Raw genomic sequence first — 84,452 nt, 5'->3', positions numbered from 1 at the left:
AAATATATGTAAGAGATCCGAAGAATGAAGGCGGATGGATACCAGCAAACGAAATAATAATTCCTCAACAAGTTGTTAAAGAATTTGCACCTACAAATGGTCAAACAGAGTTCATTTTAGATTTTACACCATCATCATTATCTCAAGTGGGAATGTATATAAATGGAGTTCGTATCAACATAAATGCATTTTCTGTAGATGGTACTAAAGTAACTTACGATCCGACTAAAAATGGAAATAACATTTTAGGTTTAGATCCGCTTAATAATGACAATGTAATGTTTGATTATTCAAAATAATGTTTAAAAGCGTGGAAGGCTGTTAAAAAATAATAAACAGCCTTCCTAATTTTTGATTGCTTGAAATGATGCTGATTTTTATGGTTTGGGTTATTCAAAATTGTTTTGTCTCTAGTAATTGAAGAACAATAGTAAATGTTGAAAGCAGACATTGCAGAATTGAAATCTCAATTATAAGTAGTAATGCAAGTGGCTAAAAAATAGCATCAAGCTTTAGATAATCTTAAATTAACGTCTTTAGTTGCAAATAATAAATTTGAAAATAATATAAAATCTCGATTGTAAAAAAATATAATCGAGTTTTTTTTCAAATTTTGATGGTACTGATACAAAATTTAATACGTATTAGTAAAAACTGCTAATAAAAATGACTTCTTCATTAGAAAGTGATTAATCTATAATCTCAACTTGAGATTAACCCTATTCTAATACAACAATAACTTTTTCGGGGTAAGCATTTTTACATCCGAAAGTAATTTTGCATAGAAATTTAAAGTAACAAAGTGCCGAATTAAATAATAAACAAGAAATGAACAATAATTACTTGGATAATATAGTAAAAAACTCAGTATCTGTTTCGGAAACAGCTAAGTCAGGAGTTTGTTTAATTGGCTTTGCGGTAAGTTTATTGGCAAGTCAAAATATAAATGCACAGCTTGTAAATACAGGAGATGTAAAAATTAATCCAAACACTATCATGAGTGTATATATGGATTATGAGAATACTCCACAAGGAAGTTTTGTAAATGATGGTAAATTATTCATTTTTCAAAACTGGAAAAACGATGGTTTGGTAACTTATACAGAAAACCAGAATGGCTCTACTTATTTCTACGGAACAGAAGATCAATTTATTGAAGGATCACAAGTTTCAAATTTTAAAAATACCTATTTTGAAAATACATCTTCTTTGGTGCCTTTTCATTTATCAGGTAAGATAGCTGTAGGAGGTAACTCAGAATTCAAAAAAGGAGTGGTGCTTGCTGCAGATTATGGCGGTAAAGTAATTTTCAAAGAAAAAGCAACACACACCCTTACTAGTGACTTGAGCTTTGTTGATGGTCAGGTAGAAAAAGATGGTGTTATTGCATTTGAATTTCCAGTAGGACAAGGACAGTATTTTAGACCTTCTTATCATGCATCAGGTTCAAAAAACGGAGGTGTTTATACTACGCAATATTTCAACAAAAACTCGAATAGTCTGCATTCTCATGACGACAGAGAAGAAAAAATCCTAAAGATAAACAATCAAGAATACTGGGAAGTAACACAGGATCAGGGTGCGGATAAAATTGTCTTGAGTTTATCAATGGATAGTCGTACAACACCTTCAGAGTTTTTTAATGTAGATGAACAAAAATACAAAGTCTCAATTACACGCTGGGATCCAGCATCGAACAAATGGATCAATGAGGGAGGAGAGGTTAGTGCTCCTTTAGCGGGAAAGCCGTATGAGAAACTGTTAACAGCACCAGTAACAGGTTACGGTCTTTTTACAATGGCGTTAATTGATTTAGAAGAAAAATCTGATGATGTCATTGTTTATAATGCAATTTCACCAAATGACGATGGTTTAAATGACAGTTTTGTTATAAAAGGAATAGATAAATTCCCAGATAACCAAGTAGAGATTTACAACAGATGGGGAGTAAAAGTTTATGAGACTAAATCTTATAATGAAAGTGATAACATGTTTAAAGGATATTCTGACGGACGTGCAACAATTAAGAGAGGCGATAAACTTCCAACAGGAACGTATTTCTATATTCTGAAATACAATACTGGAAAAGAACAGAAAGAGAAAACAGGTTATTTATACATCAATAACCAATAATTAAAAAGGAATTAGGACTAATGAAAAAGATTTCATATTTATTAATCTTGTTGTTCGTAGGGATGTTGGAAGCCTCCGCACAGCAGCAGTCGCAGTATACACAATACATGTATAATACGATGACTATAAATCCAGGTTACACAGGAACTCGAGCGATACCAAGTATATTTGGGTTATACAGGACACAATGGGTTGGTCTGGATGGAGCTCCAAAAACAGCAAATTTTTCTATAGAATCGCCAATCACAGAGAACGGACAAGGTTTAGGTTTGTCTGTAGTAAGTGATAAAATAGGACCATCTCAGGAAACTACTTTAACGGCAAGTTATGCATATCCTATTCAGCTTTCGGCAGATATCTTTTTATCATTAGGTATTAGTGCATCAGGAAATTTTATGCAAGTTGATTATAATAAACTGAACGTGCTAAATCCTGAAGATCCATTTTTGTCAGGAAATTTATCTAAAACTTCTCCAAATTTTGGAGCGGGTGCTTATTTTCACTCTCAAAAATGGTACGCAGGTTTATCTGTACCTATGATTTTAGAGACCAAATTTTATGACGATGTTAAAACATCTGTTGCTTCACAGAAAATGCACTTTTATGCAATGGGAGGTTATGTGTTTGATCTTAACGACAATTTAAAGTTCAAACCTGCGGCAATGGTAAAAATGGTTAGCGGTGCGCCTTTAGCAGTCGACTTATCTGCAAACTTCCTATTCAATGAGAAATTGACTTTAGGAGCTGCTTACAGATGGGATGCTGCAGTAAGTGCAATGGCAGGATTTCAGGTTACACCAGGTATGAATATTGGTTATGCTTATGATTATGATACGCAGAAAATTGGGAATTACAATTCAGGTTCTCATGAGATTTTTCTGCGATTCGATTTATTTTCTTCAACCAAATATAGACTGGTTACTCCAAGATTCTTTTAATAACCATAAACTAGGATAAAAAATGATATCTAAAAAGATAAAGAAAGCATTGGTTGTACTTTCTATTTGTTTATCACAAATAGCAGGAATCAATGCTCAGGATAAAAAAGTTGAGAAAGCAAATGAAGCCTATAATAGGTTTGCATTTATCAAAGCAAGTAAGTTATATCAAAAGCTTGCAGATAAAGGAAATTCTTCGTTAGAAGTTTTAACTAAGTTAGGAAACAGCTATTATTTTAATGGTCAGTATCCTGAAGCTGAAGAAGCCTATGGAAATGTTTTTAACTCAGGGCAGTCAATAGATCCAGAATTTTATTTCAGATATGCACAAGCTTTGAATAATGTTAGAAAATATGACGAAGCGAATACTGTTATCAAGAAATATTACACAATAACAGGCAAAAAAGATTTAAGCGACAATTGGAAAGAGAAAAAGTTAATGGCTGATATTCAAAAACAGTCAGGACGTTATAGTATTAAAGAACTTAGCATCAATACACCAGTTTCAGATTTCGGAACTGCATTTTATGGTAAAGACAAAGTAATCTACGCTTCAGCAAAGGATACTGGAGTATTTATCAAAAGAAAGCACAGCTGGAATGAAAAATCATTCATGAAATTGTATGAGGTAAAAATTTCTACAGATGGCGGTCTCCAAGATCCTATATTGTTAAAAGGAGATGTAAATACGAAATACCATCAGAGCAGTGCTGCAGTAACAAAAGATGGTAAATACATGTATTTTACCAGAAACAACTTTAATAAAGGAAAATTAGGAGCAGATAAAAATGGCACTAATTATCTAAAAATCTATATTGCTGAGAATGTAAAAGGCGAATGGAAAAATATTAAAGAATTGCCATATCCAATAAACAGTGACGGTTTTTCATCAGCACACCCAGCGCTTAGTCCAGACGAAACACAATTGTTTTTTGCGTCAGATCGTAACAATACTTTTGGAAACTCAGATTTATATGTAGTGAGTGTAAAAAATGGAACTCTAGTTGGAAATGATGTAACAAAACTTGGAGACGAAATTAATACTCCAGGCCGCGAAACATATCCATACATGGATAGTAAAGGAGTTTTATATTTTGCATCTGACGGTCATCCTGGACTTGGAGGACTAGATATCTTCGCTGCGATTAAAGATAATGATGGAAAATACCACGTTGTAAATGTTGGTAATGATATAAACACAGTTTCTGACGATTTTGCTTATGTGATTGATGGAGATACCAAAAAAGGATATTTTTCTTCTAATAAAAGTGGGAACGATGATATTTATGGGTTTATAGAAACAAGACCTATAACTTTTGATTTTGATACAAGACCAATGATTTATGGAACTATTACAGAAAATGGTAAGCCAGTACCAAATTTCAATGTCCAGTTGTTTAATCCAAATAATGAAAGCATTGGTACAACTGCAACTGATAGCGAAGGTAAATACAAAATGTACTTAGATCCGTATCAAAATGATATAGTGGTTTATAAAAAAACTTTTTATGCTGATAAAACAGTAAATGTAGATCCATTAAAACCTCTAGAGAAAAAAGAAATCAGTTTTGAAATTACTAGAGAGATGGAAGTATTAGTTGATGGCGAAAAGGTAATTATAGCTGATGGTGACAACTTAGTAGATAAGCTAAAACTTAGTCCTATCTACTTTGATTTAAATGGTTACAACATAAGACAATCTTCTAAGAAAGAATTGGATAAAGTAGTGGCATTAATGAAAGATCGTCCAGGTATTTCTGTTAAAGTTAATTCTTATACAGATAGTAGAGGAAGGGATGAATTTAATATGAAGCTTTCAGAAAACAGAGCAAAAGCAACAGTAGATTATATAGTTAAAGCAGGTATTAAGCAAGAAAGAATTAGTGGTGAAGGATTTGGTGAAACCAAGTTGTTAAATCACTGTTCAAATGGAGTAAAATGTTCTGAAAAGGAACATGAGCAAAATAGACGCTCAGAGTTTATAATCAGTTTTAGTAAATAGAAGTTTTTTTTCGTTAAGAAGTTGCTGAATAGTACAAATACTATCAGCAGCTTTTTTTGTTAGGAAAGTTTTTATAATCGGTATTTTAAGAATAGTATAGCAACAAAAAAAGTGACTTAAGTCACCTTTTTTGTTGCATTTTTTTTGACAAAATCATCAGTAGGTTTTCTTTTTAATATCTCAAAATATTTAGTGCAGAAGTAACTGAGTTTGGTATAATTAAGTTCATACATTATAGCTGTTAAAGTACTATATTCTCCACTTCTTAAGAGTTTTTGAGCAAGTTTTATTTTCTCTTCTATGAATAAATTTTTAGGAGTATCGTTAAAATGTTTTTTGAATAAGCTTTTGTATTTAGATTCAGACATACCAGCCATTCCAGATAAAAAGGTTAAAGAAGGAAAGGGACCGTATAGATTATTGGTCAGGTAATTTTTGGTTTTTTCTAGTGCTTGACCTTCTACATCTGTAAGTTGAAGGTTTTTGTTTTTAGGTTCATAGAATTTATTGAAAAAATTGCCCAGTACTTTTAATGAAATTCCTTTTAAAAAGGAATCAAAAGAAAGATCGTAAATCGATTTTGTTTTTATGGATTGAATCAATAAAATACTATTGCTATCAATATTTCCATAATGGTAAAACGCTTTTTTATTTGATTTGCTTTTTGCAAAATAATTTTCACTTGTGCTAAATTTCAGGATAAAATCATGGAGAAGTTTTTTATCAATTAACAATCTTAAAGCAATAGTTCTTTCACCTACTGCGGGTTTAAAAGCGCTCTCTATTTGGTTATCTAAAATAGCCAAATCCAATTGGTTAAAAGAGCCTATTTCGTAATCTACGTTGTTTATTTTGATTAGATTAACATGCTCGCTTAAATCAAAGTGGAAAATGAATAATTCATTATCAGATCTTTGACGGATAATCTTTAACGGTTCCTTGGTAAGTAAGTCTGCATAAACAACAGAAATACCTTCCATGATTTGAGAGAAATAGAAAAAACCATCTCCTATATGGTTAGGCACAACAATTAGTTTGTTGTCTATTAATTCGGTACTTAACTGTTCTGCTACATTTAGCTGCCATTCTGGCGTTAAACTATAATAATGCGTAAGTTTTCTCATAGGCTCAAAGTATTTATTATAGATTTGTTTTTACAATTGCTTATAGAATGCCTTTGGCGATAGCCCAAAATGTTCTCTAAATTTTGATGCGAAGTAAGAATTATTTGTAAAATGTAGATGATCTGAAATTTGAGAAACAGTAAGTTGTTTTTTTTCAAGAAGTTCTTTGGCAAGTTGCAGTTTGTTTTCCATAAAGAAAGCATTGGCAGTATCACCCGTTATTTTTTTAAACAAACTTTTAAATTTTGATTCAGACATATTAGCCATTTGTGCCATAAAATGAATGCTTGGAAAATGTTCTCCCAAATGCTCAATCAAATACATCTGTACGCTGATTATCTTTGCAAGATCATTTTCATTTACGGTTTGGATAATTACTCTTTTTGTAGCAATTTTTTTGAGATAATTGGAAATCAGTAGATGAACAGTGCCTCTCAAATTTAAATCAAAAACAGCTCCGCCAACTTCTAGTTTTTTTAAATCGTTCAGCACATGGAAACTTTCATTGCTCATCCTATCAAAACGAACAATTGTGTTTACTTTTGAATCTATGAGGGTATCGATATTCTCAATAATAATATTGTTTCGTTTAAGAAAAGCCTTAATCATGCTTTTTTTTATAAAAATGCAAAGTGCAAAAGTTTTGCTCCCTTTTAAAACTTCATATCTTGATTCTAAAGCTCCGTCTATTACAGATAAATTGTATTGCCATCGCCCGACATTGTACATAAAATGCCCGCTTCTTACGGTTGCTTCACCTTCAGTAAGATTATAATAAAAGCCAACAAAGTCTTGATTAAGATTTTTTTGTATAAGACGGAAATTTCGATGGTATTCTACATTGAGATAATAAGCGATAATGCCATCACCGCAATCTAAAAAATACCGGGTTCCAGTTTGGAAATCCTCTGATGTAGTGATAAAATTTCCTTCAATTTTTCCTCCAATTTGGGCAGCATAATGCTCTACCCATTCTAAATCTGCACTGTAACGATGCTCAATTATTTTCATGGAAATGTGGATTTTGTATTATAAAGTTAAGTTATTTTTGCTTAACTGATAATGTTTTTATTTGTAAGTCATTGATTTTTAGTTTTGTGTAGGTTTTTGTGCTCTAGAATGGGAGCCAAGGGAAGCGATTGTTAAACTTTCAACGGCTGTAATGCGGGATTGGATCCAAATGTTCTATTCTTTTAAAACAGTACAGGACTCTATAGTATAAATAACTTTTAATTTTTCGTGAAAGACTGCTTTTATAAACAGTTTTGAGATTAAGAAGAGACTTCATTTGTTTAATTTTGATTTATTTTAATACTTTTTTGTCTTTTAAAGGCAAATTATATGCCCTGATTTTTACTATGTTGTAAATCAATTTATTAAAATGGAAGCTTGTTGTTTTGGGTAGAAAGTGAGTGGGGAATTTATGGCCGGATGGGGAGAAAATGTTCTTTTTTAAAGAATTTTCTGATTCAAAGTTTTGCGGTCAATTTGTAAAATCTGGGCAGCTTTTGTCTTATTATTATTTACAAATGATAAAACTTTTAAAATTTGTTCTTTTTCGTATTCTTTAAGCGATTTAAAAATATCTTGCGAAGAAGGAATATGATATTTTAGATGATCTGGAACGTGGTTTAAATCAATAGAATCATCGCTCATAATAACCATTCTGTGAATAAGATTTTCTAGTTCCCTAATATTTCCCGGCCAATCGTAACGAAATAAAACTTCTGTTACTTTTTCGTTAATTTTTAAGTTGGATTTATTGTATTCTTTAGAGTATTTTTCAATAAAAGTCTTTATTAATAATGGTAAATCTTCTTTGCGATTTCTCAATGCGGTCGTTTTTATGTTGACAATATTAATTCGATAATACAAATCTTCTCTAAAAGTACCTTTGGATACCATTTCTTCTAGATTGCTATTAGTGGCACATATTATTCTGATGTCAATTTTTTCTGGTCTTGTAGATCCAACTCTTACGATTTCTTTTTCCTGCAACACTCTCAATAACCTTGTTTGGACTGCCATTGGAGCATTGCCAATTTCGTCCAAAAATATTGTGCCACCATCTGCCGCTTGAAATAATCCAGTTCGTGTTTCTGAGGCTCCAGTAAATGCTCCTTTTACATGGCCAAATAATTCTGACTCGATGAGATTTTCTGGAATTCCGCCACAGTTTACCGTAATTAGAGGCTTATTGCCAAATTTTCCAGTAAAATGAATAGCTTTGGCAATAAGTTCTTTTCCGGTACCAGTTTCTCCTTCAATAAGCACATTTGCTTTAGTATCTTTAATTCGCTTAATTATTTCAATAATTTCCTTAAATTGGCTAGAATGGCCAATTATTTCTCCATATGTATTTTCATTTTGAGAACTTTCATTAGGTAGCATTAGATCTGTCTTTACTAAACAATTTGTGATTGCTTTATTTAATTCATCGCTTGTGAACGGTTTGGTTAAGTAATCTAAAGCCCCAGATTTCATTGCACTAACAACATTGTGTATGGAAGGGATACCGGAAATAACTAGTTTAGGTAATGATGGGTAATGTTCTTCTGCATATTTTAGCAACTCAAGGCCATTTATGTCGGGCATGTTTATGTCGCTTATTAGCAAATTGATATTGGATTGTTTTAAGACTTCGATAGCTTCAGTAACAGAAGAAGCTTTATAGGTCCGATAATTAGAAGATTTTAATTGCCTCTGTACCAAATCTAGCATGTCATTATTGTCGTCAACAACTAGTATATTTTCTTTTTTAAAATTCATTTTGTTTATTTTAAAGGGATTTTAATTATAAAAATTGTCCCATTTGGAAAATTGTCTTGCAACAAAATTTGACCATTATGATTCTTAATAATGCCATAGACAACACTCAGTCCTAAGCCACATCCATAGTTGACAGGTTTTGTCGAAAAGAAAGGATCAAATATTTTTTCTTTAATGTTTTCAGGAATACCAGTTCCTTGATCCTCTATTTTTAAATACAAATTAGACTCATCGTCATCGATAATTATTTTGATAGTACTTTTTTCAGGATAAGCATAAATGGCATTAATAATTAAATTAAACAAGACTTGGGTGATCTGTACCGAATCAAATTTTGCAGTAATATTTTCATTTTTAATAAAAAGTTCATTCTTAATCTCTTTCTTTTGAAAGTTTGATTTTAGAAAGGATAAAGCAAAAAGTATAACCGGTTTTATTTCTTGAACTTCTAGTTTTTGGGGCATTTCACAAGAAAAAAACATTAATCGTTTTACAATTTCCCTTGAATAAATAACAGAATTAATTACAATTGAAATATCAGAATCAATATCTGGATCTGTATTATGGTCTTTTATGAGTTCTGCAAAGCCTAAAATATTGCCCAACGGTGTATTTAATTCATGTGCGATTCCTGCTGTCATCTCGCCCAAAAGAGTAAGACGTTCCATACGCTCAAGTGTTCTTCTTAAGGCAGCTTTTTTTTCTAGCGTCTGGTATTTTTCAATATAATTTCCTACTTCTAGAGCAATGGTGTCAAGAAGTTTCTGCTCATCCTCATAAAAATCTTCCTGCACATATTTCTTTGATGGATAATTAACTTTGATATAGCCACAATCATTGTCACTAATCTTTATTTTACTCAATTGAAAAATGCTGGATTCCTTTTGCTCGGAGGTGAATAAATGATAGTCAATTATGTGAATTTCAACTATTGCATCTTCGTTGTAGCGCCAAGCATTTTTTGTGCAAACTATAATTTCGTACAGTGTCTGTATATGAATGGAATGTGATTTAGAAATAATCTTTGAAATTTCATATAAACATGTGAGTTCTTTGATTTTTTCCTTCAGATTTTCCTCTGTTAATTTCAGATTCATTATAAGAAAATATTTGTTTATTTTTTTGTTTAAGCGGCCCAAAAGTAAATAAATATCTTTGAGATACATGTAAAAGAAAGTTAAAAGTTAACTATTTGAAAATAAAATAAATAGAATTGTAATTAAGGTCTTATTGTGATGCTTTTTTGTCTTCTTGAGGCAATTTTTAAAGTTATATTTCTATAAAAAACAGGTTTGTTTTGAGATGTATTTTTTACAAGCCTATTGTGGGAAATTTTTATTGAAAATGAAGATTGGCGGAATAGAAATTTGGTCTTATTTTGATATTTTAAAAACTTCTACGTCTGAATAGCATTTTCTTATTAACATATTTTTGTAAAGAATAAAAGATTAAAAAAAAAGACAAAAATATGCCAGCATCTAATTTTTCATTAGAGTTACAGTTAAATATTTCTGAAATTAGAAAGCTTAACAAAATGTACTTTGAGCATTTGTTTAAGGAATGGATTGTATATGTTTTGTTTATTGTTGCACTAGTTACAGCAACGCTTGAGTTTGTTAGAGAAGCTGATTTTTTTCAATGGTTAATAAGTTGTTTGCTTACCCTTGTTCTTTTAGTGGTTATTCAATTCTTTTTTGTTGATGTTATATCTAGAACAATTTTAGGCTTGGCAAAAAGACTTATAATGTATCATCAATTTTATAATAGATATAAACTTACTTTTACTTATTTTGATATTAGCATTCAATCTCCATTGGGAGAGTTAAAACATAAATGGACAAAGATTGAAAAAGTTATTTCTACAAAAAAATCCTTGTTTCTTTATGTAAAAGAAAAAAATACCTACATAATTTCTATTTCAAAAAAAGATCATAATTGTCAGGAGATAGAAAAACTGCTTTCGTTTGTTGAAAATCATGTCATGAATGTGATAAAGGTTTAGTGAAGTTTTTAGTATTAATCTAAAAAATACCTTATAGTGATTGTTTTATGACTTATTGGAGCAAATCAATAATTGACTAAGACCTAATTTTGTTAAATATTTTAATAATTAGTCTTAAACTAAATGGTGTAGTTACAATTTAAAAAGTTGAAAAAATGCAAAAGGAGCGAGTTTTAGTGCATGATAACAATGGTGTTTTTCTAAAAATGTTTAAAAGAAAATTTAAAGAGGAATTTGAGTTTTTAGAAACATCCTTTGCAGATAAAAATGATGAGATAATAAATCAATGTGACCGTATTATTTATGTGCTCTACAATAGAGAAGAACTGCTTCGCTTTTTGCAAGAAGATAAAAGAACAAATATTTTGGTTTGTTTGTTTAATAAGCAACTGCATAAAAGCTTATCTTTTTTAGATGTTAATAATAATTTGATTTTATTTGATGAATCAAAAACCAGTCGTGAAATTTTTAAAGAAGTAAAACTTTTTTTGACAAAGAAGTTTGATTATAGAAATGAGAAAAAAACAGTTTCTCAATATAATCTTTCGAAAACAAGGTTTTATGAGTATTATAAAGCGATGTATTTTTTAATGTGATGTAATTTATTTTTTTATTTCATATTATTTGATTAGTAATATGTTTCACAAAGCAGGATAATTGTTGTTCGTTATCCTGCTTTCATATTTTTGAGTTCATTTCATTTTTAAAATACTCTTACTTTTAAGTGTTGTAACGGCAATTAAAAATTCTTAAATTGTTATAAAATAAATTATAAGAATGAAAAAAAGAGCCTTATTTTATCTTCCAATTGTTTTTATTATTGCTTCTTTAAGTTGCTGTAAAGTTTCTAAAAATACTTCAAAAAATACAATTGCATTAAAAAACAATAGTTCTTTAGTATTATCTCAAAAAGCAATTTCCATTAGAAAAGAAAATCTTGGTGTTGATAAAGAAAGTTTTCCAGTTTTACTTTTCTAAACAGATACAATACCAGCGCAGATAAATGATCTTAATTGTGACGGAAAATGGGATGAACTTTTCTTTACTATAGATTTTCTGCCAAATGAGGAGAAAAATATTCAGCTAAAATGGTCTGAAGCTGATCCAAAATATCCGATAAGAACCAGTGCTCGTTTTGGAAGAATATAATGAAAGAATTTTCTTCTTAATACAGATAAGCAAGAAGTCTTAATGGCAGATCAGGTTCATAAAAAACTTGGATATCAAAAATATCAAACAGATGGGCCAACTTGGGAAAATGACAAGGTTGGTTTTAGACATTATTTGGGTGGAAGAAACTCTAAAGATGTTTTCGGGAAAAAACTTCCAAAGATTACGCCAGAAAATGTAGGGATAAATAGCAAAGGTTCATTTGAAGATAATTATCATGTCATGTACGATTGGGGAAGGGATATTTTTCCTGTTGGAAATTCTGTTGGCTTAGGAGGTTATGCATTATTAATTGATAACAAAATAAATAGGCTTGGAATTTTAGGAAATGATACTATTAACAATGTAGAAAAGACGACTTTTAAGATTGTTGCAGAATGCTCAGTAAATTCGGTTTTGAGTTATCATTATCAAAATTGGAATGCTGCTGGAAATTTGTATCAAGTACAGGAAACCACTTCGATCTGGCCCGGAATGTACGACTACAAAAACCCAGCTTCGATAAATGGCATTAAAGGAAAAGAAACTTTTCTGGTGGCACTTTCTAATTTAAATAATAAAAATCCGCTTCGGGTTATTGAATCTGTAGATTGGATATGCTTAATTCAGCATGATTATCTAACTTATGAGCGTCAGTGGATTTTAGGGACAGCTATTTTAGTTCCTGCAAATCTTTATAAAGGCTATATTGAAGCTCCTAAAACAGGACAGTTGACAGATTCATATTTAGCAAAATTAAAAATTGAAAACAATAAAGAAATCAGCTATTATGCTGTTGTTGCTTGGGAATTAAGTGTCGATAAAGGCTTTAATGATTCTTCTTTTTTTACCAATTATGTAATCAATTTGGCTAAACAGCTTTCTGTTAAAGTAAAAGTTGAAATTAGATAATTGGACGTTATAAATTGAAAGACAGAGCGAAGTAAAAGAGAAAAATTTTGTCCTTCTAAATCCTCGATATCGAGATTAAAATTGAAGCATTTTAAACAGTCTGTTGGGGATTTTTTCCCCTTTTGGGGTAATTTTTCTCTACAGGAATTAACAAATAGAAGTACTTTCAGACAATATGTGAAAGAAAATTTTATTCATTGCAACACTTTCTACAAAGCCTTAAAACAGGAATGTTTTGAAAGTTACGATAATAAGTATTTGATTGTTAATGTATTGTGTTTTGTGATGTTTTAGAAAAACAAGAAGTCAATTTATTGTAAAGAAAATGAATGAAAAACTGCATTAAATTTAACAGCAAAATTGTTGTAACTATCACACAAACTTTTATTTTTGTGGCTTAATTTAACAATATATAAGCATGAAAGATTTATTAGTAAAAATCAACGCCGAAATTGAAACATTCAAAGCTGAAGCTGAATCTTTGACTGAAAAAGGAATTAAAGCTGCTGGACCAAGAGCACGTAAATCAACTTTAGAAATTGAAAAACTTTTAAAAGAGTTCAGAAAAGTTTCTATCGAAGAATCAAAAAAATAATACAACTAAAACCTCGTCAATCGGCGAGGTTTTTTTATGCTTAAAAAAAGTAAAGTTTAAGACAAAGAGAAGGAAACCTTTGTTACTTTGCTCCTCTGTTACTTTGCATCTTTAAATTGAATTTCTATCAATAAAATTAAAAGGAACTTTTACCTGAGCTTTTTCTTTGTTTAGGATTAATCTGGCTGCTGTTTCTCCCATAACATTAAAATCGGTAGACATTACGGTAATGCCTAATAATTCTTTTAACGGAGTATCATTGTAAGAAATAACGCCAATCTCTTTTCCCAAAACAAATTCTTCATCGCGAATTTGTTTCATTAAATTCACTAGATCAGATTCTTCAATGGTGATAAATAAATCTCCTTTTTTAAGGATCATATCATCATAAACCTCACTTAGAATTTCAAAATTAATTTCGTGCTCGACACAGAATTTTCTAAATCCGTGCAAAATTCGTCTAGGATAAGGGTAAACTGCTTTATCTGGATATACTAGAATTAAACGTTTGTATTTTGCAATTTTAGAAAGACCTTCCTTAAGTGCATTATAAATATCATTTTCAAAATCCTGATAAATCTTAATGACATCATCACCAGTTCCTAATTTGATATTATCTAAAATAACCAGTTTTTCTTGTGGAATTTTTTTAATGGCACTTACAACATCATCAGTAAAACTTAAATGTTTTAATTGGTCTGTTTTAAAGTGCGTTGTAATGACATAATAATCGTAAGCTCCCTCAAACTTATCTAAGATATTCAGAAATAAAGTTTCGTCGCAGTGGTAAATTTGGAGATCAACATGAGCATTAGCGCCTAAAGTATCAATAAACGAACTATAAGTCTTCATTTTATAGGAGCTCAATTTATTTGTCAAAAACAAAATATTGACCTTAGATTCTAATTTTGTTCGAGTAATATAGTAGCCTTTTCCTCTAATCGAAGAAATGATTTTTCTTTCTTTTAAAATGTTATAAGCTTTCTCAACAGTATCACGAGACATATAAAACTCTTCGCTGAAACTATTTATAGAAGGAATTTTTTGATTGATTTTTAAATTTCCGTTAGCGATGTTCTGAAGTATAGAGTCAACAATCTGCTTGTATTTAGGAACTCGAGAATCTTCATCTATTTTAATAAGTTTAATCATGTTCATTTTTCAGGAAATCTGTCTCGTATTTCAACGTGACTCTCTTTTAATTCTAAATAATTTAAAAAAATCTCTTCTATAAAAAGAATCTGTTAAGCAGAATCATTTTCATAATGAAAAAGAGAAATTGACAAGGCTTGTAATCTTTTTTTTATGATTTCTGAATTTTAACCCAAATGAAGAATTAATAATTACGAAATCGATTGCTAAAATAGCCATTTTAAATTTATTTACCCAATAATTGCAAGCCCTTATTTCTAATAATCTTTAGTTTTAACAAAAAATATGAAATCCGTAAAGGATAGTACAGGACAGTTTTCTTTTTGACATTCTCTTATTTTACAAAACCAAATACTAACAAACCTAACCTAAACCAAAAACAATAATATGGAATCATTATTAGGAATCATTTTTCATTCTATCGGAGGATTTTCTTCTGGTAGTTTTTATATGCCTTTTAAAAAAGTGAAAGACTGGGCTTGGGAAAGCTATTGGCTTGTGGGAGGATTTTTCTCTTGGCTGATTGTTCCTCCAGTTGCCGCTTACTTAACGATTCCAAATTTTACTGAAATTATTGCAGCAGCTTCTCCATCAATAAAAACCTTCACTTTTACAATGGGATTAATCTGGGGGATAGGCGGTTTAACTTATGGTTTGGGCGTTCGCTATTTGGGAATGTCATTAGGAAATTCAATTACATTAGGATTCTGCTCTGCATTTGGAGCTTTGGTTCCTTCAATTTATTATGATATTGTTCCAACAGAAGGAAAAATTTCATTTTCTCACATGCTTACTAATACTGGCGGTCAGATCGTTTTATTGGGAGTTGTAGTATATCTGATTGGAATTGCTATTTCAGGGAAAGCTGGAATGCTAAAAGAAAAAGATTTTGCTACTGGCCATGAAGATAAGGATAAAGACTTCAATCTGGTAAAAGGTTTAATTGTAGCGGTGATTTCAGGGATTTTAAGTTCATTCTTTAATTACGGAATCGAAGCTGGAAAATCAATGGCAGAACATGCTGTTATAAATGGCGCAAATCCGTTATTTCAAAACAATGTGACTTATGTTGTACTGCTTTGGGGAGGATTGACAACCAACTTTATCTGGTGTCTTTATTTGAATTTTAAAAACAAATCAATTAAAAATTATACTGATAAATCTACTCCAATAACCAAAAATGTTTTGTTTTCTGCTCTTGCTGGAACTATGTGGTTTTTACAGTTTTTCTTTTACGGAATGGGTGAAAGCAAACTAGGAAATGGTGCCAGTTCATGGATTCTTCACATGGCAACCATCATTTTAACAGCAAATTTTTGGGGTTTTTATTTGAAGGAATGGAAAGGAGTTTCTAAGAAAACATTAAATACGTTTTTCTGGGGAATCGGGCTTATTATGCTAGCGATTGTTTTGGTAGGAATTGGTAACTCATTATAAATACAAGAAATAATTTAAAATACTATATGTCGAATACAAACACAATTAATAATATGAATTTTAAGCATGTAAGCTACCTTTGGGATGATGCTAAAGCTGCAGAACTTGCAGGTGATGAAGTAGCGCTTTTTATTTATCGTTCTAACTTGTTAGGAGCTGATTTAAGATTGACCAACTACGGAGGCGGAAACACTTCTGTAAAAATTACAGACAAAGATCCTCTTACAGGAGAATCTTCTGAAGTAATGTGGATTAAAGGTTCTGGCGGTGACATTGGAACGCTGACAAAATCAGGTTGTGCGGCTTTGTATTTGGACAGACTTCGTAATCTTGAAAATGTTTACAGAGGTATTGAGTTTGAAGATGAAATGGTAGAATTATTCAACCACTGTATTTTCGATTTAGCGTCAAAAGCGCCTTCTATCGATACGCCTTTACATGGTTTTCTTCCATTCAAACATATCGATCACTTACATCCAGACGCGGCAATTGCTATTGCTGCTGCAAAAGATGGAAAGAAAATCACAGAAGAATTATTCAACGGAGAAATTGGCTGGGTAGGCTGGCAACGTCCAGGATTTGATCTTGGACTTCAGTTGAGAGCTTGTTTAGAAGAAGCAGAAAAAAAAGGTAAAAAACTACGCGGCATCATGTTAGGTTCTCATGGTTTATTTACTTGGGGAGATACTGCGTTTGATAGTTATATCAATACGCTGGAAGTAATCGAGAAATGCGCTTCTTACTTAGAAGATAATTATGGAAAAACGCGTCCAGTTTTTGGAGGAAAGAAAATTGACAGTCTTCCAGAGGCAGATCGTAAATTGAAAGCAGCAAAAGTAGCTCCGATTTTAAGAGGTTTCTGTTCATCAGAGCGCCAAATGATTGGTCATTATACAGACGATGCAAGAGTTTTAGAATTCATTAATTCTAATGATCTTTCAAAATTAGCCCCATTAGGAACTTCTTGTCCAGATCACTTCTTGAGAACTAAAATAAGTCCTTTGGTTTTAGAATTAGATCCAAACGAAGATTTATCTGATGTTGCAGCTGTAAAAGCAAAATTACAGCCAGCATTCGAAGCATACCGTGCGATGTACAAAGACTACTATAATGCATGTAAAAAATCAAATTCACCAGCAATGCGTGACCCAAACCCAGTGGTTATTTTATATCCGGGAGTGGGTATGTTTACATTTGCTAAAGATAAAACAATGGCGCGTTTAGCATCTGAATATTATATCAATGCGGTAAACGTAATGAAAGGCGCTGAAGCCGTTTCAGAATATACGTCATTGCCACACCAAGAAGCTTTTGATATTGAATATTGGTTATTGGAAGAAGCAAAATTACAGCGTATGCCAAAACCAAAAGCATTGTCTGGAAGAGTAGCTCTTATAACTGGTTCTGCGGGCGGAATTGGTAAAGCTATTGCGAAAAAATTTGCTCAAGAAGGAGCTTGCGTGGTAATTAACGATATCAATGAAGAGCGTTTGGAAGGTGCTTCTGCAGAGTTTGTAAAAGCATTCGGAAAAGATGCAGTTTCTAGCACTTTATTGAATGTTACGGACGAAGTAAGCACAGAAAAAGCATTGGAAGAAGCTTGTTTAGCTTTTGGAGGTGTTGATATTGTGGTGAATAATGCTGGAATCAGCATTTCTAAATCTATCGCAGAACATACTCTTGAAGAGTGGGATAGATTATACGATATCTTGGTTAAAGGACAATTTATTGTTTCTAAAGCTGGAATCGAAGTAATGCGCAAACAAGGTTTTGGAGGAGATATTGTAAATATCGTTTCTAAAAATGCTGTTGTCGCTGGTCCGAACAATCCTGGTTATGGTTCGGCTAAAGCGGCTCAAGCGCATTTAACACGTTTAATGGCTGCAGAACTTGGAGCTGACAAAATTCGTGTCAATACAGTAAATCCTGATGCTGTAATTTCAGATTCAAACATTTGGTCTGGAGGATGGGCAGAAGGTCGTGCAAAAGCATACGGAATTACAGTTGAAGAACTTCCGGCTTACTATGCAAAACGTACGTTATTAAATGAAATCATATTGCCTGATGATATCGCAAATGCTTGTTTCGCTTTTGTTGGAGGTTTCCTAAATAAATCTACAGGAAACGCCTTAAACGTAGACGGCGGCGTAGCAATGGGCTTTTATAGATAAAGATTGTTTAGGTTTTTATATAAGTTTGTTTAAGCAAAAGTGGTTTTTTGTGGTCTAGCGTTCGAATTCTTTCGAACGTTAGATTTTTTTAGAATATAACAATTCGCTTTAACAAAGAAAACGTAACAAAAAAGTGAAGTTAAACAAGAGTTCAGCAATTATGGCATATTGAACGCAGATGACGCAGATTCGCTATCGCGAAAACGCGGAAAAATGCGGGTTTTTTATTTACGCAGATTTAGACTGATTTAAGCAGATCTAAGAGATTTTTAATTTGAGATGATTAAAGAAAAGATCTGCGTTCTCTGCTAGAATATTTTTAAATCTGCGTGAAACAAAAAATTGTGTCAATCAGCGTCTTCGCGATAGCGAATCCGTAAAATCCGCGTCCCAAAATTTAGGCAATGCATGTTAAAAAAATATACTAGAAATATAAAATTTATATATTGTAAACTCTATTAAAGAATAAATAACTATGTTAATCTCATCAAACCACATCGATTCTCATAACGGGGATTTAATTAAAAAACACCAAAATAAGCTAGTTTTTACAGCATCAGAAATAAATGAAACAGAAGCGATTATTCAAAAATTAATCGATTTTCAAATTGCAATTCCGTCTTGGGCTTTAGGAACAGGAGGAACTAGATTCGGACGTTTCGCTGGGGGAGGTGAGCCTCGTTCATTAGAAGAAAAAATTGAAGATGTTGGTTTGCTTCATAAGCTTAACAGTGCCTCTGGCGCGATTTCACTTCACATTCCGTGGGATATTCCAACAAATTATAATGAAATAAAAACATTAGCAGCACAGCACGGATTGAAATTTGATGCGATGAATTCGAACACATTTCAAGATCAGGCAAACGCTGAACATACTTATAAATACGGTTCTTTACAAAACGTAAACAAAGCAGTTCGCAAACAGGCAATTGCTCACAATATAGAAGTAATCAAACATGGGATTGAGTTAGGATCAGAGTCTTTGACAGTTTGGCTGGCAGACGGTTCTAATTTTCCAGGACAATTAAATTTTAGAAAAGCATATCAAAATACATTAGAAAGTTTAGAGGAAATCTACGATGCATTGCCTTCAAATTGGAAATTATTCTTAGAATACAAATGTGCTGAACCTAACTTTTATTCAACAACTGTGGCAGATTGGGGACAATCTTATTCGTATGTTAAAAAGTTAGGCGACAAAGCGCAGACTTTGGTAGACTTAGGACATCATTTACCAAATGCCAATATCGAGCAAATTGTTTCTTTATTGCTAATGGAAAACAAACTAGGAGGTTTCCATTTTAATGATTCAAAATATGGAGACGACGATTTAACTGCCGGTGCATTAAAACCATACCAATTATTCTTGATTTTTAATGAATTAGTAGAAGGAATGGATGCAAGAGGAATGAATCACGCCAAAGATTTAGGTTGGATGATTGATGCTTCTCACAATATCAAAGATCCATTAGAAGATTTATTGCAATCTGTTGAAGCGATTATGATTGCTTACGCACAAGCACTTTCTGTTGATAGAAAAGCATTAGAACAAGCACAAGAAGAAAATGATGTAGTAAAAGCGCAGGAAATTCTTCAAAATGCATTCCGCACAGATGTTCGCGCATTGGTAGCTGAAGCTCGTCTTCGTTCTGGGGCAGCGCTAAATCCAGTGGCATTATATCGTTCGCTTCAAGTTAGAGAAAATCTAATTGACGAAAGAGGTTTAAAAACAGTAGCAACAGGATTGTAATTATGAATTATGAATTATAAGTTGAATCTTTTTGCGTTTTTACTGAAAACATAAATAGACTTAGCTTAAACATAAAAATCATAATTCAAGAACTTATAACTCATAACTCATAATTAAAAAAATGAATGTAGTTGCGATTTTTGATATTGGTAAAACAAACAAAAAGGTTTTTTTATTTAATGAAAATTATAAAATTGTCTGGGAAAAATCAGTTAATCTTGTGGAAACAAAAGACGAAGATGGTTTTCCTTGCGAAGATATAGAGGTTCTTCAAAAATGGGTTTTAGATCGCTTAGAAGAAATAAAAGAATTAACGGATTATGTTTTAAAAGCCATCAATTTCAGCACTTACGGAGCCAGTTTTGTTTATATAGACGAAAACGGAAAAGTTTTAACTCCTCTGTATAATTATTTAAAAGATTATCCAGAGGAATTAAAATCTGATTTTTATAAAAAATATAAGGGAGAAGAAAAGTTTGCCGTAAAAACAGCGTCTCCAGTTTTAGGGAGTCTTAATTCTGGAATGCAGATTTATAGGTTAAAAGAAGAAAAACCCGAATTATTTCAAAAAGTAAAATACTGCCTGCATCTGCCACAGTTTTTGAGTTTTCTTTTGACTAATGAAGCTTACGCTGATATTACTAGTATTGGCTGTCATACCAATTTGTGGAATTTCAAAAAAATGAAATATCATAAATGGTTAAAAAGGGAAGGAATTGATGCTAAATTGCCTCCAATTTACTACGGCAAAGATGTTATCAGAACAAAAGAAGGATTGTCTATTGGTACTGGACTTCACGACAGTTCTTCGGCAATAATTCCGTACACGATTAACTTTACAGAACCTTTCGTTTTATTATCAACAGGAACTTGGAGTATTTCTCTAAATCCTTTTAATAATAAGCCCTTGACTTTTGAGGAGTTACAGCACGACTGTTTGTGTTATATGCAATACACGAACAAACCTGTTAAAGCGGCTCGTTTGTTTGCAGGAAACGAACATGAAGTACAAACCAAACGTTTGGCAAAGCATTTTAATGTTCCAGTTGATACATACAAAGAAGTTTATTTTGATAAGAAAATTGTAGCCAATTTAAGAGCGATTAATTATCAGATTATCTATCCAAAGAAATATGATTTTGATATTTTAAATGAATGTCCTTTTCAAAAGAGAGATTTATCGCAGTTTAAAGACTACGAAACAGCCTATCATCAATTAATGTTGGATTTGGTAGAACAGCAGTTTTTCTCGACCAATTTGGTAGTTCAAAATAGTCCAGTAAAAAAGATTTTTGTTGATGGCGGTTTCAGTAAAAATTCAATTTATATGAATTTATTGGCAGAAGCTTTTCCAGATGTAGAAGTTTATGCAGCTTCTATGGCGCAGGCAAGTGCATTGGGTGCGGCATTGGCAATTCATGAAAACTGGAATCCAAAACCAATTCAGAACGATTTAATTGACTTGAAATTCTATAAACATTAGGTAAAAAAGGTCTGTATGTTGTAAATTTGCTGAGAAACGTATTTTTTACATTTTTACAGTACACGCCTAATGAACAACACACTAAATACTACAATATGAAAATTGGACTTTTTATACCTTGTTATGTCGACCAATTTTACCCAAAAGTAGGAATCGCAACCTACGAATTACTTCAAAAATTAGGTTGTGATGTCGAATTTCCGATGGGACAAACCTGCTGCGGACAGCCAATGGCAAATAGCGGTTACGCACATTTGACAAAAGGATGCGATGCCAATTTTATTGCCAATTTTTCTGGATTTGATTATATAGTCTGTCCTTCTGGAAGTTGTGTTTTGCATGTGAAAGACCATTTGCATGACGAGAAACAGGAAGAGAAGGCAACAGCAATTCGAAATACAGTTTATGAACTTACAGAATTTATAACTGACGTTTTAAAAATCGATCATATTGACGGAAGATTTCCTTATAAAGTTGGAATGCACGTAAGCTGTCACGGTCAACGCGGATTAAAGCTTTCGCAAATGTCTGAATTAAACGCACCATTTTTCTCTAAACCAGAACAATTGTTGCACAGTATAAAAGACCTTGATTTGGTTGCTCTAACCAGAAAAGATGAATGCTGTGGCTTTGGTGGAACTTTCTGTGTGACTGAAGAAGCGGTTTCTGTAAAAATGGGACAAGATCGTATTAAAGATCACGAAAGTCATGATGTGGATTATATTACAGGTGGAGATATGTCTTGCCTAATGCACTTGGACGGAATTCTAAAAAGGCAGAAAAGCAGAATTAAAACCATTCACATTGCTGAAATATTAAATTCACTCGAAAATTAATTTTTTCTACCATTAAGAAATTAAGATTATAAAGCTTGGTTAAATATTTCTTAGTAAAAATATAAGAGATTTAAGAAATTTTAAAAAACTTAATTTTCTTTTAATCATAAAGAAATTAAGTTCATAAAGTTTAGCTTAATTTACTTAATATCTTAATGGTAAAAACAACTTTTATAAGATGTCATCAGAAAAAACAATATCGCACAGCGTAGCCGCAACAAAGTTCAACAAAGATGTAGAACGTGTCAATTGGCATGATGAAACACTTTGGTTTGTTCGCTCTAAAAGAGATAAATCAGCACACCAAATAGCAGACTGGGAACTGCTTCGCGAAACGGCTTCTCAAATCAAATTTAATGTGCTTTCTAATATTCATGATTATTTAGTTGAATTTGAAGCTAATGCGCAACGAAACGGAATAATTGTACATTGGGCAGCTGATGCCAAAGAACACAACGAAATTGTACATTCTATCATGGCAAAACATGAGGTTAAGCAAATGGTGAAATCCAAATCGATGCTTACAGAAGAATGCCATTTAAACGATTATTTAGCCGAAAAAGGAATAGAAGTAATCGATTCAGATTTAGGGGAATATATTGTACAGCTTCGTAAAGAACCGCCAAGCCATATTGTACTTCCTGCAATTCACTTAAAGAAAGAAGATGTAAGCGAAACTTTCCACGAACATTTAGGTACAGAAAAAGGAAATTTTAATCCGCAATATTTAACAGAATCGGCTCGTCAGAGTTTGAGAAATACTTTTTTGACTAGAAAAGTAGCTTTAACAGGTGTCAATTTTGCTGTTGCAGAAACGGGAGAAGTTGTAGTTTGTACCAACGAAGGAAATGCCGATATGGGCGCACATTTAGCAGATGTTCACATCGCTTGCATGGGATTCGAAAAACTGATTCCGAAAAGAGAACATTTAGGTGTTTTTCTGAGATTATTAGCAAGAAGTGCAACTGGACAACCTATTACAACTTTCTCAAGCCATTTCAAGAAACCAAGAGACGGAAAAGAAATGCATATCGTAATTGTAGACAACGGAAGAAGTACGCAATTAGGAAGAGAAGATTTTAGAAATTCACTAAAATGCATTCGCTGTGGAGCGTGTATGAATACTTGTCCCGTTTACAGACGAAGCGGTGGACACAGTTATCATAATGCAGTTGCTGGACCAATTGGGTCTATTTTAGCGCCAAACTTAGATATGAGCAAAAATGCCGATCTGCCTTTTGCTAGTACACTTTGTGGTTCTTGTACTAACGTTTGTCCAGTAAAAATTGATATTCATGATCAATTGTACAAATGGCGTCAGGTTTTGGTAAAAGAAGGGCATACGCCAAAAGCTAAAACTATTGCGATGAAAACAATGGCTACCGTTTTGGCCAATCCGACTGTTTTTAATATTGCTGGAAAATCAGGGCGATTTGTAATGAAAAATATTCCAGGAATGGTCAATAATAAAATGAACAAATGGTACGATCAGCGGGAAATGCCAGATGTTCCAGAAGAATCTTTTAGAGAATGGTACAAGAAAAATTCGAGAGAATCTAAAGAAAAAGGAAATGAGTAGTAAAGGTGAAATTTTAAAAAGAATAAAAGCAAATCAGCCCAATTTGGTTTCAGAACTGCCCAATTTAAATCTTTTAGGTTCTGAACAATTTGATGTTTTAGAAACCTATAAAACGGTTTTAAAAGGCATAGGTGGCGATCCTGTAGAAGTTGCTGATTATAATGAAATCATCAATTATATAAAATCTAATTACAATCTGGAGAAAAGACTGATTACAACGCTTCCAGAACTTTCAGAAATTGCTTCATTAGACTGGAAAACAGTAGATCCGCATTCGCTTCAGGATGTAGAATTAACGGTTGTAAAAGCACATTTTGGAGTAGCAGAAAACAGCGGACTTTGGGTTACAGATGATATTTTAGGACAGCGTGTTGCGCCTTTCATTACGCAATATTTGGCTATTATAGTTCATAAAAAAGATCTTGTTCCAACAATGCAGCAAGCGTATCAAAGAATTGGAAACATGGAATACGGTTTTGGAACTTTCATAGCTGGTCCGTCAAAAACAGCCGACATTGAGCAGTCTTTAGTTCTTGGTGCGCATGGTGCTAGAGGATTAATTGTGTTCTTATTGGATTAAGGTTTTTATCTTTTTACTAGTGAAAATATTCGCATAGAAATAAAGCTCAGTAGGGAATAGTTTATTAAAAAAAAAGACTAAACCCAAAATCACATTTAGAAAGCAGGAATGTTTGCCATTTCTGCTTTCTTTTTTTAAAATTTTCCTAAAATTAGCTTATAATTGTACTCTTTACACGAATATAATAATGTACATTTTGAAGCGTTTTGTTCGATATTTTCTACTCTTAATTGGATTTTCTTTGGTAGGATATGCACAGGATTATCCAGTCAAATTTCTTGATATTTCAGACGGTTTGTCTAATAATTCCATCATCACAATTTATCAGGATAAAGAAGGTTATATGTGGTTTGGAACCTATGATGGTTTAAACCGTTATGACGGATATAATTTTAAAGTCTTTAGAAACAGAATCAACGATAAAAAATCTCTGTTATTTAATACCATTTACAATATTGAAGGAGACTCGAGAAATAATATTTGGGTAGGAGGAACTAGCGGAATCTGTATTTACGATAAAACAAAAGCATCATTTCATACGGTTCAATATACGCTGTGGGACGATAAACCTAAAGTGCTACAAGATATTATACATCAGATGCGCTCCGTGTCAGATAATTTGGTTTTGGTTGCTTCGCAGAAATTAGGGTTGTTGGCTTTTGAAAACGGTTCTTTCACAGGAAAACATATTCCGCTCAACGCATTAGGAAACAGAATTACGATTTCTAATTATGATGCTATTGCAATTCAGGAAAATAAAGAAAAATCAGGATGTTGGGTGTATGTGCGTAATGTTGGAATTTGCTCTTACAATTATAAAGCTAAAGACTTAAAAATTGTTTTTCCACTTTCAATAGGAGTAAAAGCCATTAAGCTTTCTTCTGATGGAAATCTTTTGTTAGGAACAGATGAAGGTTTGTTTTTAATGAATACCAAAACAGGTTCAATTTCCGAAAATTATTTTACCAATAAATGTAGCGTTACAGATGTTTTAGTAGATAAAAAAGGAAAAATCTGGGTTACAACAGACGGTTGCGGCATTTTCTACATAAATCCAAATACTAAAAAACTTCTTTCTTATAACGAACAATTAGCCAAAAGCAATTCGGTTTGGAGTTTATATGAAGACCAATCGGGCAATAAATGGTTTGGTTCGCTTCGTGGCGGAATAAGTATGCTGAGTGATACGCCAAAGTATTTTAAAAGCATTCGCTATAATGCCAAAGATCCGGCAGATAATTTTATTTTATCTTTTTGCGAAGATGAAAAAAAGAATGTTTGGGTAGGTACAGACGGTGCGGGTTTAAAATATTGGGATAGAAAAAACAACAGTTATACGAATTATGGGAACTTGCTTTCTAGCAATTTTATTACAGGAATAATTCGCGATAATAATGATATTTGGATTTCTACCTGGGCGGGAGGAATCAATAAAATAAACAAGGTCGCTAATAGCGTAAAAAAATATTCGTGCTATAATCCTAATACCAAACAAACTGAAAAAAATATCTGGTTTGTCTTTAAAGATTCGAAAGCAAATATTTGGGCAAGCTCAACAAATGAAGGCACACTGTATCTTTTAAACCGAAATAAAGATGTTTTTGAGCTTTTCGACAAAAGAATCGATAACCTGCAATGCATGATCGAAACTTCCGATGGAAAACTATGGGCAGGAAATTATACCTCACTCTTATCTATTGAAAAGAATACTCGAAAAATAACTAAAAAAGTAATTGGCAATCCTATCAGATGTATTTACGAAGACAAGGACAAAAATCTTTGGGTGGGAACTCAGGAAGGGGGATTGCTTTTATTTGACAGAAAGACAAATACATTTAAAAGATTAACAATAGATGATGGTCTGCCTTCAAATTCCATTCTGAGGTTATTAGAAGATAAAGAAGGAAATTTATGGATGAGTACGTATAACGGAATCTGCCGATATGATAAAAAGAATAAAACTTTCCGTAATTTTTCTGTAAATGACGGGCTGCAAAGCAATCAGTTTAGTTTTAATGCAGGAATAAAACTTTCATCTGGGGAATTTCTTTTTGGAGGAATAAACGGTTTTAATATTTTTTATCCTCAGGCTATAAAGGGTTTGAATCAAAAAAATAATGTATTGCTGACCGATTTTTACGTCAATAATCAACTGATTGAAGAAAGTAAAGCTGAGGTTGATATCGATTCTAATAAAATAAAAGGGGTTAGTCTGGAATACGATCAAACCACACTCTCATTAGAATTTGTGGCGCTAGACTACAATAACGCAGATAAGATAAATTATGCCTATTTTTTAGAAGGTTGGGATCAGCAGTGGAATTATGTGGGCCAGGCGCGAAAAGCAAATTATTCACGGCTTCCAGAAGGGAAATACACTTTTAAAGTAAAGACAAACAATTTTCAAGGCGGATGGAATAAAGAAGTCAGTCTAGTTTCTATAACAGTTTTACCGCCTTGGTATAGAACGTGGTGGGCTTATACCTTGTATCTTTTAGCAATTGGAGGAATACTGTTTTTATACTTGGATTATAACAAAAACAAAGAAAAATTAAAGTATAAGGTTAAAATCGCAGAGCTTGAAAGCAAGAAAGAAAAAGAGATTGCCGAAAAGCAGTCGTCTATGTTTACTTATATTTCGCACGAATTTAGAACACCGCTTTCGCTGATTATTAATCCGCTGAAAAAAGCAGTTCAAAAAGAAATTGTAGAGAACGGTTCTTCTGGAAGCGATTTGGCAATTGCCCATCGAAATGCCAGAAGACTTTTAAGTTTGGTAGATCAATTACTTTTACTAAGAAAAGCAGAAAACGATACCGATTCCTTGCGTTTGTCTCCAATAGATGTAAATAATCTATCGAATGAAGTGTATCAATGCTTCGTCAATCAGGCAAAGGAAAAACAGATTAGTTATAATTTCATTATTCCAGAGCACGAAATTACCATTATTGGGGATTATGAAAAGATTGAAATTTCACTGTTTAATTTAATGTCAAATGCTTTTAAATACACGCCAATTGGAGGCGAAATCAATTTGACAGTAACTGAAAATGATGATGAAGTTTTTCTTGAAATAAGTGATAGCGGAGATGGAATTGATAAAAAAGATATTGATGTTATTTTTGAAAAATTCAGACAAATTAATTCGAAGGTTTCAGTTGGAACTGGTTTTGGCATTGGACTTTATATTGTAAAATATTTCGTTGACAAACATAAAGGATCTGTAATCTGCAGTAGTGAAAAAGGAAAGGGAAGTACATTTAAATTGGCATTTTTAAAAGGAAATAGTCATTTTGAGGATATAGAAATCACCAATGAAAAGCCGCAGCGAAGCCAATTATTTGATGAATTGATTCCAGATGAAATCGAAGAACCGATTCCTGCAGCAGTGACTTCAATAGCAGACAGTGATTTTAAGAAGACTATGTTAAGCGACAAGCGAACTGTTTTGATTATTGATGACAATGCAGAAATTAGAGCGTACCTTATTAAGCTTTTTGCTGATAATTATATAGTCTACAGTGCTGAAAATGGAGAAGAAGGTTTAAAAATGACCAAAAAGCATATGCCAGATCTTGTCATAAGTGATATTGCAATGGAAGCTATGGACGGTTTAGAGTTGTGCCGAAGAATTAAAGAAGATAACGCTTTATCACATATTCCAGTTATTTTACTAACAGCATCTAAAAATCCGGAAACTCATTTGCAAGGAATTAATGAGGGGGCAGATGACTATATTACAAAACCATTTGATGATGATATTCTCACAGCAAGAGTCGATTCTCTATTGCGAAATCGCCATAACTTGCGAACCTATTTCTTAGATAGTATAACATTAAAAGAAAATACTCAGAAAGTTCCTGTTGAATATCAAGAGATATTAAAAAAGTGCATAGAAATTGTTGAAGCTAATATTCATAAAAAAGACTTCACGATTCGAACTTTTGCACTTGAAATGGGAATGAGCCACAGAACGCTTTATACTAAGATCAAAATTATTTCTGGTCAAACCTTAAATGCTTTTATTCGTTCTTTGCGAATAAGAAGAGCAGCAATGCTTATGCTGACTGAAGATATGAATATAACTCAGGCGAGTACTGAAGTTGGATTTGAAGATCCAAAATATTTTAGACAGCAGTTTGTAAAACTTTTTGGCATAACTCCTTCAGAATATATTAAAAAGTATAAAACGTCATTCAATTCTGACTTGAATATCATTAAATAAGCTATGGACTAAGTTTTTTTGTTGCATAATTTGCTTCTTTTTTTAATGAAGAGTTATTTTTTTTTATTCAACTCAAACGTTTTAGGTGAAAAACTGCTATTTATTCAATAATTATATATTTTGTAAAAAATCCCCCATGATTTTAAATACTCTTTAAAATTTGATTCAAAATAATGGTTAATTGCAATTTTAACCTCCTTTTTTTTCCAATTTACCCCTCATAAGAAGTGTTATTTAGACATTTCTTTGCAGTAATAGCAATCATAAATAGAGTTTTGCTATTGGTCATAAGTGTTAATTAAGATAGTTAGTTATCTGTTTAAAGAGCTGAGCACTCTTTAAATGTTAGATCAGTAATGGTTGGTTTACATTACTTATCATCCCGCAGTTAATTTAAGCTGCGGGTTACTTAAAAAAGGCACTTATTATAAACTTAAAAAGAAATAAAAAAGAAATATCTAACCATGTAACCAAACTCAAAACAATATGAAAATGACCACATAATGATGTACTGCTATTTTTTCTGCCTCATATAAAAATAGCACAATCTCGAATAACCTACGATATTAAAAAACAAACTTTGACTTTTAGAAAAAAACTAACTAACCTAACCTCAAAAATTAAAGAAATGAAAAAAAATGTATTTTTATTTTTTCTTGCTCTTTTTGGCCTTCTCGCAACAACTGGATGCCAAAATAATGAATCAGGATTTCCAAGTTCTGATAATCCTACGGTGGTAGTTTCTACAAAAGAGATCTATGGAGCTCCGAGTAGAAAATTTGAAATTAAAGCTGCGCTTGCAGACGATTTAGGATTAAAAAGCGTACAAATTCAGATTCCAGAATTATCTCTGGATAAAGTAATTTCTTTTGGAACAAATCCGCTTTTAAAGTCGTATGATTTGAGTTATTTTTTTGAAATTCCTGCTGACAGAGGAACGTCGGAAGCTTTCAAAATTAAACTAGCTATTACAGATGTTTCAGGCAATGTTGTAAACGAAGAGATTAATCTGCGTTTAGATGGTGAGTTTGCGGCTCCTAGCATAACAATGATTACACCAAAAGAAGGAGCAGTTATTTTATTGTCTACAAGCAATGAAATGCCAGTAAATTTTGTGGTAAACGATGATTCAGGAATCGATTATGTGCAAGTAAAATGCGAAGCTTTAGGAATCGATGAAATGATTCAGTTGTCAGGATCTCCACAGTCATATACATTCAATAAAACGTACAAATTGCCAGTAACGGCTGCCAATTATGTTTTAACAATTACAGCTAAAGATAAATTTGCGATTCCAAATTCAGGAGCATTAAACGTAAATATCGTGGCTACCAATGAATATCCAGCGATCTATTTATGCGATCAGCCAAAAGGGACTAATCTTACTACAGATGCAGTTGGAGTTCCGATGTATTTCCATGAAAAAAGCGGACAGGATTTCGAATTCAAGTATTACGCCGATAAAGACAACAAAGAAGTATATTTCTTAGGTCAGGAATCTGATTTTGCCCCTCATTGCTTTGGTTTAAATGCTTCTGGAGAATTAGTAGATGATGTTGCTTCAACGCCAATTATTTTGCCAACAAAAGGATATTATAAAATAAAAGTAAATCCAAATACTTTAAAATATACTGCAGAAAAATATACTCCAACGAGTAAAGTTTGGGCAGATATTGCAAATGGTTTATGGCATGATGATGCTGCGTTAAGAAAACCGTTTGTAAGTGTTTGTGGTGGCGGTATTCAAGGCGCAACTTGGGATACTTGGGATGCTTGGGTGCAAAAAGGATTACACTTAGCTAATAATCCTAGCAATCCTTATCAATTAGTGGGTGAATACACTTTAACGGGAACTATAGAAGCAACTTTCACAGGCCAATGGTGGGATCCTTCTTGGAGATTAATTAAAAATGGAATTGCAACGATGTCTCCGGGAGAAAATGGCAATGCCAAATATCCAGCAGCTCCGGGTGTTTACAAAGTAGTTTTAGATACCGAATTGGAAAGAGTATTTATAACAAAAAAATAGTTGGTTATAACCTTAGTTGTAACATTAACAAATAAAACAGCTTAATATGAAATTTAAATATATAGGATTTTTTATTGCCCTTTTGTGTACTGCTGTATCTTTTGGACAAATAAAAATAAAAGGTACTGTTAAGGATAAAGCCAATGTGCCGATTCCAGGAGTAAATGTAATAGTGAAAGGAACTTCAACATCGGCAGCGACCGATTTTGATGGAAATTATGCGATAAGTGTTCCAAACAAAAATGCACAAATCGAATTTTCATTTGTAGGTTTTACTTCCCAGCTTGTATCAGTTGGAGATAAAACAGAGATTAGTGTAGTAATGCAGGAATCAAGTCAAGCGCTAGATGAGATAGTGGTAGTAGGTTATGCGGCCGTAAAAAAGAGCGATGTTACGAGTTCGATTTCTTCTGTAAAAGGAAAAGAATTGCAAACTATGACAGTTGGTAACGTAGCAGAATCACTTCAAGGAAAAGTTTCTGGAGTGCAGGTTACAGGACAAGGAGGTCCAGGCGCGCAGCCAAGGGTTTTAATTCGTGGTATTTCGACTTTAAACTTAAATACAGATCCTTTGTATGTGGTAGACGGAATTCCGATGGGGACAAGCATCAATTTCTTAAGTACGAATGAAATTGAATCTATGGAGGTTCTTAAAGACGCTTCTGCAAGTGCAATTTATGGTTCTCGTGCATCGAACGGAGTTATTTTAATTACTACGAAAAAAGGAAAAGTTGGAAAAACGAGATTCAATTTTGATTTAAGTTCTGGTATGCAAATTATGAATAATCCTTATAATATGGCTGATGCCGAGGGTTATGCAACAATTATGAATAAAGCTTATAATAATTCTGGCTATTCAGACTATTTGCCAAATCCATCTCAATACAGAGGAAAAACGACAGATTGGTGGAAGGCAGGAATTAGAACAGGAACACCAGTTACAAATGCTTCTTTAGGTCTTTCAGGCGGTTCTGATAAGCATACGTATGCCATCAGTTTAAATTATTATGATTCTGATTCTATGTATGGAATAGGCGGTTGGGAAAGAGTAACGATGAGAATTTCAAATGATTTTAAATTCTCTGATAAATTTTCAGCAGGAATCACCTTAAACCCTCGTTATGAAACTTGGGGAGCACCTGGAAACTGGGCGGACTTTGATAAAATAGATCCAATTACGCCAATTTACAAACCAGCAGATCAATTAAGCGGAACAGAAAATGAATACAGCATTTATGCAAGATCTCCATCTTATGTTTGGAATCCAGTTGCAGCTGTAAAACGTTATGATGATTATACAAACAAATACAACTTAAATACAAACGGATATTTGCAATACGAACCAATCAAAGGTTTAGTATTCCGCACACAAGCGTCTGTTGAAGTTGGAGACGAAGTAAGAAATAAATTCAGTCCTGATTTTGTAATTGACGCAGCGCATGAAAAAGCCGAAATCAATAGTGTTGAAAAGTGGAATACGACAAATGTGGATTGGACTTGGCAAAATACCATTACGTATTCTAAAACATTTGCAGAGAAACACAATGCTTCTTTGATGATTGGTAACACGATGGAAGAATACAACGGAAATAATCTTTGGGGTTATGGCGAAGGTGTGCCAAATAACTCAGATTCTATGAGAGAGTTAAATGCTGCTACTAAAAATAAAGACAGTAAAGGAAACAGCTGGTCTAGTTCATTAATGTCTTATATTTCTCGTTTTTCTTATAACTACGACGGTAAATACTATTTTACAGGAACATTCAGACGTGATGGTTCTTCAAAATTCATGACCAATAACAAATGGGCAAATTTCCCTTCGGCATCAGTTTCTTGGAGAATTTTAAACGAAGGCTTTATGGAATCTGCCAAAGATGTTGTTAGCGATTTAAGATTAAGAGCAGGATGGGGTAAAGTTGGTAATCAAGGTTTGCCAGATGCAGTTTATCAATCAAACATCGGGCAAGGATATTATGTAATTGGAGGTCAAGTTGTAGATACTTCTTTTCCTTCTTCAATGGCAAATAAAGACATTAAATGGGAAACGGTAGAAGATATGAGCTTTGGTCTTGATTTCGGATTTTGGAAAAATAAGGTTACTGGTTCATTGGAATACTACAAAAAACAGACACATGATATGTTATTCTTAAAACAGTTTCCAACTTATAGCGGGTTCCCAGGATATTCTACAATGTGGACAAACATTGGATCAATGCAATCAAGCGGTATAGATTTGTTACTTTCTTATAAAGATAAAAAAGGTGATTTCTCGTATGGTGTAGATGTAACTTTTACTACGGTAAATGTAGACATGTTGTCGCTTTCTGCTGACGGTGAAAGACTTTACGGTTCAAGCAATAGAACTTTGACGGTAAAAGGAGATGAGCCAGGCTATTTTTACGGATATGTAGCTGATGGATTGTTCCAAAACCAAACGGAATTAAACTCACATACAGATGAGCACGGAACGAAATTACAGCCATATGCACAAGTGGGAGATGTTCGTTTTAAAGATATTAACGGCGACGGAAAATTAGATGACAAAGACAGAACCAAAATTGGTTCTCCTTGGGCAGATTACAACATTGGATTGAATCTAAATTTTGCTTACAAAGGATTTGATTTGGTAGCTAATTTTTACTCGAGTATCGGAAACGATATTGTAAACACCAATATTTCAGATTTATATAACGGGGCAAGTTTAACAAATAAAGTGAGAGGATTAGAACAGATGGCTTGGCATGGTGAAGGAACTTCGAATTATATTCCTCGTTTGTCTAAAGATGATAACAATGAAAACTTTACCAAATTCTCTTCTCTTTATGTTGAAGATGGTTCTTTTGTCCGCATGAAAAACTTGCAGGTGGGATACTCTTTCTATAACAAATTTGGACTGGATAAATTGAGAGTATCATTGTCAGGACAAAATTTATGGACATGGACAAAGTACACGGGAGTTGATCCTGAAGTAGCAGGAGGTGATCCTGATAAACAAGACAGAGTAAAAGGATCAGGTTTTGGAGGATGGAATTATCCGGTACAGCCAACAATCTTGATGGGACTTAATGTTGCATTTTAATCAAAACGATCATGAAAAAAATAATAGTATCAATAATAACTTTTTCTCTATTAGCAGTTTCTTGTAGCGATTTTATTGAAAAAGAACAAAGAGGAACGCAGACTTTAGAAAATTATTTTCAAACCGCGCAAGAGTGCGAAAATTATGCCAATGAATTAACACAGCGATTACTGCTGGCCAAAGACTGGTGGACATTAACAGCGCCAAGAGTAACCAACGAAATGTCTACCGATGACGCTTGGATGGGAAATACAGGACAAGATAGCGGAGCTCATAGACCATGCTCGCAATATCTTATCACTCCTGATAATATGGGAGATATGAATAGTATTTATACAGCTCATTATTATACCATTCAATCTGCAAACATTGGTTTAGAAAGAATGGCTCAATCGCCAATTACAGATGCTCAGAAAAACCAATATATGGGAGAATCTTTATTTGTGCGCGCTTATTGCTACTACGAATTGGTAAATCTTTTTGGAGGAGTTCCTTTGTATACAAAATCTTTAGGAACAGGAGATTTAACTTTGCAGAGAAGTTCTGCGGCAGAAGTATATGCACAAATTGAAACCGATCTTAAAGATGCGGCAGCTAAATTAGAAAGTGCTCCTGTAAACAGAGACGGCAGAATAAACAAATGGGCGGCTTATGCTTTATTGGCACGTGTTTCTTTATTTCAAGAAAAATGGGCCGAAGCAAAAACTTATTCGAACAAAGTTATTACAGAAGGACCTTTTCAGTTAGAAGCAGATTTTTTAAATATTTGGAATGTAAACAATCATAACGGAGTAGAATCTATTTTAGAAGCGCAGTCATCTTCTGTTCAAAATAGAGATTTAGGAGCGGCTTTGCCAACTTTATCTGGAGCAAGAGGAGAAGACAAGAAGAATTTCCCAAGCAATGATGCTGCTGATGTTTTAGACGGATGGGGATGGTGTATGCCAACAAGTGACTTAGAAAATGCTTATCTTTCTGAAAATGATGTGATTCGTCGCAGAAGTACTATTACAAAATGGGGAGAAGCTGCTTATGGAGATGAAGTTTTAAACCCAACACATAAGTTTAGCTTAAATGATAATAAATCAGGACGTATCTGCCGTAAATATTATATTCCGATAGCAACTCGTCGTTCTTTAGATAAAAAAGACGGCCACTTGCCATTAAACATTCCATTGATTCGTTTGGCGGAAATGTATTTAACAAGAGCAGAAGCGAATTACCATTTAGGCGGAGATGCTTTAGCAGATATCAATATCATTAGAGCACGTGTGAAATTGGATCCAAAAACAGGAATTTCGGGACCAACTTTATTGAGACAAATCTATAAAGAACGCCGTTTAGAATTGGCTTTTGAGGGATTGCGTTTATTTGATATCCGTCGCGAAAAGGACCCAACAACAGGAAGACCAGTTATAGAATCTTTAATGGGACCAAACGGAACTTTTGTGAAATACAATTTAAGTTCAACAGATCCTTATGAAACAACTAACTTGAGAGAACCGCAAGACAAAGGAATCAATTTTGATCCTTCTAAACACTTATTGTGGCCAATTCCGCAATTAGAAATCGACTTGAGTGGTAATGTCATTAAACAAAATCCTGGATACTAACATGAAGTTTAATAATCAAAATAAAGTGAGTCTGCTGTGTGCAGGCTTACTTTTCGCAAGTTCTCTTTTTGTAAGTTGTGACTCTGAGAAATCTGAAAATTCAGGCTCAGAAAATGCTGTGACGGAATTGAATGTGAGTTTAGACATGAATCTGCAGACAATGGAAAGTTTTGGAGCTTCGGATGCCTGGCAATGTAATTTTATAGGGAAAAATTGGCCTACGGATAAGAAAAATAAAATAGCCGATTTATTATTTAGCCAAAGTGTAGATGCTGACGGAAATCCAAAAGGAATTGGATTGTCATTGTGGCGTTTTAATCTCGGAACAGGAAGTGCCGAACAAGGCGAAGCGAGTGATATTACAGATGAATGGAGAAGAACAGAATGTTTTACTGCGGATGGAGTTTCGTACAACATGTCAAAACAAGCAGGTCAGGTTTGGTTTATGAAAGCGGCAAAAGAACGTGGTGTAGATAAACTTTTGGCTTTTGCTAACAGCGCTCCAGTTTATTTAACTCAAAACGGAAAAGCTCATGCGACAATCAAAGAATTTTACAACTTAAAAGAAGGTAAAATGCCAGATTTGGCCGATTTCTGGGCAACATCTTTAGATAAGCTAAAAACAGAACATGGTTTGACTATCGATTATGTGAGTCCGTTTAACGAACCGCAATATGAGTGGGACGGTTCTGGACAAGAAGGCTCTCCAGCGACCAATGCTAATATTTATAGTTTTGTAAATATCCTTTCGCCAAAATTGCAATCAAAAGGCTTAGATGCAAAAATTGTAGTTGGAGAAGCCGGATCTTATGAATCTTTATATAAAACTGTTTCAGGAAAAGAAAGCAGATCCAATCAGATTGATTATTTTTTTGCTGCGAACTCTAGTAAAAAAATCACAGGCTTAAGCAATGTTGAAAAAACGATTTCTGGACACAGTTACTGGCAAGCATGGCCATTGAGCACATTGATTTCGTCAAGACAAGATGCAGCATCAAGAATTCAATCGGTTGGTGGAGTTAGTCTTTGGTCATCCGAATATTGTGTATTAGAAAGCCCAGGAACTGCTGAACTTCCGGGCGGAGCGGGAGCAGGTAGAGATTTAGGAATGTCATTAGCACTTTGGACGGCACGCATCATCAGCGCAGATATTGCTATTGGAGGCGTTACGTCTTGGCAGTGGTGGACCGCAATAAGTCGCGGGGATTACAAAGATGGTTTAATTCACGTAGATGATGGCGCAAGCAACGGAGCAGGAAATGCAGATTATTGTAAAAATGACGGATACATCAGAGATTCTAAAACACTTTGGGCTTTAGGAAACTTTTCGTTCTTCGTTAAACCAGGAATGGTAAGAGTTCAAATTCCTAGTGTTGACAATTCAACTGCTTTGAATGATATTATGGTTACGGCTTATAAAGATGCTGCAAACAAAAAACTGGTAATCGTTGCTGTTAACATGAGCAAATCAGTTAAAAAATATAATCTAAAGCTTTCAGGAGGAACAGTTACAGATAATAAATTGACTCCTTATACAACTTCAGAAACAATGAGTTTGAAAAAAGGAGCTGCGGTTGATGCAGCGAGTTTAGAAATTCCTGCTAGGTCGGTTGTAACTTATGTAGGAACTTACAAATAAGATTCTGAGTTGCTAAGAAACTAAGGTTTCACATAATCTTGTCATCCCGACGAAGGAGGGATCTCCACAAGTAGCTCCACAAAGATTGGAGACTTGTATTACAGAAATTTTTCCTTCGTCTAAATGACAAAATTGAGGATAATAAAAACAAAAAATAAATGAGAAAAGTATATCTCTCGCTTTTATTGGTAATTAGTTCGCTGTCTTTTGCACAGCGAACCGTTACCATCAGCACAGATAATGTAGTACAAACCATGGACGGTTTTGGAGGTTCTGATGCTTGGAGAACGCAATTTGTGGGTAAAAACTGGCCAGAACAGAAAAAAAATGCCATTGCAGATTTATTGTTTAGCAAAGAAATCGATGCGCAGGGAAATCCAAAAGGAATCGGACTTTCGATTTGGAGATTTAATCTAGGCGCTGGAAGTGCAGAGCAAGGAGAAAACAGTAAAGTTTCGGACGAGTGGAGAAGAAGTGAATGTTTCCTAAATGCTGATGGAACTTACGATTTCTCAAAACAAGAAGGGCAAAGATGGTTTTTGCAGGCAGCCAAAAAACGCGGGGTAGAAAAATTTCTGATTTTTACCAATAGTCCGCCAGTGCATATGACGAACAATGGATTGTCTTTTGCTTCTCAAAAGAATAAACTGAATCTAAAAGATGGTGCAATTCCAAAATTTGCCGATTTCTTAGTTCAAAGTATTCAAGGATTGGAGAAAAAAGAAGGAATCAAATTCGATTATGTCAGTCCCATAAATGAACCGCAATGGGAATGGATGCCAAAAAATGGGGATACCAACAGTCAAGAGGGAACACCAGCGACCAATCAGGAAATATATGATTTAACCAAATCACTTTCAGAGAAACTGAAAGCTAAAAAACTGAACACCGAAATCGTAATTGCAGAAGCCGCGCAAATCGATTATTTATATGAAAATGTAAATGCCGAAAATCGTGACAATCAGATCGATTTTTTCTTTGGAAAAACAAAAACCAATGTGACAAAATTTTCGAATGTAAAAAATGTAATCCTTGGACATAGTTATTTTACTACTTGGCCAATTGAAAGACAAGTTTTAAGCCGAAAATTGATTGCCGCAGAAGTTAAGCAAAAACCGGGATTAAAGTACTGGCAGTCGGAATATTGCATTTTAGAAAATCCGGGAGAAGCTGAAATTCCGGGAGGTTCTGGCTGCGGAAGAGATTTAGGAATGCAGACTGCTTTATTTGTAGCCCGTTTAATCCATAACGATATTGCGGTGGCAAATGCCGCTTCGTGGCAATGGTGGACTTCTATTACAAGAGTAGATTACAAAGACGGCTTAATTTATCTGGATGATGGAAAAAGCAATGGAAGCACAACACCAGATTATGTGAGGAATGATGGAGAATTTCACGATTCCAAATTGCTTTGGGCTTTAGGAAATTATTCGCTTTTTGTACGTCCGGGAATGCAGCGAGTTGATGTTCCAAACCAAAAAGAATTAGATGCAGCAAATGATGTAATGCTTACCGCATACAAAGACATTTTAAACAAAAAACTTATTGTTGTGGCTGTAAACTGTGGCAAAGAAGCTCAGAAATACAAATTCGATTTATCAAAAGGAACTTTAAAAAACAATGAGTTCACACCTTATGTAACTTCTGATGCATCAAATTTAAAAAGAGCTGAAGTCCAAAAAAATGGAAATTTAGAAATTCCAGCAAGGTCAGTAGTGACGTTCGTTGGAGAATTACAATATTAAAAAATGGTTTCAAGTTTCAGGTTTCACGTTCAAACCTAACTTGAAATCTGAAACCCGAAACAAAAAATAACTAAAAACATGTTAACTAAGAAAATTTTACTTCCTGTTTTACTCTTTTCTTGTCTGTCTGCGAGTAGCCAGATTTCGTTTGGAGATTCAAAAAAAATTAATGACAATTGGAAATTCAATCTTCAGGATGTTTCCGATGCAAAAAATGCTGCTTTTGATGATACTAAATGGCAGAACGTAAATGTACCGCACGACTGGAGCGTAAAAGGACAATTGAGTCCAACGCTAGCAAGCTGTCAAGGGTATCTACCGGGCGGCATTGCTTGGTACAGAAAATCAATCAATATTCCGCAGAGCAAAGCAGGTGAAAAAGTGTATTTGTATTTTGAAGGCGTTTACAACAGAAGTGAAGTGTTCATCAACGGAAAATCATTAGGAAAACGTCCAAACGGTTATATTTCTTTTGCATATGATGCCACTCCTTTTGTAAAATTTGGAGGAGAAAATACGATTTCAGTTCGTGTTGACCACAGCCAAAGTGCCGATTCGAGATGGTACACAGGTTCAGGAATTTACAGAAATGTATGGGTAGTTTATGCTAATCCGATTCATATTGCACAATGGGGCGTTTATGCTTATCCAGAAGTGAAAAAAGGAGCAGGAACATTGAATGTTGAGATAGATGTAGAGAATGGTTCTGCTTCTAATTCAGCTTTAACTGTTGTAAATGAATTGTTTTCAAAAGATGGAAAATCAGTTGGAAAAACAACTTCTAAAGTTGAAGTTGCGGGGAATCAAAACGGAAAAATTTCGACTAAAATCAATGTTAAGAATCCACAGTTATGGGATTTAGACAATCCAAATTTATACGAATTGAAAACTACTGTTTTACAGGACGGGAAAGAAATCGATAAAACGGTAACACAAACAGGTTTTAGAAACTTTACATTCGATCCCAACAATGGTTTTGCCCTTAACGGAAAATGGATGAAAGTGAAAGGGGTTTGTTTACATCATGATGCAGGAGTTTTGGGATCAGCAGTTCCGAGAGAAGTTTGGAAAACAAGATTACAAACCTTGAAGGAAATTGGTGTAAATGCCATCAGAACAAGTCATAATCCGCAAGCACCAGATTTTTATGAGCTTTGCGACGAATTAGGATTGTTAGTTTTAAACGAAGCTTATGACGAATGGGAATTCCCAAAGCGTAAATGGCTAGAAGGCTGGAATTATGGAACACCTGGATTTGAAGGTTCGTTTGATATTTTTGCTGATTGGGCAGAAAAAGATTTAGAAGATTTTGTGCGTCGTGACAGAAATCATCTTTCCGTATTTGCATGGAGCATTGGCAACGAAGTAGATTATCCAAACGATCCATATTCGCATCCGGTCTTAGATAAAGGAAAAGATGGTTTCGGACAAGCAGCTTATGGAGGCTATAAACCAGATGCGCCAGATGCCATGCGTCTTGGAGCTATAGCAAAACGTTTGGTGGCAGCAGTTAAAAAATACGATAAATCACGTCCGACAACGGCAGGCTTAGCAGGAGTCGCAATGTCTAATGAAACAGAATATCCAGGTGCGTTAGATATTACAGGATACAATTATACAGAAAGCAAATACCAGACAGATCATGCTAAATATCCAAAAAGGGTTATTTACGGAAGTGAAAATGTTCATGATATGGAACCTTGGCTCGCAGTAAAAAACAACAAACATATTTTTGGGCAATTCCTGTGGACAGGCATCGATTATTTAGGAGAATCAGGAAGATGGCCATCAAGAGGATTTTACTCAGGTTTAGTCGATTTTGCGGGAGTTATTAAACCAAGAGGATATTTCCGCCAGTCATTATGGTCAGATAAACCAATGGCTTATTTAGGAACATATCCTTTAGCAGATGAAAAAGATATTTCTAAAGATGCGTGGGCAATTTGGAATTATGAAGCGGGGCAGAAAATCAGAGTGGTTTGTTATACCAATGCAGCAAAAGCGCGTTTGGAATTGAACGGAAAAGTGGTTGGAGAAACTAAATTATATGACGAAAAAACGGGAATTATTTACTGGGATATTCCGTTTGCTTCAGGAAAATTAGAAGCAGTTGGTTTAGATAAAAGTGATAAAGAGGTGAGCCGTTTTGCAATTGCTTCAACACAACAGCCAGTTGAATTAACGATTGCAGAGAAAAACATTACGATAAGCAAAGACAAAGGCGTTGCTAAAATCATGGTTCAGGTTAAAGATCAAAACGGACTTCCGGTAATGCTTTCAGATAATGAAGTAACTTGTACGATTAGCGGCCCCGGAAAATTATTAGGATTGGAAGCTGGAAATAACAGCGATATGACCGATTACACAGATAATGTACAGCGTGTTTTCCACGGACATATAGCAGCATATATTCAGGCAAATGGAGATTCGACAGCGCCAATAAAAGTAAAATTTACAAGCCAGTGGCTAAAACCTGTTGAGGTTACTGTAAATGTGAAATAACAAAGCAAGAAAAGACCTGGCAGGTTTTTAAAACCTGTCAGGTCTAATTTTTGTCTGCAACAATAAAATTTCATTATATTTAAAGTGTAAAAACCACACATAAAAACATAGATGAAAATTACAAACTTACTTACAATCGCTATAGGAACATTTTTTCTATCAGCTACAACTAACGCTCAAAACACATTTCAAAAAGAAGAATTTAAACAATGGGCTCAGACTCCGCCAATGGGATGGAACAGCTGGGATTGTTACGGCCCGACTGTTGAAGAACATGAAGTAAAAGCCAATGCCGATTATATGGCAAAAGAGATGAAGAAATTTGGCTGGGAATATGTCGTAGTGGATATCCGATGGTTTGTCGAAAATGACAAAGCAGGCGGTTACAATCAAACAGATCCACGTTATGTTATCGATCAATACGGGAGATATCTTCCGGCAGTAAATCGATTTCCTTCGGCAAAAGATGGACAAGGTTTTAAACCTTTAGCAGATTACATTCATAAAAAAGGACTGAAATTTGGAATTCATATTATGCGCGGTATTCCGAAAAAAGCGGTTGAAGAAAAAATGCCAATTAAAGGTGCAAACGGAATTACAGCAGATCAGATTTATTCAACAGCATTGCAATGCGAATGGCTGAGAGATAATTATACAGTTGTAGCGGATAAACCAGGAGCACAGGAATATTATAATTCTATTTTCGAATTGTACGCACAATGGGGAGTAGATTTTATTAAGATTGATGATTTATCAAGACCGTATCACGAAGGAGAAATTAATTTAATTAGAAACGCCATTGATAAATGTGGGCGTAAAATTGTTTTAAGCACATCTCCAGGAGAAACACCAATTTCAGCAGCGCCACACGTATCTGCAAATGCCAATATGTGGCGTATGGTAGATGATGTTTGGGATACTTGGCCGCACATCACACATTTAATGGATGTTGCTCAAAAATGGTATCCGTACATCGCACCGGGAACATGGCCAGATTGCGATATGATTCCGTTAGGGCGTATTTCGATTAGAGGAGAACGTGGGAACGACAGAATGACTCGTTTAACAAAAGACGAACAATATACTTTAATTACATTTTTCAATATCTTCAAATCACCATTGTTTTTTGGCGGCGATTTACCAAGCAATGATGCTTTTACCTTATCGTTATTAACGAATAAAGAAGTAGTAAAAATGCATAATGAAAGTACTGAAGTAAAACAGCTTTTCCAAAAAGACGGAAAGATTGCAGTCACTTCAAAAAATGCAAAAGATGGGAGTGTTTATTTAGCTCTATTCAATACTTCGGATAAAGATTCGCAGAAAGTGTCCGTAAATCTTTCAGATCTTGGAATTTCAGGTACTGCGGAAGTTTTAAATATGTGGACAGGAGAAAAAGCTAAATTAAATTCGAAAGAAATTGGAGCCGATTTAAGACCTCACGCTTCAGTGTTATATCAATTAAAAAGTAAAAAATAAATGAAGAGAATATTTTTTTGCCTTATATCATTATTAAGCCTTTTTGATCCCTTACAAGCCCAAAATACAGCAAAAGGAATTCCGCCCGTAATTGCAGATAAAGATCTGACAGCTTATTTATTTGTTTATTTTATTGGGAATAAAGTAGAAGAAGAAGCGGTCAATTACGCCGTAAGCACAGACGGCTATCATTATTATGCCCTTAATAACAACAGGCCTGTTTTAGACAGTAAAACCATCAGTTCAACAGGAGGAGTTCGTGATCCGCATATATTGCGTGGCGCAGATGGCAAGACATTTTATATGGTTTTGACCGATATGACTTCTTCAAAAGGCTGGGACAGCAATCGTGCAATGGTTTTATTAAAAAGTACCGATTTAGTAAACTGGAAAAGCAATATTGTAAATATCCAAAATACATTTCCAGGAAACGAAAATCTAAAACGTGTTTGGGCGCCACAAACTATTTATGATACAAAAGCGGGTAAATACATGATTTACTTTAGTATGCAGCATGCAGGAGGACCGGATAAAATTTATTACGCTTACGCGAATAAGGATTTCACGGCTTTAGAAAGCGCTCCTAAACTGTTATTCGTTCCAAAGTCAGGAAATGCTTGTATTGACGGGGACATAATTGAAAAAGATGGAGAATATCATCTTTTTTACAAAACAGAAACCAATACGCCCGGAATCAAAGTGGCAGTTACAAAAGATTTGACTTCAGGAAATTGGATTGAAAATGATAACTATCTGCAGCAGACAAAAGATGGAGTAGAAGGTTCTAGTGTTTTCAAACTAAATAATTCAGACCAGTATATTTTGATGTACGACGTTTACACTAAAGGAAGATATCAATTTACAAAAACTAAAGATTTAGAAAATTTCAGCGTAATTGACAATGACATTTCAATGGACTTTAATCCGCGTCATGGAACAATTCTTCCAATAACCCGTTCTGAATTAAAGCGAATTACAGACAAATGGGGAATGCCAGCAAAACTTCAAAAAGTAAATCATAATCCAGTTTTGGAAGGTTATTATGCCGATCCTGAAATTTTATATTCAAATAAAACAAAAAAATATTACATCTATCCAACAAGCGACGGATTTGATGGCTGGTCAGGATATTATTTCAAGACTTTTTCGTCAGATAATTTAGTAGATTGGAAAGACGAAGGAGTTATCATTGATCTTAAAAAAGACGTGGCTTGGGCAAACAGAAATGCTTGGGCGCCATGTATAGTAGAAAAAAATATAAAAGGGAAATATAAGTATTTTTACTATTTTACGGCGGCACAAAAAATTGGAGTTGCAGTTTCTGATAATCCTACAGGGCCTTTTAAAGACAGCGGAAAAGCAATTGTAGCTACAAGACCAGAAGGAATAAAAGACGGTCAGGAAATTGACCCCGATGTTTTTACAGATCCAAAAACAGGAAAGAGCTATTTATATTGGGGTAATATGTACATGGGCGTTGCAGAGCTAAATCCAGATATGGTTTCAATAAAGCAAGGAACAACAAAAGTAATTGCAGTTGATGACACTTTCCGTGAAGGAACCTACGTAATCTACAGAAATGGAAAATATTATTTCTTTTGGAGTGAAGACGACACCAGAAGTCCGAATTACAAAGTGAGATACGGAATTTCAAATTCTCCAACAGGACCGCTTGAAATTCCAGAAAACAATATTGTAATTCAAGGAAAACCAGAAGAAGGAATTTATGCAACAGGACACAATTCAGTTTTACAAATTCCGAATAAAGACGAATGGTATATCACGTATCATAGATTCTCTTATCCAACAGGAATAAAAATGGGAGACGCAGGAGGTTTTCATCGTGAAGTCTGCATCGATAAATTAGAATTTAATGCAGATGGAACCATCAAACAAGTTGTTCCAACTCATGCTGGAATTGAGGTTTTGAAGAAATAATTTCAGTATTTAATTTTCAATAAAAAAAAGCTGTTTCTAAATTAATAGAAACAGCTTTTTTTATAATTATAAATATGTTTTAAGCCGTCTGATCGTCAATAGTGGCGTCAGGAGCATTTTTCTTTACCGATTCAATTCCGTTTTCTCTAGCAGATACACTTTCGTACATTTCGCTTGAGCCAATGATTTGGCCATTTCCAGCTTTTAAATTAAAATATGGCTTTCCGCTTTTAGATTCTAATCTATCATAACGATCATCGTCTGCCGCATTTTTTTTAACAGACTCAATTCCATTATTGCAAGCTGCTTTTGTTGTGTATCCTTCACTTGTTAGAATAGTCTGGCCATTACCAGCTTTTAAATTGAACTGGAATTCCCCATTGGCTCTAGTAGTGATTACAAATTTTCCCATGTAGTTTATTTTTAAAGTTAGGTAATAATAAATTTTGCTATTTATAAAAATACAAAACTTAGTAATACAAATCATACACCTGTTTAAAAAAATGATTATCTTATTGATAAAAAAATTAAACTAGGATTATATGCCTAAACGAAAATTAGAAACACTTTTTTCTTCTAGATTGATTTCTTCAAAAATACTTTTCGTTCCTTTATCTACAGGACATTGTGTGCTAATTCCCACCCAAATTTCTTTTGGATAATTGTTTTTGTACAAACGAACCATCTGCCAATTTTTTTTATCTACTGAATAATAACTTGCAACCGTTTTAGTATCAGAACTGATTTTCATGTAAACAGAAGGTACTTTCACCACATCATGATTATTATCGTCAGAAGTTCCCATGGTACGAACAGTTACAACTCTGTGATTGCCTCTTTCATCCTGCTCAAAACAAAATTTCTGATAAAAACTATCGTTAACATAAAGATATAGAACACCAGCATTATATAATCCTTTTTCTGTAAACTCAGGCGTAACTTTCGCGGTAAGCGTAAAAGGTTTTGTGTTGTCTACTTTAGACAAAAGCATTGGGGCGCTTGTATTGGACAATTTTTCGTTTGGATCAGAAAAGTAATCTGATTTTTCGCCAGCTTTAAAAATGATTTTTTCATTTGTTTCTAATTTTATTAGCGAGTCGGCACCGTTAACCGCTTTTGTAAAATGTATAGAAGACAGTTTAATATCGCAAGGCGAACCATTTACAAATGCAGAATCTGTTTTTGTTTCCTCTTTCAATGTGGCTTTTGCAGATTCGTTTTTATTATTGCAGCTGAATAAAATAGAAAGACTAAGAATAATAAGGATGTTAGGAAAAAATGTTTTCATAGATTATTTTTTTGGGATAGAAAGTGATATTTTTAATGCTCCAAAAATAGAATTGCTTTACAAAAGAGGCAATACGTAAAATTAACCAATTACACTTCTAAATGCCTCAGACTTCTTCGATCGAAAACCAATTAATGACCACATTTTTAGAACAAAAATTTGAAATTGGAGAATCTAATGATATTGAAATGTACAAACAGTTCGTTAGCAATTATGTCAAAATTGAACAATGTGTAGCCGTATTATCCGATTATCAATCCGATAGAAGTTATATCTACGCCGGGAGTTTCGGTTCTGTTTTTGGACTGCCAAATGAAAAAGCTGTAATTGACTCTGCTTTTGAAGAATGTATTTTTACCAAAATCAATTCAGAAGATTTGATAGAAAGACATGTTTTAGAACTTAATTTCTATCAGTTTTTAAAAGGACTACCAAAAGAAGAATATTGTAATTACAGCACGTTTAGCCGTTTAAGAGTGAAAGAATCGGTAGAAAAATGTGCTTATATAAATCATCGAACGATTTATCTCAAAACTTTTAGCAACGGCAGTATTTCCCTTGCATTATGCCTTTATATTCCATCAACCGATTTACAGCCTAGAAAGGGAATCGACGGAAAGATTTTTAATATTCAGACAGGTGAGATAATTGAGTCTGAGAAATATAAAAATAAGGCAGAAGCCATTCTTTCTAAAAGAGAAGTGGAAGTTTTAGCCAATGTTGCAAAAGGATACAAAAGTGAACAAATTGCTGCGGAAATGCACATTTCAGTCTATACGGTAAGACGTCACAGGCAAAACATTATCGAAAAATTGAAAGTTACCAATACTGCAGAGGCTATACAAACAGCGATGGTCATGGGAATTATTTAGCTGTAAACTTTAATAGTTAAATTTGATATGTAAGTAAGAATAATCTTTATATTTGAAGAAAAAAAATATGAAGAAAATAGTTATACTTGCGTTTGCAACTGTTATTGTAACATCTTGTAATTCTAAAAATAGTAAAGATGAAAATAGTACTGTTTTGACAGACACTATTGTCAATAATGAAAAAGAGGATACTGTTGAGAGCATTTCTGTATATGAAGGAATATTGCCATGTGCAGATTGTGAGGGAATAAAAACAATCTTAAAAATTGATGTTGTAGCTAATAAATTTCAATTATCCACTACCTATCAAGGAAAACAGCCCGAAAAAAGCTTTACAGAAAAAGGCAATATCAATACAGAAAAAGGTTTAGAAAAAGATCCTGATGGAACGATTTTTATTCTAAACTGGGACAAACCAGAAAAAGATCAAACGTATTATGGTTACTACAGCAAAAATCCGGAAAAACTTTATTTATTAGATAGAAACAAAAAAGTAATCAAATCTAAGTTGGATTATTTTTTAGAATTAAATGAATAAAATAATTTAAAACCTTTTAAATTAAGCTTTTTACGGAAAATGTTATAAACTTAACTACTGCGATTGTACTTAAGTTTGTAATATTTTTTTATTTTTAAGCTGATAAAAAGTACCATCAATATTAATTTCTATTGATGAAGATTCACTATGAAGGAAATCAGCGAAATTCTAAAAGCTTACACGCAAGCAAAATCTGAAGGAAAGAAAACGGCTTTAGCGACCGTAGTTAAAGTTGAAGGCTCATCATACAGACAACCAGGCGCTAGAATGCTTGTAACAGAAGACGGTCAGCTTACAGGTGCAATAAGTGGCGGATGTTTGGAAGGAGATGCGTTGCGAAAAGCGCTTCTCTCTATAAATCAAAAGCAAAATAAACTTGTAACTTATAATACGAGTAACGAAGAAGATGCCGAAGTTGGTTTACAGCTTGGTTGCAACGGAATCGTTCATATTCTTTTTGAATATATAAATGAAGACGCTGGAAACAGCCCGATTCAGCTTTTAAAACAATTAGAATTAGAAAGGAAAGAAGCTGTGATTGTAACCGTTTTTTCTTTAAAAAGAAATGCTTTTCAAACTGGAACCACTTTGTTTTTTAGAAAAGACAATCCGCTTATAAATTATAACAATGATTTAAACCTAATTTCTGATGTAAAAGAAGTGCTTGAAAGCAAAACATCGGTAGTAAAAAAACTTCAGGAAGAAAACGACAACGAAGCCTTAATTGAATATGTAAAACCATCTATTTCACTCATAATTGCTGGTGCAGGAAATGATATTCAGCCACTGGTGAAAATGGTTGCTGTTTTGGGATGGAAAATTACTATTGCAGAAGGTCGCGCCACACACGCCACTTCAAAACGTTTTCCAGAAGCCAGCCAAATTTCGGTTGTAAAACCCGAACATTTTCTTGATCAAGTTATTATCGACGATCAGACTTATTTTCTTTTAATGACACACAATTACAAATACGATTTGACGGTTTTAAAATCATTATTGCAAACCAATTATCATTATGTTGGCATCTTAGGTCCAAAATCAAAATTCAATCGAATGCTAGATGATCTTTTGATTGAAGGAATTACAGTAAGCCAAGAACAGTTAAGCCGAATTCATAGCCCTGTTGGTCTAGATATCGGAGCTGAAACCTCAGAGGAAATCGCCCTTTCTATTGTTTCTGAAATTAAAGCCGTTGCCTCTGAACGTGCTGGAACATCGTTGAAATATAAATCGGGCAAAATTCATAATGAAATTCATTATGGAAAATAAAAATCATCAGAAAATTGGCATTATCATTCTTGCAGCTGGAAATTCGTCTAGATTAGGCAGACCCAAACAGTTATTAAAACATAAAGAATCAACTCTTCTCAAAAATACGATTTCAGAAGCTTTAAAGATTCAAAATTCTTTTTTAATAGTGGTAACAGGTGCAAATCATGATGTAATAGAAAAAGGGATTAATTTGCCTGAAATAAAACTTTCATTCAATTCTGAATGGGTGAGCGGAATGTCTTCTTCAATTGTCAAAGGAATTACAGAATTAATGCTTTTAAACCCCGATTGCGAACAGTGCATTCTATCAGTCTGCGACCAGCCTTTTGTAACAAGTTCTGTCTTCGAAAATTTAATCAACCAATCTAAGAGAACTGAAAAGGGAATTGCAGCATCAGCTTATGCGGAAACTTTAGGAACACCAGCTTTATTTCACCAAAAATACTTTGAGGAACTTCTAAAATTGAAAGGAAGGGAAGGAGCCAAAAAACTCATTAAAAAATATGCTGATGATGTAGTTTCAGTTCCTTTTGAAAAAGGAAATATTGATATTGACACGGAGGAAGATTATCAGAAGTTGATTTCTTAGATTTTAGGTGCAAAGGGTCAAAGTTACAGAGTTACGAAGATTTTCAGGTATAGTTTGTCATTTCGACGAAGGAGAAATCTCTACAAGTAGCTCTATAAAGATTGGCAATATTCTGTACGGAATTACCAAAGAAGATTTCTCCTTCGTCGAAATGACAAAATTATGAGGTATGATAAGTGATAATTAATCTTTACGAGATTAAAAACAGATCAAAAAAACTTAGTGTCTCAGCGCCTTAGCGGCAAACTCTTTAGCTAAACTCAAAACTCGCTCAACAGCAATATCAATTTCTTCTTCTGGAGTAAATCTTCCCAAACTAAAACGAATCGAACTCAAAGCGTCTTCATCAGATAATCCCATGGCTTTTAGAACATGAGAAGGTTCAGTAGTCACGGCCGAACAAGAAGCGCCGTTTGAGACGGATATATTTCCCAAAGCCAAAATCAGCTGTTCTGAATTTACGCCAGGAAAACAAATATTTGAAGTATTATAAATTCGGTTTTCTGTATTTCCGTTTACAAAAGATCCTTCAAACTGCAACAAACCTTTTTCAAGTTTGTCACGTAATAGAGAAACTCTATTTTGATCTTTTTCTAATTCATTTACAGCAATTTCCGATGCTTTTCCTAAACCTATAATTCCGGGAACATTTAACGTTCCGCTTCTTAATTTTCTCTGTTGTCCTCCTCCAAGAATCTGAGGAGATAATTTTACTTTGGCTTTCGCCGAAATGTACAAAGCGCCAACTCCCTTTGGGCCGTAAAATTTATGAGCAGATAAGGCTAAAAAATCAATTTCAAGCTTTTTTACATCAATCGGAATTTTTCCAACCCCTTGAGTAGCATCGCATATAAAAAGTACATTTTTGACTTTCAGTGTTTTAGAAATCGCACTAATGTTTTGTATGACGCCAGTTTCATTATTAGAAAACATTCCAATGAAAACCAGTGTTTTATCTGTTATTATTTCTTCTAAAAGTTGAATATCTAAAAGACCATCAGCAGCGGTTGGAAGATAAGTAACTTCAAAACCAATGCTTTCCATAAAGTGGCAAGTTTCAAGAACGGCTTTATGTTCGGTCTGCATGGTAATGATATGTTTTTTGTTTTGATCAGCGAGTCCTTTTATGGCCAGATTGATGCTTTCTGTAGCACCAGAAGTGAATATAATTTCATCGGCATTGGCATTAATTAAATCCGCAGTTTGCCAAGCAGCATTTTCAACAGCTTCTTTTACTGTTAAACCAGCCAAATGTGTACTGGTTGAATTGGCATAATAATTCGTAAAATAGGGAAGCATCGCATCCAAAACGCGTTCATCAACACGAGTTGTAGCATTATTATCCAGGTAAATGATTTCTTGCTGTGACATAATTTGAGCTTGATTCAGTAAAAATACAATTTCAGAATTAATCTATATGGAAAATTAACTGTAAAGCTCCCAAAGTTTTAATGCTCATAATTTTTTTCTCTCGCAGATTTTGCAGATTTAAACAGATTTTTTATTTATTTCTATCATAAAAAATCTTCGTAAATCTTTTTATCATATTTAAAATCTGCACTATCTGCGAAATCTGAGAGAAAAACAATAGAAAGCATTGCGAACTTTGCGAAACCATAGCGCCTTTGCGGTTTAAAAAACGACAAAATTGTAATTATTCTAAATAAGAGTAATGTTTGAATTTTATAATTTTTTCTTACATAAGATCGCTAAATTTGTTAGAATGACAAAAGCGAATTTGCTAATTTAACAAATAGATTGAATGGCTTCTAAAAAAACAAATCAGAATAAAGTAACGTCGGAAGATGCTAATTCCCGCCGTGACTTTATAAAGAAATCAGGACTTTTTACCGCTCTTGCTCTGACGCCTCCTTCATTGGTAATGGCATCAGAAAAGAAATGGGATGAAAAAATAGCGGAATATCTAGAAACTGTACCGCTTTCTATTGAAGTAAATGGCACAAAACATAATCTCAATATCGAACCAAGAACAACTTTATTAGATTTACTTCGTGAACAATTGCAACTCACTGGGACAAAAAAAGGCTGCGATCACGGGCAATGTGGTGCGTGTACAGTTCATGTAAACGGAACCCGAATTTTGTCGTGTCTTTCTCTGGCTTCAATGCAGCAAAACGCGCAAGTAACTACAATCGAAGGTCTTGCAAAAGGAAAAAAACTACATCCGATGCAGGAAGCTTTTATCAAACATGATGGCTTTCAGTGTGGATATTGTACTCCCGGTCAGATTATGTCGGGAATTGCGTGTATAAAAGAAGGCCATGCCAACAGCAGAGAAGAAATTAGAGAGTACATGAGTGGGAACATTTGCAGATGTGGCGCTTATCACAATATTGTCGATGCTATAACTGAAGTGAAGGAAGGAGGAAAGGAGATATGAAAAATTTTCAGATAATAAAGGCTTTGTCGTCTTCATCGGCAGTTACAGGAAAAGCAAAAGATAATTCGTCGATGTTTATTGCAGGAGGAACGAATCTTGTCGATTTAATGAAGAAAAATATTGTAGCTCCAGATAAACTAGTTGACATTAATGGATTGGATTTAAAGAAAATAGAATTCTTAAAAGGGAAAGTTTCAATTGGCGCTTTAGCAAAAAACAGTCAGGTTGCCGAAGATGCTTCTATAAAAGAAAAATATCCTTTGTTGGCATTGGCTTTAGCAGCTGGAGCTTCTCAGCAAATTCGCCATATGGCAACAGTGGGTGGTAATATGCTTCAAAAAACGCGTTGTTCGTATTATTACAATATTGATATGCCATGCAATAAAAGAACACCAAAAAGCGGATGCGGCGCAATTGGCGGTTCGAACCGAATGGCAGCAGTTTTTGGAACTTCGGATAGCTGTATTGCAGTCCACCCGAGTGATATGTGCGTAGCTTTGGCTGCGCTTGACGCGAAAGTTTTGGTAGAAGGTCCAAAAGGAAAACGAGAAATTGATTTCACCGATTTTCATCGAATTCCCGGAAACACACCAGAAAAAGACAATACACTTGACAGTAGAGAATTGATTACGGCTGTTGAAATTCCAGATAATAATTTTACTAAAAATGTGCATTATCTAAAAGTTCGTGACAGAACGAGTTATGCTTTTGCATTAGTATCTGTTGCAGTGGCTTTAGATATAAAAAACAATACCATCAATGATGTCAGATTGGCCATGGGCGGTGTGGCACATAAACCATGGAGATTGACTGAAACAGAAAAATTCCTGAAAGGAAAAACAATTTCAGAAGATCTATTTAAACAAGCGGGCCATTTGTCTATGAAAGGAGCAAAAGGATACGGTGATAATAATTTTAAAATAACGCTTGGAGAGAATGCAGTAACAGAAGCACTTACAATAGCAGCATCAAAATAATTAGATTATGAGCAAGACAAGTAATATTAATAGAGTTGACGGATTTGCTAAAGTAACGGGTTCAGCAACTTATTCGGCAGAGTATAAAACGGCAGGTGTTGTCTATGCCTGTTTGGTAGGAAGTACGATTGCGAAAGGAAGAATTAAAACCATTGATACTAAAAAAGCAGAATGGGCACCAGGGGTTTTGGCGGTAATTACACATTTAAATGTAGATAAACCTGCTGGCTACGAAAAAGCAAAGGACAAGCACAATTTTGGTCAGCCATTGCAGATTTTCAAAGATGATTCGGTTTTGTATTACGATCAGCCAATTGCTTTGGTGATTGCCGATACTTTTGAACGTATGCGATATGCAGCGAGTTTAATTAAAGCCGATTATTTTAAAGAAGAACATTCGACAGAACTTAAAAAAGCGGCTGAAAAAGAAAAAAAAGTAGAAACCGATAAAGGAAATGATTATCATCGCGGTGAACATGACGGCTATAAAAATGCTGAGGTAATATTAGAAACGGAATATACAATTCCAACCGAGGTGCATAACCCGATGGAATTGGCCAATATCATTGCCAAATGGGAAGGCAATAAACCTATTTTATACACAAAAAGCCAAGGTGTCGAAGGAACGCGCAGAAGTGTTGCTGGAGTTTTTGGAGTGCCTGTTGAAGATGTTGAGGTTCATGCTGAATATCTTGGAGGTGCTTTCGGAATGGGATTGCACACTTGGCCGTATGAAATTGCAGCTTTAATTGGAGCTAAAAAATTAAATCGTCCAGTTAAATTAGTGTTGCATCGCGAACAGATGTTTACCAATGTTGGGTTTAGACCTTACACCATTCAGAAAATGGGTCTTGGCGCAACCAAAGATGGAAAATTGACAGGTTTAACACATGAAGCTGTAGCGATGACTTCGAGTTATGAAGATTTTATGGAAGGAACAGTAAATATGTCTCGATTTATTTATGATTGTCCAAATGTTTCAACACGATATAGAATTGTTCCTTTGGACACTTGTACGCCAATTTGGATGCGCGGCCCAGGTGAAGCAACAGGTTCTTTTGCCTTAGAAAGTGCAATGGATGAAATGGCATATAAATTAAACTTAGATCCGATTGAATTCCGTAAACTGAATTATGCCGAAAAAGATCAAGAACAAAATAAACCGTGGAGCAGTAAATATCTTTTGGAATGTTACGAAGGCGGAATGGAACGCATTGGCTGGAAAAACCGTAAAAATGAACCAGGTTCCGTTAAAGAAGGAAATTGGCTGGTGGGCTACGGAATGGGAACAGGAACTTTCGGCTGTTATCGAAGTCCAACTTCTGTAAAAGCAAAATTATTGGCCAATGGTGATTTAGTTTTGCAATGTAGTGTAAACGATATGGGACCGGGAACGGCAACTATGATGACGGCGATTGGAGCTGAAGTTATAGGTTTGCCTGCGGAAAACGTAATTATCGAAATGGGTAAAAGCGGACTGCCAAAAGGCCCAACACAAGGAGGTTCGGCAACGACTTCATCTGTTGGTTCTGCGGTACACGATGCTTGTAATTTATTATTGAGTAAAGTAATCGAATTGGCAAGTAAAAGTTCATCTTTGAAAGGAATTGCTATTACCGATTTAACTTTTGAAAATGGCGTGATTTCTTCAAAAAAAGACAAATCGAAATCGGTTACGTTAGCTACACTTTTAAGTAGTAATAAATTAGAAGATTTTGAAGTAGAAAATCTTTCTAAAGCTGCTGAAGAGGCTAAGAAATACTCAATTTACTCTTTTTCCGTTCATTTTGTAAAAGTATTGGTGAATCCGAATTTGGGTAAAATAAGATTGGCTCACGTAGTTTCTTGCGCTGATATTGGAACGGTAATCAACCAGAAAACTTCTGCAGGACAAATGTTTGGCGGTGCAGTAGGAGGAATCGGAATGGGATTAATGGAAGCTTTAGAAATCGATCATCGTTTTGGACGTCCAATCAACAATAATTTTGCAGATTATCATGTTCCTGTAAATGCTGATATTGAAAAACAAGAGGTTTTCTTCGTTAATAAAAAAGACCCAATCAGTAATCCAATGGGAACGAAAGGTCTGGGTGAAACGGCTTTAGTCGGAATGGCGCCTGCGATTGCAAATGCTGTTTTTAATGCCACAGGAAAACGTGTTCGAGATTTACCAATTACATTGGATAAAATTATAGAAACTGTTAAGGTTTAAAACTAAAAAGACTTATAATAGTCCCTTTGAGAGTAGGATCTTAAAGGGATTTTTTTGTGCTATGAAAAAGTCTTACAAAGCAAAAGAACAGTAAAGTTTGTCGACTGATTATCACACAATCTTGTCATTTCGACGAAGGAGAAATCTTCGCAAGCAGCTCCGCAATAATAAGCCAATCTTTGTAGAGTTTCTCGTGGAGATTTGCTTTGCCTGTTCGCTATCGCTCGAGTCTCCTTCGTCGAAATGACAAAAATGGGTTTACTTTTCAAAAAAAAAATCGCAAAGCTTAAAAAAACTTTGCGACTTTGTGCCTTCGTGACATATATTAGTAAAACTTATTTAACCGTAATTGGCAATTCAACCGTTGTTTTGTCCCATCCAATTACAAGATTTGCTACATTCCCTTGAGTTGTAAATGCAATAGACAAAGCTTCGATTACATCAGAAACTGGTTTTACAGGAACAGAAACTCTTACAACATCTTTGCTTTCGTCGTAAGCATAACCTCCCCATAAATCTAATTCTTTGTTGATAATGATAGTCCATTTATCTTTTTCTGGAATAGCAAATAAACTATAGTATCCTGCAGGAACTTTTTTCCCGCCAATTGTTACATCTTTGTAGAATTTAATCTCTGTGTTTTCATTAGCACCAACTCTCCAAACTTCGCCAAACTTTACCACATCACCGAAAATTGTTCTTCCTTTTGCAGAAGGTCTTGCGTAAAGCACCTTAATAACAGGATTTGGATTATCCGTTTTTTTGAATTTCACCGCTTTGTTTGGGAAATACGAAATATCAACCGGACTTGCATCAAGCGGAGCAAATTTTACTATGTCTTGAGCCTGAACTGTAAAAGCAGCAAACAAAGTAACTGCTAGTAAATAGAATTTTTTCATGGTTTACAATTTTTAGATTAACTACAAAGTAAATTAATAATGAAGAAAAATCATATAATTTGAAGCCTGTTTTTTGTTAATGAATTGGTAATAATGAATTAATTCTGATATTCCTTTTTCTTTTTAGCATACCAATCCTGCATAATATAAAACGCTTTTTTCTTTTCACCGTCATTTGAAATTAAACCTTTACGATTATAACCGTCCTGAATACCTGGAAGCAATCTTTTTGGAGATCTGAAATCAACCAAAATCCAAGGGCTTGTACCGCTTAGATGTGGAATCTTTTCAATCATTTTTAAATTTTGAATGTATAAATATTCCTGATATTCCTCTGTCCAGCGTTCGTTTTTCTCTCCATGGAAACCGGCTTTTGCATCGCCTCCAAATTCAGAAACAACAATAGGTTTATTGTATTTCGATTTCCATGTTATTTTCTCTGCATCTTCCAAATTTCCGCCGTACCAGCCCAAATATTGATTGAAAGCCACAACATCTAAAACTTCACCAATCGGGTCATCAATAGTTTCTTTTTTGGTTAATAAAGCAGCGCTGATTAATCTGGTGTTGTCTAATGATCTCGTGTGTGATGCTAAATTTTTAATGAACGTATTTCTAGCATCAGAAATTGGAGTTTCATTTGCCATTGACCAAATAATAATACTCGCTCTATTTTTATCTCTTGTAATAGAAGCAGTTAACTGATCTTCGGCATTTTGATAGGTGTTTTTATTGGTGAATTCAACTGTCCAATAAACGGGAATTTCCTCCCAAACCATCAATCCCATTTTATCAGCTTCACGGATAATGTTTTCGTTGTGCGGATAATGTGCTAAACGAACATAATTACAACCCAATTCTTTTGCCCAATTTAGCAAACGCAAAGCATCTTCTTGAGAATTCGCGCGTCCGCCTTTTGCATTTTCTTCGTGAATGGAAATTCCACGTAAAAAGATTGGTTTTCCATTTAGTAGAATTTTATCTTCTTTCGTATCAATAGTTCTAAAACCAATTTGATCTTTTAATTTTTTTCCGTTAAAGTCAACTATAACCTCATATAATTTTGGATTTTCTGGTGACCAATATGAAATCTTTTTAACTGGAATTTCGAAGTTTAAAATTCCTTTATTATCAGCTTTTCCTTTAAAGTTGATTTTTAATTCAGGAATTGAAATCGAAATATTATTTTGTGAAGCTTCTAAATTATTGATTTTAATAAAACCAGAAACAACATTTGCATTGCCTTTTTTCAGTTGAATCGTGTAATCTTCAACAAATGAATCTTCTTCTTCAATTAAAGTGACATCGCGCGTGATTCCGCCATAATTCCACCAATCGGTATTTACAGTCGGAACATCTTCTTTGTGACGCGTATTATCAACTTTTATAACCAAATAATTATCTTTTGGCTGTATAATCGAAGTCACTTCGTAATTAAACGGAGTAAAACCGCCTTCATGTGTTCCTAGCTTTTTTCCGTTTAAATAAACATCGGCTTTGTAATTGATTGCACCCAAATATAAAAATAGGCGTTTATTAGCTGTTAAATTATAATCGAAAGACTTTTTGAACCAAACATTTCCTTCGTAATATTTTAGTTCCTGTACTTGCGAATTCCAATCTCCAGGAATATTAATTGTAGGCGATTTATCAAAATCATATTCTACCAATTCCTGTTTGTTTTGAGCATGATAATTACTGAAAAATGCTCCTTTTGCCGGTTTTTCTTGTTTATCGAATTGCTCCATATGAAAACTGTAAAACCCAGTTTGGTAGGGATCAATAATGTAATTCCAAACACCGTTTAAAGAAGTGGTATTTCGGTTTGGTACGTTAGAAATTAAACCTTGTGATTGTCCAATTGCGAACGATGTCAGGAATAATAATGTTAGAATTTTTTTCATTTTTTAAATTTGTTTATTATGTGTTTTGCCACGAAGGCGCTAAGGCACGAAGTTTTCTCTTTTTTGTCATCCTGACGAAGGAAGGATCACACTCGTAACTCTACAAAGATTGGCGACAAAGATTGCGGAGCTTCTAGTGTGATCCTTCCTTCGTCAGGATGACAAACTAGACTAAAAAACTTTGCGTCTTAGCGACTTTGTGGCTAGAAAATCTTATTCAATAGGAATCCTCAAATATTCTCCTTTAAAGCTCTGGTTCAATGCCGTCATTTCAATCGGATTCCCAGAACCATCAGGAATTACTTCGATAGAAGCTTTTCCGTTTGCCATTCTTATCGATTCGCTTCCAGTTGGTGTTCCTTGATTTTTTAAAGTTTTACCGCCTTTTAAACATTGAAAATAAACACTTTCTTCATAATCTAAACAGCGTAGATTGTTATTGTCAATCGCAATTGCAGTTACCAAATAATTACCATTTTTTAATTTTTCTGATGAAAGTTGCAACGATGAAGCCGTATCATTTTTATTGAAACGATAATTCACTTTCAATGTATCAGAAACTGTTTTACCATCTTTTGTTTTTCCAACGGCGATTAAAATATTTTCCCCTTTCGTAAAATTGACATTCCAAGTTAGGCCATTTGCTGGATACAGAGCAAGATTTCGTTGTTTTTCTCCTAATGATTTCCCATTATGGAAAAAAGTCACTTTTTCACAATTGCTGAAAACACTTATCGTTCTCGGTGTGTTTTCAGGGCCTTGGCGCTCTGTCCAAGTGTGCGATTCAATATAAGCGAACGGTTCTTTCGCCCAATAGCTTTTAAAAACATAATACGCATCTTTTGGAATTCCGTTTCGGTCTGTTAAACCTTTTTGGTTCATGTACGGAATATCGTCTTCAGGACGCAAAGGCGTTGCAAAATCCTTAAATGCCCATTGTATGTTACCCACGAACGTTGGGTCATTCTCGGATATATGCAAATGCCAATCAAATAAATCGACTATATAATTTTCGCTCCAGTCGCCAATTTGAGCAATGTTTGCAATTTTAGTTTGAACAATCGCTTCTTCCCAACCTTCAGCTTTTATGACATTTTCGCCCGTAACTGGATTTTCACTGTGACGTCCAACATGACTATCTCCGCCATATTCGGCATGAATAAAATGTTTGTATTCTTTCTTGTAAACATCAATTGCTTTTTGATAACTTTTATAACTTCCTGAATACCAGCCAGACCAGATTGAAGGAGAGAAAACATCTACAATATGCGAACCTTCATAATACTTTCTAATAGCCGTTTTTCGAGTTGGATCGAGTTTATGGGCAATATCATTCAATTCATTTAAAAAAGCATTGGTTCTATCTGCATTATCGCCATCAGGAAAATCAGGAAGCCAGTTTATTTCATTTCCTAAAGACCAGATAATAATACTTGGATGATTATAATTTTGATTGATGATTTCCGCCAACATGTTTTTGGTATTCGTTTTCCAAACGTCATTACCAATTCCGCCGCGGCACCAAGGAAGTTCATCCCAAACTAATAAACCAAGTTCATCGCAAGCCTTATAAACTTCTGGATCTTGCGGATAATGTGCTAAACGGACAAAATTAGCGCCCATTTCTTTGATTGATTTCATGTCAGCCCAATGCTGTTCGTTGCTCATCGCAGCGCCAACACCAGCTTGTTCTTCATGACGATGTGTACCGCGAATCAATAAACGTTTTCCGTTCAAATAAAAAGGGCCATGATCTTTAAATTCAAACCATCTGAAGCCAACTTTTTCTGAAACGCTATCTTTAATTTGATTTTTTTCTGATAAAATTGCAGAAAGTCTGTATAAGTTCGGTTTTTCAGTATCCCAAAGTTCTGGATTTTTGATGTTTTCAAAAGTGATGGTTGAGGTTTTATCTGTAACCAAAACGGTTTTGCTCGCTACTTTTTTCCCTTTCGGATTTTTAAGCGTTACGGTTAGCGATAAATCTTTTGAATTGTCTGGATTTACAAAAGAAGAAACAATTTGAACAGAAGCTTTTTTAGCAGAAACTTCAGGAGTTGTAATTTTTATATTTTCGATATGATTTTTGTATTTCGAAACCAGCCATACATCACGTGTGATTCCGCCATAGATAAAGAAATCGCTTTTTTGAGACGGAATAATTTCGATGTCATAACTATTATCCACACGAACAAAAATATCATTGTTCCCTTCTTTTATCAAATTTGTAATGTCAATAGAAAAACCGATATAACCGCCAATATGCGATCCAGCTTCTTTTCCGTTGACATAAACTATTGTAGTGACATTCGAACCTTCAAAGTATAAAGAATAAGCCCTGTTTTTGTCGATTTGCGGAATATTTAATTTCTTCTGATACCAGCTTGCATCGCGTCTGTAACCTGGATATAGATCGGTTGCATCTTCGGCATTCCATGTGTGGGGTAGATTTAGAGAAGTCCAGTTGGAAGCTTTTTGTGCTTCGTTTAATTTTTGAGTATCATTTTCTAAATAAAGCCAATTGTCATTAATGTTCATCTTTGTCTGAGCAAAACTGCTCAGACAAATTTGAAACAAAACAAAAAGCGCAAAAATTGAAAAAGTTTTATTCGTTTTATTCATAGTTACAAAGGTTCAAAGTTGCAAAGGTTCATAGGTTTTTCTGGCTTAAAGGTTCAAAGATTCAAAACCTTTGTTACTTTGAACCTTTGAACCTTTGCACCCTTATTAATGCTTCCAAAAAATAATAATCGGCGTAGATTATTGGTTCGTCAATTTCGTCGTGTTTTGGCCAGTTTCCTGTACTGTGATCAAATAAGAAGGGTGCTTTAATTTTAGCATCTAAAATATATTTATCCGTTTGTACGGAAGCCATTAGTTTATTGGCGAAAGCCAAATAGTTATCATTTTTAGTATAACCGTACAATTCGTATAAAGCAGACGCAATTACCATGGCTGCAGAAACATCTCGTGCCGAATTTGGAATACTAGGATCTTTAAAATCCCAATACGGAATTCCGTCTTCAGGAAGATTTTTATTCGTCATAAAAAACTTTGCTGTTCCTTCTGCCTGTTTTAAATAAGCAGGATCTTTTGTATATCGATAAGACATCGTGAATCCGTAAACAGCCCAAGCCTGACCTCGTGCCCAAACCGAATCATCATTGTATCCTTGAAGAGTTGTTTTTTTTCTAACTTCGCCAGTTGTTGGATTATAATCAATAACGTGATAGCAGGAATTGTCTTCTCTAAACTGATTTTTTAAAGTTGTATTAGCGTGCTGAATCGCAACGTCACGATATTTTGGATTTCCAGATATTTTAGATGCTTCAAAAAGCAACTCAAGATTCATCATATTATCAATGATTACCGGATAATCCCAAATTTCCTTGTTGAAATCCCAAGAACGAATCGCGCCCACTTTTGGATTGAATCTTTCGCATAAAGTTTCGGCGCCTTTTACAATTACCGCTTCGTATTCTTTTTTGTTTTCCACTTTCAGCGCTTCTCCAAAACTGCAAAACACTTTAAAACCTACATCATGCGAATTGCTGTTGACACTTTCCTTTTTGCTAAAAGGAGTCCATTTTTGAGCTTGTTCTTTATATTTTGAATCGCCAGTCAATCGGTACAATTGCCAAAGATTTCCAGCAAAAAAACCGCTTGTCCAGTCTCTCGATGGCACTTTGCGAATTTCTAGAGTTTTGATATTCATGCTTCTTGGCATCGACATAGAATCTACCGGATAATCGAGTAGCATTTTGTAACGCGTTTCGAGTTTTTCTGTCGCCAATGAAGTAGTTTTTGTCTGAGAATTAATTCCAGATTTGCACGCCGTTGCCAGCGATGCAAATCCAAGAATTAAAAAAATGAAACTGACATTCTTCATAGTAAAATAAATATTTTGTAATGGTGATTTTGGACACGGATTAGATGGATTCGCTATCACGAAGACGCTGGTTTGCACGGATTTTTTTTTTTTTTCACGCAGATTTGAAAAGATTTAAGCTGATTTAAAATGGATTCTTTTTATTTGAATGTTTTAAAAGAGCTTTTTATTAATGTTTTATAGTCTGTATGAAAATTTTTTCTCTCGCAGATCTTACAGATTAAGCGGATTTTTTATTTCACGAAAATCATTTTTTCGAATTAAATCTGCTTCAATCTGTAAAAATCTGCGTGAAACTAAATACACATTACGTAATTAAAAAATCCGTTTCAATCCGCGTTTTTGCGATAGCAAATCCGTTTCATCCGCGTCCCATACTATTAATAACCAGGATTATTTGGTTTTAAATTCGGATTAATAGCTAACTCAGTTCCTGGCAATGGCCATAAATAATCTCTGTTCGGATCAAAATTAGCATGTGGCTCTAAACCGTTTGGTCCGAATACTTCTGGTCCGATTTTTAATCTTTTAATGTCGTACCATCTGACATATTCAAACGCCAGTTCTAATCTTCTTTCGTCAATAACCATTTTTCTAAAATCGGCTTGAGATAATCCTGGAGTTATATTTGCAGGGAAAGAAACCAGTTTTCCAGCTTTATTTCTCGCTCTTGCGCGAACACGATTTACATAACCATCAGCCTCTGTTGTTCCGGGAGTAATTTCATTTAAAGCTTCGGCAGCAGTCAATAAAACTTCTGCATAACGCATTGTGATATAATTATGTTGAGAAGTTCTTCCGTTCGCGCCAGCTTTTCCCGGAAAACGGAAATATTTTGCAATATGCGGACGTGGTGCTTTTTCGTTATCACTTGAAGGATAAACCTGAAGCGATCCACCTGGACCTGTTTTCTTTCTGATAATGGTATCAAAACTTACGGCTCTTCTGTAATCTCTCTGATCCCAAGTATTGAATACTTTTAAAGACGGAACTGCAACAGAAAATCCTTGTCCATAACTGTAACTGTCATCTTTTAAAGATCCTGTAAAAAATGCGGTATAATCTTGACCGTAATTTCCAGAAGTCAAGTTGTTAAAGTCGATTGTAAATAATGGCTCTTTTAATGAAGCAGTTTTTGTAGCATTGAATAAATCTTGAAAATCAGCATCAAGGCCTAAACCAAATTTTGCTTCGTTTGTAATAACAAATTTTGCTTCATCATACGCTTTTTGAAAATTTCCTAAAGTTAAATAAACAGAAGCTAAATATCCAGCAGCAGTACCCTTTCCTGGAACAGCTTTTACTTTTGGTTTGTCATCTAGCCATTGTTTGGCAAACTCTAAATCGGCAATGATTTTAGGGTAAACATCTGCTTCTTTGGTTTTACTTAAAGAATTTACTTGCGATACATCATTCACAACAAAATCTACATACGGAATATCTCCAAAAAGGCGCACTAAATGATAATAGGCAAAAGCTCTTGCAAAATAAGCTTGAGCCACAATGGCATTTACTTTAGCAGGATCTCCAGGTGTTTTTTTAGCGCCTTCAATTGCTTGATTTGCTGCTGTTATGATTACATACGATTGAGGCCAAAAGTTTGCCACAAGCGCATTGGTATCATTCATTGACATATCGTTTACATCAATACGAGCCGCTTGTGTTGTTCGGTCTCCAATATCGGCCATATCATCGCGAAGCATAAGGGCAATTGTAAATTCTCTTCCCCAATAATTGTTGTGACCAATGTTAGCAAAAGCGCCATTTACTGCAGCCTGTAAATCGTCTGTATTATTGAAAAAGTTCGCTGGACGAATAATTCCTACTGGTTTTTCTTCCAGATCAGAACAGCTGAATAGAGCCATGGTTCCGAAGCAAAGAAAAGCTATATATTTTTTCATAGTATTTTTATTAGAGCTAATTGGATGTAATTAATTTAACACATAGAGACATAGGTTTAAAACTCTTAAAAAGGCGTTTCACTTATCTATAACACACATAGAAAGCTATGTGTTAGAAACCATGTTTCTTTCTGCATTCTTTACTTAACACATAAAATCTATGTTTCTATGTGTTTAATTAATAGACCCAAAGAGGTTATTAGATTAAAATTTTAAATTGAATCCTGCAGTAAAGGTTCTTACGTTTGGATATCCTCCATAATCCAATCCTAAATTGGTATTACTTCTTGAGTTCGTATCGTTTAAGTAGTTCGTTTCAGGATCTGTACCTGGATAATCTGTAATAGTCCAAAGGTTTTGTGCGCTGATGTAAAAACGAACTTTGCTTAATCCCATTTTCGAAACAATTTTTTCATCTAAACTGTATCCGATAGAGATGTTTTTTAATCGAATGTAACTTCCATCATAAACAAATCTTGAAGTGATTCTTTTAGTTCTTGCTGCATTTGCAGGAACATTGGTATCAGTATTGTTTGGTGTCCAAGCATCTAAAACTTCAGTTGTAGCATTGTTGTTTCCAGAAGCCAATTCCATCAAAGTATAGTTTAGGATTTGATTTCCTTGCGAACCTTGAAAGAAGATATTCAAATCAAGATTTTTATAGGTGAAATCATTGTTAAATCCGAAGATGAAATCTGGATTTGGGTTTCCAATGATGGTCTTATCCTGAGAATCTAATTTTCCGTCGCCATTGTAATCTCTGAATTTTTCTCCTCCAGGAGCCGTTTCAAAGTTTCCTGGCAATACCGTTTCTCCTTGTTGAATTACACCATCATAAATAAATCCGAAGAAAGAGCCAACCGGCTGTCCAACTCTTAAAATCTGTGACTCAGTCGCTAAGAAATGCCCAGGCGCAGAGTTGATTAAAAGATCTTTATTATCGGCTAATTTTAATACTTTATTTTTGTTTGAAGAAATATTAAAGTTGGTTGACCAAGTAAAATCTGCACCAATGAAATTTCTCGTATTAATACCCAATTCCCATCCTTTATTTTCTAATTCACCCACGTTTTGAAGCTGAGAAGCAATTCCAGAAATTCCAGGAAGTGGTCTGTTGAACAATAAATCTTTGGTAATTGTTTTATAATAATCCGCCGTTATGCTGATTCTATTGTCAAACAAACCTAAATCAATTCCGTAATCTTGCTGATAAGACGTTTCCCATTTTAAATTCGGATTATCTAATGAAGTCAACTGAACCGCATTGGTAATCACGTCACCGCTTACATAATAGATTTCAGAGAATCTAGAAAGAGTAGAGTAGGCACCAATTGAAGGATTTCCTGTTGCTCCGTAACTTGCTCTTAATTTTAAGTTTGAAACCGTTTTATTGTCTTTTAAGAAGTTTTCTTTGCTAATGTTCCATCCAATTGCTCCAGAAGGGAAAGTTCCGTATTTATAGTTTTTACTAAAGCTAGAAGAACCGTCTCGTCTTGCTGTGAAGGTCAGTAAATATTTATCAGCATAATCAAAATTCAACCTTCCGAAAGCAGAGATTAATTCCGTTTCAGATAAGCCAGAATCCGGTTTTAAGAAAACTGTTCCTGCTCCCAAATTTCTATACGAATTGGTATTCGTTAAAAAACCTCTTGAAGCGGCATACGAATTTTCGTTTTTGTTTTTTTGATATGAATATCCTCCCAAAACCGTCAGCATTCCTTTGTCGATAATTTCACGTTTGAAAGTCAAATAATTCTCTGTTAAGAAAGAAGAAAATCGTGTATTGTTTACAGAAGCTTCTCCTTTGATATTTTTTCCGGCAATTAATGTTGAAGGAATAAATCTCCCAGTTTGCGAATTACTATCGGTTAAACCTAAAGTGGTTTTAAAATCTAGATCTTTTGTAATTTGATATTGGGCAAAGAAATTGTTTCGGTTTGTAACAGAAACGGTTTCCAAGATATTCTCCATTGCTGTTGCGTAAGGATTGTCAATATCATCACCAATTGGAGCGGTTGTCGTGTAAGTTCCGTCAGCATTGTAAATTCCTTTATCAGGCATAAAACGATAAGCCGATGCGATAACACCCGCAGCTCCAGTTCCTCCAGCGCTAGTCTGGCTTACAATTCCTTCTTTGTTCTGTTTGCTTGTAAAAGTGTTTAAGCCCACTTTGAATTTTGGAGATAAATCAGCTTCAAGATTTCCTACGATTGTGTATTTGTCAATTCCTGAATTGATTACAACACCATTTTGATTGAAATACGTTCCAGAAACATAATATCTTATATTTTCAGATCCGCCAGAAAAAGACAATTGTGAGTTAGAAATCATTCCTTCACGATAAATTACATCTTGCCAATCTGTATTTGCTGGACCTTGCGTGTGCGTTGTAAAGCTTTTTCTGTAAGCCGCAAATTGATCGGCATTCAATAAATGCAATTTGTTATTTACCGATTGGACAGAAGTCGAATTGCTAAACTCAATAACTGGTTTTCCTGGTTTTCCTTTTTTTGTCGTTACCATAATAACCCCGTTAGAGCCTCTAGATCCGTAAATGGCTGTTGCAGAAGCATCTTTTAAAACCTCGATCGAAGCGATATCTTGAGGAGCCGGCATAGAAGCACCTGCAAAACCGTCAACAACAATCAGAGCATCTCCACTCGCATTAATAGAAGTTCCTCCACGAACTCTAATTTTTACAGGAGCTCCAGGCTCACCACCGTTATTGGTCATTACCGAAACACCCGCGGCACGACCTTGTAAAGCTTGTTCTGCATTTAAAAGAGGAAAAGCAGTCAATTCTTTTGCTGTAACAGAAGATACAGATCCAGTAATGTCGCTCTTTTTACGAGTTCCGTAACCTACTACGATAACTTCGTCAAGCGCTTTTGTATCTGGTTTTAAACTTACATTGATAACGCTTTTTGTTCCAACTGGAATTTCAACAGTCTGAAACCCGACGAAATTGAAAACTAAAACGGCATTTTTTTCTCCGACAATCACAGTATAATTTCCGTCCATATCCGCAGAAGCGCCAACAGAAGAATTTTTGATATAAACATTTGCACCTGGAAGTCCGAGCAAATCTTCGCTGGAAGTTATTTTTCCAGTCACTTTTCGGTCCTGTGCGTGCATCACGATATTTACCAGTAAAAAAGATACCAGCAAACACCATTTAAACGATTTGTTTTTGTGGTTTGTACACATTCATTTTTTGGTTTTAGGGTTAATAAGCTAGATAAAGTAGAAAAGCAATAAACTCATTCCGATGATGAGAATGACAAATAAAATTTGAAGTACTAGGTAGCTCGTTTTTTTGATTTTCATATCGCAAATGTAGATGCCGAAAACGATATAGAAATACAAAAAAGGGTATCTAAAAATACAGATACCCTTTTTTAACCCTTTAAAACAGTGGATTCGCTAAATTAGGACCGAAGATTTATAAAATTTGTCGGCATATTGAGATGGAGTCTCGCCATACTTTTTCTGAAAGCATTTGCTAAAGTATTTCGGATTGTTGAAGCCTACTTTATAGCTGATTTCAGAAACGGTCAATTTATTTTGTTCTAATAATTGAGCCGCACGTTTCAATCTAATTTCATGAATAAATTCATTAGGAGTGCAATTGGTCCAAGCCTTAATTTTTAAGAATAGCATAGTTCGGCTTACGCCTAATTCTGAACAAAAAAACGGAATATCAAATTGTTCGTTTGAAATGTTTTCTTCCACGATTTTGAAAGCCTTTTTCAATAATTCCTCATCCAATGACGAAACCGTTATTTCTGACGGAATAAAACTGTCCTCGCTTGAGAATTTGATTCTTAAACGTTCTGTGGTGTTCAACAGGTTTTTAACACGAAGCCTAAACTCCATTAAATTGAATGGTTTGCTAATGTAATCATCTGCACCGCTTTCCAATCCTTCAAATTTATAAACCAATGAAGATCGCGAAGTCAGCAAAATAACTGGAATATGGCTGGTTTTGATGTTTTCCTTTATATTGGAACACAATTCAGTTCCTACCATTTCTGGCATAATGACATCGCTGATAATCAAATTCGGAACAAATTTCAAAGCTTTCGCAAGAGCAATTTTTCCATTTTCAGCCTCAATAATGTTGTAATCTTTTTTGAGAAGATTTTTCATGAACTTTCTCAGGACTTTATGATCTTCAACAATTAAAACGGTCTGTTTTTCTTCGTTTACAATTAAATCTTCGATGTCTTCATTTTCAATAACTTCAGAAGGTTCCAATTGTGCTTTATATTGCTCAATATCATCACTGATTTTAAAATCAGGAATTATTTCGCTATCCAAAAGATGTTCGCGTCCAAGCGGTAAAGTGACTTTAAAAATAACTCCGCCGCTTGGTTTATTAGTAACATCGATTTTTCCTTTATGAAGCTCCACAATGTTTTTTACGATTGAAAGCCCGATTCCTGTTCCTTTGTTGTAGTTTTTCTGAACTTGATTGTGTGTCGGAACTTCAAAAAATAAATCAAAAATCTTATCGATATGTTTTTCTGAGATTCCAACGCCCGAATCTTCAACCGCAATAAAAAGATTTTGCTGATCGTGATTGATTTTAATTGCAATAGAACCTCCTTTTGGAGTATATCTAAAGGCATTCGATATTAGATTATAAAAGACGCGCTCGAGTTTATATCGGTCAAAATAAACCAAGATTTCTTCGTTTTCAGATTCAAACGAATAATCATAACCGCCGTCTTTAGCATATTCAATAAATGAAAGAAAGATTTCTCTAGTGAATTTTACAATGTTTCCGTTAGCCGATTCTAGTGCTACTTGATGATTTTCCAATTTTCTGAAATCCATTAAACGGTTAATCAGGCTCAATAAATGATTGGCGCTGCTTTCAATCACTAAAAGCTTTTTATACATTTCATTTGTTCCGTTATAATCAGAAAGAATTTGCTGTAACGGTCCTAAAATCAGAGTTAAAGGCGTTCTGAATTCATGCGAAATATTGGTAAAGAAATCCAATTTAAGTTTATTGTTTTCTTCAATTCGCTGTGTTTCCAGATATTCCAGTTCAAGTTTTTGTTTCAGTCGGGCTTTCGATTTCATAATCCAGATCAAACCGTATAAACCTAAACCAATAACAATTCCGTATAACATAAATGCCCAGATGCTGCGCCATGGAGCTGGATTTACAATAACTGTAAGAGTTGTCGGATTCTGATTCCAAACGCCGTCATTATTGGCGCCGCGAACTTCAAATGTATACGTTCCAGGATTCTGAATCGCAAAATTGGCCTCACTATTTTTAGTTGTCGTCCAATTATTCTCTAAACCTGTTAAACGATAACTGTATTGGTTATTTTTTGATCGAACGTAATTCGGAATCGCAAAACTGATCGAGAAATTGGCTTTATCATAATCTAAAGTAATCGTTTTGGTAAAACCGATGCTTTGTTCTAAAATTCCATCTTTATCGTGCGCATGAACGACTTCATTTTTAATCTTCAAATCGGTAATTAAAACCTGCGGAGCATATTTATTCAAGGAAATCTTTGTTGCATCAAAAAATGTTGCTCCAGACGGGCTTCCAAAATAAAACTGGTTTGAACTTAACTTTAAAGCCGAATTGTCATTGAATTCATTGCTTGCTAAACCGTCTTTCTGGTCGTAAATGACAATTGACTTTTTAATTGTATTGTATTTAATAATTCCCTGATTGGTACTGATCCAAAGGTTTTTATCATCATCTTCTAAAATAGAATGAATAGAAGTAATGACCGTATTTCCGATTCTAAGATTGATTCTGTTGAATTTTTTTCCATCAAAATAATGCAGTCCTTTTGCTTTTGTTCCAACCCAAATTTTATTTTGAGAATCCTGAAATAAAGTCAGAATATCATCGCCAGACACAGTCGAATGATCGTAAAAGAAATGTTGAATTGTATATTTCTGCGGATTGAAATTTTTGAGCGGAATGCGGTTCAAACCATTTTGAGTTCCAACCCAAAGAAAGTTTTGTTTATCAACTAAGATCGTGCGAAGAATATTATTGGTAAGGAAAACTGGTTTGGTGTTATCATTTCCAATAGCATCAAAAGTTTTGCTAATCGTGTTGTAGCGGATTAAGCCTTTTCCAAATGTTCCAATCCATAAAATCGAACCTTCAGTTTTAAGAGCATAAACACCGCTGTCTTTTAGCAATTCGCTTAAATCAGAAGAAATTCTATTATCTTCAATTCTTTTAGAAATGGTATTGTAAGCTGATAGTCCTTTTGAAAAAGTACCAATCCATAAAATATGATCATCAGAAAGGCACATTGCTTTGATATCATTTTTATTCGATTGTCCAGTTTTACTGTTGATGTAACTTACAGCTTCTGTATTTTTATTGTAGATGGTAATTCCGCCGCCTTCAGTTCCAAAATAAACATTCTGGTTTTTATCGGCAATAATAGAACTTACGACATCAAAACTCATCGGAATCTTTTTCGAATTCTGATTGTAATTAGAGAAATTGACATTCGAAATATCCCAAAGATTTACGCCTTTGTAATAACAGCCAATCCAAATTGAACCTTTGTTATCCATAAAAACCGACTTTACTTTGTCGATTCCGTTTGCACTATTGCTGTTATTGATTTTCTGAAGGCTTTTATCTTTCCCTAAAATATAAATTCCGTCATAAGCGCCCACCCATAAAGAACCTTGGTTGTCAATTACTAAAGATCGAATATCAGTATTGATTTCGCGGTATTTTTCAACAGGTAAAAAAGAAACAAAAGCTTTCTGTTTTTGGTCAAATTTTAAAAGGCCTTTGTTTTTTGTTCCAATCCATAAACTGCCGTCTCGATCTTCGATAACCGATTGAACATTAAGTAAGTCAGTAGCGTTTAAGGGATAATTTTTAAAGAATAATTTTCCATTCATTCGATTGGTCAGCTTACATAAACCTTTTGTAGTTCCAATCCAGATTTGGCCTTCTTTGGTTTTTAAAATGCTGAGAATATTATTGCTTGGAAGAGTAGAAGCATCATCATCTGAATGAAAAACCGAAGTAAATAATCCTGTTTTTTTATTGTAAATCGTTAATCCTTTTGAAGTTCCAAACCACATTTCACCTCCAATTTCTCTGATGCTCCAAACAGCGTTATTGCTTATTGTATGATTCGCTTTCGTATGAAGATATCTTGTAAAATGGTTCGAAACAGGATCGTAACAGTTTAAACCATTGTAAGTTCCCACCCAGATTTTTCCTGAATTGTCTTCTTCAATGGCTAAAATATCATTGTTGCTAATAGAATATTTGTCTGCAGCATCGTTCCTGAAAATAGTAAAACGGCTTCCATCATATTTGTTTAAACCATCTCGTGTACCAAACCACATTTGTCCAAATTTATCCTGATGAATGGCAATGACAGAACTCTGCGAAAGCCCGTCGGTTGTTGAAAAATTTTTAAGACGATATTTATTTTGGGAAAAGATATTTCCGAAAACAAAGACAAATAATAAAAGAGCTATTTTATGTTTCATAGCGGTTATTTTTTTAGGTTCAAAGTTGCAAAGGAGCAGAGGTTCAAAGTTTTTCTCATTTTTGTCATTTCGACGAAGGAGAAATCTCCACGAGTAACTCTACAAAGATTGATGAAGTTCTATACGGAGCTACTTACGAAGATTTCTCCTTCGTCGAAATGACAAACTATACTTAAATGAACAAATAAACCTTTGCGTCTAGCGACTTTAAGAGATTACTTCAATCGCTTTTTTAATTGATAATCATACAAAGAAGGAATCTTCTCAATCGGCATATTTAAAAATTCAATGTATGGATCAATATTGTATTTGATTTCAAATTTCGCATTTCCGTGTACACCAACGATTCTGGCCAAAGCGCCATCTTTCATTCCGTACAGCAAAACTGGTTTTGATTGATCTGGATTTTCAACCTGTATGTTTAAATTCCAAAAAGTGCTGAAAGGTCCGTGAGAAGGTTTCCAGTAATCGGCGCCTCCGCCTCCAAATAAGGCATAACTATTATTTTTGTCGGCTTTTAGATGAACCGTGATATTGTCAAACAAATTTTGATGATTGGCTCCTGAATGCTGATCTAAAACAGGATCTGTAAATATTTCGCAGTTTTGATACACATTTTTAGTCGCAAAAGTGTTGAAACTTAAAGGATGAACCGCTGAATTGTAGATTTTTAGATTTTTAACCAAAACATTATGTACGCCGCCTAAAGTTACTGTATAATGCGCCAAATGCGATCCATCTGTTGTAACATCTTGAATGGTTACATTAGAAACTTCTTCGGCTAAAATTCCGCTGTCAGCATTGGTAATTTTAACATCTTTCACCCATGAATTGAATAATCGGGTTAAGAAAATCCCATTATTTCCGGGTTCTACATGATGCGCCACCCTCGGAATGTCAGGGAACGTAAAACGAAGCTGTTCAATTCCGACTTCATTTAAATGTTTCCATTCAACCAATTGCGCTTGATAACTCGGTTTTACCGAAATAGTTAAAGGTGTTTGTAAAGTGATTTTAGAACCAGAGATTTTAGCGATTTCAACCTGCTGCCTTACAATGGGAAGCTTTGGGAATTTCCAGTGATGCGAACCCGGTTTTACTTTAGCACCTTGATATAAATCGTTGATGATTTCGCCGTTTTCACCATCTTTATTAAACAATTGTAATTCGACAACATCGCCAACTTTTAGTCCTTTTACATCAGAAACAGTAACAATATGTTCGCCCATTTTTCCCGAACTGACTTTCGCCAACGGATTAGATTCTGGTTGGTATTTATCCAAATACGATTTTACTCGTTCGCCTGGAACTTGAGTCCAAATAAAGCCTCCAGACCATGCATATTGCGAAAAAGGAAGATCAATATTATTTTCTGGCTCACGCTGTCTTTTGTCAAAAGTGGTCAAGTATTCGCGAAGTTCAGCCAAAACATCAGAATCTTTAAGATACATCATCGGTCTTGGACAATAGATTTCAGTTCCGTTTTCAGCAGAACCAGCGCCTCGAAGTACAAAATTACTTCTCTCAATGTAGAGAATGTCACTTAAAATTATACGTCCTGCTGGCAATTGTACGATTACATTTCCCTCAATAGCATTGGCAGCTTTAAAAGCTTTTAAAAGCGCTTTTGAATCGTCTAAATTATCATTGGCTTTTACGCCAAAATCTGCTGCATTTATAATCTTTCCGTTAGCTTCAGGAATCGGACTTTCGCCAAAGCGATATCCTGCATAACTAAAATCAGGCAGATAATCAGTTTTTGAAGTAATAATTTTGGGTATTTCCTGCGCCAGTATTGAGTTTATAAAAAAGCCACAGGATATAAGGATGGCTTGGCGAATCATGGTTTTGTGGTTTTTGTGGTTAGTTAGTTTTTTTTGTTTTTGCCACGAAGGCGCTAAGGCTCGAAGATTTTTTAAGCTATGTGTTTTTAGTCGCGCAAAGTCGCGAAGACGCAAAGTTTTTTTGTTTCACGCAGATTTTTAAAAGATTTAAGATATACGCAGATATTTATCATAATAAAATCTGCTATAATCTGCCAAATCTGCGTGAAAAATCTTTTTAATCCTTTTATCCCGATAGTTATCGGAAGTGGCTTAAAAAAATCTTTGCGTCTTAGCGCCTTCGTGGCAAACAAAATTATAAAGATCGTTTGATCCCTATTTCAAGTCCGCGTAGTTCTGCTAAGCCTCTTAAACGGCCAATTGCAGAATAACCTGGATTTGTTTTCTTTTTTAAATCATCCAACATTTGATGTCCGTGATCTGGACGCATTGGCAAAGTGCTGTTGTTTCTTTTTTCAACTTCTAAAATTGCTTTTACAACTTCGTACATATCAACGTCGCCTTCCAAATGGTTTGCTTCATAGAAACTTCCTTCTTCGTCGCGTTGTGTACTTCTTAAGTGAATAAAATTCATTTTATCGCCATGACGTCTTACCATTCCAGGCAAATCATTATCAGCGCGAACGCCATAAGAACCTGTACACATTGTAAATCCGTTTGATTTAGAAGGAGCAGCGTTCATTAATTCCATCAAATCTTCTTCTGTACTAACCACTCTCGGCAAGCCTAAAATAGGATAAGGAGGATCGTCTGGATGAATCGCCATCAAAACGCCTTTGCTTTCAGCAACTGGAATAATTTCTTTTAAAAAGTGAAAAAGATTATTCTTTAATGCTTGTCTATCAATATGATTGTAAGCACTTAAGGTTACCAAGAAATCTTCAACTGTATAAGCTTCTTCAGCTCCTGGAAGTCCCGCTAAAATATTTTGTTGCAATTTTACTTTATCTTCTGGAGTCATGGCTTCAAAATAGCTTTTTGCTTTTTGTTTTTGTGCATCAGAATATTCGTTTTCAGCACCTGGTCTTTTTAAAATAAACAATTCAAAAGCTGCGAAAGCATTGATGTCAAAACGTAAAGCTTTAGAACCATCTTCAACCGTATAAGACAAATCGGTTCTAGACCAATCTAAAACAGGCATAAAGTTGTAGCAAACGCATTTGATGCCGCACAAAGCCAGATTGCGAATACTTTCTTTATAATTTTCAATGTATTGCAGATAATTTCCAGTCTGTTTTTTGATGTCTTCATGAACTGGAATACTTTCTACAACCGACCAAGTCAATCCAGAAGCCCCTTTTTTAGGATCACCGTTTTCGTGTTCGATTTCAACTTTACGCTTGATAATTTCATCAATGCTCCAAACTTCTCCATTTGGAATATGATGTAAAGCTGTTACAATTCCAGTTGCGCCAGTTTGTTTTATATCTTGTAAAGAAACAGGGTCATTTGGTCCGAACCATCTTAATGTTTGTTCCATTTCGTATTATGTTGTTTTGTGAGTTAGTTTTTAAATACTTGTTGCGGCAAATCCGCCATCAACTTTTAAGATAGTTCCCGTTACGAATTTTGACATATCGCTGCATAAAAATAAAAGCGCGCCGTCAATATCTTCTGGACTTCCAAATCTTCCCATCGGTGTGTGATCGATGATTTTTTCGCCTCTTGGAGTCAATTTTCCTTCTGGAGTTAGCAATAAAGCACGGTTTTGTTCTCCAATGAAAAATCCAGGAGAAATCGCATTTACACGAAGTCCTTCGCCATATTTTTGAGCCAATTCAACCGCCATCCATTGTGTGAAATTGTCGATTGCCGCTTTTGAAGCAGAATAGCCCACAACTCTAGTTAAAGGTCTTTGCGCCGAAGCTGACGAAATATTGATGATATTTCCTGATTTCTGTTTAGCAAAAAGCTCAGCAAAAACCTGAGTTGGAAGCATTGTTCCAATAATGTTTAAATCGACTACTTTTTGCAGATCATCACTTTTCATATCATAAACGGCTTGATCTGGCTGAATTGTTGCGCCTGGCATATTTCCGCCCGCGGCATTGATTAGAATATCAAGACGTCCGTATTTTTCAACAATAAAATCTTTGGCTTTTTTTAATTCTTCTTTGTTTAAAACATTTGCCTGAACAGCAAAACCTTGTCCGCCGTTTGCTTCGATTGCTTTTACTGTGTTTTCAGCTTTTTCTAAAGATTGCGAAACGATTCCGACAATAACGCCTTGTTGCGCCAAAACATTTGCAAATCGGCTTCCCAGAACACCAGCGCCACCAGTTATTAATGCAATTTTTCCTTTTAAATTAAATATTGAATCCATTTTAATTTTTAATTTTCAATGCTTTAAATCCTAAATTCCAATTTGGAAATAAAGTACATTTTTGTATAATTAATTTTTACTTTTTTTGATTTAGTTAGTCTCTCAGTTCAAACTGGGTTTTCAAATTTGGAATTTATTTTCTGATAGTTTCTATCAAATCCAAAACCCTTTTAGTTTCTTTTTCGATGGTTTCGTAAGCGCCGTATTCCATTACTTCTTTACTAATTAATTTGCTTCCCATTCCAACAGCAGAAACACCAGCATTAAACCAAGTTTCAATGCTTTGTCTCGTAGTGTCAACGCCACCAGTTGGCATAAATATTAAATCTGGAAAAACATCTCTGATACCGCTCATAAAGTCAGGCCCTAAAATATTTCCAGGAAAAAGTTTAATGAATTTAACACCTGCATTTTCAGCAGCAATAATTTCTGTTGGCGTCATGCAGCCGGGAGCATACAAAACTTCTTTCGCAATTAAAAACGAAGCTATTTCAAGAACAAATCCTGGACTTATAAAAAAATCAGCTCCGGCTAAATGATAGGTTTCTGCCTGCGCTAAGTTTTTAATTGTACCAATTCCTAAAAGCATTTCAGGCATTTCAACATTTCTTACTTCGATCATTTTTTTGAAGTTTGAAAGTGCTTCAGGGCCACGGCTTGTATATTCGACAGCCCTGATTCCTGCATTGTACAGTGTTTTTAAAATGGCAATGCTTTTGCTTTCGTCAGCATTAAAATAGAGCGGAAGTATTCCCTGTTTTAAAATAACATCTATAGAGTTCTGAATGCTGCTCATGATTCTATTTTTACTTTAATGACAATTTTTTTCAGTGGACCGCTTCCAATCATAGCAGAATGAACATCTTCTGGAAACAGAATTGCAAATTGCTTTTCTTTTATTTCAAAAAACATATCTGGTTTGTCATGAAAGAAACGAACATCTCTTTCGTCGCTATAATCTCCATTTGGACTGATGCATTTTTCTCTAGGTTTCCATGCAAAGGTTTCTGGACCAATAATAGAAATTTGAATATCAATGTTTTTATCGTGGCATTCAAAACCTTTAATGCTTTCTTCTCTTGTGTTTCCTTCGCCAACAATTACGATTAATTTTAAACCTTCGCCAATTTCATAAGCTCCTTCTTCAAGATTGGCAATATCATTTTGGTTTACATAATCAAAAGCTTTTTTGAAATTGGGATGCAGACCGTAGTATTTTGCTGCATTATGCAATGAATCTATTATCATTTTGTACGGTTTTTATTTTGGTTTTTTAAGGTTATGTGTATATTTGCGTGTGCGTACACGGTATTTTACAAATGTATGCAAAATGTAATGTAAAACAACTTATTTTTGATAAAATAAATTAATTTTACCCAACTGCTTTTATATTTTTAACTTAAAAAGAATCAATATCATAACAATTAAAAAAATTGCCGAATTAGCCAATGTCTCTGCCGGAACAGTAGATAGGATTATACACAAACGCGGACAAGTGGCTCAGGAAACTGTTGACAAGGTTAACGCGATTATTGAGGAGTTCGGTTATACGCGAAATATTCTGGCAAGCAACCTGGCACTGAATAAGAAATTTCATTTTGCAGTTTTCCTTCCAAAATCTGAAACATTAGAATATTGGAAAAGTCAGGCAGATGGTATTGAAAAAGCAGCTGTAGAGTTCAGCAAATTCGGAATCGTATTGGACTATTTTTTTTACGATTATAATCTGATTTCTTTTAAAGAAACAGCGAAGAAAATAATGAAGTTTGATTGTGACGGTTTGCTATTTGCTCCAATTTTTTATGAGGATTCGGTTCAATTTTTAAAAGAATATGAAAAGAAAAATATTCCAGTTGTAATGATCGATTCGAATATATCTGAAGAAAACGAGCATGCTTATGTGGGGCAAGATGCTTTTCAGAGTGGATATTTGGCAGGAAGATTAATCAGTTTTGCCGTGAAAAATGAAAGACAGGTTCTGATTTTTAAGATTACCCGCGAGATTGAAAGCACTTCTGTATATCAGCAGCGCATCAAAGGTTTTTATTCTTATTTTGAAGATCATAACGAATTAACCAATTTCAAGTTTTCAGAAGTAACTTTAAAAGATTCTGGAATTGATCAGTTGAGTTTGGAAATGTTTTCTGGAATAAATAGTGTTTTTGTGCCTAATTCCAGAGCTTATATTGTGGCTGAGTTTTTAAACAAAAACAATATAAAAGGTGTTCGAATAATCGGTTTTGATTTGCTAAAAGAAAACATTGAATATCTAAATAAAGGCGTGATTGATTTTTTGATCAATCAAAGACCAGAAGAACAGGGATATTTGGGAATTAATTATTTGTATAAAAAAATGGTTCTTCAGGAAGAAACAGAACGAACACATTATATTCCGCTGGAGATTATTTTGAAGGAGAATTATTTTCCTGTAAAAAAATAATTTTTTGTTCGCAGAATTATTGTCATGGTTTTAAACATAGGCTACGGTTTCAACCGTAGGGACACAATTAATAACCACAATACGTTTCCCACGGTTGAAACCGTGGGCTATATTCTAAAAAAAACTTCGAGCCTTAGCGTCTTAGCAGCAAAAAAAATCACTTCTTAACCTTCACAACCAAAGGATTATTGATCTTCTCAGCAAAAGAACTCAAATATTTTTCCCATTCCTCTTTAGTTTGAAACGGACTTCCTTTTTTCCATCCAAAACCAACATAATAAATGGCTTTATTGTTTTTTACTGAAATATTTCCGTACAGATTGCTTAAATCTTTTTCATCAGTAACATGATTATCAAAACTTAATAAAGTATTTTTTGGAGCAACCAAACCAATTCCAATTTCAGAATCATCTATAGGTTCCCAATAACTCAACCAGCCTTCTTTTACATTCGTTCCGATTGTTCCTTTTTTATCATGAAGCGTTAATCCAGTAGCAATTTGTTTGGTTCCCGTAATATTGATTTCAAAACGCGAAAGCTGGCTTCCATAATCTAAACTGATTAATTTCGATTCCGTTATTTTATTTCCTTTTGCATCCCAATCTGCATAAGTCAAAATAAAACTAGTTCTAATTGGCCCCGTTGTAATAGTTTTCCAACTGATGAAATTTTTAGAAAAATAATATTTTCCGTCCACATTTACTGCAATTCCCCCCACACCGCGACTGTCGCCAACGTGAAAATTATCCAAACCTTCACCAGTATCTCTATGATACGTTCCTGTTCCGTTAGTGGCTTTTTCGTACCATTTATTAATGATTGGATAATCGACTCTTTTTAGCCACGCATCAATTCCGCTGGTTAGCGTTCCGCCTGGAATTTTATCTTCAACCATTTTTTGAGCTACAGGACCATAAGTTCTAAAGGCAACTTTGTTGTTTTCCCAAGCATAATCGTCTGTGCGTTCTGGAACAAAGCGAGAATAACAGCTGATTACTTTTGAAGCTGAAGGATTTGTTCCAACTAAAACTTCAAAATCCTGTTTTGAAGAAGCTTTTATTTTAGGCTGAAAAAGCAATGCATCTGCTTTTCCGTCGCCATCATTATCTACTGTTTGTGTTTCTAAGAAAGTATTGCTGCCAATTTCTTTTACGGCATAATTTTCAAGTTTCGAATCTGCATTTAACCCAAGTGACTTTTTAGTCAATTCGATAGTTTCAAATTCTCTGTCAACTTTTAAATTGTTGGCAACGGTAATGATTTTATTCTGAGAAAAAGCAGTAAAATTAGCTGTCAGAATGGTTATGATAAAAAGATGTTTTTTCAAAATTCTTCGATTTTTAATATTTCAAAAATTAGGTTTGATAGGATTATAAAAGTACAAATCAAAACGGAATTGAAAATACAGAATAGGAGTAATTCTGTACAGAAGTTTGAAAATGAGCAGAAAAGCTTTGAAAATGAAATAGATTATTTTTCGTAATTTACATTTCCTGATTTTGATTTCGGGAGATTATATAATTAAATGAAAATCAACAAAATGGTTAAATGTATTATTTTCGATTGTGACGGAGTATTGGTCGATACAGAAAAAATAGGCAACGGAATATTGCTTTCAATGGCACAGGAACATGGATTTGAAATGGAATTGGAAGATGCTTATCGTCATTTTAATGGTCGAAACTTGAAAGATTGTTTCAGGCATATTGAAGAAGCAATTGATCAGAAACTTCCAGAGAATTTTGAAACAGAATATCGAGAAAAGAGTTTTGAAGCTTTTAAAACGCAAGTCAAACCAATGAAAGGCATTATCGATTTTATAGAAAATATTGAAAAATTAGAAATTCCATATTGCGTCGCATCGAGCGGACCAGTAGATAAAATTCGTTTGAATCTTGAAGTAGCAGGATTGCTGGATAGATTTGAAAGTAAAATATTTAGTTCGTATCAAATTGACAGCTGGAAACCAGAGCCCGGAATATTTCTTCATGCAGCTGCAATAATGGGGTTTGAAGTAAAAGAATGTATCGTGGTTGAAGATAGTAAAGCTGGCGTAAAGGCAGGAGTAAGTGGCGGATTTAAAGTGTATGGCTTTGCAAATGGTTTCAATAATGAGGATTTAAAAGAAGAAGGAGCGGAGCTTTTTATTTCTTATGAAGAGTTAAGTGAAAAACTTGGAGTTTAAGATGTAATTGTTTTGTTTTAAGTTTTGGGTTTCAAGTTTTAAATTAAGCCCAACAGGTTTTTAAAACCTGTCGGGTTTGTTTTACGATTAAATTATTCCGTTAGGAATATTTGGTCGGTAGAAAAATAAAAACGCATTTGCATAGTGTCCTGTAGGGACACGTGTTTTTGCGTAAAGAATGTTATACGTATGTTCAAACGTTCCTAAGGAACGTATCGTGATAAATCCAATTAAAAATCTACCAACCAAACGTTCCTACGGAACGTGTAACTCTGAATCTAATTCGAAAATCTACCAACCAGACATTCCTACGGAATGAAGAACATCTTTTTGCACTTTGACAAAGTTTAATTTTCTAATTGCCACATTTCTTAATTATCAAATTCGCTCAGTAAAATGTAATTTGTTGCAATAAAATAAAATTTTATATATTTGAATTTCGACATTCTCTTTTTTACTTTGATAATAATGAATAATTGTTATTAATACATTTAATAGGAAGAATGTTTTTGTCTAGAAAATGACTTTTCCCAAAGAAGTATTTTCTGGATTGTGATTCCAAAAAATCACAAAACTAACCTACAGACCCCTGCAGAATGATGAAATTTAAAACTAGAATTTTACTTCTATTCCTATTATTTTCTCTGGTTATCAATTCCCAAATCAAAAAGATTGGAGTTCCCTTTATAGCCAATTATAGTCCGAAAGCCTATAAAGCCGCATCGGAGAATTGGGATGTTTTACAAGATTCTAAAGGCATGATGTTTTTTGCCAATCATTTTGGAATCATGCAGTTTGATGGCGTTCGTTGGGCGATTGTGACACAGCCAGAAAACCGAAGTATGGTTCGTTCGATGGCAATTGATAAAAACGATAAACTATATGTTGGCGCCCAAGGTGATTTCGGGTTTGTGATTCAACTTCCAAACGGGCAATATCAATATACTTCTTTAGTGAGACTGCTTCCTAAATCGGCTCTTAATTTTGGTGATGTGCTACATACGGTCATTCGAAATGACGAAGTGATTTTTTTCTCTTATGAAAGGATTTTTATTTATAAAAGCAATAAAATCAAGGTAATAAATGCAAAAAAAGCTTTTGATGATTTCTTCGAAGTTGGGAAAGAAATTTATGTTTCGGATAACGAGAAAGGATTATTAAAACTAAAAAACGATACTTTAGTTCCAGTAGAAAATGGTCAAAAGTTTGTTGGAATGCAGGTTCGAAAGATTTTTCAAGCCAAAAACGGACTTTTGCTATTCACTCAAAAAAATGGCCTTTTCATTTTCGATGAAAATCAAATTAAACCATTTACAACAGAAGTGGATCATTTGCTGAAGCAGAATCAGATTTCGGCAGGAATTCAGCTTTCTGATGGCTATTTCGGAATCGGAACCCGTCAATCGGGGTTGATAGTTATAGACGGTGAAGGACATTTGATTCAGCATATTGACAAACAAATGGGACTTCAGAATGAATATGTGACCAACTTTAAAATTGATAAGGAAGGCAATTTATGGGTGACGCTCAAAGGCGGAATTTCACTGATTCAGATTTCATCTCCTTTGTCTAAAATTATTGACAGCACTAATTCTGAAACCAAAATCTATTGCAGTCAGATTTACCAAAATAAATTATATATCGGCACGGACAACGGTTTATTTTGGCTGGATTGGGAAGCTTATAAAAGCGGAAAAAGAGAAAACGTAACTTTTCAGCATATTGCTGGAATGTCTGAAAATGTTTGGAATGTGGGAGTTTTTGGCAATTCGTTACTAGCTTTTGAGAAAAACGGAATATTTGAAATCAATGGAGATTCCGCGAAAGCGTTGGCAAAAATTGATGGCGCTTGGCAAGGAATCCTAATTCCAAATCATTCAGATTTACTGCTTGTTGGAGGTTATACAGGATTGTATCTTTTGAAAAAAATAAATGGTTCTTGGGTTTTTCAGCATCGTATAAAAGGTTTTGATGAAAGCAGCAGAATTATGGAAACCGATAAACAAGGGAACATTTGGGTTGCACACGGTTATAAAGGAATTTACAAACTTAAATTCAATGAGTTATTTGATTCGGTTATTGATATTCAGTTTTATAACGATAAAAATGGTTTTCCGTCGAGTTTGTTTTTGAATACATTTAAAGTGGATAATCAGATTTTATTTGGAACAACAAAAGGCGTTTACAGACAGGATTTGTCTTCTAAAAAAATGATTCCAGATCCTGTTTTCAAAAAATATCTGGGGTTAGAAAATCATATTCGATTATTAAAACCGGACCATCAGGATAATATCTGGTTCATTTCCGGTGAAAATACGGGTAAAATGAGCAGGCAGAAAAATGGAAGCTTTAAGATTGAAGAGCTTCCTTTTCGAAAGCTTCGCTACATATATGTTCCAGGTTTTGAAAATATTCAGACTACAAAAAGCGGTGATGTTTTTTTGGGAACTCAAGAAGGTTTGATTCATTACAGTGCTATTAAAAACAAGAAATATAAAACAAAATATAAAGCGGTTATTTCTGAAGTAAAATGCATTTTTCCGAAAGATAGTCTGTTGTTTTCCAGTCGTTATGATGTTTTGCCAAATAAAACAGGATCTGTAAATGATATACTTTCGACGGTACTTCCATATTCTAATAATGCGCTTCATTTTTCTTTTGCATCATTATGTTTTGAAGATGCCGATGCGACGAAATATGAATATTGGCTAGAAGGTTTTGAGCCAACTTGGTCAGATTATAGTCTTCAGACCGAGAAAGAATATACCAATTTGCCCGAAAACGAATATGTCTTTCACGTAAGGGCAAAAAATATGTACGATGTAGTGAGCGAAGAAGCTGTTTTTCGTTTTGAAGTTTTGCCCCCTTGGTATAGAACTTTTTGGGCTTACTTAATTTATTTTGCGCTTTATAGCATTGTAATTTATTTAATTGTTAGATATCAGAAATCTGTTGCTGAGCGCCAACGCCATCAATTGATAGAGAATCAGGAAAGAGAGTTGCTTCGAAGCCGTGCCGAACTTAACGAACAGAAACTCACATTGGAACAGCAGAATATGGCTATTGTTCGAGAAAATCTTGAAACGACCATAAATCTCAAGAATGCTAAGGTGGCTTCAAACACGGTCAATTTGATTCATTTGAACGAAATTTTACTTTCGATAAAAGAATTAATCGCACAGATTGATAAGAAGAATGATCCAAATGTAAATTTTAGTCTGCTGACGAAAATCAATAAACTTATCGATCACGAATTGCAGGGCGACAAACATTGGAATGAGTTTGAAGAAATCTTCAATCAATTGCACGATAATTTTATGCAACGGTTAAAATCGACTTATCCAGAATTGACTCCTCGTGATATGCGCTTGTGTGCTTATCTGCGAATGAACTTTAATACAAAAGAAATTGCACCGCTTTTAGGAATTTCGGTTAGAGGAGTTGAAGATACCCGTTATCGCATTCGCAAAAAATTACAGCTTCCGTCAGATACGAATATCACCGAATTCATTCTTAATTTTTAATTTTTCTCGTAAAAGTGAAATTTGAAATAATTTTGTGCATTTCATCGATGATTTGTTACATTTCTTCGATAGTACCGTAGTCAAACCGTACTCCAGAATGTAAGTCTTGCCTGATTTTTTAGTTAATATTGCGATGTTGTTGTCGGAAAATAAATCTGTTTTTTTAATGAAGCAGTATTTATTGAAGGAATAACATTTACTAACTAAAAACCTAATTAAAAATGAAGCAAAATGACTTTTTTTTCGGCCGACCACCGAAAAGCAATTCTTATTTATTTAAACAATTTTGTATTGCAGTTTTATTCTTAATGCTGCCATTTCTTAAAACTCAGGCTCAATGTAATACGCTCGTTTGGTCTGATGAATTTAATGGCACAACGGTAGATTTAACCAAATGGCAAAGCATCTCAGGAAATGGATGTCCGTCGCTTTGCGGATTTGGAAACGCTGAGGCACAGCGCTACGACCCAAATCAGGCAACAATTATAAAAGAAGGAACAAATAGCTACTTAAATATTGAAGCAAAATATGCGCCGAGTTCACAATTTCCAGATCAGCCGTATGCTTCTTCAAAATTGACAACGGAAGGAAAATATTCGCTTAAATATGGAAGAGTTGAAGCCCGTATGAAACTTTCTAACGGAATGGGAGCTTGGCCAGCTTTCTGGATGTTGCCAGTGGGAGGAAACTGGCCATATACAGGCGAAATTGATATTATGGAGGCCAAACACAGAAATCCACAATCTGTGGACGGAACGATTCATTATGATGGAAACGGATATCATTTTACAGGTAGAAGCTACAGTTCGCCAACAGATTTATCTTCCGATTTTCATGTGTATGCGGTAGAATGGGGACCAAACTTTATAAAATGGTTTGTTGATGATGTTTTGTTTCATACAGCAACACCAAATACGACAGTTAACGGCGGATGGCCTTTTAACGATAGTCAGTTCTATATCATTTTAAATCTTGCTGTTGGTAGTGCAGGAACGCCTTACACCAGTGTAAATGGAGC

Annotated in this window: 56 protein-coding genes and 1 pseudogene (1 of these 57 only partly in view); 36 read left to right on the top strand and 21 right to left on the bottom strand. The window is 34.3% G+C overall.

Going from position 1 to position 84,452, the window contains the following annotated elements; translation table 11 throughout:
• The 4 genes from NU08_RS22370 to NU08_RS16465 all read left to right on the top strand — a co-directional run.
• Window positions 1-299: hypothetical protein (locus NU08_RS22370; protein ID WP_165352467.1), on the top strand; the 299-nt coding region annotated here is incomplete at its 5' end.
• A gap of 529 nt (window positions 300-828) precedes the next feature.
• Window positions 829-2,133, top strand: coding sequence for a gliding motility-associated C-terminal domain-containing protein (locus tag NU08_RS16475; protein ID WP_129748208.1), 1,305 nt, complete (start codon window positions 829-831; stop codon window positions 2,131-2,133).
• Window positions 2,134-2,153: 20 nt separating this feature from the next.
• Window positions 2,154-3,071, top strand: coding sequence for a type IX secretion system membrane protein PorP/SprF (locus NU08_RS16470; RefSeq protein WP_129748207.1), 918 nt, complete (start codon window positions 2,154-2,156; stop codon window positions 3,069-3,071).
• A 22-nt stretch (window positions 3,072-3,093) separates the two neighbouring features.
• Window positions 3,094-5,073, top strand: coding sequence for an OmpA family protein (locus NU08_RS16465; protein ID WP_129748206.1), 1,980 nt, complete (start codon window positions 3,094-3,096; stop codon window positions 5,071-5,073).
• 116 nt (window positions 5,074-5,189) lie between these two features.
• On the opposite strand, the gene NU08_RS16460 is transcribed toward NU08_RS16465, so the two are convergent.
• The 4 genes from NU08_RS16460 to NU08_RS16445 form a co-directional block, all read right to left on the bottom strand.
• Window positions 5,190-6,197 carry a helix-turn-helix domain-containing protein gene (locus NU08_RS16460; RefSeq protein ID WP_129748205.1) on the bottom strand — a complete coding sequence of 336 codons (1,008 nt, stop codon included), beginning with the start codon at window positions 6,195-6,197 and terminating at the stop codon, window positions 5,190-5,192.
• 30 nt (window positions 6,198-6,227) lie between these two features.
• The gene (locus NU08_RS16455; RefSeq protein WP_129748204.1) at window positions 6,228-7,208 is read right to left on the bottom strand and encodes a helix-turn-helix transcriptional regulator; all 981 of its coding nucleotides are present in this window, start codon (window positions 7,206-7,208) and stop codon (window positions 6,228-6,230) included.
• A gap of 441 nt (window positions 7,209-7,649) precedes the next feature.
• Window positions 7,650-8,966: a sigma-54-dependent transcriptional regulator gene (locus NU08_RS16450; protein ID WP_129748203.1), complete on the bottom strand. Its 1,317-nt coding sequence runs from the start codon at window positions 8,964-8,966 to the stop codon at window positions 7,650-7,652.
• 5 nt (window positions 8,967-8,971) lie between these two features.
• Window positions 8,972-10,063 (bottom strand): sensor histidine kinase, encoded by a 1,092-nt coding sequence (locus tag NU08_RS16445; RefSeq protein WP_129748212.1) that lies wholly within the window; start codon window positions 10,061-10,063, stop codon window positions 8,972-8,974.
• 371 nt (window positions 10,064-10,434) lie between these two features.
• Between NU08_RS16445 and NU08_RS16440 the strand changes: the two genes are divergently transcribed.
• The 5 genes and pseudogenes from NU08_RS16440 to NU08_RS16425 all read left to right on the top strand — a co-directional run bounded on the left by NU08_RS16440 (window position 10,435) and on the right by NU08_RS16425 (window position 13,624).
• A complete protein-coding gene (locus tag NU08_RS16440) occupies window positions 10,435-10,968 on the top strand; it encodes a YcxB family protein (protein WP_129748202.1) in 534 nt (177 codons plus the stop codon).
• A gap of 155 nt (window positions 10,969-11,123) precedes the next feature.
• Entirely contained in the window at window positions 11,124-11,564 is a 441-nt protein-coding gene (locus tag NU08_RS16435) for a hypothetical protein (protein WP_129748201.1), read from the top strand.
• A gap of 181 nt (window positions 11,565-11,745) precedes the next feature.
• Window positions 11,746-11,946: a hypothetical protein gene (locus NU08_RS22515; RefSeq protein WP_242502578.1), complete on the top strand. Its 201-nt coding sequence runs from the start codon at window positions 11,746-11,748 to the stop codon at window positions 11,944-11,946.
• 9 nt (window positions 11,947-11,955) lie between these two features.
• Window positions 11,956-13,029, top strand: a pseudogene (locus NU08_RS16430) (DUF4861 family protein).
• Between the two features lie 418 nt (window positions 13,030-13,447).
• Entirely contained in the window at window positions 13,448-13,624 is a 177-nt protein-coding gene (locus tag NU08_RS16425; RefSeq protein ID WP_008467640.1) for a histone H1, read from the top strand.
• Between the two features lie 111 nt (window positions 13,625-13,735).
• On the opposite strand, the gene NU08_RS16420 is transcribed toward NU08_RS16425, so the two are convergent.
• A complete protein-coding gene (locus NU08_RS16420) occupies window positions 13,736-14,776 on the bottom strand; it encodes a GntR family transcriptional regulator (RefSeq protein ID WP_129748200.1) in 1,041 nt (346 codons plus the stop codon).
• Between the two features lie 387 nt (window positions 14,777-15,163).
• On the opposite strand from NU08_RS16420, the gene rhaT reads away from it, so the two are divergent.
• The 16 genes from rhaT (at window position 15,164) to NU08_RS16340 (ending at window position 44,861) form a co-directional block, all read left to right on the top strand.
• Window positions 15,164-16,213 carry an L-rhamnose/proton symporter RhaT gene (gene rhaT / locus NU08_RS16415; RefSeq protein ID WP_129748199.1) on the top strand — a complete coding sequence of 350 codons (1,050 nt, stop codon included), beginning with the start codon at window positions 15,164-15,166 and terminating at the stop codon, window positions 16,211-16,213.
• Window positions 16,214-16,239: 26 nt separating this feature from the next.
• Window positions 16,240-18,384 carry a bifunctional aldolase/short-chain dehydrogenase gene (locus NU08_RS16410; RefSeq protein WP_129748198.1) on the top strand — a complete coding sequence of 715 codons (2,145 nt, stop codon included), beginning with the start codon at window positions 16,240-16,242 and terminating at the stop codon, window positions 18,382-18,384.
• Between the two features lie 475 nt (window positions 18,385-18,859).
• Complete coding sequence (locus NU08_RS16405) at window positions 18,860-20,134, top strand: TIM barrel protein (protein WP_129748197.1); 1,275 nt, start codon at window positions 18,860-18,862, stop codon at window positions 20,132-20,134.
• A 121-nt stretch (window positions 20,135-20,255) separates the two neighbouring features.
• A complete protein-coding gene (locus tag NU08_RS16400; RefSeq protein WP_129748196.1) occupies window positions 20,256-21,617 on the top strand; it encodes an FGGY-family carbohydrate kinase in 1,362 nt (453 codons plus the stop codon).
• Between the two features lie 95 nt (window positions 21,618-21,712).
• Window positions 21,713-22,453, top strand: a complete 741-nt coding sequence (locus NU08_RS16395; RefSeq protein WP_008467628.1) for a (Fe-S)-binding protein — start codon at window positions 21,713-21,715, stop codon at window positions 22,451-22,453.
• Between the two features lie 178 nt (window positions 22,454-22,631).
• Window positions 22,632-24,032: a lactate utilization protein B gene (locus NU08_RS16390; protein ID WP_129748195.1), complete on the top strand. Its 1,401-nt coding sequence runs from the start codon at window positions 22,632-22,634 to the stop codon at window positions 24,030-24,032.
• Window positions 24,025-24,612 carry a lactate utilization protein C gene (locus NU08_RS16385; RefSeq protein ID WP_129748194.1) on the top strand — a complete coding sequence of 196 codons (588 nt, stop codon included), beginning with the start codon at window positions 24,025-24,027 and terminating at the stop codon, window positions 24,610-24,612. The genes NU08_RS16390 and NU08_RS16385 overlap by 8 nt, the downstream gene beginning before the upstream one ends.
• Window positions 24,613-24,799: 187 nt before the next feature.
• Window positions 24,800-28,837, top strand: coding sequence for a two-component regulator propeller domain-containing protein (locus NU08_RS16380; RefSeq protein ID WP_242502577.1), 4,038 nt, complete (start codon window positions 24,800-24,802; stop codon window positions 28,835-28,837).
• A 628-nt stretch (window positions 28,838-29,465) separates the two neighbouring features.
• Window positions 29,466-30,866: a hypothetical protein gene (locus NU08_RS16375; RefSeq protein WP_129748192.1), complete on the top strand. Its 1,401-nt coding sequence runs from the start codon at window positions 29,466-29,468 to the stop codon at window positions 30,864-30,866.
• A gap of 46 nt (window positions 30,867-30,912) precedes the next feature.
• The gene (locus NU08_RS16370; RefSeq protein ID WP_129748191.1) at window positions 30,913-33,945 is read left to right on the top strand and encodes a SusC/RagA family TonB-linked outer membrane protein; all 3,033 of its coding nucleotides are present in this window, start codon (window positions 30,913-30,915) and stop codon (window positions 33,943-33,945) included.
• Between the two features lie 11 nt (window positions 33,946-33,956).
• Entirely contained in the window at window positions 33,957-35,558 is a 1,602-nt protein-coding gene (locus NU08_RS16365; RefSeq protein ID WP_129748190.1) for a RagB/SusD family nutrient uptake outer membrane protein, read from the top strand.
• Window position 35,559: 1 nt separating this feature from the next.
• The gene (locus NU08_RS16360; protein WP_242502576.1) at window positions 35,560-37,197 is read left to right on the top strand and encodes a glycoside hydrolase; all 1,638 of its coding nucleotides are present in this window, start codon (window positions 35,560-35,562) and stop codon (window positions 37,195-37,197) included.
• A 158-nt stretch (window positions 37,198-37,355) separates the two neighbouring features.
• Entirely contained in the window at window positions 37,356-38,942 is a 1,587-nt protein-coding gene (locus NU08_RS16355; protein ID WP_129748188.1) for a glycoside hydrolase, read from the top strand.
• Window positions 38,943-39,020: 78 nt separating this feature from the next.
• The gene (locus NU08_RS16350; protein ID WP_129748187.1) at window positions 39,021-41,444 is read left to right on the top strand and encodes a sugar-binding domain-containing protein; all 2,424 of its coding nucleotides are present in this window, start codon (window positions 39,021-39,023) and stop codon (window positions 41,442-41,444) included.
• Window positions 41,445-41,555: 111 nt separating this feature from the next.
• Window positions 41,556-42,923 carry a glycoside hydrolase family 27 protein gene (locus NU08_RS16345; RefSeq protein ID WP_129748186.1) on the top strand — a complete coding sequence of 456 codons (1,368 nt, stop codon included), beginning with the start codon at window positions 41,556-41,558 and terminating at the stop codon, window positions 42,921-42,923.
• The gene (locus tag NU08_RS16340; RefSeq protein ID WP_129748185.1) at window positions 42,924-44,861 is read left to right on the top strand and encodes a family 43 glycosylhydrolase; all 1,938 of its coding nucleotides are present in this window, start codon (window positions 42,924-42,926) and stop codon (window positions 44,859-44,861) included.
• A 79-nt stretch (window positions 44,862-44,940) separates the two neighbouring features.
• Here the strand turns inward: NU08_RS16340 and NU08_RS16335 are convergent, their stop codons facing one another.
• Together NU08_RS16335 and NU08_RS16330 are read right to left on the bottom strand one after the other, a co-directional pair.
• Window positions 44,941-45,273, bottom strand: a complete 333-nt coding sequence (locus NU08_RS16335; RefSeq protein WP_129748184.1) for a YegP family protein — start codon at window positions 45,271-45,273, stop codon at window positions 44,941-44,943.
• Window positions 45,274-45,399: 126 nt separating this feature from the next.
• The gene (locus NU08_RS16330; RefSeq protein ID WP_129748183.1) at window positions 45,400-46,149 is read right to left on the bottom strand and encodes a DUF1349 domain-containing protein; all 750 of its coding nucleotides are present in this window, start codon (window positions 46,147-46,149) and stop codon (window positions 45,400-45,402) included.
• 101 nt (window positions 46,150-46,250) lie between these two features.
• Between NU08_RS16330 and NU08_RS16325 the strand changes: the two genes are divergently transcribed.
• From NU08_RS16325 to NU08_RS16310, 4 genes are all read left to right on the top strand, one after another.
• Window positions 46,251-47,021 (top strand): response regulator transcription factor, encoded by a 771-nt coding sequence (locus NU08_RS16325; protein ID WP_129748182.1) that lies wholly within the window; start codon window positions 46,251-46,253, stop codon window positions 47,019-47,021.
• 67 nt (window positions 47,022-47,088) lie between these two features.
• On the top strand, window positions 47,089-47,559 hold the full coding sequence (locus tag NU08_RS16320; RefSeq protein ID WP_129748181.1) for a copper resistance protein NlpE: 471 nt from the start codon (window positions 47,089-47,091) through the stop codon (window positions 47,557-47,559).
• A 147-nt stretch (window positions 47,560-47,706) separates the two neighbouring features.
• Entirely contained in the window at window positions 47,707-48,828 is a 1,122-nt protein-coding gene (locus NU08_RS16315; RefSeq protein ID WP_129748180.1) for an XdhC family protein, read from the top strand.
• Window positions 48,818-49,420, top strand: coding sequence for an NTP transferase domain-containing protein (locus NU08_RS16310; protein WP_242502575.1), 603 nt, complete (start codon window positions 48,818-48,820; stop codon window positions 49,418-49,420). The genes NU08_RS16315 and NU08_RS16310 overlap by 11 nt, the downstream gene beginning before the upstream one ends.
• Window positions 49,421-49,639: 219 nt before the next feature.
• Here NU08_RS16310 and NU08_RS16305 read toward each other — a convergent pair whose 3' ends face one another.
• A complete protein-coding gene (locus NU08_RS16305; protein ID WP_129748178.1) occupies window positions 49,640-50,791 on the bottom strand; it encodes a cysteine desulfurase family protein in 1,152 nt (383 codons plus the stop codon).
• Between the two features lie 391 nt (window positions 50,792-51,182).
• Between NU08_RS16305 and NU08_RS16300 the strand changes: the two genes are divergently transcribed.
• Genes NU08_RS16300 through NU08_RS16290 form a run of 3 tightly spaced genes read left to right on the top strand, consistent with a single transcriptional unit; the run spans window position 51,183 to window position 55,010 of the window.
• Entirely contained in the window at window positions 51,183-51,821 is a 639-nt protein-coding gene (locus tag NU08_RS16300) for a 2Fe-2S iron-sulfur cluster-binding protein (protein WP_129748177.1), read from the top strand.
• Window positions 51,818-52,798 (top strand): FAD binding domain-containing protein, encoded by a 981-nt coding sequence (locus NU08_RS16295; protein WP_129748176.1) that lies wholly within the window; start codon window positions 51,818-51,820, stop codon window positions 52,796-52,798. The genes NU08_RS16300 and NU08_RS16295 overlap by 4 nt, the downstream gene beginning before the upstream one ends.
• Before the next feature lie 7 nt (window positions 52,799-52,805).
• Complete coding sequence (locus tag NU08_RS16290; RefSeq protein ID WP_129748175.1) at window positions 52,806-55,010, top strand: xanthine dehydrogenase family protein molybdopterin-binding subunit; 2,205 nt, start codon at window positions 52,806-52,808, stop codon at window positions 55,008-55,010.
• A gap of 335 nt (window positions 55,011-55,345) precedes the next feature.
• Here NU08_RS16290 and NU08_RS16285 read toward each other — a convergent pair whose 3' ends face one another.
• The 12 genes from NU08_RS16285 to NU08_RS16230 all read right to left on the bottom strand — a co-directional run bounded on the left by NU08_RS16285 (window position 55,346) and on the right by NU08_RS16230 (window position 76,533).
• A complete protein-coding gene (locus NU08_RS16285) occupies window positions 55,346-55,909 on the bottom strand; it encodes a DUF2911 domain-containing protein (RefSeq protein WP_129748174.1) in 564 nt (187 codons plus the stop codon).
• 98 nt (window positions 55,910-56,007) lie between these two features.
• Window positions 56,008-57,813, bottom strand: coding sequence for a glycoside hydrolase family 2 protein (locus NU08_RS16280; RefSeq protein WP_129748173.1), 1,806 nt, complete (start codon window positions 57,811-57,813; stop codon window positions 56,008-56,010).
• A 213-nt stretch (window positions 57,814-58,026) separates the two neighbouring features.
• Window positions 58,027-60,435: a glycoside hydrolase family 2 protein gene (locus NU08_RS16275; protein WP_129748172.1), complete on the bottom strand. Its 2,409-nt coding sequence runs from the start codon at window positions 60,433-60,435 to the stop codon at window positions 58,027-58,029.
• A gap of 73 nt (window positions 60,436-60,508) precedes the next feature.
• Window positions 60,509-61,702 carry a glycoside hydrolase family 88 protein gene (locus NU08_RS16270; RefSeq protein ID WP_129748171.1) on the bottom strand — a complete coding sequence of 398 codons (1,194 nt, stop codon included), beginning with the start codon at window positions 61,700-61,702 and terminating at the stop codon, window positions 60,509-60,511.
• Between the two features lie 380 nt (window positions 61,703-62,082).
• Window positions 62,083-63,603, bottom strand: coding sequence for a RagB/SusD family nutrient uptake outer membrane protein (locus NU08_RS16265; RefSeq protein ID WP_129748170.1), 1,521 nt, complete (start codon window positions 63,601-63,603; stop codon window positions 62,083-62,085).
• A 204-nt stretch (window positions 63,604-63,807) separates the two neighbouring features.
• Complete coding sequence (locus NU08_RS16260; RefSeq protein WP_129748169.1) at window positions 63,808-66,810, bottom strand: SusC/RagA family TonB-linked outer membrane protein; 3,003 nt, start codon at window positions 66,808-66,810, stop codon at window positions 63,808-63,810.
• Window positions 66,811-67,026: 216 nt separating this feature from the next.
• A complete protein-coding gene (locus tag NU08_RS16255) occupies window positions 67,027-71,118 on the bottom strand; it encodes a hybrid sensor histidine kinase/response regulator transcription factor (protein WP_129748168.1) in 4,092 nt (1,363 codons plus the stop codon).
• Between the two features lie 215 nt (window positions 71,119-71,333).
• On the bottom strand, window positions 71,334-72,962 hold the full coding sequence (locus NU08_RS16250) for a right-handed parallel beta-helix repeat-containing protein (protein ID WP_129748167.1): 1,629 nt from the start codon (window positions 72,960-72,962) through the stop codon (window positions 71,334-71,336).
• Between the two features lie 295 nt (window positions 72,963-73,257).
• Entirely contained in the window at window positions 73,258-74,442 is a 1,185-nt protein-coding gene (gene uxuA / locus NU08_RS16245; protein WP_129748166.1) for a mannonate dehydratase, read from the bottom strand.
• Between the two features lie 30 nt (window positions 74,443-74,472).
• Window positions 74,473-75,285: an SDR family oxidoreductase gene (locus tag NU08_RS16240; RefSeq protein WP_129748165.1), complete on the bottom strand. Its 813-nt coding sequence runs from the start codon at window positions 75,283-75,285 to the stop codon at window positions 74,473-74,475.
• 133 nt (window positions 75,286-75,418) lie between these two features.
• A complete protein-coding gene (locus NU08_RS16235; protein ID WP_129748164.1) occupies window positions 75,419-76,081 on the bottom strand; it encodes a bifunctional 4-hydroxy-2-oxoglutarate aldolase/2-dehydro-3-deoxy-phosphogluconate aldolase in 663 nt (220 codons plus the stop codon).
• A complete protein-coding gene (locus tag NU08_RS16230; RefSeq protein ID WP_129748163.1) occupies window positions 76,078-76,533 on the bottom strand; it encodes a YhcH/YjgK/YiaL family protein in 456 nt (151 codons plus the stop codon). The genes NU08_RS16235 and NU08_RS16230 overlap by 4 nt, the downstream gene beginning before the upstream one ends.
• 121 nt (window positions 76,534-76,654) lie before the next feature.
• On the opposite strand from NU08_RS16230, the gene NU08_RS16225 reads away from it, so the two are divergent.
• The gene (locus tag NU08_RS16225) at window positions 76,655-77,725 is read left to right on the top strand and encodes a LacI family DNA-binding transcriptional regulator (protein ID WP_317126366.1); all 1,071 of its coding nucleotides are present in this window, start codon (window positions 76,655-76,657) and stop codon (window positions 77,723-77,725) included.
• A gap of 157 nt (window positions 77,726-77,882) precedes the next feature.
• Here the strand turns inward: NU08_RS16225 and NU08_RS16220 are convergent, their stop codons facing one another.
• A complete protein-coding gene (locus NU08_RS16220; protein WP_129748161.1) occupies window positions 77,883-79,052 on the bottom strand; it encodes a DUF4861 family protein in 1,170 nt (389 codons plus the stop codon).
• Window positions 79,053-79,250: 198 nt separating this feature from the next.
• Between NU08_RS16220 and NU08_RS16215 the strand changes: the two genes are divergently transcribed.
• From NU08_RS16215 to NU08_RS16205, 3 genes are all read left to right on the top strand, one after another.
• A complete protein-coding gene (locus tag NU08_RS16215; RefSeq protein ID WP_242502574.1) occupies window positions 79,251-79,910 on the top strand; it encodes an HAD family hydrolase in 660 nt (219 codons plus the stop codon).
• Between the two features lie 596 nt (window positions 79,911-80,506).
• Window positions 80,507-83,434 carry a triple tyrosine motif-containing protein gene (locus NU08_RS16210; RefSeq protein ID WP_242502573.1) on the top strand — a complete coding sequence of 976 codons (2,928 nt, stop codon included), beginning with the start codon at window positions 80,507-80,509 and terminating at the stop codon, window positions 83,432-83,434.
• A 221-nt stretch (window positions 83,435-83,655) separates the two neighbouring features.
• Window positions 83,656-84,452 carry the beginning of a family 16 glycosylhydrolase gene (locus NU08_RS16205; RefSeq protein WP_129748160.1) on the top strand. Its footprint extends 3,151 nt past the window's final position, so the window shows 797 of its 3,948 coding nt (coding positions 1-797); it begins with the start codon at window positions 83,656-83,658; its stop codon lies beyond the right edge, outside the window.

The organism is Flavobacterium anhuiense (assembly GCF_004151235.1).
In the GTDB taxonomy this organism is placed as follows: Bacteria; Bacteroidota; Bacteroidia; order Flavobacteriales; family Flavobacteriaceae; genus Flavobacterium; species Flavobacterium anhuiense_A.
Note: the sequence above shows the minus strand (reverse complement) of the source record. Positions and strands in the feature narration are given on the sequence as shown.

Excerpts from the sequence above, each read along its gene's own strand:
- NU08_RS16315 (WP_129748180.1), top strand. The coding sequence starts at position 47,707 with ATGAAGGAAATCAGCGAAATTCTAAAAGCTTACACGCAAGCAAAATCT.
- NU08_RS16375 (WP_129748192.1), top strand. The coding sequence starts at position 29,466 with ATGAAAAAAAATGTATTTTTATTTTTTCTTGCTCTTTTTGGCCTTCTC.
- NU08_RS16345 (WP_129748186.1), top strand. The coding sequence starts at position 41,556 with ATGAAAATTACAAACTTACTTACAATCGCTATAGGAACATTTTTTCTA.
- NU08_RS16300 (WP_129748177.1), top strand. The coding sequence starts at position 51,183 with ATGGCTTCTAAAAAAACAAATCAGAATAAAGTAACGTCGGAAGATGCT.
- NU08_RS16410 (WP_129748198.1), top strand. The coding sequence starts at position 16,240 with ATGTCGAATACAAACACAATTAATAATATGAATTTTAAGCATGTAAGC.
- NU08_RS16385 (WP_129748194.1), top strand. The coding sequence starts at position 24,025 with ATGAGTAGTAAAGGTGAAATTTTAAAAAGAATAAAAGCAAATCAGCCC.
- NU08_RS16450 (WP_129748203.1), bottom strand. The coding sequence starts at position 8,966 with ATGAATTTTAAAAAAGAAAATATACTAGTTGTTGACGACAATAATGAC.
- NU08_RS16210 (WP_242502573.1), top strand. The coding sequence starts at position 80,507 with ATGATGAAATTTAAAACTAGAATTTTACTTCTATTCCTATTATTTTCT.
- NU08_RS16260 (WP_129748169.1), bottom strand. The coding sequence starts at position 66,810 with ATGTGTACAAACCACAAAAACAAATCGTTTAAATGGTGTTTGCTGGTA.
- NU08_RS16275 (WP_129748172.1), bottom strand. The coding sequence starts at position 60,435 with ATGAATAAAACGAATAAAACTTTTTCAATTTTTGCGCTTTTTGTTTTG.
- NU08_RS16370 (WP_129748191.1), top strand. The coding sequence starts at position 30,913 with ATGAAATTTAAATATATAGGATTTTTTATTGCCCTTTTGTGTACTGCT.
- NU08_RS16400 (WP_129748196.1), top strand. The coding sequence starts at position 20,256 with ATGAATGTAGTTGCGATTTTTGATATTGGTAAAACAAACAAAAAGGTT.
- NU08_RS16420 (WP_129748200.1), bottom strand. The coding sequence starts at position 14,776 with ATGATTAAACTTATTAAAATAGATGAAGATTCTCGAGTTCCTAAATAC.
- NU08_RS16235 (WP_129748164.1), bottom strand. The coding sequence starts at position 76,081 with ATGAGCAGCATTCAGAACTCTATAGATGTTATTTTAAAACAGGGAATA.
- NU08_RS16355 (WP_129748188.1), top strand. The coding sequence starts at position 37,356 with ATGAGAAAAGTATATCTCTCGCTTTTATTGGTAATTAGTTCGCTGTCT.
- NU08_RS16305 (WP_129748178.1), bottom strand. The coding sequence starts at position 50,791 with ATGTCACAGCAAGAAATCATTTACCTGGATAATAATGCTACAACTCGT.
- NU08_RS16240 (WP_129748165.1), bottom strand. The coding sequence starts at position 75,285 with ATGGATTCAATATTTAATTTAAAAGGAAAAATTGCATTAATAACTGGT.
- NU08_RS16280 (WP_129748173.1), bottom strand. The coding sequence starts at position 57,813 with ATGAAAAAAATTCTAACATTATTATTCCTGACATCGTTCGCAATTGGA.
- uxuA (WP_129748166.1), bottom strand. The coding sequence starts at position 74,442 with ATGGAACAAACATTAAGATGGTTCGGACCAAATGACCCTGTTTCTTTA.
- NU08_RS16335 (WP_129748184.1), bottom strand. The coding sequence starts at position 45,273 with ATGGGAAAATTTGTAATCACTACTAGAGCCAATGGGGAATTCCAGTTC.
- NU08_RS16465 (WP_129748206.1), top strand. The coding sequence starts at position 3,094 with ATGATATCTAAAAAGATAAAGAAAGCATTGGTTGTACTTTCTATTTGT.
- NU08_RS16295 (WP_129748176.1), top strand. The coding sequence starts at position 51,818 with ATGAAAAATTTTCAGATAATAAAGGCTTTGTCGTCTTCATCGGCAGTT.
- NU08_RS16475 (WP_129748208.1), top strand. The coding sequence starts at position 829 with ATGAACAATAATTACTTGGATAATATAGTAAAAAACTCAGTATCTGTT.
- NU08_RS16470 (WP_129748207.1), top strand. The coding sequence starts at position 2,154 with ATGAAAAAGATTTCATATTTATTAATCTTGTTGTTCGTAGGGATGTTG.
- NU08_RS16455 (WP_129748204.1), bottom strand. The coding sequence starts at position 7,208 with ATGAAAATAATTGAGCATCGTTACAGTGCAGATTTAGAATGGGTAGAG.
- NU08_RS16290 (WP_129748175.1), top strand. The coding sequence starts at position 52,806 with ATGAGCAAGACAAGTAATATTAATAGAGTTGACGGATTTGCTAAAGTA.
- NU08_RS16440 (WP_129748202.1), top strand. The coding sequence starts at position 10,435 with ATGCCAGCATCTAATTTTTCATTAGAGTTACAGTTAAATATTTCTGAA.
- NU08_RS16320 (WP_129748181.1), top strand. The coding sequence starts at position 47,089 with ATGAAGAAAATAGTTATACTTGCGTTTGCAACTGTTATTGTAACATCT.
- NU08_RS16325 (WP_129748182.1), top strand. The coding sequence starts at position 46,251 with ATGCCTCAGACTTCTTCGATCGAAAACCAATTAATGACCACATTTTTA.
- NU08_RS16230 (WP_129748163.1), bottom strand. The coding sequence starts at position 76,533 with ATGATAATAGATTCATTGCATAATGCAGCAAAATACTACGGTCTGCAT.
- NU08_RS16215 (WP_242502574.1), top strand. The coding sequence starts at position 79,251 with ATGAAAATCAACAAAATGGTTAAATGTATTATTTTCGATTGTGACGGA.
- NU08_RS16340 (WP_129748185.1), top strand. The coding sequence starts at position 42,924 with ATGAAGAGAATATTTTTTTGCCTTATATCATTATTAAGCCTTTTTGAT.
- NU08_RS16425 (WP_008467640.1), top strand. The coding sequence starts at position 13,448 with ATGAAAGATTTATTAGTAAAAATCAACGCCGAAATTGAAACATTCAAA.
- NU08_RS16285 (WP_129748174.1), bottom strand. The coding sequence starts at position 55,909 with ATGAAAAAATTCTATTTACTAGCAGTTACTTTGTTTGCTGCTTTTACA.
- NU08_RS16330 (WP_129748183.1), bottom strand. The coding sequence starts at position 46,149 with ATGAAAACATTTTTTCCTAACATCCTTATTATTCTTAGTCTTTCTATT.
- rhaT (WP_129748199.1), top strand. The coding sequence starts at position 15,164 with ATGGAATCATTATTAGGAATCATTTTTCATTCTATCGGAGGATTTTCT.
- NU08_RS16445 (WP_129748212.1), bottom strand. The coding sequence starts at position 10,063 with ATGAATCTGAAATTAACAGAGGAAAATCTGAAGGAAAAAATCAAAGAA.
- NU08_RS16350 (WP_129748187.1), top strand. The coding sequence starts at position 39,021 with ATGTTAACTAAGAAAATTTTACTTCCTGTTTTACTCTTTTCTTGTCTG.
- NU08_RS16365 (WP_129748190.1), top strand. The coding sequence starts at position 33,957 with ATGAAAAAAATAATAGTATCAATAATAACTTTTTCTCTATTAGCAGTT.
- NU08_RS16380 (WP_242502577.1), top strand. The coding sequence starts at position 24,800 with ATGTACATTTTGAAGCGTTTTGTTCGATATTTTCTACTCTTAATTGGA.
- NU08_RS16265 (WP_129748170.1), bottom strand. The coding sequence starts at position 63,603 with ATGAAAAAATATATAGCTTTTCTTTGCTTCGGAACCATGGCTCTATTC.
- NU08_RS16255 (WP_129748168.1), bottom strand. The coding sequence starts at position 71,118 with ATGAAACATAAAATAGCTCTTTTATTATTTGTCTTTGTTTTCGGAAAT.
- NU08_RS16435 (WP_129748201.1), top strand. The coding sequence starts at position 11,124 with ATGCAAAAGGAGCGAGTTTTAGTGCATGATAACAATGGTGTTTTTCTA.
- NU08_RS16270 (WP_129748171.1), bottom strand. The coding sequence starts at position 61,702 with ATGAAGAATGTCAGTTTCATTTTTTTAATTCTTGGATTTGCATCGCTG.
- NU08_RS16460 (WP_129748205.1), bottom strand. The coding sequence starts at position 6,197 with ATGAGAAAACTTACGCATTATTATAGTTTAACGCCAGAATGGCAGCTA.
- NU08_RS16395 (WP_008467628.1), top strand. The coding sequence starts at position 21,713 with ATGAAAATTGGACTTTTTATACCTTGTTATGTCGACCAATTTTACCCA.
- NU08_RS16390 (WP_129748195.1), top strand. The coding sequence starts at position 22,632 with ATGTCATCAGAAAAAACAATATCGCACAGCGTAGCCGCAACAAAGTTC.
- NU08_RS16360 (WP_242502576.1), top strand. The coding sequence starts at position 35,560 with ATGAAGTTTAATAATCAAAATAAAGTGAGTCTGCTGTGTGCAGGCTTA.
- NU08_RS16250 (WP_129748167.1), bottom strand. The coding sequence starts at position 72,962 with ATGATTCGCCAAGCCATCCTTATATCCTGTGGCTTTTTTATAAACTCA.
- NU08_RS22515 (WP_242502578.1), top strand. The coding sequence starts at position 11,746 with ATGAAAAAAAGAGCCTTATTTTATCTTCCAATTGTTTTTATTATTGCT.
- NU08_RS16310 (WP_242502575.1), top strand. The coding sequence starts at position 48,818 with ATGGAAAATAAAAATCATCAGAAAATTGGCATTATCATTCTTGCAGCT.
- NU08_RS16405 (WP_129748197.1), top strand. The coding sequence starts at position 18,860 with ATGTTAATCTCATCAAACCACATCGATTCTCATAACGGGGATTTAATT.